This window comes from Microcoleus sp. CZ3-B2, assembly GCF_036705055.1.
In the GTDB taxonomy this organism is placed as follows: domain Bacteria; phylum Cyanobacteriota; class Cyanobacteriia; order Cyanobacteriales; family Microcoleaceae; genus Microcoleus.
Genome location: NZ_JAUBTN010000017.1, coordinates 1 through 113,363, shown reverse-complemented (window position 1 = coordinate 113,363; position 113,363 = coordinate 1). Strand labels below are relative to the sequence as shown.

The 113,363-nt window shown below is 45.6% G+C and carries 99 protein-coding genes, 1 tRNA gene, 1 pseudogene and 1 riboswitch; of the genes and pseudogenes, 56 read left to right on the top strand and 45 right to left on the bottom strand.

The genetic code is table 11. From position 1 onward, the window contains the following. On the bottom strand, positions 1 to 267 hold a 267-nt coding region (locus QUA97_RS10670; RefSeq protein ID WP_333194576.1), incomplete at its 3' end, for a hypothetical protein. Positions 268 to 286: 19 nt separating this feature from the next. Here QUA97_RS10670 and QUA97_RS10665 point away from each other — a divergent pair. The 4 genes from QUA97_RS10665 (at position 287) to QUA97_RS10650 (ending at position 3,868) form a co-directional block, all read left to right on the top strand. Continuing rightward, positions 287 to 1,771, top strand: a complete 1,485-nt coding sequence (locus QUA97_RS10665) for a DUF1565 domain-containing protein (protein WP_333194575.1) — start codon at positions 287 to 289, stop codon at positions 1,769 to 1,771. A gap of 131 nt (positions 1,772 to 1,902) precedes the next feature. Then, positions 1,903 to 2,238 carry a photosystem II reaction center protein Psb28 gene (gene psb28 / locus QUA97_RS10660; protein ID WP_194011093.1) on the top strand — a complete coding sequence of 112 codons (336 nt, stop codon included), beginning with the start codon at positions 1,903 to 1,905 and terminating at the stop codon, positions 2,236 to 2,238. A 69-nt stretch (positions 2,239 to 2,307) separates the two neighbouring features. Beyond that, entirely contained in the window at positions 2,308 to 2,814 is a 507-nt protein-coding gene (locus QUA97_RS10655) for a MogA/MoaB family molybdenum cofactor biosynthesis protein (RefSeq protein ID WP_194066283.1), read from the top strand. Between the two features lie 112 nt (positions 2,815 to 2,926). Next, on the top strand, positions 2,927 to 3,868 hold the full coding sequence (locus QUA97_RS10650; RefSeq protein ID WP_333194574.1) for a bifunctional helix-turn-helix domain-containing protein/methylated-DNA--[protein]-cysteine S-methyltransferase: 942 nt from the start codon (positions 2,927 to 2,929) through the stop codon (positions 3,866 to 3,868). Here QUA97_RS10650 and QUA97_RS10645 read toward each other — a convergent pair. Both QUA97_RS10645 and QUA97_RS10640 read right to left on the bottom strand, forming a co-directional pair. After that, positions 3,858 to 4,127 (bottom strand): DUF433 domain-containing protein, encoded by a 270-nt coding sequence (locus QUA97_RS10645; protein WP_333194573.1) that lies wholly within the window; start codon positions 4,125 to 4,127, stop codon positions 3,858 to 3,860. The genes QUA97_RS10650 and QUA97_RS10645 overlap by 11 nt on opposite strands. 108 nt (positions 4,128 to 4,235) lie before the next feature. Further along, positions 4,236 to 4,385 (bottom strand): hypothetical protein, encoded by a 150-nt coding sequence (locus QUA97_RS10640; protein ID WP_194066280.1) that lies wholly within the window; start codon positions 4,383 to 4,385, stop codon positions 4,236 to 4,238. On the opposite strand from QUA97_RS10640, the gene QUA97_RS10635 reads away from it, so the two are divergent. Continuing rightward, positions 4,385 to 5,737, top strand: coding sequence for a cytochrome P450 (locus QUA97_RS10635; protein WP_333194572.1), 1,353 nt, complete (start codon positions 4,385 to 4,387; stop codon positions 5,735 to 5,737). The two genes, QUA97_RS10640 and QUA97_RS10635, sit on opposite strands and share 1 nt — an antisense overlap. 288 nt (positions 5,738 to 6,025) lie before the next feature. On the opposite strand, the gene QUA97_RS10630 is transcribed toward QUA97_RS10635, so the two are convergent. The 5 genes from QUA97_RS10630 to QUA97_RS10610 form a co-directional block, all read right to left on the bottom strand. Next, positions 6,026 to 6,349, bottom strand: coding sequence for a hypothetical protein (locus QUA97_RS10630; protein ID WP_333194571.1), 324 nt, complete (start codon positions 6,347 to 6,349; stop codon positions 6,026 to 6,028). 202 nt (positions 6,350 to 6,551) lie between these two features. Continuing rightward, positions 6,552 to 6,722: a hypothetical protein gene (locus QUA97_RS10625; protein ID WP_333194570.1), complete on the bottom strand. Its 171-nt coding sequence runs from the start codon at positions 6,720 to 6,722 to the stop codon at positions 6,552 to 6,554. Between the two features lie 133 nt (positions 6,723 to 6,855). Further along, a complete protein-coding gene (locus QUA97_RS10620; protein ID WP_333194569.1) occupies positions 6,856 to 7,230 on the bottom strand; it encodes a DUF433 domain-containing protein in 375 nt (124 codons plus the stop codon). Positions 7,231 to 7,315: 85 nt separating this feature from the next. Further along, entirely contained in the window at positions 7,316 to 8,221 is a 906-nt protein-coding gene (locus tag QUA97_RS10615) for a macrolide 2'-phosphotransferase (RefSeq protein ID WP_194066276.1), read from the bottom strand. A gap of 144 nt (positions 8,222 to 8,365) precedes the next feature. Continuing rightward, positions 8,366 to 9,307, bottom strand: coding sequence for a class I SAM-dependent methyltransferase (locus QUA97_RS10610; RefSeq protein WP_333194568.1), 942 nt, complete (start codon positions 9,305 to 9,307; stop codon positions 8,366 to 8,368). A 290-nt stretch (positions 9,308 to 9,597) separates the two neighbouring features. On the opposite strand from QUA97_RS10610, the gene QUA97_RS10605 reads away from it, so the two are divergent. Continuing rightward, positions 9,598 to 10,500, top strand: coding sequence for a hypothetical protein (locus QUA97_RS10605; protein WP_333194577.1), 903 nt, complete (start codon positions 9,598 to 9,600; stop codon positions 10,498 to 10,500). A gap of 404 nt (positions 10,501 to 10,904) precedes the next feature. On the opposite strand, the gene purU is transcribed toward QUA97_RS10605, so the two are convergent. Next, complete coding sequence (purU, locus tag QUA97_RS10600) at positions 10,905 to 11,759, bottom strand: formyltetrahydrofolate deformylase (protein ID WP_194066272.1); 855 nt, start codon at positions 11,757 to 11,759, stop codon at positions 10,905 to 10,907. 562 nt (positions 11,760 to 12,321) lie between these two features. Here purU and QUA97_RS10595 point away from each other — a divergent pair. Further along, positions 12,322 to 12,477, top strand: coding sequence for a hypothetical protein (locus QUA97_RS10595; RefSeq protein ID WP_228049777.1), 156 nt, complete (start codon positions 12,322 to 12,324; stop codon positions 12,475 to 12,477). 97 nt (positions 12,478 to 12,574) lie between these two features. On the opposite strand, the gene thyD is transcribed toward QUA97_RS10595, so the two are convergent. Next, complete coding sequence (gene thyD, locus QUA97_RS10590) at positions 12,575 to 13,501, bottom strand: thylakoid membrane protein ThyD (protein WP_333194567.1); 927 nt, start codon at positions 13,499 to 13,501, stop codon at positions 12,575 to 12,577. A 148-nt stretch (positions 13,502 to 13,649) separates the two neighbouring features. Between thyD and QUA97_RS10585 the strand changes: the two genes are divergently transcribed. Further along, positions 13,650 to 15,281, top strand: coding sequence for a DUF3352 domain-containing protein (locus QUA97_RS10585; protein ID WP_333194566.1), 1,632 nt, complete (start codon positions 13,650 to 13,652; stop codon positions 15,279 to 15,281). Positions 15,282 to 15,469: 188 nt separating this feature from the next. Here the strand turns inward: QUA97_RS10585 and QUA97_RS10580 are convergent, their stop codons facing one another. The 4 genes from QUA97_RS10580 to QUA97_RS10565 form a co-directional block, all read right to left on the bottom strand. Then, entirely contained in the window at positions 15,470 to 15,706 is a 237-nt protein-coding gene (locus QUA97_RS10580; RefSeq protein WP_333194565.1) for a hypothetical protein, read from the bottom strand. A gap of 25 nt (positions 15,707 to 15,731) precedes the next feature. Then, positions 15,732 to 15,929 carry a hypothetical protein gene (locus tag QUA97_RS10575; RefSeq protein ID WP_172187588.1) on the bottom strand — a complete coding sequence of 66 codons (198 nt, stop codon included), beginning with the start codon at positions 15,927 to 15,929 and terminating at the stop codon, positions 15,732 to 15,734. Between the two features lie 197 nt (positions 15,930 to 16,126). Beyond that, the gene (locus QUA97_RS10570) at positions 16,127 to 16,543 is read right to left on the bottom strand and encodes a tetratricopeptide repeat protein (protein WP_194066269.1); all 417 of its coding nucleotides are present in this window, start codon (positions 16,541 to 16,543) and stop codon (positions 16,127 to 16,129) included. A 97-nt stretch (positions 16,544 to 16,640) separates the two neighbouring features. Continuing rightward, a complete protein-coding gene (locus QUA97_RS10565) occupies positions 16,641 to 16,994 on the bottom strand; it encodes a HesB/IscA family protein (RefSeq protein WP_194011029.1) in 354 nt (117 codons plus the stop codon). Positions 16,995 to 17,348: 354 nt separating this feature from the next. Between QUA97_RS10565 and QUA97_RS10560 the strand changes: the two genes are divergently transcribed. Both QUA97_RS10560 and ppk1 read left to right on the top strand, forming a co-directional pair. Then, positions 17,349 to 18,992 carry a DUF6930 domain-containing protein gene (locus QUA97_RS10560; protein WP_194066268.1) on the top strand — a complete coding sequence of 548 codons (1,644 nt, stop codon included), beginning with the start codon at positions 17,349 to 17,351 and terminating at the stop codon, positions 18,990 to 18,992. A gap of 837 nt (positions 18,993 to 19,829) precedes the next feature. Next, entirely contained in the window at positions 19,830 to 22,010 is a 2,181-nt protein-coding gene (gene ppk1, locus QUA97_RS10555) for a polyphosphate kinase 1 (protein WP_194066266.1), read from the top strand. A gap of 328 nt (positions 22,011 to 22,338) precedes the next feature. On the opposite strand, the gene QUA97_RS10550 is transcribed toward ppk1, so the two are convergent. Further along, positions 22,339 to 22,512, bottom strand: coding sequence for a hypothetical protein (locus tag QUA97_RS10550; protein ID WP_194066265.1), 174 nt, complete (start codon positions 22,510 to 22,512; stop codon positions 22,339 to 22,341). A gap of 191 nt (positions 22,513 to 22,703) precedes the next feature. Continuing rightward, a complete protein-coding gene (locus QUA97_RS10545; protein ID WP_194011035.1) occupies positions 22,704 to 22,964 on the bottom strand; it encodes a hypothetical protein in 261 nt (86 codons plus the stop codon). A 317-nt stretch (positions 22,965 to 23,281) separates the two neighbouring features. Between QUA97_RS10545 and QUA97_RS10540 the strand changes: the two genes are divergently transcribed. The 3 genes from QUA97_RS10540 (at position 23,282) to QUA97_RS10530 (ending at position 25,891) form a co-directional block, all read left to right on the top strand. Next, positions 23,282 to 23,833 (top strand): DUF2854 domain-containing protein, encoded by a 552-nt coding sequence (locus QUA97_RS10540; RefSeq protein ID WP_194066264.1) that lies wholly within the window; start codon positions 23,282 to 23,284, stop codon positions 23,831 to 23,833. A gap of 495 nt (positions 23,834 to 24,328) precedes the next feature. Continuing rightward, a complete protein-coding gene (locus tag QUA97_RS10535; RefSeq protein ID WP_333194564.1) occupies positions 24,329 to 25,399 on the top strand; it encodes an FAD-dependent monooxygenase in 1,071 nt (356 codons plus the stop codon). A 24-nt stretch (positions 25,400 to 25,423) separates the two neighbouring features. Next, entirely contained in the window at positions 25,424 to 25,891 is a 468-nt protein-coding gene (locus tag QUA97_RS10530) for a DUF3598 family protein (protein WP_194066262.1), read from the top strand. A gap of 123 nt (positions 25,892 to 26,014) precedes the next feature. Here QUA97_RS10530 and QUA97_RS10525 read toward each other — a convergent pair whose 3' ends face one another. Both QUA97_RS10525 and exaC read right to left on the bottom strand, forming a co-directional pair. Continuing rightward, on the bottom strand, positions 26,015 to 26,362 hold the full coding sequence (locus QUA97_RS10525; RefSeq protein WP_194066261.1) for a DUF779 domain-containing protein: 348 nt from the start codon (positions 26,360 to 26,362) through the stop codon (positions 26,015 to 26,017). A gap of 165 nt (positions 26,363 to 26,527) precedes the next feature. Continuing rightward, a complete protein-coding gene (gene exaC, locus QUA97_RS10520; RefSeq protein ID WP_194066260.1) occupies positions 26,528 to 28,048 on the bottom strand; it encodes an acetaldehyde dehydrogenase ExaC in 1,521 nt (506 codons plus the stop codon). Positions 28,049 to 28,346: 298 nt separating this feature from the next. Here exaC and QUA97_RS10515 point away from each other — a divergent pair, with 298 nt between their 5' ends. Then, positions 28,347 to 29,084 (top strand): A/G-specific adenine glycosylase, encoded by a 738-nt coding sequence (locus QUA97_RS10515; RefSeq protein WP_194066259.1) that lies wholly within the window; start codon positions 28,347 to 28,349, stop codon positions 29,082 to 29,084. A 192-nt stretch (positions 29,085 to 29,276) separates the two neighbouring features. Here QUA97_RS10515 and QUA97_RS10510 read toward each other — a convergent pair whose 3' ends face one another. Then, positions 29,277 to 30,521: a sensor histidine kinase gene (locus QUA97_RS10510; RefSeq protein ID WP_194066258.1), complete on the bottom strand. Its 1,245-nt coding sequence runs from the start codon at positions 30,519 to 30,521 to the stop codon at positions 29,277 to 29,279. 795 nt (positions 30,522 to 31,316) lie between these two features. After that, positions 31,317 to 31,928, bottom strand: coding sequence for a thylakoid membrane photosystem I accumulation factor (locus QUA97_RS10505; protein WP_194066257.1), 612 nt, complete (start codon positions 31,926 to 31,928; stop codon positions 31,317 to 31,319). Between the two features lie 426 nt (positions 31,929 to 32,354). Here QUA97_RS10505 and QUA97_RS10500 point away from each other — a divergent pair, with 426 nt between their 5' ends. From QUA97_RS10500 to psbM, 11 genes are all read left to right on the top strand, one after another. Further along, a complete protein-coding gene (locus QUA97_RS10500) occupies positions 32,355 to 33,257 on the top strand; it encodes an undecaprenyl-diphosphate phosphatase (protein WP_194066256.1) in 903 nt (300 codons plus the stop codon). A gap of 80 nt (positions 33,258 to 33,337) precedes the next feature. Further along, the gene (locus tag QUA97_RS10495) at positions 33,338 to 34,105 is read left to right on the top strand and encodes a class I SAM-dependent methyltransferase (RefSeq protein ID WP_333194563.1); all 768 of its coding nucleotides are present in this window, start codon (positions 33,338 to 33,340) and stop codon (positions 34,103 to 34,105) included. Positions 34,106 to 34,446: 341 nt separating this feature from the next. Beyond that, complete coding sequence (locus QUA97_RS10490) at positions 34,447 to 37,005, top strand: sigma 54-interacting transcriptional regulator (protein ID WP_194066254.1); 2,559 nt, start codon at positions 34,447 to 34,449, stop codon at positions 37,003 to 37,005. Between the two features lie 27 nt (positions 37,006 to 37,032). Further along, positions 37,033 to 37,254, top strand: a complete 222-nt coding sequence (locus QUA97_RS10485; protein WP_194066253.1) for a hypothetical protein — start codon at positions 37,033 to 37,035, stop codon at positions 37,252 to 37,254. Positions 37,255 to 37,337: 83 nt separating this feature from the next. Then, the gene (locus QUA97_RS10480) at positions 37,338 to 37,676 is read left to right on the top strand and encodes a hypothetical protein (RefSeq protein ID WP_194066252.1); all 339 of its coding nucleotides are present in this window, start codon (positions 37,338 to 37,340) and stop codon (positions 37,674 to 37,676) included. A gap of 61 nt (positions 37,677 to 37,737) precedes the next feature. Further along, complete coding sequence (locus QUA97_RS10475; RefSeq protein WP_194066251.1) at positions 37,738 to 38,070, top strand: DUF433 domain-containing protein; 333 nt, start codon at positions 37,738 to 37,740, stop codon at positions 38,068 to 38,070. A gap of 6 nt (positions 38,071 to 38,076) precedes the next feature. After that, complete coding sequence (locus QUA97_RS10470; protein WP_194066250.1) at positions 38,077 to 38,430, top strand: DUF5615 family PIN-like protein; 354 nt, start codon at positions 38,077 to 38,079, stop codon at positions 38,428 to 38,430. Positions 38,431 to 38,669: 239 nt separating this feature from the next. Then, positions 38,670 to 40,055, top strand: a complete 1,386-nt coding sequence (locus tag QUA97_RS10465) for a TIGR03279 family radical SAM protein (RefSeq protein WP_194066249.1) — start codon at positions 38,670 to 38,672, stop codon at positions 40,053 to 40,055. Between the two features lie 139 nt (positions 40,056 to 40,194). Further along, a complete protein-coding gene (locus QUA97_RS10460) occupies positions 40,195 to 42,090 on the top strand; it encodes a TolC family protein (protein ID WP_194066248.1) in 1,896 nt (631 codons plus the stop codon). Between the two features lie 238 nt (positions 42,091 to 42,328). Next, the gene (locus QUA97_RS10455; RefSeq protein WP_194066247.1) at positions 42,329 to 42,625 is read left to right on the top strand and encodes a 2Fe-2S iron-sulfur cluster-binding protein; all 297 of its coding nucleotides are present in this window, start codon (positions 42,329 to 42,331) and stop codon (positions 42,623 to 42,625) included. Between the two features lie 366 nt (positions 42,626 to 42,991). Further along, a complete protein-coding gene (gene psbM / locus QUA97_RS10450; protein WP_193970859.1) occupies positions 42,992 to 43,105 on the top strand; it encodes a photosystem II reaction center protein PsbM in 114 nt (37 codons plus the stop codon). Positions 43,106 to 43,644: 539 nt separating this feature from the next. On the opposite strand, the gene QUA97_RS10445 is transcribed toward psbM, so the two are convergent. Beyond that, positions 43,645 to 44,499 (bottom strand): universal stress protein, encoded by an 855-nt coding sequence (locus tag QUA97_RS10445; protein WP_194012815.1) that lies wholly within the window; start codon positions 44,497 to 44,499, stop codon positions 43,645 to 43,647. A 146-nt stretch (positions 44,500 to 44,645) separates the two neighbouring features. On the opposite strand from QUA97_RS10445, the gene QUA97_RS10440 reads away from it, so the two are divergent. The 4 genes from QUA97_RS10440 (at position 44,646) to QUA97_RS10425 (ending at position 50,746) form a co-directional block, all read left to right on the top strand. Further along, on the top strand, positions 44,646 to 45,146 hold the full coding sequence (locus QUA97_RS10440; RefSeq protein ID WP_194012814.1) for an acyl-CoA thioesterase: 501 nt from the start codon (positions 44,646 to 44,648) through the stop codon (positions 45,144 to 45,146). Positions 45,147 to 45,334: 188 nt separating this feature from the next. After that, positions 45,335 to 46,399, top strand: coding sequence for a DMT family transporter (locus QUA97_RS10435; protein ID WP_194066245.1), 1,065 nt, complete (start codon positions 45,335 to 45,337; stop codon positions 46,397 to 46,399). Between the two features lie 22 nt (positions 46,400 to 46,421). After that, complete coding sequence (locus QUA97_RS10430; protein WP_194066244.1) at positions 46,422 to 47,597, top strand: D-alanine--D-alanine ligase family protein; 1,176 nt, start codon at positions 46,422 to 46,424, stop codon at positions 47,595 to 47,597. 419 nt (positions 47,598 to 48,016) lie between these two features. Beyond that, a complete protein-coding gene (locus tag QUA97_RS10425) occupies positions 48,017 to 50,746 on the top strand; it encodes a right-handed parallel beta-helix repeat-containing protein (protein ID WP_194066243.1) in 2,730 nt (909 codons plus the stop codon). 197 nt (positions 50,747 to 50,943) lie between these two features. Here QUA97_RS10425 and QUA97_RS10420 read toward each other — a convergent pair whose 3' ends face one another. From QUA97_RS10420 to QUA97_RS10380, 9 genes are all read right to left on the bottom strand, one after another. Further along, positions 50,944 to 51,900, bottom strand: a complete 957-nt coding sequence (locus QUA97_RS10420) for a DUF6282 family protein (protein ID WP_194066242.1) — start codon at positions 51,898 to 51,900, stop codon at positions 50,944 to 50,946. Between the two features lie 59 nt (positions 51,901 to 51,959). Further along, complete coding sequence (locus QUA97_RS10415; RefSeq protein WP_194066241.1) at positions 51,960 to 52,865, bottom strand: alpha/beta fold hydrolase; 906 nt, start codon at positions 52,863 to 52,865, stop codon at positions 51,960 to 51,962. A gap of 14 nt (positions 52,866 to 52,879) precedes the next feature. After that, positions 52,880 to 53,326 carry a SufE family protein gene (locus QUA97_RS10410; protein WP_194066240.1) on the bottom strand — a complete coding sequence of 149 codons (447 nt, stop codon included), beginning with the start codon at positions 53,324 to 53,326 and terminating at the stop codon, positions 52,880 to 52,882. A 357-nt stretch (positions 53,327 to 53,683) separates the two neighbouring features. Further along, entirely contained in the window at positions 53,684 to 53,878 is a 195-nt protein-coding gene (locus QUA97_RS10405) for a hypothetical protein (RefSeq protein WP_194066239.1), read from the bottom strand. Beyond that, a complete protein-coding gene (locus QUA97_RS10400) occupies positions 53,869 to 54,333 on the bottom strand; it encodes a hypothetical protein (protein WP_228049776.1) in 465 nt (154 codons plus the stop codon). Before QUA97_RS10400 ends, QUA97_RS10405 begins: the two co-directional genes overlap by 10 nt. Before the next feature lie 79 nt (positions 54,334 to 54,412). Next, positions 54,413 to 54,853, bottom strand: a complete 441-nt coding sequence (locus tag QUA97_RS10395) for a hypothetical protein (RefSeq protein ID WP_194066238.1) — start codon at positions 54,851 to 54,853, stop codon at positions 54,413 to 54,415. Beyond that, on the bottom strand, positions 54,837 to 57,083 hold the full coding sequence (metE, locus tag QUA97_RS10390; protein WP_333194561.1) for a 5-methyltetrahydropteroyltriglutamate--homocysteine S-methyltransferase: 2,247 nt from the start codon (positions 57,081 to 57,083) through the stop codon (positions 54,837 to 54,839). The genes QUA97_RS10395 and metE overlap by 17 nt, the downstream gene beginning before the upstream one ends. Positions 57,084 to 57,651: 568 nt before the next feature. After that, positions 57,652 to 57,798: riboswitch (cobalamin riboswitch) on the bottom strand. A gap of 244 nt (positions 57,799 to 58,042) precedes the next feature. Continuing rightward, positions 58,043 to 58,180, bottom strand: a complete 138-nt coding sequence (locus QUA97_RS10385) for a hypothetical protein (RefSeq protein ID WP_333194560.1) — start codon at positions 58,178 to 58,180, stop codon at positions 58,043 to 58,045. Positions 58,181 to 58,214: 34 nt separating this feature from the next. After that, on the bottom strand, positions 58,215 to 58,361 hold the full coding sequence (locus tag QUA97_RS10380; protein ID WP_194066235.1) for a hypothetical protein: 147 nt from the start codon (positions 58,359 to 58,361) through the stop codon (positions 58,215 to 58,217). 316 nt (positions 58,362 to 58,677) lie between these two features. On the opposite strand from QUA97_RS10380, the gene QUA97_RS10375 reads away from it, so the two are divergent. From QUA97_RS10375 to QUA97_RS10355, 5 genes are all read left to right on the top strand, one after another. Continuing rightward, complete coding sequence (locus QUA97_RS10375) at positions 58,678 to 58,851, top strand: hypothetical protein (protein WP_228049775.1); 174 nt, start codon at positions 58,678 to 58,680, stop codon at positions 58,849 to 58,851. Continuing rightward, positions 58,838 to 59,446 (top strand): adenylate/guanylate cyclase domain-containing protein, encoded by a 609-nt coding sequence (locus QUA97_RS10370; protein ID WP_194066234.1) that lies wholly within the window; start codon positions 58,838 to 58,840, stop codon positions 59,444 to 59,446. Before QUA97_RS10375 ends, QUA97_RS10370 begins: the two co-directional genes overlap by 14 nt. 108 nt (positions 59,447 to 59,554) lie before the next feature. Next, entirely contained in the window at positions 59,555 to 60,490 is a 936-nt protein-coding gene (locus tag QUA97_RS10365; protein WP_194066233.1) for a spermidine synthase, read from the top strand. A gap of 287 nt (positions 60,491 to 60,777) precedes the next feature. Further along, on the top strand, positions 60,778 to 65,937 hold the full coding sequence (locus tag QUA97_RS10360) for an AAA domain-containing protein (RefSeq protein WP_333194559.1): 5,160 nt from the start codon (positions 60,778 to 60,780) through the stop codon (positions 65,935 to 65,937). Between the two features lie 273 nt (positions 65,938 to 66,210). Beyond that, positions 66,211 to 68,139 carry a hypothetical protein gene (locus QUA97_RS10355; protein WP_194066231.1) on the top strand — a complete coding sequence of 643 codons (1,929 nt, stop codon included), beginning with the start codon at positions 66,211 to 66,213 and terminating at the stop codon, positions 68,137 to 68,139. Between the two features lie 95 nt (positions 68,140 to 68,234). Here the strand turns inward: QUA97_RS10355 and ccmS are convergent, their stop codons facing one another. The 6 genes from ccmS to QUA97_RS10325 form a co-directional block, all read right to left on the bottom strand. Beyond that, the gene (ccmS, locus tag QUA97_RS10350; RefSeq protein ID WP_194066230.1) at positions 68,235 to 68,666 is read right to left on the bottom strand and encodes a beta-carboxysome assembly chaperone CcmS; all 432 of its coding nucleotides are present in this window, start codon (positions 68,664 to 68,666) and stop codon (positions 68,235 to 68,237) included. Between the two features lie 167 nt (positions 68,667 to 68,833). Beyond that, positions 68,834 to 70,633, bottom strand: a complete 1,800-nt coding sequence (locus QUA97_RS10345; protein WP_442922504.1) for an ABC transporter ATP-binding protein — start codon at positions 70,631 to 70,633, stop codon at positions 68,834 to 68,836. Positions 70,634 to 70,841: 208 nt separating this feature from the next. After that, complete coding sequence (locus QUA97_RS10340; RefSeq protein WP_194066228.1) at positions 70,842 to 72,305, bottom strand: RtcB family protein; 1,464 nt, start codon at positions 72,303 to 72,305, stop codon at positions 70,842 to 70,844. A gap of 300 nt (positions 72,306 to 72,605) precedes the next feature. Then, complete coding sequence (locus QUA97_RS10335; protein ID WP_194066227.1) at positions 72,606 to 73,511, bottom strand: hypothetical protein; 906 nt, start codon at positions 73,509 to 73,511, stop codon at positions 72,606 to 72,608. Positions 73,512 to 74,163: 652 nt separating this feature from the next. Beyond that, positions 74,164 to 75,999, bottom strand: a complete 1,836-nt coding sequence (locus QUA97_RS10330; RefSeq protein ID WP_194066226.1) for an APC family permease — start codon at positions 75,997 to 75,999, stop codon at positions 74,164 to 74,166. Positions 76,000 to 76,066: 67 nt separating this feature from the next. Then, positions 76,067 to 76,906 carry a prephenate/arogenate dehydrogenase gene (locus QUA97_RS10325; RefSeq protein WP_194066225.1) on the bottom strand — a complete coding sequence of 280 codons (840 nt, stop codon included), beginning with the start codon at positions 76,904 to 76,906 and terminating at the stop codon, positions 76,067 to 76,069. 38 nt (positions 76,907 to 76,944) lie between these two features. Between QUA97_RS10325 and QUA97_RS10320 the strand changes: the two genes are divergently transcribed. The 6 genes from QUA97_RS10320 to QUA97_RS10295 all read left to right on the top strand — a co-directional run bounded on the left by QUA97_RS10320 (position 76,945) and on the right by QUA97_RS10295 (position 84,011). Further along, on the top strand, positions 76,945 to 78,510 hold the full coding sequence (locus tag QUA97_RS10320; RefSeq protein ID WP_194011133.1) for a pentapeptide repeat-containing protein: 1,566 nt from the start codon (positions 76,945 to 76,947) through the stop codon (positions 78,508 to 78,510). A 95-nt stretch (positions 78,511 to 78,605) separates the two neighbouring features. Further along, positions 78,606 to 80,168, top strand: coding sequence for a pentapeptide repeat-containing protein (locus QUA97_RS10315; protein WP_194066223.1), 1,563 nt, complete (start codon positions 78,606 to 78,608; stop codon positions 80,166 to 80,168). 304 nt (positions 80,169 to 80,472) lie between these two features. Continuing rightward, positions 80,473 to 82,002 (top strand): pentapeptide repeat-containing protein, encoded by a 1,530-nt coding sequence (locus tag QUA97_RS10310; RefSeq protein ID WP_333194557.1) that lies wholly within the window; start codon positions 80,473 to 80,475, stop codon positions 82,000 to 82,002. A 22-nt stretch (positions 82,003 to 82,024) separates the two neighbouring features. Then, entirely contained in the window at positions 82,025 to 83,536 is a 1,512-nt protein-coding gene (locus QUA97_RS10305; RefSeq protein WP_333194556.1) for an ATP-dependent DNA helicase, read from the top strand. A gap of 65 nt (positions 83,537 to 83,601) precedes the next feature. Then, on the top strand, positions 83,602 to 83,814 hold the full coding sequence (locus tag QUA97_RS10300; protein ID WP_194066220.1) for a DUF2839 domain-containing protein: 213 nt from the start codon (positions 83,602 to 83,604) through the stop codon (positions 83,812 to 83,814). A gap of 125 nt (positions 83,815 to 83,939) precedes the next feature. Then, positions 83,940 to 84,011: transfer RNA gene (locus tag QUA97_RS10295), tRNA-Val, on the top strand. A gap of 687 nt (positions 84,012 to 84,698) precedes the next feature. Here QUA97_RS10295 and QUA97_RS10290 read toward each other — a convergent pair. After that, the gene (locus QUA97_RS10290; RefSeq protein ID WP_333194555.1) at positions 84,699 to 84,947 is read right to left on the bottom strand and encodes a DUF4339 domain-containing protein; all 249 of its coding nucleotides are present in this window, start codon (positions 84,945 to 84,947) and stop codon (positions 84,699 to 84,701) included. An 11-nt stretch (positions 84,948 to 84,958) separates the two neighbouring features. On the opposite strand from QUA97_RS10290, the gene QUA97_RS10285 reads away from it, so the two are divergent. The 8 genes from QUA97_RS10285 to QUA97_RS10250 all read left to right on the top strand — a co-directional run bounded on the left by QUA97_RS10285 (position 84,959) and on the right by QUA97_RS10250 (position 92,550). Next, entirely contained in the window at positions 84,959 to 85,234 is a 276-nt protein-coding gene (locus QUA97_RS10285) for a hypothetical protein (RefSeq protein WP_333194554.1), read from the top strand. 270 nt (positions 85,235 to 85,504) lie between these two features. Beyond that, entirely contained in the window at positions 85,505 to 86,305 is an 801-nt protein-coding gene (locus QUA97_RS10280; protein WP_333194553.1) for a hypothetical protein, read from the top strand. Positions 86,306 to 86,621: 316 nt separating this feature from the next. Beyond that, positions 86,622 to 87,035: a hypothetical protein gene (locus QUA97_RS10275; protein ID WP_333194552.1), complete on the top strand. Its 414-nt coding sequence runs from the start codon at positions 86,622 to 86,624 to the stop codon at positions 87,033 to 87,035. 257 nt (positions 87,036 to 87,292) lie between these two features. Beyond that, positions 87,293 to 88,039: a hypothetical protein gene (locus QUA97_RS10270; RefSeq protein ID WP_333194551.1), complete on the top strand. Its 747-nt coding sequence runs from the start codon at positions 87,293 to 87,295 to the stop codon at positions 88,037 to 88,039. Between the two features lie 1,211 nt (positions 88,040 to 89,250). Beyond that, on the top strand, positions 89,251 to 89,379 hold the full coding sequence (locus QUA97_RS10265; RefSeq protein WP_333194550.1) for a hypothetical protein: 129 nt from the start codon (positions 89,251 to 89,253) through the stop codon (positions 89,377 to 89,379). Between the two features lie 218 nt (positions 89,380 to 89,597). After that, positions 89,598 to 90,593 (top strand): site-specific integrase, encoded by a 996-nt coding sequence (locus QUA97_RS10260; protein ID WP_333194549.1) that lies wholly within the window; start codon positions 89,598 to 89,600, stop codon positions 90,591 to 90,593. 194 nt (positions 90,594 to 90,787) lie between these two features. Then, positions 90,788 to 91,738, top strand: a complete 951-nt coding sequence (locus tag QUA97_RS10255) for a nucleotidyltransferase domain-containing protein (RefSeq protein WP_333194548.1) — start codon at positions 90,788 to 90,790, stop codon at positions 91,736 to 91,738. A gap of 50 nt (positions 91,739 to 91,788) precedes the next feature. Continuing rightward, the gene (locus tag QUA97_RS10250; RefSeq protein ID WP_333194547.1) at positions 91,789 to 92,550 is read left to right on the top strand and encodes a nucleotidyltransferase domain-containing protein; all 762 of its coding nucleotides are present in this window, start codon (positions 91,789 to 91,791) and stop codon (positions 92,548 to 92,550) included. Positions 92,551 to 92,702: 152 nt separating this feature from the next. On the opposite strand, the gene QUA97_RS10245 is transcribed toward QUA97_RS10250, so the two are convergent. The 3 genes from QUA97_RS10245 to QUA97_RS10235 form a co-directional block, all read right to left on the bottom strand. Then, positions 92,703 to 93,380, bottom strand: a complete 678-nt coding sequence (locus QUA97_RS10245; RefSeq protein WP_333194546.1) for a hypothetical protein — start codon at positions 93,378 to 93,380, stop codon at positions 92,703 to 92,705. Between the two features lie 688 nt (positions 93,381 to 94,068). Beyond that, on the bottom strand, positions 94,069 to 95,892 hold the full coding sequence (cobJ, locus tag QUA97_RS10240; RefSeq protein ID WP_333194545.1) for a precorrin-3B C(17)-methyltransferase: 1,824 nt from the start codon (positions 95,890 to 95,892) through the stop codon (positions 94,069 to 94,071). Positions 95,893 to 96,238: 346 nt separating this feature from the next. Next, positions 96,239 to 97,162 (bottom strand): FkbM family methyltransferase, encoded by a 924-nt coding sequence (locus QUA97_RS10235; protein WP_333194544.1) that lies wholly within the window; start codon positions 97,160 to 97,162, stop codon positions 96,239 to 96,241. Between the two features lie 1,130 nt (positions 97,163 to 98,292). On the opposite strand from QUA97_RS10235, the gene QUA97_RS10230 reads away from it, so the two are divergent. The 3 genes from QUA97_RS10230 (at position 98,293) to QUA97_RS10220 (ending at position 102,124) form a co-directional block, all read left to right on the top strand. Next, positions 98,293 to 100,119, top strand: coding sequence for an N-acetylmuramoyl-L-alanine amidase (locus QUA97_RS10230; RefSeq protein ID WP_194070709.1), 1,827 nt, complete (start codon positions 98,293 to 98,295; stop codon positions 100,117 to 100,119). 61 nt (positions 100,120 to 100,180) lie between these two features. Further along, on the top strand, positions 100,181 to 100,576 hold the full coding sequence (locus tag QUA97_RS10225; RefSeq protein WP_333194543.1) for an SH3 domain-containing protein: 396 nt from the start codon (positions 100,181 to 100,183) through the stop codon (positions 100,574 to 100,576). A gap of 324 nt (positions 100,577 to 100,900) precedes the next feature. Further along, positions 100,901 to 102,124 carry a CapA family protein gene (locus QUA97_RS10220; RefSeq protein WP_333194542.1) on the top strand — a complete coding sequence of 408 codons (1,224 nt, stop codon included), beginning with the start codon at positions 100,901 to 100,903 and terminating at the stop codon, positions 102,122 to 102,124. 110 nt (positions 102,125 to 102,234) lie between these two features. Here the strand turns inward: QUA97_RS10220 and QUA97_RS10215 are convergent, their stop codons facing one another. After that, positions 102,235 to 102,984 (bottom strand): cobalt-precorrin-6A reductase, encoded by a 750-nt coding sequence (locus tag QUA97_RS10215; protein ID WP_333194541.1) that lies wholly within the window; start codon positions 102,982 to 102,984, stop codon positions 102,235 to 102,237. A gap of 300 nt (positions 102,985 to 103,284) precedes the next feature. Between QUA97_RS10215 and QUA97_RS10210 the strand changes: the two genes are divergently transcribed. Next, complete coding sequence (locus tag QUA97_RS10210) at positions 103,285 to 104,103, top strand: tetratricopeptide repeat protein (protein WP_194070705.1); 819 nt, start codon at positions 103,285 to 103,287, stop codon at positions 104,101 to 104,103. A gap of 315 nt (positions 104,104 to 104,418) precedes the next feature. Here the strand turns inward: QUA97_RS10210 and QUA97_RS10205 are convergent, their stop codons facing one another. Beyond that, the gene (locus tag QUA97_RS10205; RefSeq protein WP_194070704.1) at positions 104,419 to 105,207 is read right to left on the bottom strand and encodes a TIGR01548 family HAD-type hydrolase; all 789 of its coding nucleotides are present in this window, start codon (positions 105,205 to 105,207) and stop codon (positions 104,419 to 104,421) included. Between the two features lie 167 nt (positions 105,208 to 105,374). On the opposite strand from QUA97_RS10205, the gene QUA97_RS10200 reads away from it, so the two are divergent. From QUA97_RS10200 to obgE, 4 genes are all read left to right on the top strand, one after another. Next, positions 105,375 to 105,695 carry a 30S ribosomal protein PSRP-3 gene (locus tag QUA97_RS10200; RefSeq protein WP_194012340.1) on the top strand — a complete coding sequence of 107 codons (321 nt, stop codon included), beginning with the start codon at positions 105,375 to 105,377 and terminating at the stop codon, positions 105,693 to 105,695. Positions 105,696 to 106,128: 433 nt separating this feature from the next. After that, positions 106,129 to 107,202, top strand: a complete 1,074-nt coding sequence (locus QUA97_RS10195) for a class I SAM-dependent methyltransferase (protein WP_194012333.1) — start codon at positions 106,129 to 106,131, stop codon at positions 107,200 to 107,202. A gap of 637 nt (positions 107,203 to 107,839) precedes the next feature. Next, positions 107,840 to 108,727 carry a Mo-dependent nitrogenase C-terminal domain-containing protein gene (locus QUA97_RS10190; protein WP_333194539.1) on the top strand — a complete coding sequence of 296 codons (888 nt, stop codon included), beginning with the start codon at positions 107,840 to 107,842 and terminating at the stop codon, positions 108,725 to 108,727. Positions 108,728 to 109,344: 617 nt separating this feature from the next. Continuing rightward, positions 109,345 to 110,385, top strand: coding sequence for a GTPase ObgE (gene obgE / locus QUA97_RS10185; RefSeq protein WP_333194538.1), 1,041 nt, complete (start codon positions 109,345 to 109,347; stop codon positions 110,383 to 110,385). Positions 110,386 to 110,605: 220 nt separating this feature from the next. On the opposite strand, the gene QUA97_RS10180 is transcribed toward obgE, so the two are convergent. From QUA97_RS10180 to QUA97_RS10170, 3 genes and pseudogenes are all read right to left on the bottom strand, one after another. Beyond that, positions 110,606 to 111,013 carry a hypothetical protein gene (locus QUA97_RS10180; RefSeq protein ID WP_228050322.1) on the bottom strand — a complete coding sequence of 136 codons (408 nt, stop codon included), beginning with the start codon at positions 111,011 to 111,013 and terminating at the stop codon, positions 110,606 to 110,608. A 169-nt stretch (positions 111,014 to 111,182) separates the two neighbouring features. Next, the gene (locus QUA97_RS10175; RefSeq protein WP_228050323.1) at positions 111,183 to 112,754 is read right to left on the bottom strand and encodes a serine hydrolase; all 1,572 of its coding nucleotides are present in this window, start codon (positions 112,752 to 112,754) and stop codon (positions 111,183 to 111,185) included. A 290-nt stretch (positions 112,755 to 113,044) separates the two neighbouring features. Next, a pseudogene (locus QUA97_RS10170) lies at positions 113,045 to 113,363 on the bottom strand (hypothetical protein); the annotation flags it as partial.

The window sequence follows — 113,363 nt, the reverse complement described above, 5'->3', positions numbered from 1 at the left end:
TTGCCATTTTTTCAGAAGGGTATGAGAGCTATGTCCTTGATTGAGTCTATGTTTTAACGGGGTTGTCACCCCGTCAGCGATCGCACATGAGATAAAATCTAAAATTTTATGAATGTTGTGTAGGGGCAATCCCCCCTGCGGTTGTTGCTCCTGATGGGTGATGTTGCGGATCTCCTGCAAATAAATAAGCTGCGAAATTAAAGGTGAATATAGATCCGGGGTCAGCTTAGTAGAGAATGAAAAGTGTACAAAAGCCCGATCGCACATTTATTTCTTCCACAAAAACATGGCAACAGTTTACGTCAACCCGCAAACAGGTAGCGATGGAGCCGCCGGCAGCCAATCGGCTCCCTTGAAAACGATCGCCCGCGCGATCGCCCGCGCTGCATCGGGAACAATCATTCAGCTAGCACCGGGAACTTACAGCGCAGCCAGCGGCGAAAAATTCCCCTTGGAAATTCCCTCTGGAGTCAAAGTTATCGGTAGCGAAACTAACAAAGGAAGCGGCACTCTAATTCAAGGAAGCGGCAAATTTGTCAGTCCCACCGCAGCCAGTCAAAATATCACAATATTGCTAGCAACCGATGCCGAATTGCGCGGCCTAACTGTCACTAATTTGGAGAGTCGCGGCACCGGAGTCTGGATTGAGTCAACTTCTCCCACAGTGGCTAACTGCACTTTCACGCTTTGCAAGCGCGAAGGTGTTTTTATCACAGGTTCGGCAAATCCTGCGATTCTAGACAACAGATTTGTACAAAACTCGGCGGCTGGCGTAATTGCGGCGGAAACTGCTAAAGGCGTACTGCGGCGCAATGTTTTTCAGAATACCGGTTTCGGCATTTCTCTGCAAGATAAATCTGCTCCTTTGATTGTTGACAACCAAATTTTGGAAAATCGCTCCGGTATTGTTTTATCAGGGGAATCTAAGCCGGTTGTGCGGAAGAATCGCATTGAAAAAAATACCGAAGATGGTTTGACTGCTGTGGGGAAATCGCTGCCAGATATCGGTACGGCTCAAGATTTGGGGGGCAATATTTTTCGGGATAACGGCGAATTAGACTTGCAAAACGCGACTGGGGTAAAGATTTCGGCCTTGGGAAATCAGCTCAATCCGGCGCGGGTGAAAGGTTTATTTGATTTGGGCAATGTAACGCCGACTCCGACTCCGACACCATCTCCGACTCCGACTCCTGGCGGGGTAAAATTTAGCGACACCAGCACCCACTGGGCTAAGGATTTTATCGATCGCCTCGCTAAGATGAATATTGTCAGCGGGTTTCCCAACGGCACTTTTAAGCCTGACGAGAATTTAACTAGAGCTCAGTATGCGGCTTTGCTGGCGAAGGCGTTTGAGTTGGCACCGCGCCGCGAAGCGACGGTTTTTAAGGATGTGGCGGCGGATTTTTGGGCCTATGGGGCGATCGTCAAAGCGAATCGAGGTGGGTTTTTGGCTGGATATCCCGATCGCACCTTTCGCCCGGAGCAAAATTTGACCAGATCTCAGGCTATAGTTTCTTTGGTAAACGGCTTGCAGTTGACTGGCGGCAATCCCAATTCTTTGAGCGTTTATGCCGATCGAGCATTGATTCCCAGTTTTGCCACCGACGCCACCGCCACCGCCACAGAGCGCAAAATCGTGGTCAACTATCCCGCCCGCGACAAGCTTTCCCCCGCCCGCGACATCACCCGCGGCGAGATATCCGCGCTGGTTTACCAAACCCTGGTAGCCACAAACCGGGCTGAGGCAATTAACTCTCCCTACATCGTCTAAGGCCATTGGGAGTACCCGAATCGTCTGATGATTGTCGAACTCAACATTGCGAACCCTTTTTTAAAGGCTCGCAATGTACTAAAGTGAAAAGTTAAGAAATTAAGTAATCCTTAAGGTTCGACTGTGAAATTATGGCTAAAATTCAATTTTCCCGCGGTATCGACGAAGATGTGCTGCCAGAAGTTCGCCTAACCCGTTCTAAAAGCGGAGCTCAAGGTACGGCCACATTTATCTTTGCAAATCCCAAGGCTCTCAGCAGCACCAGTACCCAAGAAATTACTGGAATGTACATGATCGACGAAGAAGGCGAAATCGTGACTCGCGAGGTTAACGCTAAGTTCGTAAATGGTCAGCCTGCGGGTTTAGAAGCTCTTTATCTGATGAGAAGTGCTGAAGAATGGGAGCGTTTTATGCGTTTCATGGAACGCTACTCCGCAGCAAACGGCTTAGGATTTAGCAAGGCATAATGGGTAGTTGGTGATTGGTAATTGGCAGAGCGCCAGTTGCCAGTTGCCGATTACTTAAGATACTAAACCATGACGCAAATTCCTCACCCAGATTTATCAAAAATAGTGGTAAATTGTGCGATTACTACTATTAGCGATACACGCTCTGCTGACACAGATAATAGCGGATTGTTAACGAAGAAGCTGCTAAAAGATGCAGGGCACTCAGTGGTAGCTTACACTGTTGTTAAAGATGATGCGGCAAAAATTGTCTTGCAAATGCAGGCGTTTTCCCAACGCGAAGATGTGGACGCAATCATTTTTAACGGCGGGACGGGAATCGCTCCCCGCGATACGACTTACGATGTGATGGAGAGTTTGCTAGACAGGATTTTACCGGGATTTGGGGAGATATTTCGGTTTTTGAGCTACCAAGAAATTGGTTCGAGGGCGATCGCCTCTCGCGCAGTTGCAGGCGTGTATCAAGGTAAATTAGTCTTTTCTCTTCCGGGCTCTAGCAATGGTGTGAAACTAGCTGTGGAAAAGCTGATTTTACCGGAATTAGTTCACTTGGTGACGCAGTTGCGCGGTGGCTGAGGACGAAAGTTCGGGCGATCGACTGACTGCATTCACCGCAAGAAACGGGTGGCTTTGAGCGTACTCTATGGCTAAAGTGAGGAAACATCAAAATTCCCTTGACTTAGACTAGATGATTTCGATGAAAAATGCGAGTGTCTGTGCTAGCGAAGATTATCACCGGATTGCTCGGGCGATCGCCTTTATGCGACAAAACCACCTAAACCAGCCCAATCTGGCAACTGTGGCCCAACACATAGGACTTAGTGAATATCATTTTCAACGGCTATTTACTCAATGGGTCGGCATTAGCCCCAAGCGGTTTTTGCAATATCTGACAGTTGAATATGCCAAGTCAAAAATCGCTCAGACGAAAAGCCTTCTAGACCTAACATTGGACGTGAAGCTATCGAGTCCCGGACGATTACACGATTTATTTGTGAACTTAGAAGCAATGTCACCAGGGGAGTTCAAAGCAGGCGGAGCAGGTTTGCAAATTCGTTATGGTATTCATGATACTCCCTTTGGCAAATCTCTAATTGCTACAACTACTCGCGGTATTTGTAATCTTTATTTCTTGGATAGAGCCGACGAACAAACTGCCGAACAAAGACTGCGATTAACATGGAAAAACGCTGAAATTATTCGTGATGAGCAAGCCACTCAAACCTTATGTGACCAGATTTTCAATTCAGAAACTCTCAGCGAACAAAAACCACTAACACTGTTGGTAAAAGGCACTAACTTTCAGATTCAAGTTTGGCGAGCACTTTTGAAATTGCCGTTTGGGGCGATCGCAACTTATCAAACTATAGCTCAAATGGTAGCTCGCCCAACTGCTGCTAGAGCTGTCGGAAATGCGATCGGTAAAAATCCGATCGGCTATCTAATTCCGTGTCACCGAGTCATTCGAGAATCTGGAGAACTCGGTGGTTATGCCTGGGGAGTAGAGCGTAAAACAGTCATGTTAGGCTGGGAAGCTAGCCGTACAATCTGCGGAACTACCCTCGCAGGAATAGAGCGCTCTAACGGTGTCAATCACCCGCAGCAGACTACCTCCGCTCCTAACACATAACATCTGTGCGATCGCGCGCGGGAGTTGTTGTGCTGCGTCGCCTAAAAACTTTTAAGAACCTCATTTCCTTTGCTAATTCAAGGGCTGCGATTGTCTGTTCCCGAGTGACACTAGGAAAATGATCTAGAAATACATCTAATGAATCACCAGCCTCAAGATAATCAAGTAGGGTTTTCATTGGCACGCGAGTCCCAACAAAAACAGGGGTTCCCCCCAGAATATCGGGGTCGCTATGAACAACACGGGATGTTAATGTCATAACAAATTCAGCCAACAGGCTACCAGTTTTTACAGCAATTGTATCTTAAATTCATTTAATTTTCTTGAGCATAATGCCAAACCAAACATCGCCAACACTTTTACCCGTTTAGGCGGGGAAGCTAGCCGTACAATCTGCGATCGATCCCGATCGCATTACTATTGTTGCTACTTGCCTTTGACATCGATCGCAGATTAATTTCAGGTGCAAGGTCGATCGATATAAACTAGAAGTATTGTGTATCGCTAATTTTTGCAATGATATTGCCCACCGGATCTCGTTCTCCCGCCCTGTTCCAAACTCTTTCGCTGGTAGCCGATCCGATCGCATTTTTCGACCGCAACCAAGCCAAATACGGCGATACATTTACTGCCCGCGTACTGGGGCCCGCTTCGCCCCCCGTCGTGTTCCTGGGCAATCCAGAAGCCGTTCAGGCAGTGTTTACCACCTTGGCCGATGCCTTTGAATTTGGCAAAGTGACCAACGTATTTCGCCCGCTGGTGGGAACAGAATCGCTAATTATGAACGAAGGGGCGCGACACCTGCGGCAGCGACAGCTATTAATGCCGGCGCTGCATCGAGAACAGTTGCACAGTCAAGGGCACTTGATTGTGGATTTGACGCGAAAGCAAACACAGAATTGGAAAGCCCAAGATGCGATCGCCGTGCGGCAAGAAATGTCAGAAATTTCGCTGCAAGTAATCCTGCAAGTCGTCTTCGGATTGGTGCCTGGAGAGCGCTACGAACAGCTCAAACACTTGCTCAGCGAACTTTTAGAAGCAATTACCTCTGAGCTGTACTCAATCCAATTTTTCTTTGAACCGCTGCAGCAAAATTTGGGTTCTTGGAGTCCGTGGGGGCAGTTTTTGCAGCAAATGGCGCAGATTGACTCGCTGATTTATGCAGAAATTGCCGAAAGGCGATCGCACCCTCTCGATGCGTCTCGCACGGATATTTTGTCAGTGTTGATGATGGCGCGCGACGAAGCAGGCGAATCCATTGGCGATCGAGAATTGCGCGATCAGTTGATGACGCTGTTGCTGTTGGGACACGAAACCACCGGATCTGCCTTGACTTGGGCGTTTTACTGGCTGCATCAGTTTCCCGAATCTCTCGCGAAGTTGCGCCGCGAGTTGGATGAATTGGGAGAAAATCCCGATCCGATCGCGCTTTCGCAGTCGCCCTATTTAACCGCAGTCTGCAAGGAAGCGCTGCGGGTTTATCCTATCGCCTTAATTTCGCAGCCGCGCAAGGTAAAAAGGGCGATCGAACTTCAAGGCTATACCTATCAACCGGGAACCATTTTAATTCCCTGCGTGTATTTGGCGCACCGCCGCCCTGAAACCTACGAAAATCCGGCTTTATTCAATCCCGATCGCTTTTTAGATCGCAAGTTTTCCGCGTCTGAATATTTACCGTTTGGAGGCGGGAGTCGAAGCTGTATCGGGATGGCGCTATCGATGTTTGAGATGAAGCTGGTGTTAGCAACAGTGCTGTCGGCGCGCGAATTTGTCTCAAATCTCGATCGGGCAATTCGTCCCGCCCGCCGGGGAATCACTTTTGTACCGCCCGATCGGTTTCGATTAACCGTTGTGGGCGATCGGCATTAGATTCACTTCAGTAAAACGCCGTGTCAAGCAATATACAGCGTATTCCAGGTTTATCAAGTACACCCACAAACCGGGTTTCTTTACAATTCTCGCCTATAAACTAATTCTGTTCAATAGACCTCTTGCAAAAGTCCTTTTCATCAATTGATCGGACGGGCTCTCCGGCCCATCCCACAAGAGTTATTTTTTCTTGTGGGATGGGCCGGAGAGCCCGTCCTAATTATTTTTGCAAGAGGTTCAATAAACCCGGTTTCTCGCTCTCTACATCTACATGGAATATGCTGTATATTATTCGATGAAAATCCCAGCAACTTTGTCTCCATTCATAGTCATGTGGGCCACAAATTCATCTCCACCATCTTCAAAACTCAGCTTCCACAAATAAATCGGATAATTACCTTGTTTTATCTCACCAAAATAATTAATTGAATATCCCTTTTTCAGGCGTGAAGCGAGCTGATCGCTAACATCGTCAAACATTTTTTGTGTAATGCTCGTTTTGTAGCCTGAATCACCGACTGTGGTAAAAAGCTCGTAATTTTTCGATGCCGTGACATCCAAAATAACCTGCAAACAATCGAGGACTTTTTGAGAGGGGGCTGTCGGGTTCATGAAGATGTCCTTCTTTTAGGGTTCGATCGAAATCTTCTAGCCTGTTGTCTAAGGCTTAATTGTACCGCTATTGCGATCGAATTAGGTAAATTGATCTCGATATCACGGAATGAATAACCGACCAACTCCCATAGTATAATTGTCAACATCTAGAACAATCTCAACAAAACGCTCAACACATCACTCTCGGCAGTCAAATTCATCAAGGGCGATCGATATCTGCAATTGTCAATACAGGAAACAAATCTGCTGTATTTTCCTCGCGCATCACCTGTTCGAGTGAATCATCACCCTTCATGTTTCGGTTGGCTGTGAGAATCATCATTTGATTTTCTTGAGCATAACACCAAACCAAACGATCGCTAGCGTCCATCGATACTCCAGCTTCCCTAAAAGTGACAAATCGGATCGATAAGAGTTCAAGCGTTCAAGCCAGCCGAGTTTTGTCAAGATTCCCAGCAAAAGAAGAGCATAGCCGTCAAGATTAAAGTCAACTAGAAAAGTCATCATTGCTGTGCGGCACGTCTCGCTTTTTGCTCATCAATTTTTGCCCAAATAGCTTCTTGTCCGGGCTTGTGTGGCATCATTGCAATGCGATCGAACCGTTCGCGGTTGCGATTTTCCCAATAGGAGCGAATTTCTGCTCTTGTTTGCAATACCTGTTGATATTCAGTTTCAAGTCGATCGCGATTAGCTTCAATGTAAGACATAGCAGCGTTAATTTGATCGTCTGTGAGGTTAAATTTATTACGAATCAACTTTGGTGAATACTCAGCTTTCAGAAAATCTATAACATCATAGAGAGTCAGTCTAGTGCCTGAAATCGTCAGTCCTCGCGACGTGCGGATAATAGTCGCTTGTTTGTCAGATACCGGAGTCATACCTATAGCCTTCTATTATTTATGTATCGGATGTATATCATGCAATCGGTTGTACAGTTACAGCGGATCTAATTCACTAAACATTTTACTCCAAATCCCTCACACAAAGTGACTGTTTAGCCATTTGTTTGTACTCATCCAAACCTGACTTCAGGGCAAATTCTGCAATTGCTACGGGATAAGCAGCAGTGAGTTCAATTACATGTTCTGCCATCAGAGGCCAAACCTGCCCGCCTGCCTTGGCGTATGCTGAGATTAACTGATTGAGAGCGCCTTCACCAAACGTGTGGTAATGAGCGACAAAATCAATCGCTGGGTCAGTGACGGCTGCTTCAGTCCAGTCAATAAAACCAGTCACCTGTGCCTGTGCGTCAATAAGAATGTGTCCAGCGTGTAAATCACCATGAGTTAACACCGTTTCTTTCGACCAAATTTCATCTCTTTGGAACCATGATTGCCATCGGTTCCACAACTCTTGACCAACCCCAAACTCGTTTTTCACTGCATCCATCCTCCGCTTCATTGCCACCCGTACTTCTGTCGCTGTCTCAACGGGAATACCTACTTCGCGCGCTTTCTCAATGCTAATTTGATGCAGGGAAACTATACCTTTAGCTAGAGATTCATGGAATTTATCTGGCACATTAGTTGGGTCAATTTCCCACACATAGGCTTTGGCTTCCAAATCAATTGTACCCGCCGGCACGCCCTTTAATGCCCTGTAAGCGATGAGTTCATCTGTGGCAATAGTCCATAGCGGCACTTCCACGCTTAAAAGAGGAGCAATCAGTTCCAGCGTGCGTTTTTCCTTGTTCGCCGACGGCAAAACATCCTCCCGCCTAGGAAGACGCAAAACCCAACGTTCTCCCTCAGTGTCGGTTGCCAACACGACTTGAAAATCGAGTCCCGATTCATTAAATTGCAGTGAACTTTCTTGAATAGTCAAACCGTGCTGATGAGCTAACTCAAGCACTTCTTGCGGTGATTTCATCTTTTCGATCGACTTTTTTACTATCGAGTTTTTTACTATTGCATATCAACAATGCTGCTTGCAGCCACACAACTGTTAATATAACGCTGTTGCGATCGCATCCACTTTTTAAGTACGATCGACCGCAAACACATTCCCCCAAACCTAACTATTTACTGCTTCAGCAACAATAGTCCGGTGTCGGACTGTATTGCAAGTGATTGTCGGCATTCCAAAACCAGAATCAACCAAAGCCTGCTCAATATCCAACCCAAAATACTGATCCAAATAAGGCTCCGTACTCTTGAGCAAAGTCAAAATATAAGGAGGCATTTTAGCATAAACTTCCGACTGAGGATTCATATCCATAATTGTCAAATATCCGCCAACACGCAGCAAACGCCTCGCTTCCAGAAATACTTCCTTCGCAGCTTTCTGCGGCAATTCGTGACAAACCAGACAAATAGAAACCAAATCAAAAGCAGCCGCAGGTAAACCAGTAGATTCAGCAGCAGCGTGCACCCAAGTCGGAGATTTTTGATTTAAAGATTCAGATTTTCTTTGTTGAGAACGGTATTGAGCAACTGCTAAAAAATAAGGCGACAAATCAACACCGACAATTTTTGCTTCCGGGTAAACATCCCCAAGCGCAAAGGTACTCATTCCTACGCTGCATCCCAAATCGACAATATCTTGCGGTGTTTTGGCAATTTGAGATTTAACGATTTCGTGATAGCTGGCGCGGAGTTTAGCATCGCCTTCTGCACCAGCTTCTGGCCAAATTCCCGCATGAACTGCACGGGCTGCAACTTCAACTTCTGTGGCAGCTTCCCAACTCATATTACCTTTTTCGTAGGCGTGAAATGAAGTTAGATAATATTTCGGGTAAACAAGATCGGGATTTTCTACGCTGAGCAATTCTGCATCCCAATTCCTGGCTAAAAGTGCTTGGGCTTCCTGCCGCCAATGCACTCCGATTTTTTCGGCTCTTCCAATCATCATTTCCCGCGCTTGGTGTTTGGCTAGAGCGGCCAAAGGTTTGATGGAGAGTACGCCATTTACTAAACGCGATGCTAATCCCGGAGTTTTGTTAACTGCAACAGTCATATTTTATGTTTTTCTATTTAGCGCTATCAATTTTAACATATCTACAGGATTTTAGTCGGTATGTATAATGAAACTTAACTTTTTTTAAATGAACCGCAGAGGCCGCAGAGAACGCAGAGTTAGAGAGGAGATAAAAAACAGGAGTAGTGCAAAACTGGCTCTCGCTGTTTAATTGTTATTGGCACTTGTCTACTTAATTCTGCGGATTTTACCGGAAATCGGGAATCGGATTTATGGAAGTTGGAGTATTTGGAAGAACACTTTTAAATCTGGCTATTCAGGAGTTTGTGATGAGCAAGTCTATTGTGGAATTGGTTGACAATTTGCCGTCTTCTGGGATTACTGTGATGATGCTCAAATCCCTGGATTTTGTGGTTCCCGGTGAGTGGAACAATCTCACGGGTTTTGATAATACTATTCAAGCGGTGACAGGGGAAACAAAGCGCAAATTAGTCCAAAAAATTCGCAGCAGGGCGATCGAGCTTTACGCCAACTCCAACGAGCCCTATCAAGGCGCAGTCAAGCTTTACCAGCTTGCAGACAGCGCTGACAGTGCGTTGGGCGCAACCGCTATGGCAAATAAAATCGGCGAAAAAATCGGCTTTCTCTCCTTCATGAGCCGCCTCACTCCCAAGGCTGACACCACTCAAACTATAGATTTATGCGTCAAAGTGGCGATCGAACTCATAGTCTTTTGCAAGCTTAACAATATTTCCCTTAACAACGCGGGAAGCTTTGCCAATTACTTATCACAATACAAAGGCGAATCTCTAATGCGGATGGCTGCATTAGTATGCGCTGACGGTTTAATTCCCCTCGGCCCGGACTTCCTTCGAGTAGCGCAAAACACCCTAGGCGACTTAAATCCTTCAACCTTGCAGCAAAACTCAACATTCCAAAACATCAGCAACCTAATTCCCGGCGCAAATAACGCCCAAAAATTCGGATTCGTCACAACAACCTTCGCCTCAGCCCAAGGTTGGATGAACAATTTAGTGCAGTCTCGCGGCTTAACTCCCGCCACAGTTTTAGGAAATCTCAAGCAATACGTTGATGTTACCGATGACAAATTGGATTATGTCGCCGCGTTTTTGGACATGACTACCAATTATTACGAACATACGGGAATTCAGACGGTTGCTCGCCAATTGATCGATCGAGCTTATGCTGAAACATTATTCCCCAGAATGTAACCTCCTGCAATAAATACAATGCGAGGAGCTCTTTCATGCACCTCGCATTCCCCCGATTGCTGATTTTATTCTGCTTAGTCTCAAGCCGACGCGCATCTTTCTAGATGATAAGCTGTTGTGCAAATAAACATTGTATATTTTGATGACAATCAAAAATTGTCAAATCCTCTCCCCCTCTCCCCTGATCCCCATCGGACCCTCAATCGCCATACACAATATATATGAGCAACAGCTTACTGCTAGACGCAAGCACAGTCAAAAACCGGGTTCTTTTACAAAAATTCACAGCTTATAGTCGCAAAATAAAATAAAAAACCCGGTTTTTTTGCCTCAAAGCGACTTACTTCGTCGCCCAAAAACCTTACCTGTGAAGTAACCTAAAAAATGTGAATAAAGTTCAAAAATTAAGCAAAAACAACAGTGCGATTGCCATAAACTAAAACACGATTTTGTAAATGATATCGCACCGCCCTTGCCAAAACAACTCTTTCTAAATCTTTACCTTTGCGAACTAAATCCGACACTGCATCGCGATGACTCACGCGCACAACATCTTGCTCAATAATCGGGCCAGCATCTAAATCGGGGGTAACATAATGAGCTGTTGCACCAATGATTTTTACCCCTCTTTCATAAGCCCTTTCATAGGGATTTGCCCCTATAAATGCTGGCAAAAATGAATGGTGAATATTAATCACGTTGGGAAATTTTATCATAAAATCTTGACTTAAAATTTGCATATACTTCGCCAAAACCACTAAATCTATGTTATAATTTTTAAGAACTTCCAACTGTCGTGCTTCTTGAATAGCTTTATTGTCTTTAGTGATGGGAATATACTCAAAATTTATACCATATTGTGCAGCAATAGGTTTTAATTTTTCATGATTACTAATAATCAGCGGGATTTCACCCCAGATTTCTTGAGAGCGCTGCCGCCAAATCAAGTCTAACAAACAATGATCTTGACGACTTACCCAGATCGCAATCCGTCTAACTTTTGAGGAGAAATGTAATTGCCAATTTGCTTGTAAATCCTTGGCGATTTCACTAAAAGCTGGTGTGATTTCTTCGGTTTTCAAGTCGAAATCGTCTAATTGCCATTCCAGACGACTTAAAAACAATCCTGCGGTAAAATCAGTATGGTGATCCGCATGAATAATATTGCCATTATGGGAAGCGATAAAATTAGCAAGTAAGGCGACAAGTCCTTTGCGATCGGGACAGGAAATTAAAAGGGTTGCAGTAGGGCGAGTCATGGTAGAATTACAAAAAGTTTAAGTTTTTAATCTCACTTGATTGTATCAGGATCAGCGTGATATGGCGATCGCCAATCATTAGTTATCTCATGTTACCTCGTTCCCAGGCAGAGCCTAGGAACGCTGATACTTTGGCTCCGCCTCGTCTTAACTATCTCAACAACCCTTGATTGCAACAAGGGGAAGAAGTAGATACCAAGTAATATATTCCGAGAACTAACCGTACTTTGTCACCTGTACAATTATCAACTAGATTCCTGTATTCATTCAGCCAGAAATAGTACAAATAGTCTGAAATTTCTCAAGTTTTATGCAACGGGAGAATCGCTTGGCTTTACAGGGTTACGTGCTGATGGAAAAACATTTGCATTTAATCGTAACTTCTTCAGAAATGTCAACGCAAATAAGGAATTTAAAATCATTTACTGCTCGCTCCATAATTGACTTGCTTGAAAAAAATAAAACTACCAACATCCTGGAGCAACTCGAATTCAATAAAAAACTACACAAAAAAGACCAAAAATACTAGCTATGGCAAGAAGGGTTTCACCCACAAGCTATTTTGAACGAGGAAATGCTGTTGCAAAAATTGGAGTACATTCACAATAATCCTGTCAGGCGCGGCTATGTGGACGATCCAGCTTGTTGGAGATATTCTAGTTATCGCAATTATCTCGATCGCGATGGATTGTTGGTAGTTGATTTGATTGATTTTTGAGTCGGATGATTTATTTATTTGAAGGAGCGAGGCTGAGCCAAAGCATCTGCGTTCCCAGGCTCTGCCTGGAAACGAGGGATATCTAAAAATCCAGGATTTAATTACCAGCTAAAATCTCTTCGAGTGCTAATTTTAGCGTCGGATACTGATATTGAAAACCACTAGCTAAAGTTTGTTTTGGCAAAACTTTCTGCCCTTCCAAAACAACTTTAGCACCGTCTCCCAACAGCAATTCTAAAGCAAAACTTGGCACGGGCAACCAAGAAGGCCGATTTAAAACTTCCCCTAAAGTTTGGCACAATTCATTCATCCGCACCGGATTCGGTGCTGTGGCATTCAAAACACCTTCAACTTGCGGATTTTGCAGGGCGTACAAAATTAAATCAACCACATCCTCGCGATGAACCCAAGAAAACCACTGTTTTCCTGTACCAATTGGGCCGCCAGCAAATAGTTTAAAAGGTGGTAGCATTTTAGCCAGGGCGCCTCCCATTCCCAAAACTATCCCCAGCCGCAAAATTGCTAGCCTTGTACCGGCATTTTTTGCAGGTTGCGCCGCTGTTTCCCACTCTTTGCAGACTGTTGCTAAAAAATCGTTTCCCGCAGGGCTGTTTTCGTTAAACTCGGCGGTTTCGCTGGTGCCGTAATAGCCGATCGCCGATGCGCTAACAAACACCGATGGTTTAGGATTAGCATTGACGATCGCCTCTACCAATTTTTCCGTCGTCAGTTTGCGACTGTCCAAAATCGCTTGCTGGCGCGCCGGAGTCCACTTTTCCTCCGCAATCGGCACCCCAGCTAAATTGACAACAGCGTCGCAGCCCGCGATCGACTTTTGCCAATCACCAGACTCCGCCGGAGTGTAGGCGACTACTTCTAAATTCGGATAAGCTGAAGCCGGAAAAACTCGCCCAGCCTTGGCCGCATCCCTGCTCAAAACCACCGCTTGATGTCCGGCGGCTTGCAGTTTCTCCACCAGCCGGCTACCTACAAATCCCGTTGCTCCCGCGATCGCTACTTTCATCTTTCTTCCCGCACTTGATATCAACAGCAGTTTACACGATCGTCCAAACTTGTTTTGGATTATACAAAATTGACAGCCCCCTCGATCGCCTCCACACCAGCCAACTAGATTTTCATTAAACTGATAAAGGACGCGAGAATCAAAAACAATGCCTGCAAAAAAACCAAAGCTTCTAATTGCTGCCGCCGCCGTCGCAGCAGGTAGCGTCGCGGTCTACTTTTACTTCCAGGGTTTGAGCCAACAAATATCAAACCCTCAAGAAAGCGCCAAAGTTGTACCCGACGAAGCAACGATGGCCGCCTTCATCTCCCCCAATCCCCAAGCGCTGGCTCAGTTGCAGCAATTTGGTACTCCGGGCGCTCAAAAGTTAATCGGTGCGGGTTTGAAGGTCTTTCAAGAACAAAGCTTGGCAGGCACTCAAATCGACTTTGACAGGGACTTAAAGCCCTGGCTGGGGGGGGTGATGGTTGCTTTGTTGCCACCGGATGCTGGGGCAAAAACAGAGCCTCCTAAGCTACTGGTTGTAGTCAGCGTCAAAAATAAAATTAGCGCTTGGAATTTTGCGAATAAATTAAAATCTCAGCAAGGTGCAAAAACTCAAGAAACTGAGTATAAAGGAGTTAAAATTTCGGAAATTGCTGAGCCAACTGGCAAGCGCTACAGTGTGGCTTTGCTGAACGACCAATTAGTTATGGCTCCTTTGAGAAAGCCTGTGGAATTGGCGATCGACACTTTTAAAGGAGCACCCTCCCTCGCTACCCAGCAGAGTACAACTAAGTTTTTTTCCGAGAGTGCTGGGGTAAAGAATCCGATCGCCACTGTTTACATTGCTGATTATTCAGCCTCCGTGCAGCAGTTGAAAGCTAATTTTCCCGATGATTTGCAACCGCTTTTGACCGTGATGCAGCAGTTCAAACAAGTCAAGTCTTTGGTTGCGGGAATAGGGGCGGACAGTTCGGGATTGAGGGTAAAAACCATCGCTCAGCTAGACCCTAAATTAATGCAGCAAAATTCGCCATCCCCGTCGAAATTGTTGTCGAGATTTCCCGGCGAAACTATTGCTTTAGTCGGCGGTAAGGGACTGGATAAAATTTGGTCGCAGGCGACGGCAGAGGCAAAGGATAGCCCGGAAGTCGATCGGGGAATTCAGCAGGTTCGCGATAGTTTTAAGCGGTTGGATTTGGATGCAGATCGCGATGTTTTTGGCTGGATGAATGGGGAATTTGCGATCGGGGCGATCGGTTCGGATCGAGGTATTTTGTCTCAGTTGGGGATGGGGGCGACGATGATTTTTGAAACTAGCGATCGCCCCGCAGCAGAAGCCACCCTCGAAAAACTCGATGCGATCGCCAAAAGCAATCCTACAGTCAGTGTCGCCCCCAGACAAATTCAGGGAAAAGAAGTTACAGAGTGGAAAATACCGCAGCAAGGCACTTTATTCGGCCACGGTTGGCTAAATGAAAATTCTGTGTTTGTCGCTTTCGGCGGCCCTTTAATTGATGTCATCACGACAGCGCCACCGCAACCGCTAAGCAGCAGTCCGAGTTTTCAGGCGATCGCCACTTCTTTACCGCAAGCCAACCAAAGTTACTTTTACATAGATATGGAAAAAGCCATGTCTTGGGCCAACCGTTATTTACTCGCAATACAGCCCAATTTAGTTTCGCCACCAGTGGCTGATTTGCTCAATTCTCTCCGAGGAGTTAGCGTAGCGACAACTTCGACAGAACCGACAACTGCTAAGCTTGAAATGCTGTTTGCCTTAAAATCTCACAATTAGGCGATCGGGAATCGGGAATCGGGAATCGGGAATTGGTAATTGGTAATTGGTAATTGGTAATTGGCGATCGGTAATTTTTCTATCCATTAAATCCATTACAAAATCCGTTGCCCAACTTATTTCGATCCGTTACATCCCGTACACTGCTTCTTCCCTCTTCCTTCTTCCTTTTTCCCTCTTCCTGATGACTAATGACTAATGACTAATGACGGCAGGAGGGCGTGCACGCACCATCCACCGCCCCTACTGACTAATAACCAATAACCAATAACCAATAACCAATAACCAATAACCAATAACCAATAACTAATAACCAATAACCAATAACCAATAACTAATAACCAATAACCAATAACCAATAACCAATAACTTCTCAAAAAAAAGTTGCTGCCTCTCCAGGGAGGGCAGCTACTCAAATAAAGCATTTTAATGTCTCTCAAAACTTCTAGATTAACCTTCAGACATTCCCGACTTATTCGGCAATTGCAAGTCATCGGGATCTACATAATGACAAACTGCTTTGTCCATACAAATCAATGCCCAGCCGGATTTATCGATGCTCATCAACTTGTAAGAAGCTGGCTGAATAAAGAAACCTTTGTGGTTGCGGGTGGCAGGTTTGATGTTAACGTGGCTGTCATTGCTCATGTTGTTACAACTCCTAGTATTTATTGTAGTCAATTCTCAAAACCGCTGAGCTGGTTTGTCGATCGTCTAAGTTTTAAAATACTAACACTGCCTTTCTGAATTTTCCATAAAGTTATTTATTGATTTATTACGAAATTGTAATAAATTACTAACTCTATTTCCTTGATCCCCGCTAAATAATCGGCTTTTCTAGGTATTTACGGCTCTAAAAGCCACTGCTTGACACGGGCGAGACTCTTCCAGTCGGGTTTTCTGCTTAATCCGTCTTCAAAATTTTTTTTAACTTCGTCCAGCAACTCTTCGGAAGCCATCAGAAGTTGCTGAGCGACTTCTACGTGGGGACGCACTCCTTTTTCTTTGAGGTCGAGGATCGCGACTGCCAGGTTGATGCGAGCTTGGGGGTCGTGAGGGTTCAGTTTAACGGCTGTTTTGGCGGCCTTTTGAGCAGATGTGGGTTTATTTTCCAAGAGGTACAGCCACGAGAGGCTAGCCCAGGCATTGCCATTTTTGGGAGCTTTTTCGCACACTTCTTTGAACACTGGGATCAGATTGGCAGGGGCTTCGCCAGCTTGGTAGCGATCGAAACCTTCTTTAAACAATTCTTCTGGAGTCATGCGATTTGAGATTGAGAATATGAGATGTGGAATTTTGGATCGATCGAACAGGGCATGGCACAATTAATAACTTTCGGTGCCACGCCCTATTTTAAGTTTAGGTAGAAAAAGAACTACCGCAGCCGCAAGTCTGAGTAGCGTTGGGGTTGGTAAACTTAAACCCGCCCCCGATCATGGCATCGCTGAAGTCTAGCACCAAGCCGTAGAGATAAAGAATGCTTTTGCGATCGCACACTACCTGAAAACCATCGTAGTCAAACACCTCATCGTCGGATTTCACAGTGCTCGGGTCTGCGAAGTCCATCACGTAAGACATACCAGAACAGCCGCCCTGGCGCACCCCTACCCGCAAGCAGAGGTCTGTACCTTGTTTTTCTCGAAGAGCTAAAACTTGACGGACAGCAGAGTCCGTCATTTGAATCCCTCGCTTTTGTGAAATGGCTTGAGTCATAATTTGCCGAACTCCTGAGACTGTCTAATGCTAAGAGTTTAATCTTATCCCTCTATTGTACAGGGAATTAGTCAGTTGGCAGTTGGCAGTTGGCAGGAAAGCTGTTGACGGTTGACGGTTGACGGTTGGCTGTTGACGGTTGACGGTTGACGGTTGACGGTTGACGGTTGACAGGAAAGCTATTGACTGATGACTAATGACTAATGACTACTGCCTACTACCAACTGCCTACTGCCAACTCATGTCTCCTTTCCCAAGCTTGATGTCCTCTCCCCCCATAGGGTTTATGATTGATAAGCAGCGGTTGACCGGCTACCGGCACCGCAACAATGCTTCACCCAACGGGCTTACTCTATGGCAGCGCTGAATCGCTCTACTCTTCGTCGGTTACAAAACTTACCTCAAATTCCCAGCGTGTGGGAGGGCGACCGCCGACCCTTATCTAATGCTGACTCGCACATGATGCTAGAGGACGACAACGATCCCGAAGCTGGTGGCGAGTGCATTCTCTGGGTGGACGGCTCTGAAGGCGTCGTGAGGGCTATGGACGTGGTAGGGCCAGATGCCGGCCCAGAGGCGATCGTCCGGGCTCTGCTGCGAGCCATGGAACATCCCCAAAGTCCGGCTCCCGCAGTCCGCCCCCAAAAAATAGTAGTCAAAAACCGAGAAATTCAATTTTACCTGCGCGGCGTACTTCAAGATTTGGCAATTTCCATTGACTACGTACCGGAATTGCCCCTAATCGACGAAATCTTTCGGGGAATGGAAGAGGTCGCTGTAAATCGACCTCCCGAATTACCCCCTCAGTACGCCGAAGTTCTCATGGAAAAAGCCGCTCAAATTTGGCATGATGCTCCGTGGCGGACTTTGAGAGAACACCAAATTATATCTATTGAAATCAATCAGTGGGATGTTGCCAGCCTCTACGTGTCTGTATTGGGACAAGGCAGAATGGACTACGGAGTTTTGCTGTACCGTTCTCTAGAATCCTTGAAGCGGTTTCGGGAGCGAGTCGTCAACGATGAATCTTTTGAAGATTTAGAGCAGGCTTTTTTAGGACAAGACTGTTTGTTTCTCACCTTTGAAAGTGCAGCCGATTTTGATGAAGATGATGAAGAGGACGAAATTGATTTAGCCGATTTGCCTCCATCGGAAATTGAACCGAACTTTGGTAATTTGCATCCTTTAGAAGGATTGCGATCGATTCTTTACGAAGAAGAAGCTCTGACGATGTTAGTTGCTCTCGAAGCATTTCACCGCTTTTTCCGCAACAGTCGCCGGAAATTGGGAGCAGATACATTTCCCACTCTCAGCAGTCGCTACCGCATCCCCGTTCCGCAGCCTGATGGAGAAATTCATCAGATATCCGTTAAAGTTTCGACAATGCCCGAGGTATCTGTCGAACTATTAGAGATGCTCGACGATGACGATGATGATGAGGATGATGAATTTGAAATGCCACTGTTGCGGGACGATTTGGTGCCGCCAAATTCATTCTTGAGTCTCGGTGTCGTACCTTGGCAAACGGTAGAGTTTCTGCGAGGAAATGCCCAGTTTCACCAAAGTGCAGAAGTTGATATTAAGGCCGACGGAGACGGTTTGCCTGTGGTGATGATCCAAACTTCCAATCCGAAGGCAAAAACTATGATTCAGGATTTGAAAGAAGCTGGAGGGGTCAAGGCAATTTGTTTTAATCCGGGGGAAGATCCTTTTCAAGACGAGCAGTACGATTTGGGTATTTTGCAAGCTCAAAATGGAGAACTCTATTTATTTGGGGAGTTTAATGAAAACGACCCGGTGCATCAGGAAGCTCGCAAAAAATGGGAGCGCCGCTGTCAGTTAACGAACGGTTGGTGCGGTTTGGTGATTGCTAAAGGCTTGATGGGTGCTTCTCGCGGTCAGCCTCAATTTAAGGATATGATCGCTTTATTTGAGGTGCGCTGGGTATCTGCTAAAGACCTGGGAATTGGCCCGCTTGAGTTGATGCCGATGTTTTGAAGGAAGAGTTGATATTTGATGGTTGATTGTTGATAGGAAGAGTTGATATCAGGAATAAGGAAGAAGAAAATGTAAAAATAGTTATGTATGGTGCGCTAGGCGCACCATAGTTGTTTAATTATTAGATTTCTCAAAACTAGAAAATTGTTGTAGTCAAATAGTAGAAATTTAGGAATGAGAATTTAATAATTTAAGTGATTGCTCGTTACTAAACCCTTCCTAGTAATTGTTCTGGGGCGATGAAGAGCCTCCTTCGATCTTGCAATTTACGGGAGAGAGGACTGTAGGAGTTGCTTAAGTTATTAAGTTTTCGATCCTTAGTTGTTTTGACCGCGAGGAGATGAGAGGTCTATTAAATGATCTTAAAAAAAACAACCAAGAAACGCAGCGATTAGTAGGTGTAAATTATGAGTATCTAGAATAATTAATAGAACTCTGTACCCAACTATATCAAACAATCTTCCCCGCAGATCCAGATATCCCCGCAATCCGCAACGCCCCGGAATTCAAGGGATTAATTCCGCAGCTCAAAAACCTGGAGCAAAAACCGCACCTTGCCTTAATTACCGATATACCGCTGGAATTGCCGCTAACAAATTTGGCGGTGGATGGAGAGGATTTGTTGCAGGCGGTGCAGGATGGGATTGGGGGGATTGGTGCGTGATTTTGGGGGTTTTGGCACTCCGAAAGTCCGGTAGGGGTTGAAATATCTGGCGGATTTTCGGGTTGTGCAATGCCTAAGTGCGATCGAGCAAAAACAGATACGAACAAATCCTTTAACCTACAATATTAATTCACCAAAGCCATCACGCCCGCCTCCCCCAAGATTCCCAAACCATGTCCAAGCCCAAAAAGACCACCACCAAAACCTACACCGAAATCAACCTCAGCGACCCGCAATACTACTTCAACCGAGAACAAAGCTGGCTGGAGTTCAACAACCGCGTGCTCCACGAAGCCCTAGACCCCCGCACGCCCCTGCTAGAAAGACTCAAATTTCTCGCTATTTTTAGCTCAAATCTAGACGAATACTTTATGGTGCGCGTGGCGGCACTCAAGCAGCAAGTAGAAGCAAAAGTCAGCAAATTGACCTCCGATGGCAGCAAGCCCCAAGAACAGCTAGATGCCATCCACAAGCGCTTGTTGCCGATGGTTACTCAGCAACACGCTTATTTTGACCAAACCCTGCGGCCGAAATTAGTAGCAAACGGCATCCACATTCTCGACTACATCGACCTCAATCAAGAACAGCGCAATTACTTGCACCGCTACTTCCAAGAACAAGTATTTCCCGTACTCACACCCCTAGCGGTTGACCCCAGCCACCCATTCCCTTTCCTTTCCAATCTCAGCCTCAATTTAGCAGTTGTTGTCAGAGACCCGAACACCCAGGAGGAATTGTTTGCCCGCGTCAAAGTACCGCAGGTTTTGCCTCGATTTTTGCAGCTACCGGGGGATTTGCAATGGCAGCAAAAAGGCAAGTCTCCTGTGTGGACGGGGGTACCTCTAGAACAGGTAATCGCGCACAATTTAGAGGCTTTGTTTCCGGGGATGGACATTCAGGAATATCACCCGTTCCGCATTACTCGCAATGCTGATTTGACTGTGGAGGAAGATGAGGCGGAGGATTTGCTGCTGGCTATAGAACAGGAACTCCGCAAGCGTCGGTTTACAGGTTCTGCGGTGCGCCTGGAAATTCAAGCGGTTATGCCACCTGCTGTGCGAGATATGTTGAAGGATGAGTTGGATCTCGGGGAGCAGGATGTTTACGTCGTAGAGGGGCTGCTAGGCCTCAAGGATTTGATGTCTTTTGTCGGGCTGCCGGTGCCGGAACTGAAAGACCCCCCGTGGACTCCGGTGGTGCCACCGCGCTTGCGGAATTCGCAATCGCCAGTTTTAGGCAAATCGATGTTGGATGTTGAGGATGGTGAGGATATTTTCACGACTATTCGCCAGGGAGATGTGATGCTGCACCATCCCTATCACTCGTTTGCGGCGACGGTGCAGCGGTTTATTACTGAGGCGGCGCACGATCGCTCCGTGTTAGCCATTAAGATGACTTTATACCGCACTTCTGGTGATTCGCCGATCGTCAGTGCCTTAATTGAAGCAGCGGAAAACGGCAAGCAGGTAGCCGTTTTAGTCGAGCTTAAAGCCCGGTTTGACGAAGAAAATAATATTAATTGGGCTCGCAAGTTAGAACAAGCTGGAGTGCACGTTGTTTACGGTTTGGTGGGACTAAAAACCCACACCAAGATTGTGATGGTAGTGCGCCGCGAGGACGGATTTATTCGCCGCTACGTCCACATCGGCACGGGAAATTACAACCCGAAAACGGCTGGACTGTATACTGATGTGGGTTTGTTGAGTTGTCGCGAAGATTTGGGTGCGGATTTGACGGACTTGTTTAATTATTTAACCGGTTATTCGCGGCAGATATCTTATCGAAAATTGTTGGTTGCGCCGGTCAATATGCGCGATCGATTTTTAGCATTAATCCGCCGCGAGGCAGAATTCTGTCGGTCGAATAGTGATAGCGGCATGGGTAGCTGCGGCCGGATTGTTGCTAAAATGAATGCTTTAGTTGACCCTCAAATCATTGTTGCTTTGTACGAAGCTTCGCAAGCGGGAGTTAAAATTGATTTGATTGTGCGGGGGATTTGCTGTTTGCGTCCGGGCGTTGAGGGTGTTAGCGAAAATATCAAGGTTATCAGTATTATCGGCCGCTTTTTAGAGCATTCGCGGATGTTTTATTTTTTCAACGGTGGCGACGAAGAGGTGTATATTGGTTCTGCTGACTGGATGCAGCGCAATCTTACAAGACGGGTTGAGGCGATCGTCCAAGTGGAAGATCCGACTATAGTGATGGAGTTACAAGAAATTTTGGGTGTGATGTTGGCGGACAACCGTCAAGCCTGGGATTTGCAACCTGGGGGACACTATTCTCAGCGGCGGCCGCCTGCTAATAACCCGGAGGTTAGTTCCCAACAGATTTTGATGGATATGGCGATGAATTAGTCAATAGTTGTTAGTTGTTAGTCATCAGTCATCAGTCATTAGTAAAATTTGCAGTTAGCAGTTGTCTGTTCTTGTTACCTATTAAGCTATTGTGCATTTAATTTTCAATGTCATGGCGGGTTCTGGGGGCTACAAAATTTTTACTAACATAACTATAAAAATTAAATGCGCTGCCGCTTAGCTAACAACTGATGACTAATGACTGATGACTGTTGACTGTTGACTGTTGACTGTTGACTAACAACTAACAACTAACAACTAACCACTAACAACCAACAACCAACAACTAACAACTAACAACTAATGACTAATGACTAATGACTAATGACTAATGACTGTTAAAAGTACGCTTAAATTCTTCTAACAAATCGTCAATTTCCTCGATCGCCTGACTGACATCGATTCTCAGAGATCCCAAGTCCGATCGATCTAACAGCCGCACGAGAGATTCCCGCTTGATTTCGATTTCTGCTACGCGCTCTTTAATTGTCTGTGCATCCATTGTTTTTCGCCTTTGCTACTATTAACAAAAATATTTGACATTCCCCCTGCGAACAGACGAGAATTTTTAATTCGCCGACATGGATTTCTGAGTTCGTCCTTCACTGTTTTTTATATTGTAAGTGACGAACGCGATCGGGGTTTTTGAATCTGTGTTATATTTTGATTGTACCTCAAAAAATGAGCTAAACTTCAACGCAGAAAAGGCGGACGCTTAGAATCTGCGGGTTTGTTTTTCATCACTTCAGTTAAAAATCGCTTCAGAGCTTTCTCGCGATTTTTCATAAAAGCCGACCAAAATCCCGGTTGATATTCGTCCATCGTCTTGGCTAGGGCCCAGACATCGATCGCTAAGATATTATAAAGCCTTTCATCTTCGCGTTTGAGCGAGTTAATCTGCTCTAGAACCGACTTGTTTGTTACCGCAGTTTTTCTGTCTTCGTCTTTGATCATGTCCGAAAATTGGTTGAAAGGGCAAGATGGTCGATCGCAAGTTCAAATCTCTATACTTTAATCATACTGCCGATCTCGATTGCCTTCTGGAACCCGCGCCACACAATTTACACGGATATTTACCAGTCGCAAGGCCGCTGGGGAAAGCGGGATAAGTTTTGGGCGAGAGACAAGATTGTGCGCGCACAGCCCTCCCGCCCTTATTGACGCTAGCAGTTTTCGCAGGTATTTTGGCAAAAAAACTAAATTTTTTCCATACTTTTTGCCCGATAATAATTAAAGTATCTTGTTTCTGTCGGACTACTTACCTCACGAATATGTTACGTAAAACTTCTTTAGCAAGCCTAGCCTTAGTTGTGGGCGGTATCCTAGCAGTAGTCGGTTTCTATGCCTACTTCACCGACAAACCTACCTTAAATCTAGCCGGTTTTTTTTATGGAATTCCGCTGTTGTTGGGAGGGTTAGCGCTGAAAGCAGCCGAACTCGAACCAGCGGAGTTCACCCAACCCACCTCTCCCGAAGTTCTCCTCCTGCGAGAAAGTCAGGCCACGGAGACTCAAAACCAAGTCCGCAAAGATATCACCCGATTTCGCTACGGCCAACCCGCGCACTTAGATGATTCTCTGGAGCGCTTGGGGCTGGCCCCGACAGACGAGGAACGGCCTGTCCTCCAAGGGTTGCGGGAAGTAGATGTGGATGGTGCTTACGGGTTAATTCTAGAGTTTTATTCGCCACTGATACCGATCGAAGTTTGGGAAGAAAAGCAAGAAAAAATAGCTAAATTCTTTGGCCCGGGTTTGGATGCACAAGTCACTCAAAAGCCTGATGAGAAAGTTGAGTTGGCTTTAATTACCAGTCCTAAAGCTTAATGTGGTTTTAAGTTTTGAGTGCGAGAATTTTCAATTTGGAAAAAAGCATTTTTTTTATTACTCGTTACCAGGCTCTGCCTGGTAATGCAGGTGCGGAGGCTCTGCTTCTTTTTACCTCGCGACTTGTGGAGATAGAAAAGCGTGACAGATGCTTGAGTTATTAACTTTTCGTTCCTGAGTGTGAGAATTTTCAATTCACCGATTATATTATGTGCGGTCGATCGATCGCAATCAAAACGATTCGATCGTTCGGACGTTAGTTATAGGAAAAAAAAAACTAAAATCCGAAGGATCAAACCAATAGGATCGTTAAAGCTGACATGATATTAATTATTCATCCTGCATCGCTTCCAATACTGATTTTAGCGACAGCTTGAAACCTGTCGCTATCAGCAAAAGCTCGATCGCCCGTTGAGATTTTGCCCAAATCTTATTTTATGTAATTATAATATTCCTTGAGGAGCGATCGACCATCTTAAATCAGGAGCAGCACAAATGGTTCCGTCCCAGACCCGGATAGGTATTATCGGCGCAGGAACATCAGGATCGTATCTGGCAATTCTGCTGATTCAACAAGGGTTTCAGGTTGATTTGTTTGAAAAAGCACCCCATCCGCGCACCGACGGCTGCGGTATCCTGATCGTACAACCAGGTATGCAAGCACTGCATCAAGGCAACCCGGAAATTACCGAAAAAATTATCAATTCGGGCGATGCTGTCAAAGTATTCGAGTTTCGCAACCTGCGCGGCGGTGTCATCAATTCCGAACCCGTCACCTACGAAGAAAACGAACTCCCCGGAATGCTGGTACACCGCAAAGCTATATTAGAAGCAATCCTCGACGAATTACCCCCAGAATGCCTTCATTTTAATGCAGAATTAGCATCGATCGCCCAAACCGAGCACAGTGCCATCGCCCACTTTAAAGATGGCAGTAAATGGGAAGGCGACCTGTTAATTGGTGCCGATGGAATCGTCTCAAAAGTTCGTCAATCTATAGTTCCCAACGTAGAACTATTCTATTTAGGCGATATCGTTTGGCGAGGAATAGTCGAAGATAATAGCTTCTGTCCAGAAGGAAACTTTTTTGTGTATGTACGCGGTAGGGGAATTTATGCCAACTTCTTTCACATTGGTGGAGGGCGCACTCATTGGGGTTTCTTTATCGAAAAAGAACGCGCCGACTCCGAAATCGGAAAACTGCAACCAAATAATACTATCATTCCTCCCCAAGAACTAGCAAAACTCCCAGACGATGCCAGAAAACTAATTGAATCAACCCCAGTCGAAAATATAGTCTGTCGTTTTTCCTACGACATTGACCCCCTACCAAAAATCTATGATGGTCGTGTTATCTTAATAGGAGATGCGGCCCACGCCAAAAGTTCCACACGCGCTAGAGGAATGACTTCTGGTTGGGAAGATGGTTTGTATTTAACCAAACATCTCGCAGAGAGTGCGAATATTCCCGAAGCGCTAGAAAATTTTCAAGCTGAAAGACTTCCAATAGTCCACGAATATCAACGTACTAGCCGTGAAATGAGTCTGAAAATAGGTCGCCGCTAGAAATAGCAAATAGGAGCAATCCCGATGTCAGAAAATATATCTTACCCTCCTGATTTAGAAAAAGTACCGGAAATTTTCACACGTCACATTGGCACTTGGCAAGGCGAGTACATTAAAACCGATACTCGCGGACAGTTTGCTCGCAGCTTCTTCGGTAATTTTACCGTAACGATTGAAGGAAGTCACTACCGACAAATTAATAATTACCAATACTCAGACGGTTCTCGCCTCCAGCTTAATTTTCAAGGAGAGTTTGAAAATCAGATTTTGAAACTGTCTTCTAGCAGTTATTCTGATTTTGCGGCAATTGCGTGGGATGCCGGCCAAGAAACCGTTTGCTTTCGGGCAACTAAAACCCAAGATAACGCACTGATAACCTTCGTTGAAACAATGACATTAATCAGCGAAAATCAGCGAGTTCGCAGCACTCAAGCCTTTAAAAATGGCATTTTTGATGGCATCTCATTTATTGAGGAAATGCGTTTGCCCTAAACAAAGTAAACACCGCAAAAAACGCCCAACTTCTCAATAGAAATATTATTTCTCTCTTTCCTCTTTCTCTGCGCCCTCTGCGCCCTCTGCGGTTCATTGCAAATAAAATTAAACTAAACAAAGTCAATCAGCATTAACAAATAAGCTGGAACGAGTAATAAAACGCTCTCCATCCGGCCCTTCCAGGGAAAAATCGCTGCCTCCGGGCCCGGATGCTACGTCAATAATTAACTGCGTTTTCTTCCAATGTTCGTATTGCTGCGCTCCAATATAAAAGGGACAACCGCCTATTTCGCCGAGTAATACGTCACCATCACCGATTATCAATTCGCCATCGGGAAAGCACATGGGGGAACTACCGTCGCAGCAACCGCCGGATTGGTGAAACATCAATTCTCCGTGTTGAGTTTTGAGATGGTTGATTAATTTTAAAGCGGCTTCTGTGGCTGTGACTTTTTGGATATTTCCCATTTTATCCTGTTTGTGTAGCAATTTTATTTTGTTTGTGAATGAGATTTTTTTTTATTAACCGCAGAGGGCGCAGAGGGCGCAGAGAAGGAGAGGAAAGAGAGAAAGAAGGAGTTGACGAATTCTTGAAGTTGGTCCTTCTTCCTTTTTTTTTCAGTATTTAAAGCCTTAGAAGAAGCCTAAAGCTTTGGGGCTGTAGCTGACTAATAAGTTCTTGGTTTGTTGGTAGTGATCCAACATCATTTTGTGATTTTCGCGGCCGATACCGGATGATTTGTAGCCGCCGAAGGCTGCGTGGGCGGGATACAAATGATAGCAGTTTGTCCAGACGCGGCCTGCTTGGATGGCGCGGCCCATGCGGTAGGCGGTGTTGATGTCGCGAGTCCAAACTCCTGCACCTAAGCCGTAGAGGGTATCGTTGGCAATTTCTAAGGCTTCGGTTTCGTCTTTGAATGTGGTAACAGCTAATACTGGGCCGAAGATTTCTTCTTGGAAAATTCGCATTTTGTTGTTTCCTTTGAAGACTGTTGGCTGGAAGTAATAGCCTTCTTGCAAGTCGCCGGATAGGATGTTTCTTTCGCCACCAATTAGACATTCTGCGCCTTCGGCGTGTCCGATTTTGACGTATTCGGCGATTTTTTCCATCTGGTTGATGGAGACTTGCGCGCCTAGGGCGGTTGTCGGATCTAGGGGGTTGTTTTGTTTGATTTGGCGGATGCGATCGATCGCCCTTTCCATAAATCTATCGTAGATTGACTCCTGAATTAACGCCCGCGAAGGACAGGTGCAAACTTCGCCTTGGTTGAAAGCAAACATCACAAATCCTTCGACTGCTTTGTCGAGGAATTCGTCGTCTTGGGCGCAGACATCTTCAAAGAAAATGTTGGGGGATTTGCCGCCTAATTCTAGGGTGACGGGGATGACATTTTGGGAGGCGTACTGCATAATCATCCGGCCCGTAGTTGTTTCGCCGGTGAAGGCTACTTTGGCAATGCGGGGGCTGGTGGCGAGGGTTTTGCCGATTTCGGCACCGGGCCCGTTAACGACGTTGATTACGCCGTCTGGTACTAAGTCCGCGATGATTTCCATCAGTACCAAGATTGAGGCGGGGGTGGGCCCGGCTGGTTTGAGGACTACGCAGTTACCGGCGGCCAGGGCTGGGGCGAGTTTCCAGGCGGCCATTAGGATGGGGAAGTTCCAAGGGATGATTTGTCCGATGACACCTAGGGGTTCGTGGAAGTGGTAGGCGACTGTTGTGCCGTCGAGTTCGCCGATCGACCCTTCTTGGGCTCGGATGCAGCTTGCGAAGTAGCGGAAATGGTCGATCGCCAGCGGGATGTCTGCGAGGCGGGTTTCGCGAATTGGTTTACCGTTGTCCCAGGTTTCGGCGGTGGCTAGGCGATCGAGGTTTTCTTCCATGCGATCGGCTATTTTGTGCAACACCCGCGCCCTGTCTGCTGGGCTCGTCTTACCCCACTTGTCTTTCGCGCTGTGGGCGGCATCCAGTGCCAATTCTACATCCTCGGCGCTCGATCGGGGGATTTGACAAATTGATTTTCCTGTAATTGGAGAAAGGTTTTCCGAATATTTCCCTTTCACCGGCGCTACCCACTTACCGCCGATAAAGTTGTCGTAACGACCTTGAAAAATCGACTGATTGCCGGATTGAACAGGTGCTGCTACTACCATTTTATTACCTGCTTTAAATTTGTTTTTGCGGACTGTTGAAATCTCTTAAATGTCAACTATCGTCTATTCTTTGGGACTTCGGTCATTTTTTATACAAAATTTTACATTGTTGGTTGATTTGAGATTAAAGTATTTGAGCGGTTTATGGGTCGGGCGGATGCTCGACCGGGCTTTTTTTTATTAACCGCAGAGAACGCAGAGGACGCAGAGCGGGAGAATAGAAAGAGAGTTTTAAAGTTTATTTAAATCTGCTATTATATAAGTATAATCCTGGCAAGTTATCAAAAATACCAATCAAATGCCTGCATTAAATGCCGCTGTTTTGGATTCTGATGTCGAACTTGGATCGAAGCATTTGAACGCACCGAAAATCAAGTGGTTCCGCCGCCGGCTAAAAGTTTGGGCCGGGCAGAATTTCCGGGATTTTCCTTGGCGGCGTACCTGCGATCCCTACGCGATTTTAGTGGCTGAGTTGCTGCTGCAAAAAACTACTGCTGCTACTGTGGCTCCAATTTATCAGGAATTTGTCGGTCGGTATCCGACTATCTCCGATCTGGCTGCCGCGCCTGCTGCGGAAGTTGCTAGTTTGTTGCAGCCTTTGGGTCTGTTTTTTCGGGCGCAAAAGCTTCAGGAATCGGCGCGGGTTATCCTGGAAATATATCGGGGAAATGTTCCCCGCACCGAAGCTGAGTTGCTGAAACTTCCGGGAGTTGGAAAGTACATTGCGCGATCGGTTTGCGCTAATGCTTTCGGACAGCCAAAAGCTGTGATCGATACGAATGTTGCTCGGATTTTGCAGCGTTTTTTTGGGATTGAGGGCGGTAAAGTAAAATCGCGATCGCCCGAACTTTGGCAAGCTGCAGAACAAGTCGCTCCCAAACAGCAAGTCGGGTATTGGAATTTAGGACTGCTGGACTTTGGGGCGGCAGTTTGTACTGCCAAAAACCCCCGCTGCTGCGAGTGTCCGCTGCAACAGCAGTGCGAGTACAAAATTAGCAGCGAAATCAACGATCGGCTAATTTTCCTAGTTAATTAACAAATATTGTACGGCATTTGTAGGGGCGATTTTCCAAACATTTTCTGATTTTCCCAACTAAAAATAAAAATGAATAACCCTTGAAACAGGCTGGTTCATGATAATTATTCGCCCCGATATCCTGTCCGCTCGATCAACTGCAACCGCGACGGGTTCGCAGTGCGGGCGACCGTCCGCACTGCGAACATTTAATTAACTGTGCCTGAGCGGAATCTCTATGGTAAATTTAGTACCTTTTCCAGGTTCAAAAACATACTTTAACTCTCCTTTGTGCTGCTCTACAATTATCCGATAGCTGGCAGCAATTCCCAATGTCCGGCTGTCTTCTATAGGTTTTGTTATCAAAAATGAATCGGAAATTTGCGCTGCGATATTTGGGCTAGTTGCCAGGCCGTTATCAGCAATTTCAATGGCAATCCGCTGAGCATCTATCACCTTAGTGCCAATCACAATCATCGGCTTAAAGTTGACCGATTCCGACTCGCCCAGCTCTTGACTCGATTCTTCTAAAGTATCGATCGCGTAATTGATAATATTCAGAAAAGCTTGATTGAGCTGACCTGCGTAACACTCAATTTGCGGCAGATTTCCGTATTGCTTCATCACCTTGATATCCCGCCTCCCCTCGCGGGCCGGTAAGCGGTGCTGCAACAATAACAGAGTGTTTTCTAAACCGTCGGAAATATCGAATAACTGCCAGCCAGAGCGATCGCTGCGGGAAAAATCCTGTACCGATAAGATAATTTGCCGGATGCGATCGCTCCCGGTTCGCATGGAACTCACAATTTTTAATAAATCGTCGAGTACAAATTCCACATCCATATCTTGCTGTTTTTCCAGAATCTCCGAGTCGGGATTGACTAGGTATTTTTGATACAATCGCAGCAGTTCTATTAAATCTGTAGCGTAAGTTTGGACGTGAGTGAGATTGCTGTAAATAAAAGTAATGGGGTTGTTAATATCGTGGGCGATACCAGATACCAATTCCCCCAAACTAGACATTTTTTCAGTTTGCAGCATTCGATCGCCCGACAGTTGCAATTTTTGCTGAGTGCAATCCAACTCCAGCCTCAAATCCCGCGCTCGCTTCCCCGCGCGTACCCGCCCCAACAATTCCTGCTTAACTATCGGTTTAAACAGAAAATCGTCAATCAGCCCCTCCAATTCTGGAACTTCTGCAAATTGCTCTGGTGTTGTCAGCAGCACAAAATAAGTAGCCGCCAATTCTCGATCGGCTTTCACTAGGCGGCACATCTCCAACCAGTTGATTTGAGGCGAATTCCCGTCGCAAAAGATCGCATCCGGGGAGAATTCCCTCGCCAAATTTAAAGCATCCTTACCGTCGAGGGCGACTCTCACTTGATGTCCCTCCCTCTCCAGTAACTCTTGCACGACTTCAAAAGTCGCAGCCTCCGCGATCGTCAAAATCTTTGCCATAACACCATCTCCACAACTTATTCTTTAGGATACAGCCACTAGAATTGCCCAGAGTTTCATCAGATTGGATTGTTAGCTTACGCTTCTTTTGTTAAATTCACTTATACTGGGTTTTTAGCATCTCCTAATTTTTGATTAACATAATATTGTCACCACAGTTACCAAACTCCAGCCGAGAGTTACAATCACCGCCAGCCCACTTTTATATTATAATAACAGCGTAATTTTACGGCAAAATTTCAAACAAAAAAATAAACTTTAAACCAAGCATTTGAGACTGGCAAGACGGGAGGATCTCCTGCATTACAATCAGCGATTACCATCCGCGAGCGAGGACGATCGCACTATTATAGATCAATACAAAACACCGGATGCTCTCGACCAAACTTTCTCTAGGCATGGCTAATTAATTCTTACTAAACCCGCCAGGGAATAAATTCCCTGTCTGCAAGCGAAAGTCGTCAGTCGCCGACTAAAATATGGATTTATAGTCGGCCGCCTACGACTTGGGAGCATCTCATTTTTGTAAAAAGCATTTTTTAATTATAGTGCGAGCATCCCGCTCGCGAGCGGGGACAGCACCATCATTAAATGCAAAATATCAGATGCTCCCGACGACTTTAACTCTAAGATTTTGGTTCAGTAAAACCCTGGCTGGCTATAGCTTTAAGGAGAATGAATTAACCAGGTTTTTCTGGCTGCGATGCAGCGCACTTTACACCTGTATGACACCGAAAAATATCTTTCTGGAATCATTTAAAATTGCAGCAACAATTAGCAGTCGGCCCTTAGATATTACTTCGACAATTCGACGTTGAGTTCGTTCACTATACGGCGTTTCAGCGGGAGGGATTTTTCTCGGGGCAGCAAGTCAAATACTTTCCGAAAGGCATCGTCTACTTGTTCAAACGGTATTTGTCCTTTCTCGTTAAAAACTACTTTTCCAGATTGGTCTAAAATGACGGTTTGAGGTACAAAACCTTCGTAATAATGACCTGGTTCGGTGAGTTCCGGTGACGGTTGCGGAGGCAACGAGTCAACGCTTATCGGCATGATATCTGCCTCGCGGCCGTAAAATTCCTGGAGTTGAGATACGACGATCGCGTATTGCTTGCTGTCGCTGCTGTCGTCTGTGTAAAACACTAACAATGCCGGTTTGTTGCGTTTGAAAGAATCTGTAAGCTTGACTTTAGGAGGAACTAGGGAACCGTTGCCGGCGTAGAGGGCATAGATAGTGCCGTCGAAGCGATCGTCCGTGAGACTTGCGAAGGCTGGCGGTGTGCCCGCGAACAGTATCAAGTTAAAGGCGATCGCCACTGTTAAAATACTGGCTGACAAGATTCGCCGCAGCAAGCGGATGCCAGAATCAGCATTAACAGTTAATTTTTTGGATGCAGAAAATATCATAGGTTGTTGGCAGTTGCTGTAAGCTGGCTTCATCAAAAACAAAAACTTTTTTAAGTTTATCAGCAAATGTATGCAAATGTTCCTGAGTAGGTTAAAGTAGTTTGGAATAGACTATGATAATTTGCTTGTTGTTGCGATCGACCGCCAGGATCTCAATTAATGCAAAAAGTATGTTGTTATAGTACCCTCCCCCCGATCGAGTATCGTATATTCTCCCTAGGGGGCGACAAAACAACCAATTCAAAACAGAGATGCTACCCTACGGACAAGGCGATTCAACTGACAAAATATCGCTATTTGGGCTTTTCAGCGGAGGGCTGGAAGTTTCCGCACCACAAGAAAAATTATTTTTTGTGGGCTTGACTTCTAGCTTCTGAAAATAGTGCAAAATGTCCAATTCAACTGATAACTAGAAACAGACAACTAATGATAGCTTTGCTTGACGCATTCCTCGCCCAAACGCCCGCTGCTGATGTTGGCGGGCCCGCTCCACTCAATTTGGTGCAGACGATTGTTTTAGGAATTGTACAGGGATTAACGGAGTTTTTACCAATTAGTAGCAGCGCTCATTTGAAGGTAGTGCCGATCGCCCTAGGATGGGGCGATCCGGGGGTTGTTTATACTGCTGTGATTCAGTTAGGCAGCATTGTCGCCGTGCTTTGGTATTTCTGGAAAGACTTGACAAATATAACTCTGGGTGCAGTCAACGCTGTGGTGCAGCGCGACTACAAATCGCAAGAGTTTAAAATGGCATTGGGGATTGCTTTGGGAACAATACCTATAGTCTTTTTTGGGCTGCTAATCAAGATATTTGTTCCAGATTTTGACAAATCGCCGCTGAGGAGTTTGGCTAGCATCGCCATTGCTTCGATTTTCATGTCGCTGCTGTTAGCAATAGCCGAAAAAATTGGCAAGCGCGATCGCACTTATGAAAATCTAACCGTCCAAGATGGTATTTTGATGGGATTAGGTCAAGCAATGGCATTGATTCCGGGGTGTTCGCGATCGGGTTCCACCCTAACAGCAGGATTGTTTCTGGGACTGGAAAGAGCCGCCGCCGCGCGGTTTTCTTTTTTATTAGGAATTCCGGCAATTACTCTGGCTGGATTAGTAGAATTGAAGGGTGCGTTGAGTTCAGGAATCGACAGTGCTGGACTTGTGGCTTTGATAGTGGGAACGATTTCGGCCTTTGTGTTTTCCTATTTGTCTATCGCGTGGTTGATGAAGTTCCTACAAACCCAGAATACGTGGGTGTTTGTGTGGTATCGGCTGGCCTTTGGCGTGGCTATCTTGACCGCGATTGCAGGTGGAGCATTGAGAAATAGTTAATAGGTGAAATAAGCTTAGCAGGAGCGAATTTAGCCGCTCCTGCCCTACAAAATAGCAGCAAACAAGGACAAAATTAAACTATGAGCGCACATCAAAAATCCATCATCGACCAATTCACCCGTCAGGCTGTGCCATTCGCCAACTTGTACGGCCATACAAATCAAGAATCTCTGGATTTATTGATGAAAATGGCCAACGTATCTGACAAGGATACAGTTCTAGATGTTGCTTGCGGCCCCGGTATTGTTGCTTGTGCTTTTGCGGCAGTTTCCCATCACGTTACTGGCATCGATTTAACACCAGCAATGCTAGAACAAGCCCAGATTTTGACCGAGCAAAAAAACTTGACTAATCTCTCGTGGTTGCAAGGCGATATCGAGACGCTACCGTTTCCCGATGATAGTTTTTCCATTGTGCTGAGTCGTTACGCTTTCCATCATTTTTTGCGCCCCGATGTTGTACTGTCGGAGATGGTTCGGGTGTGTCGCCCGGGCGATCGCGTTCTAATTGCTGACGTAGTAATGCCGCCGGAAAAAGTTGATGCTTACAACTATATTGAAAAACTGCGCGATCCATCTCACACTCGCGCTTTGACTCTGGAAGAGTTGCCAAAATTAGTTGCTGATGCCAACCTTCACAATGTGAACTTGGCATTTTACAAAGTAGAATTAGAACTAGAAAAGCAGTTAGCGGCTTCTTTTCCAAACCCAGGGGATGGCGATAAGCTGCGACAAATTGTTAGAGATGATATTGGTGTTGACAGTCTGGGAATTGGCGCACATTTGCGAGGGGATGCAATTCATTATGCGGTTCCCATCGCTGTGATTGTGGGGGAAAAAGCAAAGTGATAGTTAACAAGTAAAGGGAGCATCTCAGTTTGGCAAAAAGATTTTTTTTGTAGTGAGAGCGTCCCCCCTCGCGAGTGGTACAATAGGCGAGGGGGGGCCCTCGCACTATAAGTAGAAAGGCGTAAATATTTGTAGTTGGGATGAGGCAGGAGTCAGGAGACAGAATGCAGGAGGGATTGGGGTTTGAGCCTCATTTATCTTTCTTAACACAGTTGTGTTTTTCCCCACCGACTTACTTAAATGCCAAACTGAGATGCTGCTACTGGTGGCAAAAATCAATTAAAATTAAATAATTTATCCTACACCAAGCAGCACAATTCTATTTTCGCCGAGGCTAAGCGATGTCTACCGAAAAATTAGTTAACTGGCTCGAATCAAACACCGAATTAGGCATATTATCCCGCGAGATTTTACAGGCGATCGCGCTGGAAATGGAAATGGCAACTTTTCCCACGGGATTTCGAGTGGTAATCGAAGATACGCCCGTCACCAATCTCTACATCCTAGAAAGTGGACAAGCCGATCGCTACCGGCGCAAACAACCCGGTTTAATGTGGGGGAGTAGTTTGTTACCGGGGGCGATCGTCAATTTATCAGCCCTCCAACGATCGCAACCGGCAGATAGTCGAATTATTGCCCGTACAGAATGTCAATTTTGGGTAATTAGTGCCTCGCGCTGGCGCAGTTTGCTAGAAAGATATCCACGCATCACCGAAGCCTACGCTCAACGCTTGGCCGCGAAATTAGAGCAGCTAGAATCAGAAATCGCCTACGAAAGAGAGCGTCAAAACGCCCTCCGCAGCTATCTAGTACCAAGGGCGAAACGCGGAGTAATTGGAAATAGCCGTTATGCAGTGAAATTGCGCCAACAAATTCGCACAGCATCAAGTGACAATCGATCGGTATTAATCTCTGGCGAACCTGGTTTAGAAAAAGATAACTTAGCAGCTTTAATTCATTTCGGTTCCCACCGCCGCAACGAACCAGTTATTCAGATCAAAAGTGCCTTGCTGCAGGCTAATGGAGCAGAATTATTCGGGCGTTTGGGCGGCAAGCCAGGATTGTTGGAATGGTTGGGCGAAGGGACGTTAATTTTCAATGACGTGCAAGAATTACCAGCTCAATTATGCCCCCAAATTCAGCAACTATTAACCGAAGGAACCTATACATTAGTAGTCAAAGAAGGACAAATACCACCGCCACCGCGTTCTACTAATGCCCGCATCATTTTAATCTCAGAAATTGTGCAGCCCAAGCTAGATAAGCTGACACAACACAAGATTAAAGTCCCATCCTTGCGGGTACGAAAAACAGATTTAGAAGCACAAGTCAACTATTATCTCAATATCATTGGTCGCAAAAAGAAATTAGTCAAGCCCCAAGTCACACCAGAAGCAATTCGCCGCTTGCAAGCCTACGATTTCCCCGGTAATTTGCAGGAATTGCAGGGAATGGTCGATCGCGCTTTAGTTCAAGCCCAGGGAAGTCAGGTACTAACCGAAGAAGTATTTTGGGCTCAGGCGGCGAAAAAACAAAAATTTCGCCTGAATTTATTAAATATCTATCCTAAATTTAGGCAATTTTTACGGAGTGATTGGTATCCAGATCGCGTGAATTATTGGTTTACCAGTTGGGTATTTGCATTAGTAGTAATCATCCTATTTGTTGCCCCCCAAGATAGAGAGCATAATTTTGCTCTGAACATTTTCTGGGCCTGGTGGTGGCCGTTGATGTTATTATTATTCCCCCTTGTCGGGCGATTGTGGTGTGCCTTTTGCCCCTTTATGATTTATGGGGAAATCGTCCAAAAACTATCGCTGAAAATTTTCCCGCGAACTCTCAATAAATGGCCGCGCCAACTAGCTGAAAAATGGGGTGGTTGGTTTCTATTCGGACTATTTACCCTAATCTTTCTCTGGGAAGAGTTGTGGAATTTAGAAAATACCGCCTATTTATCCAGTTGTTTGTTGTTGCTAATTACGGCGGGGGCGGTAATTTTCTCGCTAATTTTTGAAAGGCGGCTTTGGTGTCGGTATTTATGCCCGATCGGAGGGATGAATGGATTATTTGCTAAACTTTCAATCATTGAACTGCGCGCCCAACAAGGAACCTGCGCCGCGGAATGCAGCACCTACCAATGCTATAAAGGCGGCCCAGGCTTGGGGGAAGGATTAACCACTAATGGATGTCCAATTTATTCCCATCCCGCCCAATTAACTGATAATAAAGATTGCGTCTTGTGCATGACTTGCTTAAAAGCTTGTCCCCATCGATCGGTAGAATTAAATGTGCGCCCTCCGGGAATCGAATTATGGACAACCCATGTTCCCCACAGTTATGAAGTTGCCTTGTTATTTCTATTATTAGGCGGTATCTATCTCCATCGCTTACCGGAAATCGATAGTTTATTGGGGCTGGGCATCAATTTAGAGCAATTTTTACCTCACTTAGGAATGTCGCTCGCGGTGTTAATTATTCCGCCGCTGATTCCGTTAGTAGCTTACGCCGTCATGCAGGCAATTTACCGATTGGGACAAGCAAAAAGTATCCCATTTACAACCTATAAACCTCTCTCATTTGTCTCTCTCGCCTACGGATATCTACCTCTAGTTTGGGGCGGTAGTTTGGCTCACTATTGGCGATTGGGTTTGCAGGAAGGCGGGCGAGTGATTCCGGTAACTTTTGCCACTTTCGGACAAATTAGAGATGATTTACCGAGTTTTGTAGGAGATCCAGCGGTGATTAGCTTTTTGCAAGGTTTTACTTTAATTCTCTCATTGTTGGTGACGATATTTGTGACTCAGAAAATTGCCAAGCGATCGATTAAATCTTTGATTCCTCAGCATTTAGCGAGTTTGTGCCTGATGGTGAGTTTGTGGTATGCGATCGTGGGTAACTAATGTAAAATAAAACCAGGAGGATTTACTATGACTTCACAACTTCAAAAAGCGATCGATCTTGCTCAGTCAATGTCATTGACAGAACAACTTGAACTACTTAAAACACTATCCACTATTATTCAACGCACCCATTCTCTGGAAACTCAAGCTACGACAACAGAGGAAGATACAGATTTTTTACGCCTCAGCTTTCGCCAATCTTGGCAGCAAGCCATGACTGGACAAACATTACCCCTTTCTCAACTTTAGGAGGGTTTAGCACAACTTCTGAAGAATCAGATGCTTTAGTCTTTTCGTTATAATCCCATGAGTAAACTGGCTGGAAGCAAACTATGTCAATACCGAAAAAAGGAACAAGAAAAATTATTGTAGATGGGGAACCTTTCGTCTGGCTAATCCGAAGACAAGCTGCTAATCTGCAAGCAGAATCGGGAAATCTTCATGTTGCTGTCGAACACGCTGATAGATCGGGATCGGTGTTAGTTATTATCACCGATAGAGCTCATTCTCAAGGTTGGAATCCAACAACTAACTGTACATTTATGCCAGTAACACCCTCTGATGTAGCACAATGGATACGGCAAGCGGTGCAACTCGGATGGCAGCCAATGCGATCGGGAATAACTTTTCAGGTGCAGATTGCAGGAGGATGTGCAGAAAAAATATATTAGAGCCGGGAGTGTCGATCGGCTATGCTGAAGATAGAAAATTCACACCGCCCTCAATCTCAAAATGCTACTCGTTCCTACGGCTGAACCAATTCCGCTTGTGGCTGATGCAAACGGTGTCATCCGCATTAGCACAACCAGAGTCACCTTAGATACAGTCCTTACAGCTTTTCTAGAAGGAGCCACAGCAGAAGAAATCCGGGAACAGTACCCGTCTCTTGAACTTTCGGATATTTATTTTGCGATCGGCTACTACTTGCGACACCAATCCGAAGTTGATGCTTATCTGATGGAACGTCAACGTCTTGCCGCAGAAGTTCAGCAGGAAGCAGAAAAGCGTTTTAACCCAGTTGGAATACGCGATCGCTTATTAGCAAGACGCAACCAAAAAGGGTAGTTTTATATGCTGCGATTATTGGCTGATGAAAACTTTAACAATCAAATTGTTCGGGGTGTTTTGCGGCGGAATCCCGATGTTGAGATTGTCCGCGTTCAAGATATAGGACTCAGAGAAGCAGACGATCCAACAGTCTTAGAATGGGCTGCGCTGCAAGGGCGGGTTGTACTAACTCATGATGTAGCAACCATGACAAACTTTGCCTACGATAGAATCGAAGCTGGTTTGGCGATGCCAGGGTTATTTGAAGTCAGCCGCCGTGTTGCAGTGGGTTTGGCGATTGAGGAAATTTTGCTGATTTCTGAGTGCAGTCTGGAAGGAGAATGGGAAGGACAAGTGCGATTTTTACCTTTACGCTAACTGCCATAAAATTGTCATAATTCAATTAATGATACAGATTTAATGTGACTTAATAAATACAATAAATCATTTGAAAGCTTGTGGATTGTGGGTCGATCGCACTTCACAAACACATATTTTTTACTAGGCATCCTGCTTGACAAATGGTATAAATTATGATATGAGTTGAGACTTGATTAAAATAGAAAATTAATTTTTGAATAGCAATTTATCAAACTTGAAAATGCAAGCGCGAACTTATGAGCGAATCCTCAACCAAACCCGCCAGAATTACCAAAGTTATTCCCGACAGCATCGCAGCAGAAATGGGATTTGATGCCGGAGATTCCATCGTCGCTGTCAACGGCCAAAAACCCCGCGATTTGATCGACTATCAATTTCTGTGCGCCGACGAATTTCTGGAACTAGAAGTTTTAGATGCCAAAGGCAAAACTCACAAGTTAGAAATAGAAAAAGAGTATGACGAAGACTTGGGTGTGGAATTTGAAACTGCCCTCTTCGACGGACTAATTCAGTGTAACAATCGCTGCCCTTTTTGCTTTATCGACCAGCAACCTCCGGGAAAGCGGGAAACTCTGTATTTCAAAGATGATGACTACCGCCTCAGCTTTCTTTACGGCAGCTATTTGACTCTCACCAATCTGACTGAAAAAGAGTGGAACCGAATCGAACAAATGCGGCTTTCTCCTCTCTATGTTTCGGTGCACGCTACGGAACCGGACGTGCGGATTAGGTTGCTGAAAAATTTCAGGGCTGGGAAGATTTTAGAGCAAATTAAATGGTTTCAAGAACGCCGCTTGCAAATTCACGCTCAAGTTGTGGTTTGTCCGGGAATTAATGATGGCGAACATTTGGAACGCACTTTGTTGGATTTGGCAAAGTTTCATACCGGAAATATTCCCGCTGTGGCATCGGTGGCGGTGGTGCCGGTGGGTTTAACTCGGTTTCGCCCTGCGGCAGATGAATTAATTGCTGTAACTGCGGAAAAAGCGCGGGAAGTTATCGCGCAAGTGCATCAAATTCAAGGGGTTTTGAGTCAGGGAAAAGCAGGCGGAAAAGCCAAGAAAAAGAATTCAAAATCTGGCTGTATTTGGCTGGCTGATGAATGGTTTTTAATCGCGGGTTTGGATTTGCCGTCGGCGGCTGATTATGAGGATTATCCCCAAATTGGTAATGGTGTGGGTTCTATCCGCCAGTTTATTGGGCAGTTTGAAGCGGCTTTTGCTAAGCTGCAACCGCTGCCGGTTATTCCGCCGCGCCAGTTGGTTTGGGTGGTGGGGAATGCTGTTGAAAAGGCTTTTGGGCCGATCGTACAACAACTAAACCAAATTCCCGGCTTGTCGGTCAACATGGCCGCACTCTCCAGCCGCTACTGGGGACAAACTATCACCGTCACGGGTTTGCTCACCGGGCAAGATTTGCTGGAAGCTTTGCAGGGGCGAGACTTGGGAGATGGCATCTTGCTGCCTTCGGTTATGCTAAAACAGGGTGAACCTCGTTTTCTCGATGACATGACCGTAGAACAGCTAGCTAGCTCGCTGAAAACCCGGATTTTGCCGGTGAGCGGAGTAGAGGAACTAATCTCAGGGGCGATCGGTCTGGCAACTGCTGAAGTTCAATTCTAAATTTTGAATCAAGCATTCAAAAGTTTAAGATGAGTAGGTAATTGTGACTTGTAAATGTTTAGTCCCGGCTACAGACTCGAAAATTGAGAACTCAATCTTGCTCTAAAATTGTCTCTAGAATTGCAGTAATTAAAAAATTATGCGTGTTTTTCGTCAAATCGTCGTGGTCGGAGTGGGCGCTGCAATTACTTTCAGCAACGCCGCACAAACTGCTTCGGCCCAGCCCCCGGCTCAATCTCTCGACAGCTCTGCCAGCTTGAATCAGCTCGAATTAGGCCCGAATATTCGATCGACCTCAAACACAGCGTCAGAACCAGCATCAGAGCCCGAAGAATCGATCGCCCTTAACCCCCCAACCTCCGAGGCGGCTCCGCAAGGGGAAGCAAATATCGCAGCAACTGAGCCAACCAAGCCCGAGCAAGCATCAAAGCCCCAACAGGCTGCTCCGGCTTCCCCTGCAACTCAGTCTGCACAGAAGGCGCAGTCTGGAACGCCCGCAAATACAGTCTCTCAGCAGCCAATTCCGAGCGGCCCCAACAGTGTTCCGGCGCCCAATTTGCCAGCACCAACTCCCCGCGGCACTCCCATCGAAAGTTTCCCCCCAGTCACCCCGAAGGGCATTTTAGAAACCAACCCTCCGGCTTCCCTAGAACCCAACCCGAATCCGCTGCTGTTTCCGACAAAGCCCGAGGATGTCAGGATCGAGCAAACAGAGTCAATTACCTTGCAGCAGGCTATAGACATCGCCCGCCGCAACAGTCAAACTTTGCAAATCGCCGAGAAACAACTCGAACAAAGTCGAGCGGCCGTGCGCGAACAACAAGCTGCTTTATTTCCAGACTTGACTTTTCAAATGAACGCGAGCCGCCAAGTCAGCGCCAGCGGACAGATTGGGGTGCAGTCCCGGCTACGCCGCAATGAGACTTTGCCGGCCAACCAACAACTGCCGGCGAATTCTCCCGAGTTCGACAATTTCGGCAGCACCAGTCTCAACAACAGTTTGCAGTTGAGCTACGACCTCGACATTTTCGGCCGCCGCAATGCTAACATCCGCGCGGCTAGGGAACAGTTGCGCTTTCGGGAACTGGATTTGGAGCGCCAAGCCGAGCAACTCCGCTTCGACACTGCTGAGGCTTACTACAATTTGCAAAACTCCGACGGACAAGTTGCTATCCGCCAAGCTTCTGTGAGAAATGCCCAGCAAAGTTTGCGGGATGCTGAAGCTTTGGAACGGGCCGGGGTAGGAACCAGGTTTGCGGTATTGCAAGCTCAGGCAAATTTGGCTAACGAACAGCAGCAACTCTCGGTGGCCCGCCGCGACCAGCGAGTGGCCCAGCGCCGGCTGGCTGAGCTTTTGAATATCAGCCAGTCGGCAAACTTGACGGCGGCTGACCCGGTGGAGCAAGCTGGCTCTTGGCGGCTGTCTTTGGAAGAGAGTATCGTGCAGGCTATTAAGAATCGCCCTGAGTTGGAACAGCAGTTGGTACAGAGGGATATCAGCAAGCAGCAAAGGCGATCGATTCGGGCGGGGGGACTGCCTCAAGTCAGTGTCAGCGGTTCCTACAACTTCCAGGGGGTAACTTCTGACAATCCAGACCCGTTTTCAACTCGCGGCTGGGCGAGCGGCTATGCGCTGCAAGCGAATTTGACTTGGAATATCTTTGATGGGGGTGCGGTGAGGTCGAGGATCCAACAGCGGGATGCTGATATTGCGATCGCCGAAAGTCGATTTGACCAACTCCGCAACCAAGTGCGCCGGGAAGTGGAACAAGCCTATTTTGGCTTGGAGTCGAGTTTTGAGAACATCGAAACTTCTGAGGCGGGGGTTTTGCAGTCGAGGGAAGCTCTGCGTCTGGCGAGACTGCGGTTTCAAGCTGGCGTGGGTACTCAGACGGATGTGATTCAGGCGGAAACTGATTTGACTAGGGCTGAGAGAAACCGATTGTCGGCAATTGTCACCTACAACCTGGGGCTTTCGTCTCTCCAGCGGGCTGTGAGCAATCTTCCCAGTAATAACCTCTCGGATGCTCCTTGATAGGAGTTTGCCCCAAAAAATGCCACTGTAGGTTAACTCCAAACCCATATCCGATCGGTCATTCCCAATTTTCAAATCTCAAATCTCAAATGCTATGAGATTGGGTTGGGTTGGCTTGGGTTGGGTTGGGGCGATCGACCTTTCATCGCAAAGGATGAGACATCGGGTATGAAACGTTCGACACATTAGTTAATATTTGGTTAGAGAGCTCCATGTCAACTGCGTTAAGGAATCGGTAATGGCCAATATCAAGTTTGTGAAGGAAAATCAGGAAGTCATCGCAGCAGATGGAGCCAATTTGAGGCTCAAAGCTCTAGAAAACCGCATCGACTTGTACAGGTTTTCGGGAAAGATGATGAATTGCGGGGGCTACGGTCAATGCGGCACCTGCATTGTGGAAATTGTCGAGGGAAGTGAAAACCTCTCGCCCCGTACTGATTTTGAGAACCGCAAGCTCAAGAAAAAGCCCGAAAACTATCGGTTGGCTTGTCAAACTACGGTCAACGGCCCGGTGAGCGTGAAGACTAAGCCGTAGCTAGGGTTTGCCAAGTTCTAGGGAAGAAGTCATTAGTCATTAGTCATTAGTCATTAGTCATCAGTCATTAGTCATTAGTCATTAGTCATTAGTCATTAGTCATCAGTCATCAGTCATCAGTCATCAGTCATCAGTCATTAGTGCTGTCGCCTCCGAGCTTTCCGTACAACGTCATCAGTCCGATGGAAGAGGGAAGAGGGAAGAGGGAAGAGGGAAGAGGGAAGAAGCTGTAGACTTCTGGGGTTCTCGGGTTCTCGGGTTCTCGGGTTCTCCGAGGCTCCTTCTGTCTTCGAGTTTTCCTTTGGCCTTTGAGTGGTATCCTAGTAGTGTGTGTTTTCCTATTTTTTGATAGAGGCGGGGGTCTTCATGGAAGTTAATGATTTAGGTTTTGTGGCAACCATTCTGTTTGTATTGGTTCCCAGCGTTTTTCTCATCATTCTGTACATTCAAACGGCTAGCCGTCAAGGTGGAAAAGAATAGCAATTGCTGCTATTTTTGTCTGGCAAAAGCTAGTTGTAAAAAAAAAGCGCCAACAGTTTTTTTCTGGGGCGCTTTTTTTGTGAACTGTTTGGAAACGAAAATTTAATTATATCAATTCCGGTTGCACTCCTTATGATGTTAACTGTTAACTGTTAACTGTTGACTGTTAACTGTTGACTGTTGACTGTTGACTGTTGACTGTGAATCGAACAACTGAAAATTGCACCGATATAGGTGGTGACTTATAAAAATCATTTATGAATTTCCCTCTAAGTTATCACCTGACGATGCAGCCGGAAACGATATTACTTAGGAATGCAATTTAATAATTGCTCGTTACCAGACTTTTGTCGGTGACAAGCAAAACAAGCAAATCGCTTAAGCGATTTGCTTGCCATTCCTAGGAAGATTTTAGCTACTTTCTTGACAATCTCAAAACTGACGCACGCCGGGAATAAATGGTGCTGAGGTTTTGAGATTGCTCGCGGACGATCGAGAATTACTCGCACTCGCCGCACCCCACCGCTGGCGATGAGAGTTTAGCCCACGACTGTGCGGGCTAGCAAGACGGGACAGTTGGCGTAGACTCTCACGTAGTCGGAGAGGGAATTTCCTAGGAGTCGATCGAGATCCAAAAAGTTTTTGGCAACGTTGGGCCGCCGATCCGGGGAACCGATTACTAATAAATCGGCATTCACTTCGTCTGCAATCCGACAAATTTCTTCCCCGGGCTTACCTGTGGCACTCACGCAGCGGTAGCTAACTCCCAGTTGTTTCGCGAGGGCTACTGCGGAAGCTAATACTGGATCTTTTTCAGCATTTGCTGTTACATCTTCGGTGGATTTTCCAGTCAAATCTTTGGTGACGTGCACTAAAATTATCTGTCCGCCGTTGACTTCTTTGACAAAAGATAGGGCTAGTTCTAAGGATTGTTTGGCGGATTCAGATGGGTCTAGGGCCACCATGACGCGCCGGATTTTTTTGACGTAGATGTCGTCTTTGACCAACAGCATCGGTCTGGATGTTAGCTGGAAAACGTACTGGCTGACTGAGTTTTCCAAAATCGATTGCAGCCGTCCCAATCCCCGAGAACCCATAATCACTAAGTCGGATTGTTCTTCTTCTGCGACTTGGCAAACTGTGGTTTTTGGGTCTCCCTGTTTCAGCCGGGGATTGACTTTGTTGGGATCGATTTTTAAGGACTGGACTGCTTGTGCTAAAATCTTGCCTCCTTCTTCCAACTTTTGGGCCATGCCGTCGGATGTCACTTGGGGCGGCACGACGTGCAAGACGGTGACAGAGCTTTGTTGCAAGGAAGGGATGTCCATCAACATATTAAACATCTCTTCGCACAAGCCACGACCGGCGACGGCTACTAAAATTTTTTCTATCATGGTTGTTTTTTGCAGTAAAAACAGTTGAGTTTTCTTGTGCGACTCTCTCACTAGGGTGTTGGTACTCTAGTGGGTCAATGTCAAGCATAGGCCTGAAGTTTGCTTTATGATTTGTAGAAATGTAGCGTTTTGGAACAATTTGTAACGTGTTAGAGAACGATCGAACTCAACCAGAACTCGCACCGACTGGTGCTATTCAAAATCGACCCGGTATGGACTCTGAGGGCTGGTTTGAATATTTGGTGCGAGTCTACCCTCACCATACTGACTATTCGGGTATGGTTTGGCACGGGACTTATCTGGCTTGGATGGAGGAAGCGCGGGTGGAAAGTTTGCGCTCTCTCGGTATTGAGTATGCGGAGTGGGTGGCGCAGGGTTTGGAATTGCCGGTGGTGGAGCTTTCGCTGCGCTACCACCGCTCTGTGCAAATGGGTCAATTGGTGGCTGTCAGAACGCGGGTGGCGGCGAGTGAGGGTGTGCGGCTGCTTTGGGATTACGAAATTCGATCGCCCGATACGCAGGAGTTATACGTGACGGCGCAGGTAACTTTGGTTGGTGTCGATCGGGACAAGGGCAAGATTATCCGCCAATTGCCGCCGGCGCTCAAGGAAGCTTTGACAAAACTTTCTGTTAAACCTTCAACCTAAGCTCCTGTTAATTATCAAACATATAGTCCTGCACTGGTCGCCAGAAACTGGGTTTTTTGCCAAAAATTTGGTTGTAGCCCTTGATGCCAACAAAAAACCCGGTTTCTTAAGTAAGGAGTGTGTAATTCCTGACCGGGTTTTGGCAGTCTTCTAATTTATACTTTCAGCCTTGGTGGGACTTTTCAATAATGTCAAAAAAGTTGGAATTAGCCGAAGAAAATATTGACATTCAGCACAATATTTTGGCAAATAATCAGTTAATACCTGCGTCAATAGCAGAAGAAACAACTATTGTTTCTGGAAACCCGGACAATTTAAATAACGGTGAATTAGCTGACGAAAGTCAAGGTAAAATTTGGGCGATCGTCTCGCTGTCTGCGGCGCTGCTGGCGGTGTCCCTGGCGGCCATTTTTATTCGGTTGAGCGAACGGGAAATCAGTCCGAATGCTACGGTTTTTAACCGCTTGTGGATAGCAACTGCGGTATTTGGAATTTGGAACGGGGCGGGGGAAGCGCGCCGCCGAATGTCTGGGAATGTAGTTGAAGGGCGATCGAACTACACTCTGAAGGATGTGATGTTATTAACAGCCGTCGGCGTGGTTTCTTCTGCTTCTCTCGGTTTCTGGGCCTGGTCGCTAACTCAAACTAATGTCGCTAATTCTACCGTACTTCGCAACTTAACTCCTTTATTTACTACTTTGGGGGGATGGCTGCTGTTGGGACGGCATTTTGACGGCAGGTTTTTGCTGGGATTGGTAGTGGCTTTATCAGGCGCAATTGCGATCGGCACTACCGACTTGCAAATCGCCGGAGACAATTTTACCGGGGACATTGCTGCTTTGTTATCCGCAATGTTTTATGCAGCAAATCTGCTGATTGCGGAAGATTTGCGAACCAAGTTCCCGGCGACAACTATATTGATGTGGCGCTGTTTGATTGGTAGCCTCTTGATTTTGCCCTTGGTTTTGCTGGAGGGCGATCGAATTTTCCCTTATTCTTGGGAGGGATGGCTGACTGTAATTGCCTTAGCCGTGATTTGTCAAGCTTTTGGCCAAGGACTTCTCATCCACAGTCTCGGCACTTTGTCATCGGGATTTGTCGCCCTTTTTCTGCTGCTAGAACCAGTAATTACGGCGATTATTGCCTGGATGCTATTTTCCGAAAATTTGAGCTTGTTTAATTGGTTCGCTTTCTCTGTAGTTTTGGCTGGAATATATTTAGCCAAATCGAGCAAATATGCCGATCGCAAATAAAACAAAAAAGGAAAAAAATTAAATGGTAGCAACATCAACCGGTATAAATTCCTGGCATTACGAATTGAGTTTGCTCCCTCAATACTTAGAAAAGCTGTTTGCCAAACTGCGGATTGCTGTGGTGTTTGGTGGCAACTGCGATCGCCAGGGAGCCGTAATTTACAAAACGCACAATCCCCGTTCTTGGAAAAGCTACGAAATCGTCGCCCGCGAGATTGCCCGAGCATTAACCGAAATCGGCTTTCAGCACGTCTGTGTCATCCCTGATGACATGAACTTACCCGCACAACTAAAAGAACAAAAAATCCATTTAGTCTGGCTAAATACGGGCGGAGTGCAGGGCTACAATCCTGTTTGTCACACTCCCGCCTTGTTAGAAATGTTGGGAATGCCCTATGTCGGTCACAATCCTTTAAACAGTTCTACTTTAGACAACAAACACGCTTTTAAACGGGAACTGCAATCAGTCGGAATAAAAACCGCTCCGTTTATGACTTGGCATCCTTCCCAAGGAATTTTTCAGCCTAATTTCCACGAGCGTTTTGCCATAGTCTTCGGTGATTATCGAGGGCCTTTTATTGTCAAACCAGTATCCGGCCGCGCTTCGCTGCAGGTTCATTTGATTGACAAAATTGAGGGTTTATCTCAGGCGGTTTCAGAAGTTCACCGAGAAACTCATAATACGGCTTTAATTGAAAAGTATTTGCCAGGAAGAGAATTTTGTGTAGCGGTTTGTGGTTATGTAACTCATGCTAAAGGCTGTTTTACCAAAAATCCAAAACCCTTTGCCTTTTCCACGGTAGAACGAGTTTTTGAACCGGAGGAACGCATCTTTACTTCTATGGATCAAAAGGCGATTACGGCCGATCGCGGGCGGTTGATGGGGGAGGAAGAACCAGAACTAAAACAAAGGTTAATTGAGTTAGCTTGCAAAATATATTGGGAGTTTAGTTTGAACAGTTTGGTGCGGATTGATGTCAGGAGTGATGCTGAGGGTTCACTTTATGTTTTGGAAGCAAATCCGAAACCGGATCTAAAACATCCAGACGAAAATGTGACAAGTTTGGTTACTTTGGGCTTGGCGGAATACGGGATGAGTTATAACGATTTAATTTTTAGTTTGCTGGCGGATAGGTTGGATTATTTGTTGACTCAACATATCGCGATTATTCCTCATATTGTGGATTTACTTCGCTAATTGAACTTTGACAAAACATCTTGTAGGGCGTGCATTGTACGCCGTTGCATTCAAATTTATTGCCAATCTACTGTTGGAGGATTATGCCTTCGCTCCCCCGGTGACCCCGCATCGAAAAGGGGAGCGGAAAATATCAAAGTCAACCCCTACTCCCAGACTATCCGGGGGAGTATGGGGGTATGGAAGGGGGAGCGAGACGCGCGTATCAACGAGAAATACAAAGGTTTTTAGGGTTGACTGGACACCAATGCAACAGACATCTTACCTGTTGAATTTATGTAAATAAATATAAATTGCCGAGCCAAGTAAAAAAAAATGCGCGCAAGTTGTGATAGCTTTGAGCAAGAACAGGATTTGTGGATGTCCATTTTTTGGGCAAGCATCAGGGCAATTCAATTTATATAGATTAGATAAACCAAATGGAAGCATTACTTTTATTAATAGGATTTGGAGGCGGTGCATTAGTCTGCTGGCTAATTTTGAATAAGCGAAATTCACGAAATTTGGTGCGGATGCACGGCTCGCAGGAGGCTATATCGAAGTTAGCGTCGCAGTTGGATGCCAGAACTTCGGAATTGCGCCAAAAGACTGAGATGGAAAATCAGCTTAATTCTGAATTGTCTCAGTTGCAAAATCGCTTGGCAAGTGTGACTGGCGAGCAGGATTTATTAAATAATCAGGTGTCGGAATTGGAAGGGTTTATGGCCCAAATTGCTGAAGAGCGATCGCAAGTTGATGCTTTGATTGCTGATTTGCAGTTTCAGTTAGAAAGCGCAGGGCAAGCTCAGTCGCAGTTACCGGAATTGGCGGAACTTCAAAATCGGCTAGAAGTTGCGACTCTGGAGCGATCGCAACTTGTAGCTCAAATCCTGGAAATGCAAACAGAGCGAGAGGCGCTGGATGCAGAGATCGCTCTATTTCGCGATCGGCTGTCGGAATTTGACAGTCAGTTGGAAACAGCCAGTCAAGGCAAATTGCAGCTACAGTACCAGTTGTCGGAAATTCAAATTAAGTTCGAGCGCTCAATTCAAGAGCGGGAGCAACTGCATTCTCAACTGTCGAATTTGCAAGCTCAATTGGAAAGTGCAGAACAAGAACAGGAAATACTCAATTCTCAATTGGAAACCGCCCGCCAACAAGCAGAACAAACTCTATCTGAATTATTAGAGTTGGAAACACAGTTAGAAGCTGCCAATCGAGATAAAATGCAGTTAAACTCTCAATTGTCTGAGCTGCAAAATCAATCACAGACAGTTATTGGAGAGCGAGAACAACTGCTTTTGCAGTTGTCAGAATTGCAGGCTCAAGTAAATCCCAGCGAGGGAGATAACTCCCAACTTATATCTCAATTATCGGAACTGCAAGCTCAATTAGAAACTGCTAACACTGAGCAATCGCAGCTTGCGGCTCAACTCTCGGAATTCCAAAGTCAAATCGAGCAAGCAAACCAAAATCAAAATCAACTACAATCTCAAATATCCGAGTTAGAAACCCAGTTAGAAAGCGCGCATCAAATTCGCTCAGAATTAGAATCACAACTTGCGGCTCAACTCTCGGAGTTCCAAACTCAAGTCGAGCAAGCCAACCACAATCAAAATCACCAACAATCTCAGATATCTAAGTTAGAAACTCAGTTAGAAAGCGTGACTCAAATTCGCTCAGAATTGGAATCACAGCTGGCGGCTCAACAGTCGGAATTCCGAACTAAAATTGACACAGCCAACAAAAATCAAAATCAACTGCAATTTCAAATATCCGAGTTAAAAAGTCAGTTAGAAAGTGTGACTCAAATTCGCTCAGAATTGGAATCAAATCTGGCAGCTCAACAGTCGGAATTCCAAACTCAAGTCGAGCAAGCTAACCAAAACGAAAATCAACAGCAATCTCAGATATCCAAGTTAGAAACTCAGTTAGAAAGCGTAAGTCAAATTCGCTCAGCATTGGAATCACAGCTGGCGGCTCAACAGTTGGAATTTCAAACTCAAATTGACACGACCAACCAAAACCAAAATCAACTACAGTCTCAAATATCTGAGTTGGAAAGTCAGTTAGAAAGCGTAAGTCAAATTCGCTCAGAATTGGCATCTCAGATGGCAGCTCAACAGTTGGAATTTCAAACTCAAATTGACACAGCAAACCAAAATCAAAATCAACTACAATCTCAAATATCCGAGTTAGAAAGTCAGTTAGAAAGTGTGACTCAAATTCGCTCACGATTGGAATCTCAGTTAGACACTGCTAACAGAGAACGATCGCAACTTGATGCTCAACTCTCAGAACTTCAAAGTCAAATCGAGACAGCCAACGAGAATCAAGCTCAATTGCAACGTCAAGAATCTGAGTTAGAACCTCAGTTAGGAACAGTCAATCAAGAAAGCTTGGAGTTACAATCGCCAATTGTCGAAAAGGGCGATCGAGAAATTCCCAAGGCTGAATTAGCAGACAAAATTGAAAAATCCACCTCACAACCAATAGTTGATAAAAGTCAAGGCCTTATCGTTTGCCAAGAAGGTCAAGGCGATTATACTACTATTAGCGAAGCCGTAAAAAATGCGGCTTCGGGTACGCACATTTATGTACAGCCCGGTTTGTATCGAGAAAGTTTAATCATCGACAAATCTGTGGAAATTATCGGCAGCACAGAAGCGGGTAGCGTCACTGTGGAAAGCACCGACTCAAACTGCATTCAAATGCAAACCGATAGCGCTTTAGTCCGAGGTTTGACGCTGATAGCCACGGGGAAATATTATGCTGTAGATATTCGTAGAGGCGAGTTAATTTTAGAAGACAGCGATATCACTTCTGCCAACTATTCTGTGGTGGTAATTTGTGGCTCCGAGGCGAGTTCGGTAATCCGCCGCTGTCAAATTCACGATGCAATATGGAACGGGATTTTTATCTCGGATAATGGGAAAGCAACGGTGGAAGATTGCAATATTTATAATAACGGCAGTCTGGGAATCGGTGTCGGATTGGGAGGAAAATTGATCGTGCGCCGCTGTCGGATTAATAGCAATGAAGGTGAGGCGATTGTAGTTTACAGAGATGGCATTGCTACAGTAGATGATTGCGATTTAACGGGTAATGCTGGCGGTGCTTGGCGGATTGCAGATAACGGATACGTGCGCGGTAAAAATAATCAAGAATAGAAAAAGTCATTAGTCAGTTGGCAGTTGGCAGTTGGCAGTTGGTAGTTGGTAGTTGGTAGTTGGTAGTTGGCAGTTGGCGGTAGTCATTAGTCCTTAGTCCTTAGTCCTTAGTCCTTAGTCCTTAGTCATTAGTCAACAGTCAACAGCTAACAGCTAACAGTCAACAGCTAACAGTCAACAGCTAACAGCTAACAATTCTAAATCCCTAACAAGCGAGCGGGATTTTTTTTCATCATTAAATCAATTTCAGGTTGAGAAATGCCTTCATCCATCAACTTTTCTACAAATAATTTGTAACCTTCTGCAGGTAAAGGATCGGGTTTTCTTCCCAAATCTGTGCTCAGAACAAAATGCTCGGCTCCGATGAGTTTAATGGCTGTTACCATCTGATTAATGGAAACGTGATGCCAGTTTTTATGTCCGTCATCGGCGGCATTTTCTCCCATCAAATCGTTGACAAATGCTAATTCTAGAAACGCTCCCATCTGGGCTGCTGTTTGCATATTTTCTAGGGACAAACCGGGTACATCTGCCATTGCGTGGGTAATCAGGATGTTTTTAATGTTGAGAAGTCTGGCTTGCCGGACAACTGCCATAACTTCTGCTGAGGAAATGTGTCCGGTTTCCAATACTAAATTATCTCTAGCTACTATCTTGAGTACCGCTGCTGTTTCTGGTAAAAGTTTGCCGTTTTCTGCTACTTTAATCCCGATTCCCGATTTGTGAAAAACCTTTAAATGATGATTGGAATCAACGGTTGGCAGCCACACTACTTTACCGTATTTGCCGCCGATGCGGTGCATTGCTTCTACAGCTTGGGGATTAATCCCGCCTACGGAATGATTGAGAACAATTCCCCCGAAAACTTCGATTTGCGGTACAATTTTATTGACTAGAACTGCCCGTGCTGCGGTGCTGCCATAGTGATTTTTTAAGACAACTGCTTTCATGTGCGCGCTGGTGGCAAATTTAGCTACCTCAAAATCATCCAACCTGCGGGGAATCACATCAGGAGACGAATGGATGTGAAAGTCGATCGCACCTTCAATGATACTTTTTTGTGAGTCCATCGGCTGCAACTGTCCGACAGCATAAACTGGCAGACAAAACCAATAGCAAAAAATTAAAACTAACGTAAAAAAAATAGCCTGCATTCATCCCCTCTTTGCTTCTCTCCTCTGCGCCCTCAGCGTCCTCTGCGGTTCATTACCTCTTAAATAAAAGACTTAACCGCATTTGCCAAATCTTCTGCAAACTCTTCGTGCAGGCCCAAAGTTCCCGGAATAACTCGCGATTCCACTCCCGGTAATTGAGCTAATACTTCCATTTCCGCCTTTGATTTGGGCGGCGCTTTTTCCGCAACTACAACCATCACCGGTACTGTTAATCCTTGGAAGTTGGCGACAAATTCTTCCCGCGTTTTTGCCGGATCTAAACCTCCGGTGACAAAAGCCGCCGAACCAAATCTCGCGCCTGCTTGTTGAGTGACTTTCCGCTTATTTTGAATGAAATCCGCTGTGACTTTGGCGGCATCGGCGTAGACGTGGCGGCGGTACATCAAACTCAGGAATGACGGCGCAGTGTTCAGTTTGTACAGGAATTGACCGATTAAGGGCGATCGTACTAATTCTCTCACCATTCCGTGCCAACCCCTTTGCTGTTTGCTCATTGTCGGCAAAGGCCCGCGCCAAGTCGGTGCAGCTAACACAATCTTTGACCAAACATTCGGCTTTGATTGCGCTAATTGCATCGCATAACCCGCAGCGTGACCGGCCGCAACTACAGCCACAGGACTGTTAAAAACTGACTCTACAAAATCCTTCAAAAACTGATGGTATAATTGCGGTTCGTAGTCGGTGCGCGGGCGCGAAGATTCGCCGAAACCAGGCCAATCTACACTCAAAACTTGAAAATTTGGAGCTAACAACTCTGCTAAAGGACGCATTTCTTCCCGCGTTGAAACCGTACTGAAAGCCGGCAGTAACAATACGGGTTTTCCTTCTCCCCTGGTTTCGTAAATAACTTCAATCTGTGTTTCTTTCCAGTTCCAGAGATATTTCTGAACTGTCGCGGGATAGTTGCTAGAATTAGATTTGGTTAAATCGGCAGTCTGAATCATGGCTGTTTTTCCGGTTAGTTTGCTTCTGCTTGCGCGCTCAATTCGCAAGCCACTGCTTTATTTTTCATCATTTGAAAGATGTTATAAAATCCGTTAGCGCGGGAAGGTGTCAGGCTCACATTCAATCCCGTATCTTGAATAAAATCTGGGGTAATGCTAACTATTTCAGCAGGCGTTAATCCGCTCAAGCCTTCCACAAGCAAGCCAACTAATCCTTTGACTAACTGAGCGTCAGAATCGCCTTGATACAAAACTTTTCCGTCGGTCAAATTTGCGGTAATATAAACTTGCGATACGCAACCAGAAACTTTGTTTTCTGGGAGTTTATCGCTTTCGGTAAATGCTGGGAGTCGCTTTGCATACCACAGCAGTTGTTCGTAGCGCTGTTTCGGATCGGAGTGTCGCTGGAAGCGCTGGACGATTTTAGCTAGGGCTGCGGGTAGCGCGGTATTTGCGGACATGATTTCGAGTAGCGGTTGAATTTGCTGATCTTGTACATTCTATTGTACCAGTAGGGCGATCGATATAGTCCTGGACGCATCGATCGCCAGAAATCGGGTTTCTGACACCCGCGCACATCCAAGAAACCCGGTTTCTGCGATAATTTACGCATCCCCACCAAAATTGAGGAATAAACCGGGTTTCTGACACCCCGCGCACATCCAAGAAACCCGGTTTCTGCGATGCTGTTGTTAGTGTTTTGCGGTACTAAATTAGTAGCAAAAAAATCAAAAGCGACAGTATTTTTCGCTGTGAAAATAGCGCAACAGATTAGCTCAAAAACCCGGTTTCTTTGGTCTTGATGCGTCAGTCCTGAATTAGTCAGATCGTTCAGAGAGAGAATCCTGTTCAGGAAGATGCAGCTTTGCTATTTGCGATCGCACTATTGCTATTCGGACAAACAATGCACCGCTAGCCAAACCGATCGCAAACCGAAACCCCAACACTAAAAAACCCTCTAACTTGCGTTCGGCAACTGGTTCCATCCCAACTTTGTGTAGTATCAATTGCATCGTAGATTTTCTTCGTTCAAACGGGTGAACTGAGGTTGGAATTCTTCCCATTCTTTGCAGATTTGCTCGTAACATTGCGAGGGCGAAATCGGTAGATTTCGCAGATAAAAGAACGTGACTTCCCGACCGGATTCCAGCAGCAGAATGATGTCTTTACTAGGGTTATAGGTATCTGCAGCTTGCAAAATATGACCGTTCATGTGGTGATTTTGCAGGATAGCGGTGTCGGGAGCCAATAACCAAGCATTGAGAAAGGGAGCCAAACGACTGCGGGGAACAAAATGCGATTGGAATGTTTCACCAGTAACTCCCATCAATGGGTTATTAAGACTACAAATTACTGCGCCTCGTTCACCATTCAGATAGCCAACCCAAGCGTTATAGCCTAACACCAGCAGATTAGTTGCAATAAAGGATTGCTGCCAATCTTCGCTATTTGTTTCAGATGTCATCATGTATTAAATATCCAGTATCAAGTTATCAACCTATGCGAAATATGAATCGAGTTTAATTTAGGCATTAAGATCGGAATTTTTACGGTATCAAACTTGGTTGAAATTCCTCCCAGCGCCTACAGACTTGTTCGTGGCAATCGGCAGGAGAAATGGCTAGTTTCCTTAATAGATTTACCTCTGTTTGACGACCAAATTTCAGCAATAGCAGAATATCTTGCTCTGGATTGTACTTCACAGTTGCTGCTATCACAGATGGAATATTCGATGAGTCAACGGATAGCGATCCCAGATAAAATTGCATCAAATTCACAGGAATAAACTGAATTTGAAAAGGAATTGATTCGAGGCTTGTCATTGTAGAATCAAGAACTTGAGTATCTACATCACAGACCACAACACCCCGCCCGAAAAACTCAAATCCCTTCCATGCTGTATAACCAATAACCAGCAAATTGGTATGAATAAATCCCTGTTGCCAATAGCCAAAATTTCCTTGCCAAACGCTATTTTCCGGTCGCATTTACTTCCTCCCGCAGGATTTTGGCAGCTTCCACCATATTTTTTAGCGCCGGAATTACTTCTTCCCAACGTCGTGTTTTCAAGCCACAATCGGGATTTACCCAAATTTGTTGAGTTGGTAGATTAGCAATGCCAGTTCGCAGTTGTTGCAAAATCTGTTCCGTCGTTGGCACCACTGGACTGTGGATGTCATACACGCCATTACCTACTTGATAGGTGTAACCTGCGGCGGTTATTTCATGCAGCGTTTGGTTATTGCTGCGGCTATTTTCAATCGAAATTACATCGGCATCTAACCGTTCAATATCTTTGATGATATCGCCAAATTCGCAGTAGCACATATGCGTGTGAATTTGAGTTTGAGGATGAGCGCTTGCGGTAGCCAGAAGAAACGCATCTACAGCCCAAGACAGGTATTGATTCCAGTTTTCTACTTTCAGAGGTAAGCCTTCGCGCAATGCTGGTTCATCTACTTGAATTACTTGCGCTCCTGCTGCTTCTAAATCTGCTATTTCATCCCGCAAGGCCAAAGCTATTTGAAATGCTTGTACTTGTCTGGAAATATCGGTGCGCGGATATGACCAATTTAAAATTGTTACGGGAGCTGTTAGCATTCCCTTAACGGGTTTTTGCGTCAATGATTGCGCTACTTTGAACTCGCGCACAGTCATTGGATCAGTGCGAACAACATCACCGTAAATAATCGGCGGACGCACGTAACGGCTGCCATAGCTTTGTACCCAGCCATTTGCCGTGAAGGCGAATCCATCCAACTGTTGTCCGAAATATTCCACCATATCGGTGCGTTCAAATTCGCCATGCACCAACACATCTAGCCCAATTTCTTCTTGGATTTTAATGCTATCGGCAATTTGAACGTCGATCGCAGCTTGATAGTTTTCTTGACTCAATTCACCCTTTTTGTAGCGCAGCCGCAGTTTTCGCACTTCCGGGGTTTGAGGAAACGAGCCGATCGTTGTGGTGGGAAAAATGGGCAGAGAAATCTGTTTCGACAACCGCAAGCCGTAGGATAATTTGCGTTGAAAGTCATTGGTTGTCAGGCTGTTCAGACGTTCCTGCACGGCAATATTGGTAGGGCTAAACTCCTCGAAGGTTGTCCAGGCATTGCTAATTTTAGCGCGATCGCTTCCAGTCTCTTCTCCGGCTAAACTGCGTGCCAAAAACTTCACAGCTTGCAGTTTTTGTTCGGCAAAACTCAACACGTTGCGGAGAGGTTCTGGCAACTTTGTTTCCCGTGCGGCATCGTAGGGAACAAACTGCAACGATGCCGACGGCTGAATTACAATATCGGGCGTAATTTGCTGAATCTCTTGCAGCACTGGCAGCACTTGTTCGGGACGAATTTGCCAAATATTGCGAGCATCTACAATTCCCACACCCAATCGTTTATCAGCCGGAAATCCCTGTTCTTTAAGCAATTTCAAATTGCATCCGCGAGTAAAGTCTAAGCTAATTTTAGCAACTGGTAACTGTATCACCCAAGGATAGGTATCTCCTAAATCATCAAAGTAAGTAACTAAATCGATGGGAAGTTTAATTTCAGCTAAGGAACTATAGGTTGACTCAAAGGCTTCTTTGAATTGGCCAGCATCACCCAGAACTAAGGCAGGTTCGTGAATTTGTACTTCAGAAATACCCAAGTTTTTTAAGGCTTTCAGCAACGCCAGATAACGCTCTCGTAATCTTGAAATTGCTTCATTTAAGGGTATGTCAAACCGACTTAATCGCAATAAAGTAATGGGGCCTAAAACAATAGGAATTACTTTTTCGCCTAATAAAGTTTGAGCGCGATTAACCGTTTCGAGAAAGTCGCTAAAATCAGCAGGCTGCCATTCTGAGGGAATTTCTGGCACCAGGTAGTGATAGTTGGTGTCGAACCATTTAGTCATTTCTAGTGCAGGTATCCCTTCTTTGCCCCGCGCCATTGCAAAGTAGCGATCTAAACCTGATAAATCCCGAAAGCGATCGGGGATTAACCCCAGGCGAACTGTCCAATCCAGAACACTATCGTAGAGGGTAGTATCGCCAACACCGATGCGATCTATACCTGTTTTTAGCTGTATTTGCCAGTTTTCTATTTCTACTTTTCTGACTGTTTGTAATAAATTATTGGCATCTAATTTGCTACTCCAAAATGCTTCTAGTGCGATTTTAACTTCGCGATTTTTACCAATGCGAGGATATCCAATTGTTGCAGTTGAAATTGACATGATTTTTCTCTCTTAAGTATGGGTTTCAATAGCATCATCAGTACAAATAGCGATATTACAAAGAGCGATCGCAATTGATATCCTGTCCGATTGGTTCGTAGTACGGACTGAAGTCCGCACTACAAAAGGTTTTTGTGATGGTAATGAACCGGACATTAGATGACTGAATTTTTACTATTGATATTTGCTGAATGATCGAGTTGAGTCTTTGATATTCCATAGAAACTCTGTCGGAAACTAAGGGGTATCCGATGCAGAATTTTCTACAGCAATGTCATCAGAATGTAATGTGACGCCTCAAAGGTGAAATCGTCTGAATATCTAACATCGCTATCACAAAGCTGTTAGAAATTACAGCAGGCAAAACCCCGCGCAATATTTCTTGCGTCTAAAACTAGATAATGCTGTTGAGGCTAACTTTTTTAACTCGTTATGTTGCTCTAGAAACCAATTGCACCAAAGGTTTCTCACGGGTTAAGGAGCATAATAGCCGATCGCGCAGCATCTGGTGAAAAACAATCGAATCGAAAACAAAATACTGAAGACATCCGTACCTCGCAGATGGGTTAATAGAACGATACAATCGGCGGGCATCCTGACTAAGAAGCTACTCTACGCTTCATCACAGTTGCGGGACAGCGCCGGGTTTGCACCGAACTTTCCCCCTTTCGTCTAGTGGCTGATCTCCACCAGAACCGATTAGGTCATACCATAGCACATTTTCCAAAATATGCAACCCCTAAGATCGGGTCGGGCGATCGAATATCATCAATAATCTTGAACACCTGCGCGATTTGAAACCGGGTTTTTCATCAAAATCCTTCGTTGCAGCCAGCAAATCAGGCCCAAACCCGGTTTCTTTGGTGTCGATGCGTAAGTCCGGCTCGAAATCATTTTCCTGCATCTTTAAGATTATAAATTAACGGCAGAATGGGATTCCCGCAACCAAATCCTGGAAGTCAAAATCCTGAAAGATGCACCGCCAAAATATTATCAGCGCCTGGTTTTTTCAAATGTTTAATTTTCTCACTTCCACCGTTTAAAAATATGTTTCGTTTGAGTCTTGCGAAGTTAGGATGAGTCGCTGCTAAGCTCATCAATATTTAAATTGTATTTCAACAAATAATCAAATTATTGCAGGGTGGAAGGCGATCGCCTCAAGTCAAGTCCAAGGGCGGCAAACGGCGCAACTATCGCCGGGAATTGACCCAAAACTGACAGTCGCAGCCAAACTAGCAGCGCCGCTGCATCGCTTTCTTCTGCCGTAAAATCCAGCATCGCCACCTCTTCGTCACCAAGCCGCTAAGCTGTTGTGCATCCCAATTGTGTATGGTGAGGGGGAGAGGGGGAGACGGAGAGAGGGGCTATTCGGCTTCGCGAGGAGGTAAAGAGGGGGAGAAGATTTTTGTTTGATCTATAGTCAAAATATACAATGTTTATTTGCACAACAGCTTACCAACAACTTCTCCGTTGAAAATTTGCTGCAGCAGCTTTTCCGGGAAGGCGATCGCAAATTCATCCAATGCGGGTAAAATAATTTCAGCAATGATAACTCACAGCAGCGAACGAGTTCACCTAAAAAACCAGGTGGGGAGTGATAAGTACAGTTTTAGTGGTGGAAAATTCCCACAGCCAGCGAGAGTGCATTTCACATCAGTTGAGATGCAACGAATTGAACGTAATTCAGGCAGATCGCGGCTTGGAAGCGCTGAATAAAATTGAGAAAAGTTACCCAAATTTAGTATTATTAGCTAATGAAAACAAATAACCGCAGTTATTTAAAAAAATTGCTGCAAGAAAGAAACGAACACCCCGAAAGAATGGCAGAAATTGATGAAAAAATTAATGCCACATTCCGCCAAACCCACGCAATTTTAGTAATGGATATGTCGGGGTTTTCGCGAACCACTGTCCGCTACGGAATCATCCACTTTCTGGCAATGATTCACCGGATGCACGGAATTGTCAAGCCCGTAATTTCGGAATATAGCGGCATTGTTGTTAAAGAAGAAGCCGACAATATTTTTGCAGTATTTCCCGATGTGAAATCGGCTGTTGAAGCTGCAATTGACTGTCTGAAACAAACGGGGGCTGTAAACACAACTCTGCCGCCGGAAATGGATATTTACCTCTGCATTGGAATTGGCTACGGTGACATTTTGATGCTAGAAGGAGAGGATATGTACGGATCTGAATTCAATCTAGCATCCAAGCTGGGAGAGGATTTGGCGGAACGGGGAGAGATTTTGCTCACCTCCGCAGCGTTTGAAAATTTGGAAGGCGAGAAGGAAGATTGGGAAAGAGTTGATTTTTCGATTTCTGGTTTGGAGTTAGTGACTTACAAGCGCGTACAGCCTGCTTAATCAAACTCAAGAAACCGGATTTTTTGCTGAATCTACGGGCGGTGAAGCAGAATTTTCTCCAAAAACCCGGTTTCTGACTGCCGCTGTGTGCCATAAAATTTGAAATTAATGATTGACCAACAAAAAAACTGGCAAACTCTCAATTTAGCGAATATTCAACAGCGGCTGGCTTGGGTACAACAACAGCCGGATGGAGTTATTTTTTGTCAAGAGTCGGGAGTTCACTATGTTACAGTTAATAAAGATAAAAATAAAATAAAATTCTCTTTGGTAGAGAAAGTGAATTTGCATACAGATTTGTTGCAATCTGTCATCGACCTCAACAATCCCCTGCATTTAGTTTCTGAATATACCCAAGCGATGATGTTGGGTTTAGTTTGGCAAAATCAACCCCAAAAAGTCTATATAGCTGGGTTTGGCGGTGCCAGAATTCCGTTAATCCTGCACCATTATTTGCCGGAAACTGTTATAGAATGTGCTGATGTAGACCCGATCGCGATTTCAGCAGCCACAAAGTGTTTTGGAGTGCAGTTTGACAGCCGACTCAGCGTCACAATCCAAGATGGGAGAGAATATCTAGAACAGAAAAATCCCGATATTAAGTACGATATCATCATGACCGACGTGTTTTGTGGCAACGGTTACTCTTCGCACCGGCTGGCTACCAAAGAATTTTATCAACTCTGCCAAAAACACTTGTCAAGCGCCGGAGTTGTGCTGGTAAATCTGCTGCAAAGAGATGAGTTTTATGCCGAAAAGGTGAAGACTTTTCAAAGCGTGTTTTCTCAGGTATGCGTGTCTCCTTGGAAGGATATTAATAGCGTTTTAATTGGGAGTAACAGCCCTAGTTTAGAGAAAAGCGAGATTGTTTCCAGAGCAAAATATTTGCAAGATGGGCATGAATTTTCATTTTCCTTAATCGATAGGGCGCTTGATATTAGAGTAGGTAGAGAATTGGCGGAATCTATAGCTAATTTAGATCAAGCTCAAATTTTGCATGACGATTCGCCGCCTGTTGGTTATTTTGATTCTTGGTTATTTTGATGGCATAAAAATTAAGGTCTATCGAGCGCGATTAACAGCCGGAGAGGGTTTGCAGGCTTTCTCATCTTTATGTAACAGTTTCATTTTCCGTAGGCAAACCCCGGCGTTAAGCAAAGCTATCCCTTTTTCCTTAGCACTTCCCGTTCCCCCTAGGGGTTCCCGTAGGGTAGGGTAGGGAATCGCTTCCAAAGTGCGGTGAGTATGTTAACCGTAATTAAACAGTGTTAAACTGTAGTTAACTTCAGAAACCTAAAAATCAACTTCCCGATCGCCCCCCACAATTATCTATGGCTACTTTCTCCGCCGATCCCGACAACTTTGGTGAGTTATTGACAATTGTTAAAGATGGATCTGAGATCGCTTTGACAGCAGGGGAATATAAGGGGCCATTTACCATTGAAAAAGCGATCGCGCTGCGGGGGGAAGGAGAAAACACCGTCATTTTTGCCGCTGACGAACCTGTTTTGAAAATCGCAGTCTCCGGAGTGAAACTGGAAAACTTGAGCATCGAGCGGAATGTCGGCGGGAATACGGGAGAAGTTGCGATCGAATCCGCACCGCATACCGCACCTGTTTTAGATAGAGTAAGATGTTTGGGAAGCGCTCCCAACGTCCAATGGCTGGGAGTAAGCTGGGATATCCCCACAGCAGTCCATTTTGGGGAAATCCAAACTAACCGATATTTGCAGCGAACCGAACAACTGCAACTCGGCGGCGACTGCAAAGTTTCCTGCTCTCACCCTTGGTTAAAAGTACAGCAGCCTTACCTTTCTTGCGGGTTGCAAAAACTAGATATTATCCTCAATTCCCAAGATATTCCCGCCGGAACTAATCTATCTGGCTCCATTGTTTTGCAAGCATCTAACCACCAATTTTTAATAGAAATTTCGGCAATTGTTACAGCCCCTCAAATCAGTAATAATCTATCTATTTTTTCATTGCCAAGTGCAACAGAGCCTAGAAATAATAATGAAAATTGGGGATATCGGTTTTTAGGCGATCGGGCGACAGATAACTTAATCCGCGAGCTAGAAGGTAAAGATGCTCTCTTAAAGTATCCTGAATTTAGCGATCGGCGCGATCGTGCCGCCGAATTGCTTTCAGATATTCTCGGAGACGAACCCAGGCCTTTCTACGTCCGTCGCAAAGGGCCGGGAGAATCACCGGGCGAAGAAAAATGGGAACTGGCGATCGCCACAGACATCGAAACAGCCAACTTACCAGAAATTTTGAAACAACGGCAAAAAACCTTAAGTTTGTTAGCTCTGGTAACAGAAGATAGACATAATAACTTGCGGTTGCTTTCAGCTCGTTTAGTATCCCCAGAACGGGGATACAATGACGGTTTTTCTGTTCTTTTTTCCCTGGGACTGCACCTCGATCGCCAGTCTCGAATGCCCGTCCCAACTTCGGCTTTAGAGCGCATGAAAACAGTTCCCTTTTGCGGGGATTGCGTGCCAACCGAAGAACAGTTAAAAGCTTGGAAAGCCTTTTTAAAGATAGAAGAGCGAATTGCTAAAACGCGAGAATTTTTCGTACCTTTTTTCGGTCATAATTACGGCTCTGCTACCCGCAAAATTACTTTTGAGATTAACGCATCTTTAGCGCAACTCGACAAATCATCAGGAACCGCTCTCAAACAAGATGACTTTTGGACGAGAGCAGCTAAGGCGAGAAATGAGGATATAAAACTTGTAGTTAGAGTTGAAGAAATCCGCGAGCAAGACGATCGCACATCCGACGATCGAGAATCTGTCCCGCAGCTTTTCAAGTGGCAGGCAATTTTGTTAGGTTCGATCGAAGAGGTTGACAAAGCAAAGGGATTTATCCGGGTGAGACTGGATGCTGAGTTAGTAGAAAAAATAGGAGAAGGAAACTATCAATTGCCGAAAACAGGCTTTTTGTCTTTCGAGGCTGCGGGAGATTTAACTCAAATTAAACGGCAGAAAAAAGCTTTAGACGATTTGCAAAAGGGAATTGCTCAGAATCCCTATGTAGGCGAATTTTTCTTCGATGCTTCCCAGGCCAGAACCCCGCAAACAACGGTTAAACTGAAACCAGAAGATTTGTTGTTATCTGGGGCAAATGCCGACCAAATTGCAGCAGTAGAAGCTGTATTGTCTGCACCCGATTTAGTGTTAATTCAAGGGCCACCTGGAACGGGAAAAACAACAGTCATCGCTGAAATTTCCTATCAAATTGCGCTGCGGGGCGGGAGGACTTTAATTGCTTCTCAAGCAAATTTAGCTGTTGATAATGCTTTGAGTCGCTTAATTCACAGTCCCGTTATCCGCGCTTTGCGAAAGGGGCGCGCGGAGCGAGTTGAAGAGGAAGGTTTGCCATTTGTGGAAGATAAAGTAATTGGCAATTGGCTGAGAAATACGGCTGATGACTGCGAGCAGCGGTTGGCAAAACAGCGAGAAAATATAGATTTTTTCGGGAATTTGTTAGCAGGATCGCAGCAGTTTGATGTGTACCTGCGATCGGAAGAAAAGTTGCAAGAAAATCACAAGAAGTTGCGATCGCGTAAGGTAGAGTTAGAGGAAACTTGTAGACTCAAAGAAAGTATCTATCAAGAAGCGGAAGCTAAACAGCGCGAAATAGTTGAATATCTCTTTCCTGGTTTGGAATTGCTAATGTCTCAACCTTCAATTAACTGGGAAGATGTAGCAGTAAGTAATTTATTGACAGCAGCTATCAAAGTATGCCACCATAAATTTGAATATATTTTTGAAGGGAGTTTTTTTAAAAATGTTGAAAAAGCAGCTATTCTAGCTGCAGAGATTAAACTTCAAATTCCTCAAGATTTACTGCTAAATCATTTTAGTTTAGCAGCTTGGTTAAAGGAACAAGGTCTTCCACAGATTAAAAGGTCATTGTCTCATTCTAGAGAGGCGATATCATCCATCAGAGAAGCGGCAGAATCTGAACGATCGCTCCGCGATAAGCCAGCCGCAGTTCAACTTTTGGAAACAAATTATCAGCTAGGTCTGAATAACCAAAAAAATATACAAAAAAATATCAACTCTTTGGAACAGCGAAGTTTAAAAATTGTTGCAGTCAGACCTGCAATAGATCGCTGGAAGTCCACCGCTTACGATCGCGTGTATGCAGCGATGAAGCAATGTCTAGAAACTGATCGAGTCTTTACAGACGATTTGATGCAATTACCGCTGGACGTGGTATCATTTGTAAAGGCTAATTCCGCGCCGTGGCGATCGCATCTCGATCGGTGCAAATCAAAGATTGCTAATTTAAAAAAAAGTGAAGCTAAGAAAATTTCTGCATTTGAACCGCAACTAAACGAGGTAGCAAAAGAAGCGATCGGCGGGATTTCTACTACTGCGCGAAACTGGCTTAACCAACAACAGGAATTAGAGCAAGATCATAAAAACTCTGTTTTGAAAGCCCTAACAAAATGGGAATCCACAGCTTATCAGAGCGTATATGAGGAGTTAAAAAAATGCGTGCAAGAGAAGCGTAAATTTACAGATAATCTGATTAAATTGCCACCGGAGTTGCTGGCGATCGTCCCTGCAAAACCTCAGCCTTGGCGTTCTAACCTCGATAGGTGTCGGTCAAAAATTGCTAGTTTAATTGCCAAACAAAATGAAGTGCCAATATCCAACTTTGATGCGGAATTAAATGTGATTGCATCGGAGGCGATCGAGGGCATTGCCACCAGCATATCTCAATGGCTGGAGCTGGAGCAACCGGAAACTGAAAAACAACTCCAGAATCTTAAACAACAGCTTAACAAGTCTCAACAAGCAACAACTAAGCAACAACAGGAAATAGCAACTGCTAAAAAGCAGTTAGAGCCTCTTGAGCGTGAATATCGAGCCAAGGCACAAAAAGCGGTACAAGTCTTAGCAGAATTGAGCCAGCGATCGGGTATTCCAGCGAACTTACGCAGTTTAGTTATGCGCTATCAATCTTTTTCTTCTCTTTCACAAGCGATCGCTAACACACCTGTATCAGAATTTACGCAGCGAGCGAAGTTGTGGGAAGATCGGATAAGTCAGTTTGAACAATTAATTTCCTCCCTCGATCCATTATTGGGACTGCTAGTAATAGAAGAGGCTATAACAACCATTCAAGCCAGCTTGCAAAAAGCAGCTAGTCAAGCTTTCAATCAACTTCGAGAATGTCAAAATCTGGTTCAGAAAATGGATCTTGAACTGCAACAACTCCAACAACAACAGCAACTACCACCTACTTTAATTTCCGAACGAAAATGGTGGGAGTCAGCGTGGCAAAGTATCCCCGATCGCCTAAAGCCACCAATTCCCGACAGCGGCTTATACGATCTCAACTTCTTGCACGAAATCAAAACACAATTCGATGCTTGGCACCAACAACGCGATCGAGCAGAATCCCACCTCAAAGGCTATGAAAAACTAACTCAAGATTGGATCGCCAAACTCCGCAGCCCCTCGGAACAAGATCGGGGCGAATTGAGGCAAGTTTACATCGACAATGCCAACGTCATCGGCATTACTTGCAGCCAAGTAGCGGGGTACGGCTTCAAAGAATTTACCAATTTTGATGCAGTCATCATTGACGAAGTGAGCAAATGCACGCCTCCCGAAATTTTGATTCCTGCACTCAAAGGCAAAAAATTAATATTAATTGGCGACTACCGCCAGTTACCGCCAATGCTACATGAAAAGAGTTTAGAAGAAATTGCCACCGAAATGGGAAGCGAACCCGAAGATATCAGCTTTTTGGAAGAATCTCTATTTAAGAAACAATTTGAAGCTGCGCCAGAAAGCATCAAGCGGCGGCTGACTGTTCAGTATCGGATGCACCCCTACATTATGGGAGCAATTAATCAATTTTACGACCATAGCTTGCGTTGTGGGATTGTGGAGCCTGAAAAAGTGCGATCGCACAATTTAGCTGGCGACATTATCCGAGAACAACATCACCTAATTTGGGTGAAAATGCCGCAAGAACCGAGTTTTGCAGAGCAGCTAGAAGGCACATCAAGATATAATCTTAAAGAAGTCGAAGCGATCGACATTCTCTGCGAGCAAATGGAGGACGTTTGGAGCCTGAAAGTTGCCGAAGGACAACCGAAAAAAGAAATTGGCATCATTACTTTTTACGGCGCTCAATTGAGGCGCATTGAAGAAATGCTCGGCGATCGCAAATTCCCCTCACTTTCCATTAGAACGGGTACTGTTGACCGATTTCAGGGCATGGAACGCCCGATTATTATTGTCAGCATGGTGAGGAACAATTCCGATGGAGATATTGGTTTTGCGAAAAAGCCAGAACGGGTAAACGTTGCCTTTTCCCGCGCTCAGGAATTGCTAATAATTGTGGGATGCCATTCACTATTTACCAAGCACAAAGGCAAAGTCGGAGGTATGTATTCCGAAGTAGCAAATATTGTACGCCGCAATGGAGGAATGATTGATGTTTCTAGCATCTTGGGCTAAAATTGGTAGCAAATTCAGAATTGCCGAGGAAAATCAACCTTTAGCGACTGAAATACTTATTCCTTAAAATCCAATACGCTTGGGTTAACACTGTTAATTCCCCGGAGATCCCCCTAAATCCCCCGGATAGTCGGGGGACTTCGCAGCACCTTCTTGTTCCCCCCTTTGTAGGGGCGGTGCCCCCGTGCCCGCCCTCAAGGCGCCGGGGGGATCGGTCTTATCTGAACCGTATTGCCTTAAAATCCGCAATTCACTAAAGCTTTATAAATCAAGATGTTTTTAGTATCCTCCCCTAAACCAATTAACCCCCAATTACAGGAATTTGTCAAACAAATTGAAAAGCAAAGTCCGGCTGGCATATCAGTGCTAGCTGCCCGACAATTTCGCTGTTGTTTAGAGCAAATATCAGTAGAAGTTACTATTAGCGAACCCCGCAAATTTAACATTCTTGAAGAGTTTATTCTCCGCGCTGGGATGGAGATGGAATTGACACCAACTGAAAATGAATTAGCACAAGCTTTGGGACTCGACCCTGTATTCGTGCAAAATACTGCTACGACGCTGCGGAGTTTAGAAACTTTAGCTTGGACACCGGATTCCCAAATTATTCTAACTTCTCAAGGGAGACAATTTTACTTAGAAGGTTCTGTACCGCAACCGCCGCAAACGAAGCAGATTTATGCGATTTCCGACCCCTTGCAGGGAAATCTATTTTTTCTATCTTCCCCTTTAGAAGAAGTACAAATCGAGCTACCAATTTTTGAAGATTTGATTACCATCGAAAATCGGTGTCAAGAAATATCTGAGTTAGGACTTGAGGAACTCCAACGAATTATTCAGGCTTCTAGTTTAGGCTTACACGTTCCTGAAGATGGTAAAATGATTACTGCTGCTTCTTTTACCCAGGAGAGTCAAGCTATCTGGCAATCTGTGGCAATTTTTGTAATTTTTGATGCCCTTGAAGATGCGGTTAAACTGCAAGTAAGACGAGGAAAGCAAATTTTACACTATGCTTCCGATCTGCTTGACATTCTGCAAACTGAAGGTAAACTTTCTTTGCAAACCTTGCTGCATTTGAGCGATGAAACTATTGCTGCGGAACGGGAAGAACTCCTGAATCGGCGAAATAAAGAAGTTGAAGCCAGACTTCAGAAAATAGAACAGCAGGCGATTGAAAATGTTAAAGGATTGAGGGAAACAGAGACGCAAGCTGCATCAAAGGGAAGTCAGGAAAAAGACCAAGTAATTTTACTGCGTGACAGTCAAATTCGGCAGTCTTTTTTAGAAACATTGAGGAAGGGGAATTATCAAGTCTTAATTTATTCTCCTTGGGTGAGCAAGGAAGTGGTAGATAATGAGTTTATTCAATTACTTCAAAATTTGGCTAATCGGGGAGTTTGGATTTTAATTGGTCACGGTATTTCCCGGCGACAGCAGGATGAAACCCGACCGATTCCGCCGCAAGTCGAGCAAAAGCTGAGAGAAATTAAAACGCGGGAAGGTTTGTCAGCAGTGCAGGTATTTTGGCTGGGAAATTCTCATGCGAAGGAAGTTGTAGTCGATCGAAAAATACATTTGTGCGGTTCTCACAATTGGCTATCTTATCGGGGCGATAAGTTACCGCGCGGCGAGACGGTTTATCAGGTTACGGCTACTGATAAAGTTGAGGAAGCCTATGATTTTCTGGCGGTTCGGTTTAAGGATTATGCGGGCAAATTATGGGAGTCTGCGGTGCAAAATCGGGATGCTAATTTAGCTGAAACATCGCTTTGTACTTGGGGGGCGTTGGGAATGGAGGAAATGGCATTAAATGAATTGCAACGCGCTAATTGGTTAGAACTTTATCCGGTGTGGCTAAAGCTGGTTTGTCAGGGATTAAGATCGAAAAAAATATCGCCGGATTCAGCTTATTTGGCAACAGGGATTTCAATGGTGAGTCAATTTTCTGTGGATGACTCTAATATAGAGCTATTGCGATCGAATTTGTGTCAAGTAATGGGTGCGATCGCATCCTTAGATCGCCGCCAAGCTTTGAAGTTATTAAACGAACAGATTTGGTCAGAGTTCCGCCGTTTGGGTATTCCAGGCTCGGCGTTAGTAAAGCCTGATGATTTTCTGTTTAAATATGCTGTAAAAGAACCCGATCGCCCTCAAACAAAATCAGGTAAAAAAGCATCTCCTAAAAAAAAGAAAGGTGTATAGCCAGCCTAAATCATCTGTACAAGTAGGCCTGGGCGAAGCAGAGGGAGTGCCCCCCGTGCCTGCCCCGGCAAGTAGGCAGGGCTGTATTTTTTGGATTATTTCATATATTCAAGCATCTGCTGTTCCAGCTTAGCCAACAATGTATCGACATCAGTCGCTGCTTGCTCAAAACAAACAGGAGGTTCAGGCTTAGGTTCAAATAAAATTAGCTTGATTTCACCTTCACCGATCGCCACAATTGCCACTTCTTTTTCAGGTTTGTGAGCTTTTAAAATTCCTAAAATTTCCTGAATATGATTTTTGACTTGGCGGTTCAACTCCTCGATCGCCTCTTTTTTACAATACACGAAACGCGGATTTTCTACAACATCAATGCCCAAAACATCCTCACTTTCTTCGCCTCTCTCCAAAAATAGCCCCCAAGCCAAAGCAGCCAATTCTTGTTTGTTATCTTTGACAAATGTATCCAACTTGCTGCGCCAGCTATTGGGATTGGGTTTGGACTGGGGGCTATCAAATAAAAACATTTTCTCTCTTTGCTTGTAGAAACTAATATCTTACGGTTATTTGTTATTGGTTACTTGTTATTGGTTATTTGTTATTGGTGATTTGTTATTAGAAGAGTGTGAATAACTAATTACCAATGACCAATGCCCAATGACCTGTTTGGCCAATGCCCAAAACCGCTGCGTTTCTATCTTATACCAGATTGCACGCGCCAGAGCGACGCATAAACTCCGTCATGTTCGATAAGTTGTTCGTGCTGCCCCGATTCTACCACTAGCCCCTCTTCCATGACACAAATGCAATCGGCATTGCGGACTGTAGAAAGACGGTGGGCGATCGCAATTGTAGTGCGATTCTTGGTAATTCGTTCGAGCGATCGCTGAATTGCCGCCTCCGTCTCGTTATCCACCGCTGAAGTAGCTTCATCAAGAATCAAAATCGGCGGATTTTTCAAAACAGCCCTCGCAATAGCAATGCGCTGTCGCTGTCCCCCCGACAATTTTTGACCGCGTTCCCCTACAATAGTTTTGTAACCGTCCGGCAATTGCGCGATAAACTCGTGAGCTTCCGCAATTTTAGCAGCATTTACTATCTCTCGATCTGTTGCCTCAAAACTGCCGTAAGCAATATTTTCTGCCACCGTACCGTGAAACAAAAACACATCTTGACTCACCAATCCGATCGCTCTCCGCAAATCTTTCAAATTCAGGTTATTTAATTCTATACCGTCGAGATAAATCTGACCGTACTGTACCTCGTACAGCCTCAAAATCAATTTCACCAAGGTACTTTTTCCCGAACCAGTTGCGCCCACAATCGCAGTAGTTTTACCCGCCGGCAGAGTCAGGGAAAAATACTGCAAAATCGGCTTTCTTTGATTGTAAGAAAAGGTAACATTTTTAAATTCTATATCGCCCTTAATCGAACTAACCGGCAACCGAATATCGCCCGTGCGAATGGCGATCGGCGTATCCAACAAATTCATCACTCGATTAGTAGAAGCCATTGCGCGCTGGTATTGATCCAGAGTATCTCCCAGGCGAGTCAGCGGCCACAGCAAACGCTGGGTTAAAAACACTAAAACGCTGTAAGTTCCCACAGACAACTGGCCCGCCACAACCTGCAAACCACCCAGAAACAGCGTTGCAATAAACCCCAAGAAAATCACCACCCGAATCAGCGGAATAAAAGCAGCCGAAAGTGCGATCGCCCGTTGATTGCTTTGGCGGTAAGCTTGGCTTTGTGTTTCGATGCGCTGAGTTTCATAATCTTCGGAAGTAAAACTTTTAATAGTAGTAATTCCCATCAAATTATTCGACAGTTGCCCGTTTAGAAAACTCACCTTTTCCCGCACATCAGCATAGCGAGGAGCGAGGCGATTTTGAAAGGCGATCGAACCCCAAATAATAAAAGGTATCGGCAGCATTGACAGCCCAGCAACACCAGGAGACGCAGCAAAAAAAGCCGCGCCGATTACGACAACGGTTGTAATTACCTGAATCACCTCATTAGCGCCGTCGTCCAAAAAACGTTCGAGTTGATTGATATCATCGTTGAGAATAGAAATCAAACCGCCCGTGCTGCGTTCTTCAAAATAAGCTAATTCTAATTCCTGCAAATGGCTGTAAGCTTCCAGGCGCAAATCGTGTTCGATATCCTGAGCCAAATTGCGCCACAAATAATCATAGGCATATTCAAAAACAGATTCCAACGTCCAAACAATCGCGCTCAAAAGAGTGATAATTGCCAGTTGCCAAAAAACATCTTTGATGCCCCACTGAGCGAGGATAGAATCTTGTTGTTTCACCACTACATCAACGGCAATACCGATTAATGCTGGCGGCGCTAAATCAAAGAATTTATTCAGCAGCGAGCAAATACTTGCCAGCCAAGTTTTGATGCGGTAGCGGTGGCCGTACTTCAGCAGCCGCTTCAGGGGATGGACAGGTTTTGATTGATCTGGTGACAATTGAGGATTGGGGGTAATTGGGTAATTTTTAGATTTTCACTTATTCTCACAGTTTGAGAAACGGGCAAGATGCCCGTTCCACAACTAAGAAATTGTCTTTGAGAACGGGCTTTTAGCCTGTTCCGACTCGGCAAGATGCCCGTTCCACAACTAAAAAATTGTCTTTTAGAACGGGCTTTTAGCCTGCTTTAGACACAGTTATTGAGAATGGAAAAATAGCCCCAGGCTACGCTTTAAATGTTAACACGGGCTTCATTTTAGCGACTACACCAACTATTTGCGCCTCAACTTGAGCGTCAATTACTGGTTGAATTGGCTTGTAAGCGGCCGGTGCTTCTTCGATTCTGCGTTCTTCGCGCAAGGTAATGCAATCTACGTCGCTTAATCCCAAAGCGGAGTCAGTTTTGTCAACACCTTTGCGACTCATATCGAAGCGCGATCGCGCTCTGCCAGCACCGTGAGAGGCCGATCGCAAAAATCGATCGTTCCCCTTCCCAACCAGCAAATAAGAGGGCGCGCCCATCGAACCCGGTACAATTACAGGCTGACCATCAGGTGCGGGACAAGCGCCTTTGCGAGTCACCCAGCCGGCACCTTCAGCTAAAGTAATATTGTGAGGCAAATCGTATACTAAGGGAGCTTCGACATCGCCGAAAACTTGTCGCAAACGCAAGCGCAGAAGTTCTGCTAGCAGCAAGCGGTTGATAAAACCGTAGTTAGCGGCTGTTGCTTCCGCTTGCAGGTAGCTGCTCACAAGTTCGGGATTTGCTGCGACAGACAGCGGAAACAGCCCGGATTCTGGATGTTTCAAAGTTTTTGGCCAGGCTTCGCAAGCTCGATCGCGCCACATTCCGCCAATATATTTACCGACATTCCGCGAACCGGAGTGAATCATGAAAGCGATTTGTCCCGATCGCACACCCCAAGTATAAGCCGTAGCCTTGTCCACAACTTCCTCAACCACTTGAATTTCCACAAAGTGATTGCCACCGCCGATAGTACCTAAGCCGCCATCCCTGACTAAGCCGTCATTTGGGACTAATTCTTCGGGAGCCCATTTGACATCGCCATTCATGGAACCGCCGAGGAAAGTGCGATTGCACTCTGTCACCAACTGCTCGAAATCAGAATTGGCCGCGCTGCCGGTTGGCTTGTCCCGCAAAGCCTCCAGCCATCCGGGAATCCCGTGTTGGAACATCGCGCTAGCAGTTTTTGCAGTCATGCTGACATCGCGAGTACCGAAAAAGTAATCGCCTTTGAGCAATTCTACAAAGCGATCGCGCTGACTGAGGAATTGTTCGATCGACAAATCCGCAACGTGCAAGCGCATCCCACAGTTGATATCGGAACCGACAGCCGCCGGAATCACCATTCCTGCTGTTTGGGCGATCGAGCCAATTGCCACTCCCGCATCCCCCGGATGGAAATCTGGAGTAGCGCAGGCGCGACAAACGCAACCACCTTGAGGGTGTCGAACATTCGCCAAATTTGCCAACTGTTTGAGCGCCTTTGCTTCCACAGGAAAATCCTCTGGGAGCAAAACTTCTGCTGTTGTAGCACTAGCATCCTGCCAGTATTTTTCCAGGGAACTCTTGAGAGAAATAGAGTAGACTTTGTTGCTGTAACTAACATCCAGACCTTGCCGAGACAAAGCTCGCAAAAGCCGGTTCATTTTTTTTGGCTGCTGCATAAATAGTCTGTTGCGGGTTGCTATGCAACCCCCACAAATTGAAGAGATGTTGTAGTTAGTAAAAGACTTTGGTTCAGCAGCCGCAATCTTTTTGGAGAAAGGTTGAAAGGCAACTTTTTCACTTACTACAATCCTGACACATCATTTTTGATATGTCAAGCTAACCTAAAACGCTTTTCTGTTAGATCCCCGACAACTTTTACGTGTTGCGGGGTTCTGAGTGTTCGGTTTTTTTATTGACTCATGCAGCGTAATTCCTGTCCAATTAAACTTTAAATTCAAGTGAGCTGGCTAGCATTTTTAATCGTTTGTTGACGGATCAAAATGTTTTTTAAACTCCCGCCAATAACTCCCAGCTTTTGTTTCTCCTAAAATCATTTGCATTTTCTTCAAACTTCCACTTTTGATCGGTGGCTTTCCATAATAAAGGAATTGACTTATGTCCTTAGAAAGGCATGGGTTCATAAAACTTTCAATATCTTGGCGCTCCAAATATTTCTTACGCACTTCCTGCAAATATTCGTCTTGAGCATTTGTATGAAATATCGTCCAAGTTGGGTCTTCTATTTTACATAAAGTATAAACCTTGTGGCGCTCCATATATGCGCTAAATGCTATTTCAAGCAAAAACCTGCTAAATTCATGTTCTCCCTGAAACCCAGAAGCAATATACTCTCCCGCAAATTCTTGCATAACTGCGACGAACGTACTGCGCTTCATCAAAGAAAAATTGATAGTACAGGCTTGACTGAAGTACCATCCAGACTTAGCCTCGAAATGTGGATAGCTTCTATTAAAAGCACCGCCCACTGCAAAAACGTTATCTCGATCGAGATCGTCGATCGCTTCCTCCAACCAACGTTCGTGACCTTCTCTGTAAGGTAACGTATCAATTTTGAACCACAATATATAAGGATTGCTAGCAATTACTCCGGCTGTATACTCCTGAATAAAACACCTCTCCTTGTCATTATCTTTATGGTGCGGGGGAATGATTTGCAGCTTATCAATCAAACCATCTTGATACAGTTCCCAATAAAGTTTTTGAGTGTCGCTATCGCTGCCGCCGTCAACAACAACAACTTCGCCGGGCTTGCCACCTAAAAAATCAAACCAATCCAGCAGAATTTTTTTATAGGCTAACCGATTGCCAAAATTTGCTGACACCATTGAAACTTGGCTTAGCTTACTAACGAGTTCGCTCATGATTTATTTTTTTGCTGCTCATATTATTTGCACAGGTTCATTATAACTTACTGATATTTAGACAAGTGTAATTTATCAGAAAATTTATTTTTTTTAAAATCGGGGGGCTTCGAGACTCTATTTTCAGTAAAGCTGGACACATACACCATATTCCATGTATATGTGGTACACACCATCTTGTAGTAAGTAAGGTGCGTCGCCATCATCAACAATCTGCAAGTTTCATTGAACCTGCGCCGGCAGGGACCCACCCTACATAATATGTACCACACAATATAGCTGCTACGGTACTTCACGAACTTGGAATATGCTGTAACTTGTCACAAAGCGATTTATTTCGGTTATTAAAATTAATCAAGGTGTCTGAGAACCGGATTTTAATTAAACTCTAATGTGTCTATATCAAATGGAACGAGCATGAATTTTGGCTCTACCTTTTGAGATGCGGAAAATATTCCGATATTTATAGCACTTAAATGGCCTGTTATGGCAGATGGGGAGAAGGGGAAAGGATTTGATGCTTTTGCCACAAAGATTGAAAGATACCATTGAAATTCGCGATAGCTTAAATAAACCTTCTCTCCAAATCTTACCCAGCAGCCATACATTTGTTTAACGAGCGTAAAATGGCAAATCTTTAACTAAATATTGCTTAAAGAAAATACCTCACCGTCGTCACCACCAGACTTTTTTTAGCCCGCAAAGCCGCCTTTAAAAAGAAAGCAGTTTGATTGTGCAGCAGTCCCTCCCACCAATTTCGCGTCACAAACGCCGGAATAATCAGCGTTAAGAACACTCCCGGCCGCCGCTCTTCAAACAAAGCCAAAAAGTGAGTTAAAGGCTCACCAACAGAACGGTAAGGCGATTCCAGAATTTCCAAAGGAATGTCAGACTGCAAATCTTGCCAAGCCGCTTGCAATTTTGCTATGTCTGTCAAACCAATATCTACGTGAACCGCCACAACCTCATCAGCAATTAAACGAGCGTAATCCAGCGCATCCAAAGTTCCCCGGTGCAACTGTCCGACTAGCACCACTGCCGGATGTTTCACCTCCTTAACTTTAGGTCTCCGAAGATAGGATTTAGGTGCGATTCCCTGAATGCTCAAGCGAGCTGCTACATAGCGATAGTGTCGGTTAATAGCTAAAAATAGACTGACTACGATCGGAATAGTTACTACCACAACCCAAGCTCCCAAAAGGAATTTGGTAGCGACAATTACAGCCAAAACTCCCGTGGTTGCCACTGCACCAATACCGTTCATCACAGCACTAGCTTGCCAACCTTTACCTCGCTCCTTAAACCAGTGAATTACCATTCCCGATTGAGACAGAGTAAAAGAAGTAAAAACTCCAACGGCATACAGCGGAATTATTGCAGTGGTATCGCCTTGGAAGATGATAATTAACAAAGCCGCGCAGAAGCTGAGCAGATTAATGCCATTAGAATAAACCAGCCGATCGCCCAACAGCGACAACTGCCTAGGCAAAAACCCGTCCCGCGCCAAAAAATAACACAGTCGCGGAAAATCCGCATAACTCGTATTCGCCGCCAACAGCAAAATTAACAGAGTTGCAACCTGCAAATAGTAATAAAATATGCCTACTCCAAAAATATCTTTTCCCAACAAAGAAAGCAGGGTTTCATTTTCTTGAGGAATCACTTGATAAATACGAGCCAAGTAACTAATTCCTAAAAACATTACCCCCAGAATTACGCCCAAATAAGTTAAAGTTAGGCGCGCATTCTTCCATTCAGGAGGTTTAAAAGCCAACACACCGTCCGATATCGCTTCAACTCCAGTCAGCGCCGTACAGCCAGCAGCAAAGGCGCGCGCGATCAGAAACAATCCCAAAGGTTCTTTAGCTGGAATATTTTCTAATGCCGGCAAAACATGACCTGTTGCCTGTTGGAATAAACCGCAGCCAATCAAGACAAAAATACCCACGATAAACGCATAGGTGGGAACCATAAATATTTTGCCAGATTCCCGCAAGCCCCTGAGATTGGCAAACATGATTAAGACAATACAAACTAAGCATATTTCCACCGTATAGGGCAGCAGCGAGGGAACCGCTGAAGTCAAGGCTGCCACACCAGCAGAAATACTCACCGTAACTGTGAGTATGTAGTCAATCATCAGGGAAGCTGCTGCGATCAAACCCGGATAAGTACCCAAATTTTCTCGCGCTACAATGTAAGCGCCGCCGCCCTTTGGATAAGCTTTAATCGTCTGCCGGTAAGACAGGGCCACGATCGCCAGCAGTAAAACAATAATGCCCGAAATAGGTAACGACCAACTCAAACTGCTGCTCCCCGCTAGTAAGAGTACCAGCAGAGTTTCTTGAGTAGCGTAGGCAACAGACGACAGTGCATCGGAAGCAAGAACAGCAAGTCCTGTAGCGTTGCTCAGACGTTCGTGAACAGATGCGCTGGTGGGCAAAGATTCACCCAGTAAAACCCGCTTGAGTCGAGAATAGGTGTACATTAAAACTCAATATAGAGGCGTCCACAAATCATAATCGAGATGGGGGCAGTTTTAAGCAATTTTTGGCTCACAAGTTATAATTATTTCTGGCTTTTTGAGTATGCTTTAGCTTATGTTCGAGAGCTTGCCAATTTTCGGATGCGATATCGTTGATAAACTCGTCGAGACTGTCGCGGTAAATAGAGAGCGATCGCAGCAATTCCTCTCGATTGTATTTCGCCACCATCACTCCCAACTCCGGGTTGCCGCCCCCTACGCGACTCGTGTCCCGAAAACCCGAACTCGCCAAATGTTGGGCTAAATTAACAATATCCCGATCGCCCTCAACAGCGCAGGCAGCAACCAGAGTCGCGCTAGTCATCAGCGGCAAATGAGAAATCCAAGCCACAGCTCGATCGTGCTCCTGTGCTCCGCACCGATAAACTTTAGCGCCCAACAACCGCGCAATTTCCTCCACCTTCTCCACAGAGTGCAGCGGAGTCTGGGGAGTCGGAGTCACGACATAAGGCCGCCCCACAAACAAATCCCTTACCGCCGCCTCAATGCCGTTTTGTGCAGTCCCCGCCATCGGATGTCCCCCCACAAAATTCGGCCACAGAGAAGACACAGCTTGTACTATGGGTGTTTTTACGGAACCGACATCGGTTAGAATAGTATCAGGGGAAAGATAGGGCACCAACTCTCGGACGATCGACTCGATCGCTCCTAACGGCGTGCAAATAAAAACCAAATCGGCTCTTGCCATCAGAGACAGGTGTATGCTGGCTTCAGAGACAACACCGCTTTCTTGCGCGCGATCGCAAGTCTGCTGGCGACTCGAAACCCCAAAAACATCAAACCCGCGCGATCGCAAATCCAGAGCGATCGAGCCACCAATTAAACCAAGTCCTACAATACCGATATTCATAGCAATAAAATGGGGATAAATGATACGGTGCCGCCCCCATGACAGTCGAGGAACTCCTGAAAAAATATGCCGCCGGAGAAAGAAACTTTGCCGGAATCAACCTAACTGAGGCCAACCTCAGCGGCGTCAACTTGAGCGGAGCCAACCTCAAGGGTGCGAATCTGAGTGTAGCAAACCTCAGCGGAGCCAACCTCAGCAAAACCGACCTGACCGGTGCCAAACTCAACATCGCCAGACTCAGTGGCGCCCATCTCGGCGGTGCAAACCTCACCGACGCCGACCTCAACGTCGCCTACCTAGTGCGAGTTGACCTCAAAAGAGCCAACCTCACAGGAGCCAAACTGATCAGAGCCGAGCTAATTCGAGCCGAACTCAGCGGAGCCAACCTCAGCGGAGCCAACCTCAGCGGAGCCACCCTCACCGAAGCCACCCTGCGAGGAGCCAACCTCAGCGGAGCCAACCTCCGAGGCGCTCACCTAAGCGGCGCGTACTTGACAGAAGCCAACCTCGAACAAGCCAACCTGCAAGGTGCCGACCTCAGTCGAGCCGACCTCAGCAGCGCCGACTTGCGAGGGACGGAACTCCGACAAGCCAATCTCACTCAAGCCATACTCAGCGGAGCCGACCTCAGCGGAGTCAATTTGCGCTGGGCCATCCTCAGCGGCTGCAACCTGCGCTGGGCAGATTTGAGCGAAGCCAAATTGAGCGGAGCCGACCTCAGCAGAGCCGACCTCTGCCACGCCAACTTACTCAATGCAAGTTTAGTTCACGCCGACCTGTCAAACGCCTATCTGATCCGCGCCGACTGGATTGGAGCCGACTTAACCGGAGCCACCTTAACCGGAGCCAAACTCCACGCAGCTTCGCGGCTGGGTATCAAAACCGAAGGCATGACCTGCAAATGGGTAGATCTAAGCCCCAACGGCGACCACAGCCAAATTTATTGGTTAAACTCGGGAGGAACCAACGAATTTTTTCACGAAACCTTACCCACAGTTCGGATTGTAATTGACTCGCCCCTAGACCAAGGCGCTCATTTTGCCCTAGCTGCAACTTATTACCAAATTGCCCAACAATACCCGACTTTAAGTCAGCCGCCCACCATCGAAGTCAGCTCCAGGCGCACCGTACTCGCCTTTAAAATGGACAGCGACGATAAATTATTTGCCACCGCTTACGTTGCCATCATTCCTTTTAACGACGCCGCCACAACTCAAAAAAACCTGATAGCTTTGATGAAAATGATTCAATCCCACGACGCAGGCAAACTTAACGTTAAAGAATCCAAACACGTCCAATTATCCAGCAAAGATCTCAACCAAGCTATCAGCAAAGTAGACCAAATTAAAATTTCAAGTTCTTTTCCAAGAATCGGCGAAAGCATCAATTTTTTTCAAATTCCTACACAGATGATCTTAATTAATTCCAGCGATCAAAAAATTTGCGTATATCATCACCCAGCCTTCGGCAAGCGCCAGCTCAAAAAAAAATACGCTCCGAACAATGCAACCACCGCCAAGTTAGCCGAAAATACAAAATTGGGTCAAGCTAATATCAGCAGCATTTTGGATTTTATAAAAGGCTTCCACAATATAGATGTCTAAGCATATTGCATCAAGTTACAAAAAATGCTTATTCTATTTAAAGGTTGGCACAACAAAGCTTTGTTCTAGCTAACACATCAGGGAAAGTGAACAGCATGGACGCCGAAGAACTCATAGCCAAATATGCAGCAGGAGAAAGAGACTTTACTGCCATCCTCCTGTGCGAGGCAAATCTCAGCAGGATCGATCTAGCTGGGGCTAATTTCAGCGAGGCAATCTTGAGCCTAACCAACATGAGCGGCACCAATCTGTCAAACGCCAACATGAGAAAAGCCAAACTCAATGTTGCTAGACTCAGCGGTGCTAATCTCAACAAAGCCAACCTCAGCGGCGCTATTCTCAACGTAGCTAACCTGATTCGAGCCGACCTCAGCGAAGCCCAACTCGTCGAAGCTACACTGATCAGAGCCGAATTGATCAGAGCCGACCTCAGCGGTGCAAACTTGAGCGGTGCGAACCTCAGCGAAGCAGATTTGAGAGAAGCAACCCTCAGAGAAGCCAATCTAGAGCAAACTGACCTCAGCGGGGCTCACCTCAGAGGCGCTTGTTTGACAGCGGCCAACTTGGAACGGGCTAACTTGCACAGAGCCGACCTCAGCAGGGCGGACTTGCGAGGAGTAAACCTCTGTAATTCAGAACTCAGACAAGCTAATCTGTCTCAAGCCAACCTCAGCGGCGCTGACTTGCGAGGCGCCAATCTGCGGTGGGCCGACCTCAGCGGGGCCAACTTGACCGGCGCTGACCTCGATGAAGCGAGATTGAGCGGGGCGAACTTGTACGGGGCAAATTTGAGCAATGTCAACCTGTTGAACTCTACTCTGGTACACGCGGATTTGACTCAAGCGAATTTGATTCACGCTGATTGGGTGGGCGCAGATTTGACCGGGGCGGCGCTGACGGGGGCAAAAATTTATGGGGTGTCGAGGTTTAATCTGAAAGCAGATGATATTACCTGCGATTGGGTTGACCTCAGTCCCAACGGCGATCGCAGCCACATCCAGCGGTTTACCTCACAAGAATCTCATCGGTTTTTTAATGCTACACCGCCGACAGTTCAAATTATTGTCGATCGCCCCCTAGACCCCGACGCTAACTTTGCCCTCGCGGCTACCTACCGCCAAATTGCCCGTCAATACTCGGGTTTGAGCCATCCTCCCAGCATAGAAGTTAACTCGCGGCGGACAATCATTTCGTTTAGAATAGATCGGGACGAGCAATTATTTTCCACAGCTTTCGTTGCCATTATTCCCTTTAGCGACGCGGCATTTACTCAAAAAAATCTCATTACTTTGATCAAAATGATTCAACCCCAAAACGGCAATAACCAGGGAGTCAGAGTCTCAAATCTAGTAGTCCAATTGAACGTAATGCTGACCAAAACAATCAGAAAAATAGGGGAATTAAAAATTCAGCCGATTCGCCTCGAACGCGAATTGATGTCGAGTTTTTTCCAATCGCCTACCCAAACTATACTTGCTAACTCCAGCGCCGAAAGTTTGATGGTTCACTATCACCCAGACTTTGGCAGAAACTTGGCAAATTTGCCTGGAGTCACCAAAACCTCGATCAGTCCTGCAATTAAAGCCCAAAGATTCACAACCCCTCCGCTAAATACGGTGGTTGAGTTTGTCAAAAGCTTTTATCAGCTCGGCGAGTAAATATAGCCGAAGGAAGGAAGTTCGGCAACGAGCAATGTACGGGATGTAACGGATGTAACGGATGTAAGTCCGTCGGAATCAGGAATAAGGAAGTTCGGCAACGAGCAATGTACGGGATGTAACGGATGTAAGTCCGTCGGAATCAGGAAGAAGGAATCAAGAAAAATGTAAATGCAATTGTTGGCAATAATTTCAGCAATTAAAAATTTAATAACCTTGGGTTTGCTATATAAATTAAGTGGAGATAATTTAGATTTACGCCCAAAATAAGTTAGCCGATCGGCATTTCATTCAGGTAAAAAACATGGAATCTGAAGAACTTCTCAAACGATTTGAACTCGTCAAAAGATACACAGAAGGCGACAGAGATTTCACAGGAATCAATCTGAATGAAGCTAATCTCAGCCGCATCAACCTCAGCCAATCAATTTTAAGGCGGGCTAGCTTATTTATCACCAACATCAGCGGCGCTAACTTGAGCGATGCTGACTTGAGCGATGCTAACCTCAATGTGGCTAGACTCAGCAGCACCAATCTCTCGCGGGCAATCTTAAACGGGGCTAATCTCAACGTAGCCAACTTAGTGAGAGCCGATTTAACTGCGGCTCAATTAATCGGAGCATCGCTGATTAGAGGCGAATTAGTCCGCTGCCAACTCAGCCAAACTAACTTCAGTCGCGCTAATCTGACGGAAGCCGATTTAAGAGAGGTCAAACTGATAGAAGCTAACCTGTGCGGTGCTAATCTTTCCGGTGCAAATCTCAGAGGTGCTTCGGCTTCATCGGCTAACTTTCAAGGAGCTAACTTGCACGGTGCGGATTTGACAAAAGCAGAACTTAATGGCGTGAATTTAATCGATGCGGATCTGAGACAAGCTTGTTTGCAGGGGGTGAATCTCAGCGGTGCCAATTTGAGCGGAGCTAACCTCAAATGGGCTGATTTGAGCGGAGCTAACCTCAAAGACGCAGATTTGAGCGATGCTAAATTGAGCGGAGCTAACCTCAACGGAGCGGATTTAAGAAATACTAATTTAGCAAATACTAATTTGGTTCACGCAGATTTGACAGAAACTAATTTGATTAACGCTGATTGGGTGGGGGCAGATTTGACGGGGGCAACTTTAACTGGGGCAAAACTGTATTTGGTTCCCCGGTTTGGCATCATAGTCGATAATATTAGTTGCGAGTGGGTTGACATCAGCCCTGCGGGCGATTGCTCTGCGATTCAACAATTTAATTCGCCGTCTGAAGCGAGAAAATTTTTAAATCACACGCCGGGATTAGTGCGAATTGTGGTTGATGCAGTTTTAGATTACTCAGCAAACATCACTTTAGCAACAGCGTATAGCGAAATAGCTCGGCATTACCGGGCAATGAGCTTTCCTCCCAATATTGAAGTAGGCTACCGCCGGACAAATATAACTTTTAGATTTGAGAGCGACGAGCATTTATTGCCAGTCGCTTTTTTAGCAATCTTACCTTTTAATGATGCTTTAGAAACTCAGAAAAATATTGTGGCTGTTAGCAAAAATATCGCCAGTCAAAATTTGAATAAAAACCGAATTGTACAGTTGTATAAAGGATTGAATGCAGCGATAGATAATTTAAGTGAAGCGAAGGAAATGCTGCAAATAACACTAAATTTAGCTCGGGAGACCAAGTTTTTTCAATCGCCTACCCAAACTATTTTAATTAGTTCTGGGCAGGAAAGTTTGACCGTGCAGTCTCACCCGAATTTTGGTGGGCGAGGTGGAAAAAATCAGGAGAATAAATTCAGTGTGCCAGAGCGTCAAAAAGTAGTTGATTTTCTGGCAAGTTTTGATTATGTTGATTGAGCAATATCAACTGTGAAATCGATTGATTGAGGTAGAAGTCCACAACTCGCTGCTCCGCTTCTTGCGATCGCACTCCGAGCCGCACTGGCCCCACCATTTAACGATGGCGCGTCTCGTGGCGCGGGCTTTGCGCTTGGGGCGCAGCGCTCTAATTCAAACGGGGCTGCCCGCAGGAGCTTACCGACAGCGGTATCGAGTCAGTTATTTGATGCCGGTGTTGATGTGGCCCGATCCGGTGATTTTAGTCGCGCCGACACCGCTGCTGGAACATTTGCAGCGGGTGGAAATTCCTCGCTTGCAAGAGTGGCTGCAAACAGAGAAGCCGATCGAGATTTATTCCCATAATGCCGATTTCCAAGGGCTGATGCTCATAGATCCAGAGTCTTGGCTGGCGGATAGCTTGGCGGAAAATTCGGAACTTCGCGGCAATATTCCGACAATTATCGACGGTGTGGATGATTTGGAAGTTTGGACGCGCCAGCAGTTGACTGCGGGTTTGCAACCTCCTGACTGGAATGATTTAATGCAATCTGAGCCAATGCTGGCGGATGAAATCCTCCAAGTGCGGGTACTGCTAACGCGGGCTGTGTTTTTGCATCCAGCTAAGCCTGACGAGTGCTATTTGCTGGAAACGGCAGAGCAAAATATTTTGGAGGGGCTGCTAGGAAGGATCGAGCTTAACGGGCTGATTCCGCCGGCTGCTTGGAGTAATTTTTGGCATTGCTGGCAAACTAACGGCCAACTGCGGTGGGCGCAAATTCATCGATCGAGCGGGTCATTTTCTCTCTACTGCGCGCCGGTGCAGGTGGCGGAGGTTTTGGGCAAAATTTGGTCTGCCGTGCCTGTGGTGTTGATTGGCTGTGCGGTGGATTTGGAACCGAAGGCTCCGATCTTCCGGCAAATGATGGGATTGCCAGAGTTGACGAGTGTGAAGTTTTCGCCCGATCGACAAAACGAATTAATTCAACTGTACATTCCCAACTGGCTGCCGCTGCCGAATACGCCGGAATTTCAGGGTGTTTTGATTCAAGAAATTCGGACTTTGCTGTTGATGAGCGTGTCGGTGGCGGGTTTAACGGTGTTGATTGTGGGTGATGTACCGCTGAGGGCTCGGCTGGCGGCGATTTTGGCTTCTGAGTTCGGTTCTCGGGTGCAGGTTGAAAAAACTGATGTGGGCGAGAATGGGATTTTGGTGACTGGGTGGGAGTTTTGGCGGGAACATCAGGGGGAGTTGAGCGTGCCTCACTTGCTGGCGATCGCCACTTTGCCGCTACCTACCTTGGAGAATCCTTTGGTGGCGGCGCGTGTGGCTGATTATAAGGAGCGGCGTCTAGATTGGTTTCGGTTGTATTTGCTGCCGGCGGCGCTGAATGAGTTGCAACGGGCGATCGCGCCGGTGCGAGAACGTCAGGGGGTTGTGGCGATTTTTGACAGTAGGGTGATTCACCGCAGTTACGGGCAGCAGGTTTTAGCGGCGCTGAGTCCGTTTGCGAGGATTAATTATTTGGATACGACTTGGCTGACGCTGGCCTGAGATGACCTGTTGGCGTATAATTTGGTTGGTTATACAATTGAAATCTGATTTAGCAGACAAAAATTATGGGTGAAGCTAAGCGTCGTAAAGAGTCGATCGGCGACGAATTAGGTAAAGAAGAGCGCATCGTTTCGTGGCTGCCAATCACGAAAACCCAAAGCGAAGATTTTGTGAGGTGGACATCTCGCGGAAGCTGGATCGGGATTAGCCTGTTGGTGGGTTGGTGGATTGTGGTGCGGTTTGTCGGCCCTGCGGCGGGTTGGTGGCAGGTTGATTGATGCCAGACTCGACAAATGCCTGTGTTGTGGGCATTGTGTCGAGTTTAACTCGGAAACCAGCGGCTGAATTTTTTGGAAAAATTTAGTTGCGAATTTGGAGTTAGTATGTTATGTTAGTTATCTTCGGGCGATTGGCACAGTGGTAGCGCGCTACCTTCACACGGTAGATGTCACAGGTTCAAATCCTGTATCGCCCATTTTCTCGTACATATTTTATCTCGAAACAAAATTGTCTCACTAATGGGACTCTAGTCTCACTAATGGGACTCTAGTCTCACACGTGGAACCAGAAGGCGCTGGAACCTTGCTAGAACGAGGGTTCTGGCGTCTCTCATCTATTCTTCAAATATTTAACAAATCTCTGCGAGAGATTTTCTAAGATTTTGGATTTAGAAAAGTGCTAGAAAAAAGTGCTAGAAAATTTTTCTACCCAAAACGGTGTTGCGATCGCCCTTTTCCGGTTTTTTTTTACAAAGAAAGTTGTCTCACTAATGAGACTTCAGTCTCACTCGTTAGACTTCAGTCTCATTCGTGGAATCAGAACACGCTAGAACGTTCTCAGGACGCGGGTTCCAGCACGTCTCATATATTCTTCAAATATTTAACAAATCTCCGTGAGAGATTTTTTTTAATTTTTGGATTGACAGAAGTGCTAGAAAGCAATTTCGGTTAACGGCACCGGCTGTATTTGGAAGTTTAGAAGTCCATGAAATTTGATAAGTCGGTTTACCCGCTGAGCAACTCCAGGATCGCCTCAATGTCTGCCAAGCTTGCCCCAGATTTTTTACGCCGTGCCTTGAGTCGGTTAAGCAAGTCGGCCGCTTCTGGAAATTCTGCAATGGTCGGAGCTGATCGCTCTTTTGTGCCCGCAAAAGAAGGTATATCTATTTCTTTGTAAGATACTTTGCCAGTTCTGAAACTTCACCGGCCCGCTGCCAGTCAGCTTCCCCTCGCCTAACTTTGGTGCGATCTGTGATTTTTTGAACTTCCCAAAGTTGCAGTGCGGTGTACGGGCCCTCGGCTTTACCCGATCTGAAAACGTACCAGTCAGCAACTTCGGGGGCTGCTTGTTTCACGGGTTTTACTCGACGCTGCACAGGCTCTGGAGTTGGTGTGGTAGATTTCTGATTCATCTTTATTAGCCATGCACCTAAGAACCCAAACCCACCAAGAAGGCCTCCTCCAACCCCAAGCATCACGACCGGAGAAGTCGGGCGGTATGGCTCCGGTGCTGGTGGCGGAGTGGGAGAAGGTGTCGGAGATGGAGTTGCATCGTCGTTGTTGCGGTTCCGGTTTCGCGGATAGCGATCGATACGAATTCTTCCTCCCTTCTTTGCGGCCTCGGATGGGGTGGAAATTGTTGTGGCAGCCAATAAACTTCCGCCCAACAGTAGCAGCAGTTTTCGGCGCGACAGTTTAGTAGAATGGTTCATGTTCTGAGAAGCGATAGTGATAGGGGTATCAATATTTTCTCAGAACGCCACACCAGCAAATAACTTTTTCGGCCCGTCAAAAATTTTATTTTTGGTGGGCTGAACATTAAAGTTGTGCTGTAGTGGGCTGGTGAACGGAAGGCAAATTACTGTGTATCTGTGGCGTACCCAAAATACTTTTCTGCAACCCTTGAAAGTTGCTTAAAAGTTGCGTAACATGGTTGCATAAGTAGATCGGCAACCACATTACGCAACCTATGACAATTCCCTCGGTGATGCAAGGATTAATAGAGGCAGAGGACGGCAAGGTATTCGAGCTAGAGTCCCCCAAGGGTGCGGCGTGGTTAGAGTTGATCGGCTCTTTCAGATATGAGCCTACAGGAGACGGCAAACCCTACACAGTCCGCAAAGAAGGTAAAAACGGGGAATACTGGTACGGTTGCAGAAAAGTTGCAAGAAAGGTACGTAAGAAATATATTGGCAAAAGCTCAGAGGTAAGTATCGCAAAGCTTGAGGAGATTGCGGAAGCATTAGAAGCTCCCCCAGTGCCACGGGCTGATAAGGTTGTAGAAGTTGCACAGCAGGTTACAGAAGTTGCAGAAGATAGATTGACAACCCTGGAGTCGCAGGTAGCGGAATTACTAAAAGCTTTTAAAACGTTACAGGAGGCACTGCCGGGAAAGTCCGAGGCGGGTGATTCTCTAGAGTTGCCCAAAGTAGATAATGAGGTTGTAGAACGGTTGCAGAATGAGTTAAGCAACCTGAAGGCTGAGAATGAGAAGTTACGGGGTGAATACTCTAAGCTGCTAGCCTCCAGCCACATAGTTACAGAAAAACTTCGAGAGGAAGTGCGGGAAGTGCGATCGCAACTTGAGACAGAGCGCGCCGATCGAGAGGAAGCGGAAGCGCAGCTCGCAGACCTGAAACAAAAATCAGCCACTGCCAGCAAAGATTTACCAGAAGCAGCCGATCTCCTTAACCAGTTGAAGACCAGGCGCAAGAAGTCTAACGCCTCGCTCGCAGACGTGGAACTGATTTTAGAGATGATTGATGATTGAGGAGTCCTGAGACAGCATATCCAGGGCGTGAACTTACTGCCGTTCTTGTGGGAACTTTTCACAGAATGGTGTTCAGAAAATGAACGTCTAGAACTGTTACTGAACCAGCGTTCCAGCGATTTTGTGAAATGCTTTAGAATAAATTCATTTACTAGCTAGAACGAACTCAGTTCTGCCCCTCTTGACACGTTGGAACAAGTCTGCAATTGTAAGTGGTAAGGAAGATTTGATATGCGCGGCCAGCGCGGTGCTTCAACACCGAGCTAGCTACGACTTCCCCAAATCGTTGGTTCAGAACGTTTGGAGCTAAATTATTATGTCATTTTCAGGACGCTTGTCTAGTTCAGACTTGCAAAGCTTGGCGTTCCCACGCCGGGAGCTGCTGAGTAAATTTGTTGCGGTCGCGGTGGCAGCAGTAGCGAAGCGATCGCCTAAGTCTCCAGCTCCTAAAAATTATCCGCTGCCAGAGTTTGCGATCGGTGACTTGGTGGCTGGTGATTGGGAGTTTGATGAAGATGAGCAAGCTGAGGGTGCTCCCGACTCTGCTACTGATTTTGGGGAGATTTTAGGTATGCGATGGCTGCCAGAATCTGAATCGGGTTTGGATGCTAAGACCTGGGTTTATTTTGTGCGGTGGACACACACTACAATTCCCGATTCTTCTTGTTACCCCTGCTATGACGGACACCCGACCAGAGAGTGTGACTTGAGACTCGTCAGCCGAGCTTAAGCCCTGTTGAGACTTGTCAACCACGCTTAAGTTATTCCCCTGGCTCTTCTACAAACGTCAAATTTTGTAGAAGAGCTAGGGGCGCTTTTTGATGTCTATCCGTTTCATTGCGATATTTGTGGTGGATTAGTGATACGCCGTGAGCCCTAAATTAAATAGCAGTGCAAAGTGTTGTCAACAGTTGCGGTCGATGGCTAAGATAATACAATGAAAAAGCGGCTGCACAAACAGCCGCGATCCTAAATTTATTTATAACTATGGTCAGTGTACCCAATTTTAAGCTCCCCCGTCAAGAGCAGCACGATCGGATCTTTTTGCAAGATGCCATTGACAGATACAAAAATCGGTTGTTGACCGCCGCTGGCTATATCTACACAATCATCAAAATTTACAGGCAAGCGGGACACAGGTTGAATATTCCAAGCCCCCGCTCGTTTTACGAATACTTTCAGATTCCAAAGTCCACGTTTTACCGGGCCCTGATCCAACTAGAAAACACGCCAGGAATTCAATTTCAGTGGGAGTCGATCGGAGGCATTTCTATGTGGTGGGGAGGTGAAGAACCCCCGGCAGCGGCAGCGGCAGTAGAACCCCCGGCAGCGGCAGTAGAACCCCCGGCAGCGGCAGTAGAGCCCCCGGCAGCGGCAGAACCTAAATATCAGCGCTTGAATCAGCTCCCTGGTGACACCAAAGAAAAATTTGAAGCATTTGTCCGTTCCCAGTGGCGCAAATTGAAAGGTCAGGAAATTAGGAGCTTTCACCGCTTTGTAGAGAAGCCAGGTGATTTCCAGGATTGGTGGCAGAAATTCCGCGCTTGCCCGCCACCACAAGCACAAAAACCGGCACCAATTACCGAGACGGAACCTGCGATCACTGAAGAACCTCCGCTGAGTCCCGAAGAACGATCGCAAAGGTTTCGACAACTGCGTCAATTAATTGAAAGTAAAAAAAATGAGCGACCTAATGCCTTCAACGCAACGACAGCAGGCAAAACTCATCCTTGAAATCTGGGGACTAACTAGAGGTGGTAGGGCAAAATACAAAGCTGCTGAAGCTGAGTATCACCGCGTCGTTGATGGAGGGGAATAGCACACAACGCGCAAGAATTTACTGCACTGGTTCTCGGTATGTTGTCAAAGTTCCAAACCCTACGGGTTTGTAGATGTAGTCAGAGTGTGGTCAGAGCACTCTCAAAACAGAGAGGATTTAGCGGTCAAGTAGAGGGAGTTTTCAGCGCGTGTTCTGAGTATGTACACAAAGTCAGAAACCTATTAGGTTTCTATATGTAGTCAGAGCACGGTCAAAACACTGTCAGAACTGAGGGGAGTTAGTGGGTGTGTTCTGAGTATGTAGTCAAAGTCGGAAACCTATTAGGTTTCCCTATGGTGTCAGAGTGTAGTCAAAACACTGTCAGAACTGAGGGGAGTTGGCGGGTGTGTTCTGAGTATGTAGTCAAAGTCGGAAGGCCTATGGCCTTCCCTATGTAGTCAGAGTGTGGTCAAAGCAAGTAGAGCGCGTGCTGGAAGGGTGACACCGTTCGCGGCTTAGCGAGTACGACTAGAAACAAGTGAACTGCGTCCCCAAAGGGTTTAACCCTTCGCGACTTAGCAAGAACAACTAGAAACGAGCGAAATCGACTGAGCACAAGTAAAGCCTATAGACAAAGGGTTAAACCCTTTGGCGCTTAGTGAGTGCTAGCACAGAAAGACATCAAAAAGCGGTAGAGGCTAATAAAACTTAAACCCTATAGGTTTCGATTTTCGGTAGTGACAAGTTGTCGTGGAAAACTTAAATGTTCCGTGATCGCACCTAAAAGCTGTAATCCTTTCCTAGGCTACGTTTCTCACCCAAACATCACTCGTCACCCTTAATGGTGATGTGGTAGAGACTGGTTAGGTAAACAAGGGTGATTTTCGGGGCATTTTATTGACTCTCTACGGCACAAACTCATATGAGTTTCTGTAAATAACTCGTTATACCAAGCAGAACGAGATTTTCCCATACTGGCTATAGGTTTCGGCTTGTTGGGTATTAAGCGCAACCCTAGGGTTGATCCGTAGCACTTTGCATCAAGTCCACTCGGGATTTTTGTGTATAACCAAATTCCAAACCTATAGGTTTGTAGTTTATTAAGAAATATTAAAATGCAGCCACGACCGCCACCGCGCATTTTTGTGTATAGAGAATTCCGGAAACCTGAAGGGTTTCCTGCATAATGCGTCTTAGAGAAAAATATCCCACCGCCCACTCTATATCCTATATTTTGCTAGAACCTTACCACAAGCCAAGCAACGACAGAATCAGTATTTCAGCCGTTGTGCTAGAAGAAAGTGCTAGAATCTAGACAACGGGATTTCTGAGTGTTTTGGTCAGCAAAGCTTTCAACCATTCCTTAACTTCCTTCACACGGTAGATGTCACAGGTTCAAATCCTGTATCGCCCATCTTATTAAATCTATATATATCAAGAGTTAGGGGGATTTAGCCAAGATTTTTGGCTTTACATTGACTATTAACTATGAAATGACTATGATTGCTCCAAAGCCATAGTCAGGATTAAGCTATGAACACTACACAGAAAGCTACCAATGGTAAATACAGAAATCAGACATATCTGACTGTTGTTGAAGCAATTAAGCCAAAACCAGCAATAACTCTATCAAAATTGTGGGAAATGTATGTAGTTTATAAAGCTCCGACAGTTGCAGTTAGCACTCTTAAAAATGCTTACAGTGCCATAAGTTCTCATGTTAAAAAGCTACCCAAACAATCTCTTGAAGATGCCGTAGAAATAAGAGATTATTTGATTAATAATTTCAAGCCCGATACTTCTAAAAAATATTTAAATAATATCACAGCTTGTTGTGATTGGGGTGTTGAGTATGGTCATATTTCTAACAACCCTTTTTTAGGTATGGCCAAGAATATCAAAACACAACCTAAACAATTAGAGGACATAAAACCTTTTTCTAAAGCTGAAAAAGATGCCATCATAAAAGCTTTTGAGACAGATCGTTACTATAGCCATTATGCCTCTTTTGTTAAATTTCTTTTTTTTACAGGATGCAGGACTTCGGAAGCTATAGGGCTAAAATGGAAACATATAGATGCTAACTGCCACCACATCTGTTTTTGTGAATCTTATGTTAGAGGAAATAGAAAAAATATTAAGACGGGCAAACCAAGGATTTTTCCTTGTAATGCTCAATTACAAAACTTTCTAAAATCAATTAAACCAGAAAGTTGCGAGCCAGAATCTTTAGTATTCCCCAGTCCCGAAGGTAAAGAAATTGACGATCACAATTTCCTAAACAGAGCTTGGAAGGGATATAAAAATAGGCATGGAAATAAAGTCGATGGTGTTGTAACAAAGTTGGTCAAAGAAGGTCTAGTTAGTGAATATAGGAGCCAGTACCATACTAGGCACACATTCGTTACACAATGTCTAGAAGCTGGCATCAATGTTGTACAAATAGCAAAATGGGTGGGTAATACTCCTGAGATAATTATGAGGCACTATGCGGGAATTACTGCTGCCATCGAAGTACCTTTGTTGTAGAAATATCAGCACAAAAGTTTAAATTAAGTAAGTAATATTTATCTACTACTTTTTGGGCTGTTAGAAGTAGATGCAAGACTTACTGAAACAGCATTTAACCTACGCACAAACTGATCGATCGCCCAAAACACCCATTTTTTACTACAAATATACTACAATAAGAATGTAGCTCGTGCCCCGCAGGAGGTTCCCTCATGGCAAATGCCAATATTTCCCAAAATTTCAACTTAATCATCCCCGCAGGAACCCAAATTGTCACCAAAATCGAGGTCAAAAACCCTGCAACTAGCGAATCTTGGAAACCGGGATTAGTAGGTGTCATCGTTCAATCGCCTACGGACAATTCCCACGCATATTTAGTCAAACTCCCAGACGCAACACAAGTTAGCCTGCGGCGACACGAATTCAGCATCCGCAAACAGTTTCAAAGCGAAGGATTGCACTCAGGAGGAGATTTTCTCGCCGAATATAACCTCTATGATTCTGTGATTTACCGCTGCATTGTTGGTTCCAGAGCCTACGGTTTGGATAACGAGCAATCCGATACAGACAGGCGCGGGATTTACCAGCCGCCGGCAATACTTCATTGGTCGCTTTACGGCATTCCAGAACAATTGGAAAACAAGGAAAATCAGGAATGTTATTGGGAACTGCAAAAGTTTCTGGTTTTGGCACTAAAAGCTAATCCCAATGTGCTAGAATGTTTGTACACGCCTTTAGTAGAAACAATTTCTCCTGTAGCACAAGAATTGCTAGAAATTAGGGAAATCTTTCTGTCTCAATTAATTTATCAAACTTACAATAGCTACGTTTTGTCTCAATTTAAAAAAATGGAGCAAGACTTGCGGAATACAGGAGAAGTGCGATCGAAGCACGCGATGCACTTGATTCGCTTGTTGCTGTCGGGAATTACGGTGCTCAAGGAGGGGTTTGTGCCGGTGCGGGTGCAGGATTTTCGATCGCAATTGCTATCTATCCGCAATCAAGAAATATCCTGGGATGAGGTGAATCGGTGGCGATTGAGCTTGCACGCAGAGTTCGATCGCGCTTTTGCAGAAACTTCCTTACCGGAACGTCCTAATTACGAGAAAGCTAATCAGTTTTTGATTAAATCTCGTAAAAGTGCGATTTCAATCGGCGATTGAAATCGCTTCTTGTCAAACAAAGTCCGCGCAACGCGAGACTGAAGAGAAAAATGATCGAATATATCTCTAATCTAGCCAAAATCATCTCAGTTCGACCTTACCCGCTGCTGTTTGCGACTGTCAGCGGATCGCACTTATACGGTTTTCCTTCCGCAGATTCTGACTTCGACTTGCGGGGAGTACATATCTTACCGCTACCGAAAGTAATTGGACTGATTGCGGGAGAAGAAACAATCGAGGTTTCGGAAGTTCGGGAGAAAATGGAACTCGATTTAGTCACTCACGATATTAAAAAGTTTCTTGAGTTGCTGTTGAAGCGCAACGGCTACGTGTTGGAACAACTGTATTCGCCACTCATAGTTTACACTACAAAGGAACACGAAGAGTTAAAAGAACTCGCCTCAAACTGCATTACCAAGCACCACAGCCACCACTATCTCGGTTTTGCTCAGACTCAATGGAGATTGTTTGAGAAGCAAAGCCCGCGTCGAGTTAAGCCGCTGCTGTACGTTTATCGGGTGTTGCTGGCGGGGATTCATTTGATGCAAACGGGGGAAGTTGAGGCGAATTTAGTGAAACTTAACGACAAGTTCCAGTTGTCGTATATTCCCGATTTGATCGATCGCAAGCTGGCTGGTGCGGAAAAATTTGTGCTGGAAGATACAGATATTGAATTTTATCAGCAGGAGCGCGATCGGCTAATCAATATATTAGAAGAGGCAAGTTTGACAAGTCATTTACCGTCAAATCCTGATGCAAAGGTTGCTCTTAGTGAATTCTTAGTAAAGGTGAGGATGGCATCTGTGAACTAAGCTGTTCCACTTCTAATTACTCGTTTGGTGCGCCGAAGATTGCAGAACATCTATTCCCAGACAAACTAATACTAAAAAAAACGGGTTTTTGATTGTGATTCAAGACCAGAATGCAGTATTTTCGTTCTTCATCAAACCCGGTTGTAAGTGATTTACCTTGAGATATTTGTGTTGGCTGGTTCGCTGAGGGCGGGTATGCCGATATTTTCATGTTCGGTAAATTGTGTGTTTTTTCCTTGTATGGAAATATTCCAACTGGCTCCCCCTAAATATGTCTTGATATATGAAGTCAATGCGTGAATAAATACGACGACGCCCAGCATTTCTAATGACTCTTCAACCGTCACTATGATCTTGTAAGGTATATTATCTTCTCCCGCTACAGAAGCTTGGTATGCCCCTACCAATTCCATCCCTAGCGCTCCTCCAATATAAATAACAGTTGCTGCAACAAACAATTTTCGTGTAGGAACAGGAAGGTGGAACAGAAACTTAATGTAGGATAAGAGAAATATCACTACTAGAATGCCCACCGGCACAACCCAAGTAAAGTAAAGAATTCCTGTGGCATTTAGCATGGTTCGCATCGGTTGTACCAATTTTTCGTGCAATTGACCAGCTTCGTCTATAGATATATATAAAAATATGAATGATAAAACTTTCCAGTGATTCTTGTAGCGACAACTATCCAAATTTTTCATATAGGCGATCGTACCCAGCAAGAAAGAACAAAACAGCAATGCCAAAGCTGAGTATGCGGTTGGAATGTTTCGCTCGGAATTAACGCTGAATACCTTGACGAAGTAGTTTTCAGACCGGACACCAGGCAAGAAGTACGCGGCCAGCTCACTTAAGAAAGATATTACAACCAGACAGGTTACAACTCGAAGCAAAAATTGGGTGATAGTCCCAGGAGTTAGAGGAATTTGGAATTTCATTTTTTCTTAACCGTTTGTTTAATTTTTGATTAAGCATATGTTATCCAAAAAAATCTTTTCTCGGTATATCTACGGGAATAGATGAGTTATCGTGGTGAAAAGTTTATTTTTTTTTACGGTAAAGTTGTCGCGGGATTAAGAAATGTAGCAGATATCGATCGCCCTTAATTTTATATTTACAAATTAAAAGATTATTGATTGCAATGTAAATTAGAGATATCCAAAAATGAAGCTGAAATCCTGACTGCGGTTGAGTAGAACTCTAAATTCGATCGATCTCTGACAAAGAAACTCGGCTTCAGACAGCCGATCGCCCTAAGTACGGAGAATTTCTGACATCAAAGGCGATCGCCAATCTCAGTGAACACTCTGAGCTCGAACAAGAGGCAGAATTAACCGGAGATTAACACTCCTAGACGCATTAAGACCGAAGAAACCGGGTTTTTTACCTGATCTTTCTGTCAAAACAGATAATTTTCGTCCATCAAACCCGGTTTCAGACTGCCCATCCCTCCAAGACTAATTAATTAAGTTCGCACTCACAAAAGCCAGTCCTTAAAGATCGGAACCCAAGTTATTACTACAAATTTAAATCGTACCTGCGCGGCGTGTACACCCAAACATCTCCTCCATATTTGCGGGGAATAATCCGAGTTTGACTCGAACCGACAATTACTAAAGTTCTCATATCCGCATCTTCCGGCTGGAATTCGCCGAGGGTGCAAACGCGCACGGATTGGCCTGGCCTGCCGAGGTTTCGCCCCAACACAACCGGGGTTTTAGCATCGCGAGTTTGCAACAAAATCTCGATCGCCCTTCCCAATTGCCAAATCCGCTGTTTCGAGATTGGATTGTAAAATGCCATAACTAAATCCGCCTTTGCAGCAGCCGCAATCCGCTGTTCTATGACCTCCCAAGGCTTGAGAATATCCGAAAGCGAAATCGCACAAAAATCGTGTCCAAGGGGTGCTCCGATCGCAGCAGCGGCCGCCTGCATCGCAGAAATCCCCGGTGCTACCCGAATGTCGATGCCTTGCCATTCGGGTTTGCTGTCAGAGTCGATCGCCTCAAACACCGCCGCAGCCATCGCAAAAATCCCCGGATCTCCCGACGAAACCACGGCGACAGATTTGCCGGATGCTGCTAAATCTAGGGCAAAACGGGCGCGATCGATCTCTTCGCGGTTGTCGGAATCGTGCCGCTTTTGTCCTTCTCGCAGGGTTCCAGCTAAGTCCAGATAAAACTTGTAACCCACCCAATCGGTGGCTTCGCGCAAAATTTGCTTAACTTCCGGCGACATCCAGGGCGCGCCTCCGGGCCCGGTACCAACGATCGCCAGTTTGCCGCGACTAATGCCGATCGCGCTTGCATCAATCGGTTCTGCAGCCAGGGCGATCGCGCAAGAAAAGGCGTTTGTGCGATCGTACCCGATTAATTGACTGTTTGCGCCCGCTGCTGTCAGGCTAATTTGGGCGGCGGTGACATCAAAACTGGAATTATATTGTATTAATTTAACTGTGTCGAATTCCACAAGTTCTGGAAGATTCAAAAAACGCACGGGAACTTTGAAAAATTGACTAATTGCTTCTAAAGTCGGATTTCCCATCTCATGTTCTAAAGCAAAAAATCCGGCAACTGAGGCTGCTGCTAAATCTGCATTTTCTAAGATTTGCTGCACGTAATAAATTGCTTTTTCTGGCTCGATATCTGATAGTTGCGTGAGTGCAAATGTCACAACTTGCGGGTGGTAAACTAAACAGTCGGGTGTCGGTACAACTGCTTTTTCGGTGACGCGGATGGTTAATTTGGCTGCGGGGGCGATCCTCTCCGTTGGCGCAGCCCCCCTAGGGGCGGGCTGCGCTAAGGGCAAATTGCTCTCCCAAAGCCAGCTAGCATCCCCTTCAATGCTTACTTTGGCCCCAGCGAGCAAATTTGAAATAAAAGTCTTCGCGTCCTCTGGATTAGCCAAATAATAGCCTTGGGGAGGACTTAGCAGGGCGGTGCGAAAGCGGATATCTCCGGTGGTGGTGATGGCGGGCTGCACGCCGAGGGCGGCGGCAATTTCTCTGGCCAAGTCATTTACGCCGTGCAAACCGCCCAGCAGCGGTACAACGGCGCTTCCGTCTTCGGCGACGGCTAAGACTGGGGGTTCGGCGCGTTTGTCTGACAGCAGCGGGGCGAGGGTGCGGATGATGATTCCGGCGGCGCAGATGGCGATGATTGGGGTTTGGGTTGCGAACAATTCCCGCAGTGTTTCGCCGAAGTTGCTAAAGTTGATGTCTGTGTCGGATGTGCGATCGACTAAACCGTAAATCTGGGAACCTGGGAAGATTGCGGAGATGGTTTGGGCGATCGGCAGGCTGTTTTGACCTAAGATAACTATTGCGGGAGAAACTCGATTCACGGTTTTATATAGGGCTGTGTTTGGACTGGTTGAATTTAATCTCTGCTGGCTTCACGAATACGTATTTTACGAACCGATGAAAGTCTCGTTACCGAAGCGTGCTAAGGAAGAAAAGAAAGCAGTTTTTTGGGGCTAGAATTTTGATTGATTCGATGCTATAAATTGTTGTCAAAAAAATGAATCTCAGAAGCGAGAAAGCTGCGGAGATACAGAAAAATAGCGTTTTGATTTATTTTTTTGATTATGGGTTGAGAGACTATTGATGTCAAACCTTATGTTCAATCAATAGTTAAAAAGTCGTTTCATCCCCTAAATTAAAGCGAAAATCAACTGGTTTTCAACCATTTCAGGATTCTTGAAAATACTTTTCAAGGCGTGAAGAAAGATTATTTTCTGGATGCAGCCACAACACATTTTCTGTCATGTGATTATCTGTAAGCTTAGTTAATTGGAGGTGATGTCGCAACCCAGAACGTTTGGTAGAGATATTCAAAGGTTGATAGCCGTAATTTTGCATAATTTCGCAAAGTTCTTTGACACTGAAACCGCCCCTTTCTAGATGTTCCGGCACTACCTCTGTCAGGATTACTGGATGCAGGCGTTGAATTGTGCGATCGAGCCCTCGAATTACCAGGGGTTCAAACCCTTCTACGTCAATTTTAATAAAAGTGATGCCTGGTAATTCTTCAGGCAAAATGTCATCTCCGCGATACACGGTTAGTTGATACTGGTTGGAAATTAGCGACTCATCTTGTTGAGGGATTTTTGTAAAAGTTCCCATCCCCAACTCTTCATTGACTACAGTTAGTGTTAGTTCGCTTTCTCCTTCGGCAAGACCGCAATTGTGCAGGGTAACTTGCTGCAATTCATTGTTACTCACATTCGCCTGCAATCGCTTAAAAACCAAAGGATTTGGTTCAAAGGAATGTACAGTTCCTGTCGGAGTAACACACCGTGCTGCCATCAGAGTAATCATTCCTAAATTAGCTCCGACATCGATAAAACTATCGCCCGGTTTTACGGCTTCGATCATGAATTTTTGGATATCTAACTCGTAGTAGCGACCTAGAAAATATGTCATTCGTTCGTGCCAAGAGGAAAGATCGAGAGTCATCAAATATTGATGAAACTTGCCGCGTATAGTACGGATAGGGGCATCTTTCCACAATTCACTTTTATACCCACCTAAGTTTTCAAATAATTTTCCCCATCCCGGCAGTTCCCGGCGCGTGTAGGGCAAAATCATATAAATTAGTTTGGTGCTTTTCATCTTGATATTTCTCCAGTTCAGTGTCAACAATTTGGTCACTAAGACTTGATCTTTTTGGCAGTCAGAAACTTCAAAATCTTTGAGAGACAAGTTTGTTCCAGAGGTTGTCACCCCGTGAACACAATTATACCTCGAATCCCTAAGCAGTGTCAAAACTTCGAGATGTAAGGATTCAGGTCTGAGATTGGGGAATTAAAGAAGGCTTACCTAACCATACCAATAATGCTTGTAGGTCGATACTCAAATCTTGTCCTGGCACTATACCCGGTGAGGCAGACCCAATCACTATGGCTCCACATTCATTATACTGACATTTGGCTCGTTGATATTGCACTACTTCAATTGGTCTATCTACTAAGCACGCTACCCTAGATTTACTATAACCAATAATGTCACTTAATTCTCTGCTACCACAATGCTCACTCTTAGTCAGGAGTGCTGATTTCATATCTATCTCGCGCAAATCTTTTTCGGGTTTTGCCGATATGTCCTGGCTGTCTCTCTGGTTTACGCTTTGGCTAGAGTTCTGACTATTTTGAGTTATCAAAAGCGGCTGTCTCTGATTTCTGTATCAGATTGTTTGATGGGGATTTTGATGATGTAAAAGCTATTACTTGGCTGTGTCTCTTTGAGTCTTTCGAGTTCTTGTTCTAATTTTTCAATGAGCTTATTTTGTTTTGAAGTAAATTTGAATAGTTCTCCCACTTGAACTGCTAAAATATTTTAACTTTCGTGCTAAAAGCTCTTATTTTTGCTTAAATAAGTTACCATATTTATCACCATAAATTAACTATTTTTGCCCAATATACTATGAGAGTTTGTCTGATTGTGGGATTTTTTGTATTTTACAATACCGAGCAATCCCTTGGATAAACTGTGGAGAATGACGTAGGGATCGCTTAAAATTTAATAGTTTTATGAGAAAATTTATGTCGCCGATAACTCAATTGCAACTACCAACCTGATAAACTGGGTCTTATATAGTCAATAGGACTTACGCCTAATCCTCAAAAACCCGGTTTCTTTCCGTATTTCTCGTTACTCAACCCAATATTTTCGCAGAAACCGGGTTTCTTGGCGCAAGTTCGAGTATAAATAACCAACAGACTGTCAATTAATTTCAATTGAGCATGAGAAAATTTTTAGGATTAGTTGTCTTTGGGATGATAATGGCGATCGCCTCTGTAGCTGTGGCCGCTCAACCTTTGTCCGTCGCCTATCCTCCCGCCAACCACAAAACAATAGCCGATCGCATTTTTTTAATCGGTACCGCCCCCCCAACCGGACAAGTATCGGTAAATGGCCAACAAATTCCGCGCAGCGGGGCGGGCCATTTCGCCCCGACAGTTCCCCTGCAATTAGGCGAAAATGTCTTTACCTTGCGTTACGAAAATCAGCAAGTTCAAATTAAGGTGACGCGGGAGTCAAATCAGCCTGAAGTCCCCGCTGGATTGGCTTTTGCTAAAAATTCCCTGACGCCGAAAGTCGATGTCGCGAGTTTACCGGGGGAATATATTTGCTTTGGGGCGATCGCCCCGGCGAATGCTTTAGTTGCGGTAAAATTGGCTGGCGTTACTATTCCTTTAAAAGCGCGATCGCAAGTCGAACTCCCAGACAACAAATCTGTACTGCTAGGTGAAAATTCCCCGATCGCCAAAAGCAGCATCGAACAGTATCAAGGCTGCGCTATAACTCCCCCAAATCCACCCTTGCTCAAGGGCGAAAATGAGTCTAACTCCTCGCTACCAAAAACAGAAAAAATTGATTTAGGAGTGCCAGTATTTGAGCTAACAATGAACGATCGAACTATCAGCCAGCAAGGTACCGGCAAGATTTCTATTCTCTCCCCCGCAGAGTTAGAAATAGCCGAAGTAACAGCAGATGCTGGTATCGCCAGAACCGGGGCGAGTACAGATTTTTCTCGGATGACACCGCTACCGAAGGGAACGCGAGCAACAGTTATCGGGCGCGAGGGAGAATGGATTCGGCTCGATTACGGTGCTTGGATCAAAGCATCAGAAGTGCAAATTGTCAAGGATGCAGTTCCCGCGCGATCGATTATTCGCAGCGCGCGATCGCGTCAAGTTCCAGGCTGGACAGAGGTTTTATTTCCCTTAGAAATACCAGTCCCAGTCACCGTGCAAGAAGGAGAACGTACCTTCACATTAACACTCTACAATACCACCGCTCAAACTGACATTATTCGCCTCGACGATGACCCAGTAATTTCGAGTTTGGTATGGCAACAAACATCGCCGCTGCAAGTACAATATACTTTCAATCTCAAGTCTGCCCAGCAGTGGGGCTACAAATTGAGATACGATGGCACAACTTTAGTGTTGTCTTTAAAACACCCTCCTGCGAATACCAGCATGATGCCGAATTCGTCAGCAAAACCGCTGTCGGGAATCAAAATTCTCCTCGATCCGGGACACGGCGGGCCGGAAGATTCCGGGGGTGTGGGGCCCACGGGCTATCGCGAAAAAACAGTAGCTTTAATTGTGTCGAAATTAGTGCGAGAAGAATTGGTAAATCGGGGCGCAAATGTGGTAATGACGCGGGTGGAAGATGTCGATTTGGATTTGCCGCCGAGGGTAGAAATGATTCAAAAAGAAGAACCGGCGATCGCAATTTCGATTCATTACAATGCCTTGCCGGATAACGGCGATGCAATTAATACTAAAGGTGTCGGCGCTTTCTGGTTTCATCCCCAAGCCCACAGTTTGGGAATGTTTCTTCACAATTATTTAGTTGCCAATTTGAACCGTCCGAGCTATGGTGTATTCTGGAACAACCTAGCCATGACTCGTCCTGCAGTTACTCCATCTGTTTTAATGGAATTGGGATTTATGATTAATCCCGAAGAATTTGAATGGATTGTGAATCCGACAGAACAGCAGAAGTTAGCCGAGGCGATCGCCCAAGGCATTACCGAATGGTTTGCTTCCATCAAATAACAGTCCAATAACAGTTCGGTCGTTCGGACTTCAGTTTTTCCAACCCGAGGAGATTAAAGAAATGCTAATTTTTACTCAATCAAAAGCCTTTTTCATTGCAGCGGCAGTTGCAACTTTAAGCTTCTCACTTTACAGCTTTCCCGTTTTTGGCAGACAGCAAAATCTTTCTTCCCAAAAAGTAGAAGCTTTAAAAAAGCAAACTCAATGCTCTTTTATTACAGGTGAAGGTGGGGCTGTCAACATTCGTAGAGGCCCCGGCGATAAGTACCCGATTGTAGCTAAACTCAAAAAAGGAGATGGAGTTCGGGCCGTCACCAGACAAGGTGATTGGGTGAAAATTGTGGCGAGATTTTCGGGTAATCCTCCTAATGAAACTTTGACAATCCTTAACGGTTGGGTGAACAATAAATTTATTAATGGTTGTTCTGAAGACCAATTTGACAGGTGGCGGAAATAGGAAATTTAGCGATTTTTTCGTGATAGTGGGGGCGGTTTTTTGAGATGGTCAATTATTCGATGTATTATCGATCGTCTGGATAGATTAGCAACCCCAACTGACAATAAGGTAATTTTAACGGCCCGGTATTCAACCCGCACCAGGACTTTCGGCTTCGCCCAGCCTCCTGGTGCGGGTGCAAGCTTGTATAAAACCTGGTTTAAACTGCCCGGTATTTTTCACCCAAAAGTGTTGGGTTATATTATTGAATAATTGATGACATAATAGTTGGGATATTGCCTGCACTTGCATTGTTTTTTTGAACTAATATCACTATCATAAATCATGAATTTTAGTCGATCGCTCTCGGTAATTGCCATGCTTTCGATCGCAAGCTGCAACATCCAAACCCCAAAAACTAACACGCAGCCTGCAGAAAGTCGTAGCTTGCGGGGCGGGACGCCATCGCCAATTGCAGCAGCATCTGTTCCGGCCAAGCCAAAGTCGGAGATTAAAGAAGCAAAATTAATTGCTGTCGGCGACATCATGATGCACAGTACCCAAACAATCTCCGGCTACGACGCAAAAAAACAAACATACAATTTTGACAATTTCTTCGCACCAGTTAAAAGCATCCTCTCAAAAGGCGATTGGGTAACGGGAAATCTCGAAACACCCTTAGCCGGCAAAGATGCGGGCGGATATACGGGCTATCCCCTATTCAACGCACCGGCTCAATTACTGGATGCTGCTAAAAAAGCCGGATTTAATATCTTGACAACTGCGAACAATCATGCTTTGGATAGGGGAGAAACAGGCATAATTAGGACGATCGCAAATTTGGGCGATCGGCAAATTGCCTCCACAGGAACAGCCAAATCGAAAGCTACGGGCGATCGCACTTTAATCATCACCAAAAACAATATTTCACTAGCCATGCTAGCCTACAGCTACGGCACAAACGGCATCCCCATACCCAAAGGCAAAGACTACTTAGTTTCCCTAATCGACGAAAAAAAGATCATCAAAGACATAGCCAAAGCCCGCAAACAAGGAGCAGATATAATCGCAATTTCCCTGCATTTTGGCGACGAATATCAGCGACAGCCAAACACCCAACAAAAACAATTAGTGGAAAACCTGCTCAAAGCCGGTGCAGACATCATTCTCGGCAGTCATCCCCACGTCGTCCAACCTTACAAAATCTTTAACTTCCCCGGAAAAAACGGGAAAACCCGCAAAGCTGTAGCAATTTATTCAATGGGAAATTTTATTTCCGGTCAGACTCAAAAATATACAGACTTAGGCGTAATTTTGCAAATCGATATTCGCAAAAAACTTCCTGAAAAAACTACAGAAATTACCAGCATCAAAACGATTCCGACTTGGGTACAGCGCTATACTCTGAACAATAAATATAATTATCGGATTCTGCCCTTAGAAACAATTGTCACCCAGAAAAAAGACCCGCTGCTAACAACTTCGCAATATCCAGTTTTAAAAGCATATTTACAAGAAATGAATAATCATCTTAACTCTTTGAATACTGAGAACAAAACAAATAATTAGAAATTGACGCACGGGGGTTAGAAACCGGGTTGTTCTCGACAATATTTCGTTGTCACGCGCAGATTCAGAAAAACCCGGTTTCTTTAGTGGAAGTGCGTAACTTGTGATTTTCAATTCAACTGCTCAACCAACCAAGAAATCGCCCCTTCCACATCAGCAACCCGATCGACATTGGGAATCTGCGGCCGCTGCACCATCACCACCGGAATTCCCAGTTCCCTAGCAGCGAGAATTTTTGCATAGGTAGCAGCGCCACCACTGTTTTTGCTGACAATTGTATCAATGCGATATTCTAACAGCAATTCCCGCTCATCTTTCAATGAAAAAGGCCCCCTTGCTAATAACAATTTACCGTTAGGAATAGGAGTGTTTGGTGCAGGAGGATCGATCGCCCGCATCAAGAACCAAATAGCATCCAAACCAGCAAACTCCGCCAATTCCTGCCTGCCAATCGTCAGAAATACCCGCTGAGACTGCCCTGATAAAGCCCTTGCAGCCTCCGAGTGGCTGCCAACTTCAATCCAGCGATCGCCCTCCACCATCTCCCAAGCAGGGCGCACCAGCATCAAATGAGGCACGTTGCACTCAGCAGCAGCGATCGCAGCATTAACAGAAATCTGAGCCGCAAACGGATGAGTCGCATCGATTAATAAGTCGATCGGGCTACAATCCAAAAACGCCACCAGCCCAGCCGCCCCACCAAACCCCCCAATTCGCACCGTACCCGTTTTTGGAGTAAAAGGCTGCTGAGTGCGTCCTGCTAGGGAAGAAACCACCTCAATATCGGCGATTTGAGACGCTCTGGCAGCCAGTTTAGCAGCATCCCCCGTTCCGCCCAAAATTAGCAATCGTTTTTTCATTAAATTATCCTTAGCGACTACACAAACTGGCGGTTAAAACCGCAACTACACAACCAAAGTCCGCCTGCGCCAACTCAAGAAAATCCAGGGTTTTAGAACCTGCGGAGGCTGGTTTTGTTTGTGTAGCTGCGACTTAAGTCGCCGAGACTTTTCTCAAGAAAATCCAGGGTTTCAGAACCTGCGGAGGCTGGTTTTGTCTGTCTAGCTGCGACTTAAGTCGCCGAGACTTTTCCAACATCCCCTAACCAACGCCCGCAATTTCGGTTAATAATATGTTTAGTAAAGTTTCAACTAACAAAAATGATTCGCTCACTTGTCACATTCTTTACAGTATTAATTGTAACCGGGTTAGTTTGGTTGGGAAACATCGCGCCCGCCGCCGCACAATCACAACCCGCAGACATTGCAGCTTCCCAGCAGGAATTAGCAGAACTCATTCAAAAAGCTTTTGAAGCCACAAACGAAGGCAAATTTCCCGCCGCAGAAATTTTCTGGACTCAAATCATCGAAAAATTTCCCTCACAAGCAGCCGCTTGGAGCAACCGAGGCAATTCTAGAGTCAGCCAAAACAAACTGCAACCAGCAATTGCTGACTACGAAAAGGCGATCGAACTAGCTCCCGAAGCCCCCGATCCCTACCTCAACCGCGGCACAGCCCTAGAAGGTTTAGGACGTTGGGAAGAAGCCATCGCCGACTACAATCACGTACTAGAATTAGACCCCCAAGATCCAGCCGCCTACAACAACCGAGGTAACGCCGAAGCAGGTTTAGGAGAATGGGAACCAGCAATTTCCGACTACAACAAAGCCTTTGAACTAGCCCCCGAATACGCCTTTGCTCGCGCCAACCACGCCCTAGCACTGTATCAAAACGGGCAAACCAAAGAAGCAATTCGCAACATGAAAAACATCGTCCGCAGATACCCTCAATTTGCCGACATGAGAGCCGCCCTCAGCGCCTGTCTTTGGGAAGCTGGAAATCGCGGCGAAGCTGAGAGCAATTGGGTAGCCGCAGTCGGCCTCGATTCCCGCTACAAAGACCTCGATTGGGTTGCAAATACCCGCCGCTGGCCGCCAGTTGTAGTCAGCGCCCTAGACAAATTCTTGAACTTAAAATAATCTTAAAGGGAAAGTTATCAGTTGTTATTGGTTAGTTGTTATTGGTTAGTTGTTATTGGTTAGTTGTTATTGGTTATTGGTTAGTTGTTCGTTGTCAGTTGGCAGTTGTTCGTTGTCATGCCAAATCCGGGTTGGCGATCGCCTTTATGAAACAGCCGGCGCAGGCCGACATCGTTTCTGTAGAGGCGGTTTCAACCGCCGAATCATCAAGGGGTCTGTTACTTTCCCAACTAACCAATAACAACAAATAACCAACAACTAACCAACAACTAACCAACAACTAACAACCAACCAATAACTAATAACAACCAACAACTAACCACTGACTAATTCTCGAATCCGCACCGCCGTCAACTCCTCAACATTCCGCAAAACCGCTGCAGCACCTGCTTTTTTCAGCGCTGCACTATAAGCCTCGCAGCGCACAGAATCATCCAAAACATGAGGCGGCAAAATTCCCATACCCAGCCAAACCCGATTTGGTTGCAATTCCCGCGCCTTCACCACCGTGTAAATATCGGCAACAGTATCTCCGGCATAAACCACGGGCAAATTCTTTGCTAAACCGTGCAGGTTTTCCAACTGTTCAATTGCTGCGAAAAGTCCAGTCGGATCTGGTTTTCCCGGTGCATCTTCCATCGCCACCAACACAGGGGAATTTAAACTCAGTTTCCCTGACAAAACATAAGCTGCTTCATCCCGCATCGCCCCGCTAAAAAAGCCCCAAGCAACACCGCCAAGCGTTAAATTTTCTAGGTAAGCCGGACTTAACAGCAGCGGTTCGTCGCAAATGTAACCAGTCCAATTTTGCTCATCGGGCCCGCGATAGCGACTTTGGAAAAAAGCGACTAATTCGTCATAGTTGAAAGCGAGTTGATTTCTCGATCGCCCGATTGCCTCAAAATAACGGCAAACTAACTCAAAAGACGCTTCCCAGTCATTATTCCACACTCCCTCAGACTTCAGAGAGTCGATATCCAGAGAATTTGGGCGAAAAGCACCAGCCGTGAAGTGTTCCACCGCATCCGCGATCGCCCGCCTGTAGGAACCGGACACATCCCGCACCACACCGTCAATATCAAAAACTAAAATAACTCTGTTCACAACTTAATTATCCTGGTAACTGGGGCGAGTTTTGCACAAATTTGATTGATTTAGGGCCCAGAAGGGGCGCGAAACCCAGCCGCGTGACAAAACTTTTAATCACCGATCGCTCATTATCGAACAGAATGTGCTACGCTTAGCGATTGTAGAAATTTTTAACAAATTCTATCGAAACCCTGGAGGTTTGCTTGTCCAAGTTCATCTTAAAAGTTCTCTGGCTAGAAGAGAATGTTGCCCTCGCCGTTGACCAAGTTGTCGGCAAAGGAACTAGCCCGCTGACATCCTACTTTTTCTGGCCGCGCAAAGATGCGTGGGAAGACCTCAAAAACGAACTCGAAGCCAAACACTGGATTGCTGACAACGATCGCGTCGAAATCCTAAACCAAGCCACAGAAGTCATCAACTACTGGCAAGAAGAAGGCAGACGGCGCCCGATGACAGAAGCTCAATCGAAGTTCCCCGAAGTAACTTTTACCGGCAGCAACTAAGCCCAGCTTTTAGTTCCTACCCATATACATTGGCTGTTATGGCTGATGGGATAGAGCACAGAGGCGGAGAAGGCCAAAAGACTTGAATCTTTGCTTTTTCCACCTCGCCGGCCAACATACAATTTAAATGCGCCACAGTCGATCGAGATCCTAACTCCCATTTTCAGAGACACTCGGGTTTAGGGCTTAGTCGATTTGAAATTTGAAATTTGAGACTTATCCAAAATAAAGCTCTCAAATCGGATTTTCTACAATCTAAAAATCCTCAGCTACCAAACAAAATAAATCCAAAATCTGCTTTTTTATCGTCTTAAGTTGTTGTATAATTAGCTCTCATTATTTTACAACTAACAACTAAAAACAACTAACTAAAAACAACTAACTAATAACAACTAACTAATAACAACTAACTAATAACTTCTTCCCGGAACCTATGGGCGCCCAAAGCACGATCGACCAAACCGAACAACTACCGCTGGTAACAAATCCCGACATTCTCCAGCAAGCCATCCTCTACAAAATTAACACTCGCGCCACCGCACGCGGAGAATTAGTTTTCCCCTGCCTGCCGGGAATGCTAAACCACTATCTCCAATCAATTGAAAAACTATTTACCACCCTCGACAGACCCCTGCCAGAAGACCGCAGGGAGGAACTCAAAAAGCTTTTAGCCACTAAATTAGAACAAGGCTACCGCACCTCAACAGCATCAATGCTGATCCTGCAATACGAATCAGTGCAGCCGCCACAAACAGGCTTGGCCTGCAAAGTGATTGTTACTACCTCAACAGTTGGAGAACAGTATAAAACCTGGGTAGACACCAGAGAACCTCCCCTGTTCGGTTCTCATCCAGATGCAAAATTGATGGCAACGGCTGCTAAATTGGGAAATCCCGATCGCATCCGCATATTAGACGTGGGGGCCGGTACCGGACGCAACACCTTACCCCTGGCTCGATTGGGCTATGCTGTAGATGCGATCGAACTCACCCCAAGCTTTGCAGAACAACTCAAAGCAGCAGCAACAGCCGAAAACCTTCCCGTCACAGTAACCGAAGGCGACGTGCTCGACCCCTTAATGCGGATGAAACCAGCGGGCTACCAACTCGCAGTTGCCGCCGAAGTCATCTCGCATTTTCGTGACAGCGATCAAGTACGGCTTTTCCTAGCCAAAATGTGCGACTTCCTCTCTCCCGGAGGCGTGTTGCTGTTCAGCACATTTTTAACCGTCGGCGACTACCAGCCCGATGCCCTCGTGCGACAAGTTGCCCAACTTTCCTGGTCTACTTTATTCACGCCCGGTGAGCTCGCCGCGGCAATGGAAGGGTTGCCCTTAGTCCCAATATCCAACGAGTTGGTGTGGGAGTACGAACGCCACCACCTACCAGAAACAGCCTGGCCGCCCACCCCCTGGTTTCCCAGTTGGGCAACCGGTAGAGATGTTTTCCCGATGGCAAACGCCCGCCCGCCAATGGAATTGCGCTGGATTTTGTGTCGCCGCAGTTAGTCAGTAGTCAGTAGTCAGTAGTTAGTTGTCAGTTGTCAGTTGTCAGTTGTTAGTTGTCAGTTGTAGAGTGCGCCGCCCTCAAGAATCCCTCAATTCGATCGATAATTTCACAGCGACGCACCTGATACCAAGCTAGCCACCTGGTCCCCCACCCTCAAAAATCCCTAAATTCGATCGACAATCTCACATATCCCCACCTCACAAAGACGGCTGGGCAAACAAATTTTATACTTCTTTTGGAGTAATTTTTTTAATCAATCCCATCGTTTCGAGGCTAACACAGCAATCGAAACCTTTGACAACACAGGCTAACAGCCACATCAAGTCTTTTTATTCCCAAATCATCAAGCCGGCTCGCGGTCAAATGTTGCAGCCGATATACAAAAATTTACAAAAATATATATTAAGATGTAAACATAGCGAAGTTCGATCGCCCGTGTGGGAGAAACTCGGTTTCTTAGCAGCTCCTATGTTAACAAACCTGTGATTTTTTGCGAAAAATTCGATCGCCATCTGGAATCCGTGCAACTACAATCAAGATCGAACAAACCTATTCCTCCCGATAGATGACATTTTGGGGGAGTAGAACTACCCAATAAATTAGCTCGCTAATCAGCGAAGCTCCTGAGACACAAATATGCTTTTAACACGTCCACTACAAGCGTTTGGAGCAATCTTCAGGCACAAACCTTCAACAAAAAGCTCGATCGACCAAAAAAGCAGTAAAAATTATTTAGAGGGGAATATTTCTCCCGCTCCAAACCAAGAAAAGGACTGCGACATCCCACTAGAAATGCTGATGAGTAACGCAAAAACCAACTGCACCGATGAAGAAATTACCGCTTGGCTGCGCGGATTGCTGACAATTGCTTGGGCTGACGGCAACTTTGACGAAAACGAGCAAAAAATCATTGCGAACCTAACTCAGGATGAATTACATCCAGTATCTGCTGAGACAGAGTTTGAACCGATTGCGCCAGAGGAACTAGCTGCTGTGTTAGGCAAAGGCACCGCCAACGGGGAGAATTTTTTGAGAACAGCAGTCATGGTAGCCTTAGCAGACGGTACGTACTCGCTGAGCGAAGATGAGGTACTGTACAAGTTTTGCACAGCTTTGGGTCACAACATCGAGGCGATCGAATCTCTGCGACACACCATCGCAGACAGCAACTGCGACCCCCAAGGGCCAAACAGCCAAATAGCCTTTGATTCAAATTCCGTCCCCGCCGGCACACCCCTGTCATCTCCCCTACGCAAACCACACCACAAAAACGTCCTGCAACCGGTTAAAGATTGGCTGGACGGCTGGGAAATTCACGATCCCAAAGTGGCACATTTTGTCTGCAAAATGATTCCGCCACAATGTCCGTTTGAGCGAGATGTTGTATTGTTCGGGCACAAAATCGTCCACATTCCGGCGATGTGCAAGATTAACCCGCTTTACGAACAGTTGGTGGGGATGCGCTTTCGAGCTCTCTGCTATTTAGCAGATGATTGTCAGGAAGATGTATCGTCATATTGTTAGCAGTCATTAGTCATTGGTCATTAGTCATTGGTCATTGGTCATTAGTCATTGGTCATTGGTCATTTAGACATTGCGAAATCTGGGATTAATGAATGTAACGATTAACCAATGACTGCTAATTAGTCCGGGATGCAAAAAGCCGGGTTTTTCTGGAAAAAAGAATCGTTATAGCCATCCGCCCCAGTAGAAAAACTCGGTTTATTCAATTTTTGTGGGTAAGTCCTGCTAATAGCAAATTTGTTGTTAAAATTATATTTTTCCAGCGACTGTAATTCGCGATTAGACTTTTTTAGGCAGCCTCAGCATTCTCAAGAAAAAGAGCAATATTCTACTGGAATCTGGTATTATACTAACCATTAGTGTCAAATTAACGTTAAAGCTAGTATGAGTCTGCTGTTTGACGATTAAGTTATCGATCGCCCAGCAGGAAGAACTCGCTACTCCCCCTTAACGAGGGGAGAACCGGAAGTGTTCAAAGTTCCCCTGATTAAGGGGGATGCGAGGGGGAGCGAGACTCGGATGAAAACGAGAGATACCAAAGGTTTTAGTCTTAAGTTGACACTGATGACTGCTGACTGATGACTAATGACTGTTGACTGATTACTATTGATTAAATTATGCAATTTATCGATCGAGCTGATATTCAAGTCGTGGCGGGTAAGGGCGGCGACGGTATGATCGCTTTTCGCAGAGAAAAGTATGTGCCGGCGGGCGGGCCTAGTGGCGGTACGGGCGGGCGCGGCGGTTCTGTGTTTGTGGTGGCGGTGGAAAGTTTGCAAACGCTGCTAGATTTTCAGTACAACCGGATTTTTAAAGCTCAAGACGGGAAGCGGGGCGCGCCGAAGAATATGACTGGGGCTTCTGGGGACGATCGCACGATCGAGGTTCCCTGCGGTACGGTAGTTTACGATGCCGAAACTCAGGCGATTTTAGCAGATTTGGTGGTTCCCGGACAGACTATTTGTATTGCTCAAGGTGGCAAGGGCGGTTTGGGTAATAAGTGTTTTTTGACGAATTCTAACCGGGCTCCTGATTATGCGTTACCGGGAAAGGAAGGCGATCACAAGTTTTTGCGGCTGGAATTAAAGCTATTAGCTGAAGTGGGAATTATTGGTTTGCCTAATGCTGGTAAGTCAACGCTGATTTCTGCTTTGTCGTCGGCTCGTCCTAAGATTGCAGATTATCCGTTTACAACCTTAATTCCGAATTTGGGGGTAGTTAGAAAGCCGACTGGTGACGGTACTGTTTTTGCTGATATTCCGGGATTAATTGCCGGGGCTCACGAAGGTGCGGGTTTGGGTTATGAGTTTTTGCGACACATTGAACGGACTCGGTTGTTGCTGCATTTAATTGATATTACTGATGAAGATCCGATCGCAGATTACATGACAATTCAGGATGAGTTGAAGGCCTACGGGCGTGGTTTAGCACGGCGGCCGCAGATTTTGGCTTTGAATAAGGTGGATGCGATCGATCTTGAGGATGAGGAAATTGCCAGTGCGATCGGGCGATTGCAAGAAATTAGCGGTGCTCCGGTTTTGTTGATTTCCGCTGTGAGTCGAGTTGGGTTGAATGAATTGATGCACGAAGTTTGGCAGAAACTCGACGAGATGGATGAGAAAGAGGCTGAGGAACTCTCAGCAGTGGGAGTTTTATAGCCCGGTTCTGATTCATGAGTTTTTGCGGTCATCGGTAGGTGTTTTTTTGAGGGGTCAAGCTTTTCGGCTGTATTGCTTGCACAGCAAGGGTTTGAGGTGCAGTGCCGAAAAAAAACGATGACCGCAAACGCTGTAATGCTTGCTGTGATTAATTTTGAGGGATGTTAATTTTTTTGCCTCAAGCCATCGCCGGTGGCTGAAATGATACTTTTACGATCGATTACCTGAAATTCAACGAACTGCGAATCCGCCCGTTGTAATCCACCCTCACCCTCCCATCTTGAAAAACCGTCACCACCGTCTCCACCGTATAAACAGACGCACCCGGTTTGTGACCTTGAAAAGTAAACGTCCAAGAACCATCCCCATTATCAACAAAAGGCGACTCCTCCGAAGCACCGTGCATCGCCGCTTCCGCTCGATATTTTCCCAAACCACCATTAGCATTTTCTGCTGCTTGACGGGCTAAATTTTTCGCGCGATTCAATTCAATATTGTTGGAAATAACCGTAATATCCGTCACTTCGCTTTCAGCAGAACGAAGGGGATTGCTGAATGCGGGAGAAACTCCCGCAGCTAAAGTTGAAAGCGCTAGCAAACAAGCAATTGGGGCGTGTAATTTCATCATACAAAATCATTTATACTTTCTGAAGTCTACAGCACTCGCACTCAGGATCCCGGAAGAGTGAAAAATTGTCCGAACAGCCTCTAAGTTATAGGTTCGCAGTTAGGATTTTAGTCCTCCGATGTTGTGCGAACTCAAGTCCTGACTGCGAAACTATTTTAAGGCGAATTAATTAATTTTTAATTTTCACCTTTGAATCTGCAGGCGTTTCCCCGTCGTTCAAATAGCGGTAACTCATCTTAGAAATATCCCGAATCAAACTTTGAGCAGGCTTCTCATTTTCCACCGGATGCTTCACCATCACCGCCACCAAATAACGCTTCCCGTTCGGCAAATCCACCATCCCCGCATCGGCCAGCATCGTATTAATATTACCCGTTTTGTGAGCAATAACTGAACCTTCCCCCAAACCTCTCGGTAGCAAAGTATCGTTTTTTGTTTGCCGCATGATTTGCAAAATGCGATCGCGCGACTTAACCGAAACCAAATTTCCGCGATCTATCTGCGCCATAACATTAATCAAATCCTTCGGGCTAGTAGTATTAGTTCCCTCCAAATCCGGCAACTTATTTCGCAGTACCGTCGCCCTCAAACCCCAAGCGGCAAAATGCTGATTCAAAACCTCAGCACCTCCCAACAATTCAATCATCATATTTGTCGCCGTATTGTCACTGACTACAATCATCTTTGTGACAACTTCCAAAGCCGAATATTTCGTACCCGCCGGATCGTCCTGCATTTGTCCAGAACCGCCCACAATATGTTCCGGCTTCAGCGTCAGCACCTGATCTAACCGCACTTTGCCTTCATCAACTGCTTGGAAAAAAGCTGCTAAAATCGGCAATTTAATCGTGCTAGCTGAAGAAAAAGGCACGTCGCCGTTAAAATTTAGGTAGCTTCCAGTATCTAAATCAACTAAAAATATCCCCGCATTCAAGGTAGGATTTTCTGTTGCCATCACCTGAACTTGTGTTTTCAAAGCTCCTAATTCTTGATTCAGTTGTAGGGCTTCTGAAGCCAGCGGGGCTGCAACTGCGCTGTCGGCTGGGTTTTTTGGCTGTGCGGGCGTTTCTTGTGTCGCTACAGCCGATCGATTCACAGCATTCGCCACCGACAGCAGAGTACCGCAAATCACCGCAATCCCAACTCCCAAAATCAACAACCGAGTGGCGTACACCAACGGCGGCACCCTGGGAACAGCAGATTTTTTGCCCGGTCTATTGCTCCCTTGCGGGCGCGGTTTCGGCACAGGGGCTTTTTTGACCTTTGGGGCTGTTTCCAGCTCTAGAATAGCCGTTGGGGGCGCACTGGAGTGACTTTTGCGGGGGGCGCGGGTTGTTGTAGTTTCGGGTTCGTTGATGGGATTGCTGGCGATCGAACTTACATTTTCCAGACTTGGCTGTGGAAAATCGAACAAATCGACAGCCGCGAGATTTTTTTTGCGCGATTGGCGGCTTTTCGACTGCGAAATTTTGGTAGTTTTGGGTTTTCTAGGGTTAATTGCCGATTTGGGATCGGACAAAAAGTCCTGTGCATTCAATTCTTCGGGGGAAGGCGCGGGAGAATTGGCTCTAATTTTCGTGACGCGGCTTGGTTGCGGTGATAAAGTGGCAGGTTCGGATGCTGGAATTTCTGGGCCGTTTGGCGGTTGGGGCGGGCGGCGGCGGCCGGATTTGCCAGACTGACTTGTTTTGCCCGATTTAGGCGGTTGTGGCCCGGAGTTGGTAGAGGCTATCGAGGACATCACTGATAATATCGATCGTTTGGGAAACCGCTCTGCCACGTCTTACTCCTTCTGCGCTGTAAATTTCAAGTTTAAGATTTTTTAGGTTGTCAGCCAATCAATTTGAGATTTTAGATTGGGAATTTTAGATTTATCGGAAACGCACCCGTGGTAGAAACCGGGTTTCTTGCCGGGAAATTACCGTGAATTTGAGGTTTTTAGTCAAGAAACCCGGTTTCTTTGGTGACAAGCGGGTAAATCCTGTTCGCCAACAAGCCTCAATCTTACCTCCCAAATTATCTGCATTTCTCCTAGCTATCCGCTGGATTTTCCGGCAACGCATCCAGAGTATCAGAAACTGGCGATCGCGCGTAATTTTTTATTGCCCAATCTGTTTGGCGGAGAGTGCCCCGCAGCATGGCGACTTCATCCACTGTCGGATAGGCGCGATTGTACAAACGCCGAAACTTTTCCATCCGACTCGCTGCTGTGTGCGGCTGCAAATATCCAATTTTCAGCAGCAGTGTTTCTAGTTGCTGGTAATATCCCTCTAAATTTTCCAGCGGAGCACTGTTGGCAGGATTGGGCGAGGGGGAAATGGGGAGAGGGGGTGAGGGGGGGATTGGGAGA

Bases quoted from the DNA above. Each gene is read 5' to 3' on its own strand.
- QUA97_RS10665 (WP_333194575.1), top strand. From the start codon at position 287: ATGGCAACAGTTTACGTCAACCCGCAAACAGGTAGCGATGGAGCCGCC.
- psb28 (WP_194011093.1), top strand. From the start codon at position 1,903: ATGGCTAAAATTCAATTTTCCCGCGGTATCGACGAAGATGTGCTGCCA.
- QUA97_RS10655 (WP_194066283.1), top strand. From the start codon at position 2,308: ATGACGCAAATTCCTCACCCAGATTTATCAAAAATAGTGGTAAATTGT.
- QUA97_RS10650 (WP_333194574.1), top strand. From the start codon at position 2,927: ATGATTTCGATGAAAAATGCGAGTGTCTGTGCTAGCGAAGATTATCAC.
- QUA97_RS10645 (WP_333194573.1), bottom strand. From the start codon at position 4,127: ATGACATTAACATCCCGTGTTGTTCATAGCGACCCCGATATTCTGGGG.
- QUA97_RS10635 (WP_333194572.1), top strand. From the start codon at position 4,385: ATGATATTGCCCACCGGATCTCGTTCTCCCGCCCTGTTCCAAACTCTT.
- QUA97_RS10630 (WP_333194571.1), bottom strand. From the start codon at position 6,349: ATGAACCCGACAGCCCCCTCTCAAAAAGTCCTCGATTGTTTGCAGGTT.
- QUA97_RS10625 (WP_333194570.1), bottom strand. From the start codon at position 6,722: ATGGACGCTAGCGATCGTTTGGTTTGGTGTTATGCTCAAGAAAATCAA.
- QUA97_RS10620 (WP_333194569.1), bottom strand. From the start codon at position 7,230: ATGACTCCGGTATCTGACAAACAAGCGACTATTATCCGCACGTCGCGA.
- QUA97_RS10615 (WP_194066276.1), bottom strand. From the start codon at position 8,221: ATGAAATCACCGCAAGAAGTGCTTGAGTTAGCTCATCAGCACGGTTTG.
- QUA97_RS10610 (WP_333194568.1), bottom strand. From the start codon at position 9,307: ATGACTGTTGCAGTTAACAAAACTCCGGGATTAGCATCGCGTTTAGTA.
- QUA97_RS10605 (WP_333194577.1), top strand. From the start codon at position 9,598: ATGAGCAAGTCTATTGTGGAATTGGTTGACAATTTGCCGTCTTCTGGG.
- purU (WP_194066272.1), bottom strand. From the start codon at position 11,759: ATGACTCGCCCTACTGCAACCCTTTTAATTTCCTGTCCCGATCGCAAA.
- thyD (WP_333194567.1), bottom strand. From the start codon at position 13,501: ATGAAAGTAGCGATCGCGGGAGCAACGGGATTTGTAGGTAGCCGGCTG.
- QUA97_RS10585 (WP_333194566.1), top strand. From the start codon at position 13,650: ATGCCTGCAAAAAAACCAAAGCTTCTAATTGCTGCCGCCGCCGTCGCA.
- QUA97_RS10580 (WP_333194565.1), bottom strand. From the start codon at position 15,706: ATGCTTTATTTGAGTAGCTGCCCTCCCTGGAGAGGCAGCAACTTTTTT.
- QUA97_RS10575 (WP_172187588.1), bottom strand. From the start codon at position 15,929: ATGAGCAATGACAGCCACGTTAACATCAAACCTGCCACCCGCAACCAC.
- QUA97_RS10570 (WP_194066269.1), bottom strand. From the start codon at position 16,543: ATGACTCCAGAAGAATTGTTTAAAGAAGGTTTCGATCGCTACCAAGCT.
- QUA97_RS10565 (WP_194011029.1), bottom strand. From the start codon at position 16,994: ATGACTCAAGCCATTTCACAAAAGCGAGGGATTCAAATGACGGACTCT.
- QUA97_RS10560 (WP_194066268.1), top strand. From the start codon at position 17,349: ATGGCAGCGCTGAATCGCTCTACTCTTCGTCGGTTACAAAACTTACCT.
- ppk1 (WP_194066266.1), top strand. From the start codon at position 19,830: ATGTCCAAGCCCAAAAAGACCACCACCAAAACCTACACCGAAATCAAC.
- QUA97_RS10550 (WP_194066265.1), bottom strand. From the start codon at position 22,512: ATGGATGCACAGACAATTAAAGAGCGCGTAGCAGAAATCGAAATCAAG.
- QUA97_RS10545 (WP_194011035.1), bottom strand. From the start codon at position 22,964: ATGATCAAAGACGAAGACAGAAAAACTGCGGTAACAAACAAGTCGGTT.
- QUA97_RS10540 (WP_194066264.1), top strand. From the start codon at position 23,282: ATGTTACGTAAAACTTCTTTAGCAAGCCTAGCCTTAGTTGTGGGCGGT.
- QUA97_RS10535 (WP_333194564.1), top strand. From the start codon at position 24,329: ATGGTTCCGTCCCAGACCCGGATAGGTATTATCGGCGCAGGAACATCA.
- QUA97_RS10530 (WP_194066262.1), top strand. From the start codon at position 25,424: ATGTCAGAAAATATATCTTACCCTCCTGATTTAGAAAAAGTACCGGAA.
- QUA97_RS10525 (WP_194066261.1), bottom strand. From the start codon at position 26,362: ATGGGAAATATCCAAAAAGTCACAGCCACAGAAGCCGCTTTAAAATTA.
- exaC (WP_194066260.1), bottom strand. From the start codon at position 28,048: ATGGTAGTAGCAGCACCTGTTCAATCCGGCAATCAGTCGATTTTTCAA.
- QUA97_RS10515 (WP_194066259.1), top strand. From the start codon at position 28,347: ATGCCTGCATTAAATGCCGCTGTTTTGGATTCTGATGTCGAACTTGGA.
- QUA97_RS10510 (WP_194066258.1), bottom strand. From the start codon at position 30,521: ATGGCAAAGATTTTGACGATCGCGGAGGCTGCGACTTTTGAAGTCGTG.
- QUA97_RS10505 (WP_194066257.1), bottom strand. From the start codon at position 31,928: ATGATATTTTCTGCATCCAAAAAATTAACTGTTAATGCTGATTCTGGC.
- QUA97_RS10500 (WP_194066256.1), top strand. From the start codon at position 32,355: ATGATAGCTTTGCTTGACGCATTCCTCGCCCAAACGCCCGCTGCTGAT.
- QUA97_RS10495 (WP_333194563.1), top strand. From the start codon at position 33,338: ATGAGCGCACATCAAAAATCCATCATCGACCAATTCACCCGTCAGGCT.
- QUA97_RS10490 (WP_194066254.1), top strand. From the start codon at position 34,447: ATGTCTACCGAAAAATTAGTTAACTGGCTCGAATCAAACACCGAATTA.
- QUA97_RS10485 (WP_194066253.1), top strand. From the start codon at position 37,033: ATGACTTCACAACTTCAAAAAGCGATCGATCTTGCTCAGTCAATGTCA.
- QUA97_RS10480 (WP_194066252.1), top strand. From the start codon at position 37,338: ATGTCAATACCGAAAAAAGGAACAAGAAAAATTATTGTAGATGGGGAA.
- QUA97_RS10475 (WP_194066251.1), top strand. From the start codon at position 37,738: ATGCTACTCGTTCCTACGGCTGAACCAATTCCGCTTGTGGCTGATGCA.
- QUA97_RS10470 (WP_194066250.1), top strand. From the start codon at position 38,077: ATGCTGCGATTATTGGCTGATGAAAACTTTAACAATCAAATTGTTCGG.
- QUA97_RS10465 (WP_194066249.1), top strand. From the start codon at position 38,670: ATGAGCGAATCCTCAACCAAACCCGCCAGAATTACCAAAGTTATTCCC.
- QUA97_RS10460 (WP_194066248.1), top strand. From the start codon at position 40,195: ATGCGTGTTTTTCGTCAAATCGTCGTGGTCGGAGTGGGCGCTGCAATT.
- QUA97_RS10455 (WP_194066247.1), top strand. From the start codon at position 42,329: ATGGCCAATATCAAGTTTGTGAAGGAAAATCAGGAAGTCATCGCAGCA.
- psbM (WP_193970859.1), top strand. From the start codon at position 42,992: ATGGAAGTTAATGATTTAGGTTTTGTGGCAACCATTCTGTTTGTATTG.
- QUA97_RS10445 (WP_194012815.1), bottom strand. From the start codon at position 44,499: ATGATAGAAAAAATTTTAGTAGCCGTCGCCGGTCGTGGCTTGTGCGAA.
- QUA97_RS10435 (WP_194066245.1), top strand. From the start codon at position 45,335: ATGTCAAAAAAGTTGGAATTAGCCGAAGAAAATATTGACATTCAGCAC.
- QUA97_RS10430 (WP_194066244.1), top strand. From the start codon at position 46,422: ATGGTAGCAACATCAACCGGTATAAATTCCTGGCATTACGAATTGAGT.
- QUA97_RS10425 (WP_194066243.1), top strand. From the start codon at position 48,017: ATGGAAGCATTACTTTTATTAATAGGATTTGGAGGCGGTGCATTAGTC.
- QUA97_RS10420 (WP_194066242.1), bottom strand. From the start codon at position 51,900: ATGCAGGCTATTTTTTTTACGTTAGTTTTAATTTTTTGCTATTGGTTT.
- QUA97_RS10415 (WP_194066241.1), bottom strand. From the start codon at position 52,865: ATGATTCAGACTGCCGATTTAACCAAATCTAATTCTAGCAACTATCCC.
- QUA97_RS10410 (WP_194066240.1), bottom strand. From the start codon at position 53,326: ATGTCCGCAAATACCGCGCTACCCGCAGCCCTAGCTAAAATCGTCCAG.
- QUA97_RS10405 (WP_194066239.1), bottom strand. From the start codon at position 53,878: ATGCAATTGATACTACACAAAGTTGGGATGGAACCAGTTGCCGAACGC.
- QUA97_RS10400 (WP_228049776.1), bottom strand. From the start codon at position 54,333: ATGATGACATCTGAAACAAATAGCGAAGATTGGCAGCAATCCTTTATT.
- QUA97_RS10395 (WP_194066238.1), bottom strand. From the start codon at position 54,853: ATGCGACCGGAAAATAGCGTTTGGCAAGGAAATTTTGGCTATTGGCAA.
- metE (WP_333194561.1), bottom strand. From the start codon at position 57,083: ATGTCAATTTCAACTGCAACAATTGGATATCCTCGCATTGGTAAAAAT.
- QUA97_RS10385 (WP_333194560.1), bottom strand. From the start codon at position 58,180: ATGAGCTTAGCAGCGACTCATCCTAACTTCGCAAGACTCAAACGAAAC.
- QUA97_RS10380 (WP_194066235.1), bottom strand. From the start codon at position 58,361: ATGCTGGATTTTACGGCAGAAGAAAGCGATGCAGCGGCGCTGCTAGTT.
- QUA97_RS10370 (WP_194066234.1), top strand. From the start codon at position 58,838: ATGAAAACAAATAACCGCAGTTATTTAAAAAAATTGCTGCAAGAAAGA.
- QUA97_RS10365 (WP_194066233.1), top strand. From the start codon at position 59,555: ATGATTGACCAACAAAAAAACTGGCAAACTCTCAATTTAGCGAATATT.
- QUA97_RS10360 (WP_333194559.1), top strand. From the start codon at position 60,778: ATGGCTACTTTCTCCGCCGATCCCGACAACTTTGGTGAGTTATTGACA.
- QUA97_RS10355 (WP_194066231.1), top strand. From the start codon at position 66,211: ATGTTTTTAGTATCCTCCCCTAAACCAATTAACCCCCAATTACAGGAA.
- ccmS (WP_194066230.1), bottom strand. From the start codon at position 68,666: ATGTTTTTATTTGATAGCCCCCAGTCCAAACCCAATCCCAATAGCTGG.
- QUA97_RS10340 (WP_194066228.1), bottom strand. From the start codon at position 72,305: ATGCAGCAGCCAAAAAAAATGAACCGGCTTTTGCGAGCTTTGTCTCGG.
- QUA97_RS10335 (WP_194066227.1), bottom strand. From the start codon at position 73,511: ATGAGCGAACTCGTTAGTAAGCTAAGCCAAGTTTCAATGGTGTCAGCA.
- QUA97_RS10330 (WP_194066226.1), bottom strand. From the start codon at position 75,999: ATGTACACCTATTCTCGACTCAAGCGGGTTTTACTGGGTGAATCTTTG.
- QUA97_RS10325 (WP_194066225.1), bottom strand. From the start codon at position 76,906: ATGAATATCGGTATTGTAGGACTTGGTTTAATTGGTGGCTCGATCGCT.
- QUA97_RS10320 (WP_194011133.1), top strand. From the start codon at position 76,945: ATGACAGTCGAGGAACTCCTGAAAAAATATGCCGCCGGAGAAAGAAAC.
- QUA97_RS10315 (WP_194066223.1), top strand. From the start codon at position 78,606: ATGGACGCCGAAGAACTCATAGCCAAATATGCAGCAGGAGAAAGAGAC.
- QUA97_RS10310 (WP_333194557.1), top strand. From the start codon at position 80,473: ATGGAATCTGAAGAACTTCTCAAACGATTTGAACTCGTCAAAAGATAC.
- QUA97_RS10300 (WP_194066220.1), top strand. From the start codon at position 83,602: ATGGGTGAAGCTAAGCGTCGTAAAGAGTCGATCGGCGACGAATTAGGT.
- QUA97_RS10290 (WP_333194555.1), bottom strand. From the start codon at position 84,947: ATGAATCAGAAATCTACCACACCAACTCCAGAGCCTGTGCAGCGTCGA.
- QUA97_RS10285 (WP_333194554.1), top strand. From the start codon at position 84,959: ATGCACCTAAGAACCCAAACCCACCAAGAAGGCCTCCTCCAACCCCAA.
- QUA97_RS10280 (WP_333194553.1), top strand. From the start codon at position 85,505: ATGACAATTCCCTCGGTGATGCAAGGATTAATAGAGGCAGAGGACGGC.
- QUA97_RS10275 (WP_333194552.1), top strand. From the start codon at position 86,622: ATGTCATTTTCAGGACGCTTGTCTAGTTCAGACTTGCAAAGCTTGGCG.
- QUA97_RS10270 (WP_333194551.1), top strand. From the start codon at position 87,293: ATGGTCAGTGTACCCAATTTTAAGCTCCCCCGTCAAGAGCAGCACGAT.
- QUA97_RS10265 (WP_333194550.1), top strand. From the start codon at position 89,251: ATGCGTCTTAGAGAAAAATATCCCACCGCCCACTCTATATCCTATATT.
- QUA97_RS10260 (WP_333194549.1), top strand. From the start codon at position 89,598: ATGAACACTACACAGAAAGCTACCAATGGTAAATACAGAAATCAGACA.
- QUA97_RS10255 (WP_333194548.1), top strand. From the start codon at position 90,788: ATGGCAAATGCCAATATTTCCCAAAATTTCAACTTAATCATCCCCGCA.
- QUA97_RS10250 (WP_333194547.1), top strand. From the start codon at position 91,789: ATGATCGAATATATCTCTAATCTAGCCAAAATCATCTCAGTTCGACCT.
- QUA97_RS10235 (WP_333194544.1), bottom strand. From the start codon at position 97,162: ATGAAAAGCACCAAACTAATTTATATGATTTTGCCCTACACGCGCCGG.
- QUA97_RS10230 (WP_194070709.1), top strand. From the start codon at position 98,293: ATGAGAAAATTTTTAGGATTAGTTGTCTTTGGGATGATAATGGCGATC.
- QUA97_RS10225 (WP_333194543.1), top strand. From the start codon at position 100,181: ATGCTAATTTTTACTCAATCAAAAGCCTTTTTCATTGCAGCGGCAGTT.
- QUA97_RS10220 (WP_333194542.1), top strand. From the start codon at position 100,901: ATGAATTTTAGTCGATCGCTCTCGGTAATTGCCATGCTTTCGATCGCA.
- QUA97_RS10215 (WP_333194541.1), bottom strand. From the start codon at position 102,984: ATGAAAAAACGATTGCTAATTTTGGGCGGAACGGGGGATGCTGCTAAA.
- QUA97_RS10210 (WP_194070705.1), top strand. From the start codon at position 103,285: ATGATTCGCTCACTTGTCACATTCTTTACAGTATTAATTGTAACCGGG.
- QUA97_RS10195 (WP_194012333.1), top strand. From the start codon at position 106,129: ATGGGCGCCCAAAGCACGATCGACCAAACCGAACAACTACCGCTGGTA.
- QUA97_RS10190 (WP_333194539.1), top strand. From the start codon at position 107,840: ATGCTTTTAACACGTCCACTACAAGCGTTTGGAGCAATCTTCAGGCAC.
- obgE (WP_333194538.1), top strand. From the start codon at position 109,345: ATGCAATTTATCGATCGAGCTGATATTCAAGTCGTGGCGGGTAAGGGC.
- QUA97_RS10180 (WP_228050322.1), bottom strand. From the start codon at position 111,013: ATGATGAAATTACACGCCCCAATTGCTTGTTTGCTAGCGCTTTCAACT.
- QUA97_RS10175 (WP_228050323.1), bottom strand. From the start codon at position 112,754: ATGTCCTCGATAGCCTCTACCAACTCCGGGCCACAACCGCCTAAATCG.